The 112,243-nt window shown below is 61.4% G+C and carries 113 protein-coding genes, 2 tRNA genes and 1 other RNA gene (2 of these 116 running past the window's edge); 70 read left to right on the forward strand and 46 right to left on the reverse strand.

Going from position 1 to position 112,243, the window contains the following annotated elements; all coding sequences use genetic code 11:
- Both SJY08_RS17810 and SJY08_RS17815 read right to left on the reverse strand, forming a co-directional pair.
- Nucleotides 1-367, reverse strand: the 5' portion of a protein-coding gene (locus SJY08_RS17810) for a helix-turn-helix transcriptional regulator (RefSeq protein ID WP_377277324.1). Its footprint begins 38 nt before the window's first position; the window shows 367 of its 405 coding nt (coding positions 1-367); it begins with the start codon at nucleotides 365-367; its stop codon lies off the left edge, out of view.
- Nucleotides 368-589: 222 nt separating this feature from the next.
- Nucleotides 590-679: transfer RNA gene (locus SJY08_RS17815), tRNA-Ser, on the reverse strand.
- 171 nt (nucleotides 680-850) lie between these two features.
- Here SJY08_RS17815 and SJY08_RS17820 point away from each other — a divergent pair.
- The 10 genes from SJY08_RS17820 (at nucleotide 851) to deoA (ending at nucleotide 10,217) form a co-directional block, all read left to right on the forward strand.
- The gene (locus SJY08_RS17820; RefSeq protein WP_054149448.1) at nucleotides 851-1,171 is read left to right on the forward strand and encodes a hypothetical protein; all 321 of its coding nucleotides are present in this window, start codon (nucleotides 851-853) and stop codon (nucleotides 1,169-1,171) included.
- A gap of 175 nt (nucleotides 1,172-1,346) precedes the next feature.
- A complete protein-coding gene (msrA, locus tag SJY08_RS17825; protein ID WP_377277327.1) occupies nucleotides 1,347-2,006 on the forward strand; it encodes a peptide-methionine (S)-S-oxide reductase MsrA in 660 nt (219 codons plus the stop codon).
- A 255-nt stretch (nucleotides 2,007-2,261) separates the two neighbouring features.
- On the forward strand, nucleotides 2,262-3,254 hold the full coding sequence (locus SJY08_RS17830; protein WP_069042577.1) for a BMP family protein: 993 nt from the start codon (nucleotides 2,262-2,264) through the stop codon (nucleotides 3,252-3,254).
- Between the two features lie 68 nt (nucleotides 3,255-3,322).
- A complete protein-coding gene (locus tag SJY08_RS17835) occupies nucleotides 3,323-4,843 on the forward strand; it encodes an ABC transporter ATP-binding protein (protein WP_377277329.1) in 1,521 nt (506 codons plus the stop codon).
- Nucleotides 4,844-4,850: 7 nt separating this feature from the next.
- A complete protein-coding gene (locus tag SJY08_RS17840; RefSeq protein ID WP_069043969.1) occupies nucleotides 4,851-5,954 on the forward strand; it encodes an ABC transporter permease in 1,104 nt (367 codons plus the stop codon).
- A 10-nt stretch (nucleotides 5,955-5,964) separates the two neighbouring features.
- The gene (locus tag SJY08_RS17845) at nucleotides 5,965-6,936 is read left to right on the forward strand and encodes an ABC transporter permease (RefSeq protein ID WP_054149443.1); all 972 of its coding nucleotides are present in this window, start codon (nucleotides 5,965-5,967) and stop codon (nucleotides 6,934-6,936) included.
- Nucleotides 6,937-6,938: 2 nt separating this feature from the next.
- A complete protein-coding gene (locus SJY08_RS17850) occupies nucleotides 6,939-7,331 on the forward strand; it encodes a cytidine deaminase (protein ID WP_069042579.1) in 393 nt (130 codons plus the stop codon).
- Entirely contained in the window at nucleotides 7,328-8,134 is an 807-nt protein-coding gene (locus SJY08_RS17855; protein WP_377277333.1) for a purine-nucleoside phosphorylase, read from the forward strand. Before SJY08_RS17850 ends, SJY08_RS17855 begins: the two co-directional genes overlap by 4 nt.
- Nucleotides 8,121-8,897: a deoxyribose-phosphate aldolase gene (gene deoC / locus SJY08_RS17860; RefSeq protein WP_377277335.1), complete on the forward strand. Its 777-nt coding sequence runs from the start codon at nucleotides 8,121-8,123 to the stop codon at nucleotides 8,895-8,897. The genes SJY08_RS17855 and deoC overlap by 14 nt, the downstream gene beginning before the upstream one ends.
- A gap of 3 nt (nucleotides 8,898-8,900) precedes the next feature.
- Nucleotides 8,901-10,217, forward strand: coding sequence for a thymidine phosphorylase (deoA, locus tag SJY08_RS17865; protein ID WP_377277337.1), 1,317 nt, complete (start codon nucleotides 8,901-8,903; stop codon nucleotides 10,215-10,217).
- A gap of 12 nt (nucleotides 10,218-10,229) precedes the next feature.
- Here deoA and SJY08_RS17870 read toward each other — a convergent pair whose 3' ends face one another.
- The 7 genes from SJY08_RS17870 to SJY08_RS17900 all read right to left on the reverse strand — a co-directional run bounded on the left by SJY08_RS17870 (nucleotide 10,230) and on the right by SJY08_RS17900 (nucleotide 15,625).
- Nucleotides 10,230-10,751 (reverse strand): TIGR02281 family clan AA aspartic protease, encoded by a 522-nt coding sequence (locus SJY08_RS17870; RefSeq protein ID WP_377277339.1) that lies wholly within the window; start codon nucleotides 10,749-10,751, stop codon nucleotides 10,230-10,232.
- Nucleotides 10,752-10,874: 123 nt separating this feature from the next.
- Nucleotides 10,875-11,504 (reverse strand): uracil phosphoribosyltransferase, encoded by a 630-nt coding sequence (gene upp / locus SJY08_RS17875; protein WP_006725188.1) that lies wholly within the window; start codon nucleotides 11,502-11,504, stop codon nucleotides 10,875-10,877.
- A 106-nt stretch (nucleotides 11,505-11,610) separates the two neighbouring features.
- Nucleotides 11,611-12,579 carry an adenosine deaminase gene (locus SJY08_RS17880; RefSeq protein WP_377277342.1) on the reverse strand — a complete coding sequence of 323 codons (969 nt, stop codon included), beginning with the start codon at nucleotides 12,577-12,579 and terminating at the stop codon, nucleotides 11,611-11,613.
- Nucleotides 12,576-13,796: a phosphopentomutase gene (locus SJY08_RS17885; protein WP_377277344.1), complete on the reverse strand. Its 1,221-nt coding sequence runs from the start codon at nucleotides 13,794-13,796 to the stop codon at nucleotides 12,576-12,578. Before SJY08_RS17885 ends, SJY08_RS17880 begins: the two co-directional genes overlap by 4 nt.
- Nucleotides 13,797-13,885: 89 nt before the next feature.
- A complete protein-coding gene (locus tag SJY08_RS17890) occupies nucleotides 13,886-14,413 on the reverse strand; it encodes a TadE/TadG family type IV pilus assembly protein (protein WP_377277346.1) in 528 nt (175 codons plus the stop codon).
- A gap of 92 nt (nucleotides 14,414-14,505) precedes the next feature.
- Nucleotides 14,506-15,144, reverse strand: a complete 639-nt coding sequence (locus SJY08_RS17895; protein ID WP_377277348.1) for a TadE/TadG family type IV pilus assembly protein — start codon at nucleotides 15,142-15,144, stop codon at nucleotides 14,506-14,508.
- A 109-nt stretch (nucleotides 15,145-15,253) separates the two neighbouring features.
- Nucleotides 15,254-15,625 (reverse strand): pilus assembly protein N-terminal domain-containing protein, encoded by a 372-nt coding sequence (locus SJY08_RS17900; protein ID WP_245280847.1) that lies wholly within the window; start codon nucleotides 15,623-15,625, stop codon nucleotides 15,254-15,256.
- A 502-nt stretch (nucleotides 15,626-16,127) separates the two neighbouring features.
- Here SJY08_RS17900 and SJY08_RS17905 point away from each other — a divergent pair.
- The 9 genes from SJY08_RS17905 (at nucleotide 16,128) to SJY08_RS17945 (ending at nucleotide 25,056) form a co-directional block, all read left to right on the forward strand.
- The gene (locus SJY08_RS17905) at nucleotides 16,128-16,310 is read left to right on the forward strand and encodes a Flp family type IVb pilin (protein ID WP_069042589.1); all 183 of its coding nucleotides are present in this window, start codon (nucleotides 16,128-16,130) and stop codon (nucleotides 16,308-16,310) included.
- A 141-nt stretch (nucleotides 16,311-16,451) separates the two neighbouring features.
- The gene (locus tag SJY08_RS17910) at nucleotides 16,452-16,964 is read left to right on the forward strand and encodes a prepilin peptidase (protein ID WP_377277351.1); all 513 of its coding nucleotides are present in this window, start codon (nucleotides 16,452-16,454) and stop codon (nucleotides 16,962-16,964) included.
- Between the two features lie 116 nt (nucleotides 16,965-17,080).
- Entirely contained in the window at nucleotides 17,081-17,893 is an 813-nt protein-coding gene (gene cpaB, locus SJY08_RS17915; RefSeq protein WP_054149430.1) for a Flp pilus assembly protein CpaB, read from the forward strand.
- 13 nt (nucleotides 17,894-17,906) lie between these two features.
- Nucleotides 17,907-19,466: a type II and III secretion system protein family protein gene (locus SJY08_RS17920; protein ID WP_377277353.1), complete on the forward strand. Its 1,560-nt coding sequence runs from the start codon at nucleotides 17,907-17,909 to the stop codon at nucleotides 19,464-19,466.
- Nucleotides 19,467-19,525: 59 nt separating this feature from the next.
- The gene (locus tag SJY08_RS17925; protein ID WP_300889447.1) at nucleotides 19,526-20,203 is read left to right on the forward strand and encodes a CpaD family pilus assembly protein; all 678 of its coding nucleotides are present in this window, start codon (nucleotides 19,526-19,528) and stop codon (nucleotides 20,201-20,203) included.
- Between the two features lie 33 nt (nucleotides 20,204-20,236).
- On the forward strand, nucleotides 20,237-21,526 hold the full coding sequence (locus SJY08_RS17930) for a CpaE family protein (protein WP_054149428.1): 1,290 nt from the start codon (nucleotides 20,237-20,239) through the stop codon (nucleotides 21,524-21,526).
- 26 nt (nucleotides 21,527-21,552) lie between these two features.
- On the forward strand, nucleotides 21,553-23,037 hold the full coding sequence (locus SJY08_RS17935; RefSeq protein ID WP_054149427.1) for a CpaF family protein: 1,485 nt from the start codon (nucleotides 21,553-21,555) through the stop codon (nucleotides 23,035-23,037).
- 5 nt (nucleotides 23,038-23,042) lie between these two features.
- A complete protein-coding gene (locus SJY08_RS17940) occupies nucleotides 23,043-24,059 on the forward strand; it encodes a type II secretion system F family protein (protein WP_054149426.1) in 1,017 nt (338 codons plus the stop codon).
- A gap of 10 nt (nucleotides 24,060-24,069) precedes the next feature.
- A complete protein-coding gene (locus SJY08_RS17945; RefSeq protein WP_054149425.1) occupies nucleotides 24,070-25,056 on the forward strand; it encodes a type II secretion system F family protein in 987 nt (328 codons plus the stop codon).
- Nucleotides 25,057-25,074: 18 nt separating this feature from the next.
- Here SJY08_RS17945 and SJY08_RS17950 read toward each other — a convergent pair whose 3' ends face one another.
- The 11 genes from SJY08_RS17950 to SJY08_RS18000 form a co-directional block, all read right to left on the reverse strand.
- A complete protein-coding gene (locus SJY08_RS17950; protein WP_167494934.1) occupies nucleotides 25,075-25,230 on the reverse strand; it encodes a hypothetical protein in 156 nt (51 codons plus the stop codon).
- Between the two features lie 92 nt (nucleotides 25,231-25,322).
- Nucleotides 25,323-25,784 (reverse strand): carbon monoxide dehydrogenase subunit G, encoded by a 462-nt coding sequence (locus SJY08_RS17955; protein WP_069042593.1) that lies wholly within the window; start codon nucleotides 25,782-25,784, stop codon nucleotides 25,323-25,325.
- Between the two features lie 103 nt (nucleotides 25,785-25,887).
- Nucleotides 25,888-27,192, reverse strand: coding sequence for a nicotinate phosphoribosyltransferase (gene pncB / locus SJY08_RS17960; RefSeq protein ID WP_054149518.1), 1,305 nt, complete (start codon nucleotides 27,190-27,192; stop codon nucleotides 25,888-25,890).
- A gap of 139 nt (nucleotides 27,193-27,331) precedes the next feature.
- Nucleotides 27,332-27,628 (reverse strand): hypothetical protein, encoded by a 297-nt coding sequence (locus SJY08_RS17965; protein WP_377277358.1) that lies wholly within the window; start codon nucleotides 27,626-27,628, stop codon nucleotides 27,332-27,334.
- A gap of 92 nt (nucleotides 27,629-27,720) precedes the next feature.
- Nucleotides 27,721-28,683, reverse strand: a complete 963-nt coding sequence (locus SJY08_RS17970) for a 2-hydroxyacid dehydrogenase (RefSeq protein ID WP_377277360.1) — start codon at nucleotides 28,681-28,683, stop codon at nucleotides 27,721-27,723.
- A 12-nt stretch (nucleotides 28,684-28,695) separates the two neighbouring features.
- Complete coding sequence (locus SJY08_RS17975; RefSeq protein WP_377277362.1) at nucleotides 28,696-30,324, reverse strand: ABC transporter ATP-binding protein; 1,629 nt, start codon at nucleotides 30,322-30,324, stop codon at nucleotides 28,696-28,698.
- On the reverse strand, nucleotides 30,321-30,821 hold the full coding sequence (locus tag SJY08_RS17980) for a type II toxin-antitoxin system VapC family toxin (RefSeq protein WP_377277364.1): 501 nt from the start codon (nucleotides 30,819-30,821) through the stop codon (nucleotides 30,321-30,323). Before SJY08_RS17980 ends, SJY08_RS17975 begins: the two co-directional genes overlap by 4 nt.
- A complete protein-coding gene (locus SJY08_RS17985) occupies nucleotides 30,809-31,057 on the reverse strand; it encodes a hypothetical protein (RefSeq protein WP_069042597.1) in 249 nt (82 codons plus the stop codon). Before SJY08_RS17985 ends, SJY08_RS17980 begins: the two co-directional genes overlap by 13 nt.
- Nucleotides 31,058-31,124: 67 nt before the next feature.
- A complete protein-coding gene (locus tag SJY08_RS17990; protein WP_300889444.1) occupies nucleotides 31,125-32,261 on the reverse strand; it encodes an ABC transporter permease in 1,137 nt (378 codons plus the stop codon).
- Nucleotides 32,261-33,355, reverse strand: a complete 1,095-nt coding sequence (locus SJY08_RS17995) for a microcin C ABC transporter permease YejB (protein WP_054149417.1) — start codon at nucleotides 33,353-33,355, stop codon at nucleotides 32,261-32,263. Before SJY08_RS17995 ends, SJY08_RS17990 begins: the two co-directional genes overlap by 1 nt.
- A gap of 142 nt (nucleotides 33,356-33,497) precedes the next feature.
- Nucleotides 33,498-35,297, reverse strand: a complete 1,800-nt coding sequence (locus SJY08_RS18000; protein WP_300889502.1) for an extracellular solute-binding protein — start codon at nucleotides 35,295-35,297, stop codon at nucleotides 33,498-33,500.
- A 226-nt stretch (nucleotides 35,298-35,523) separates the two neighbouring features.
- Here SJY08_RS18000 and mepA point away from each other — a divergent pair, with 226 nt between their 5' ends.
- The 6 genes from mepA to SJY08_RS18030 all read left to right on the forward strand — a co-directional run bounded on the left by mepA (nucleotide 35,524) and on the right by SJY08_RS18030 (nucleotide 41,518).
- Nucleotides 35,524-36,597, forward strand: coding sequence for a penicillin-insensitive murein endopeptidase (gene mepA / locus SJY08_RS18005; protein ID WP_377277367.1), 1,074 nt, complete (start codon nucleotides 35,524-35,526; stop codon nucleotides 36,595-36,597).
- Nucleotides 36,598-36,685: 88 nt separating this feature from the next.
- Nucleotides 36,686-37,066, forward strand: a complete 381-nt coding sequence (locus SJY08_RS18010; RefSeq protein ID WP_054149416.1) for a methylglyoxal synthase — start codon at nucleotides 36,686-36,688, stop codon at nucleotides 37,064-37,066.
- A gap of 27 nt (nucleotides 37,067-37,093) precedes the next feature.
- Nucleotides 37,094-38,134: a glucokinase gene (locus tag SJY08_RS18015; RefSeq protein ID WP_377277370.1), complete on the forward strand. Its 1,041-nt coding sequence runs from the start codon at nucleotides 37,094-37,096 to the stop codon at nucleotides 38,132-38,134.
- Nucleotides 38,135-38,266: 132 nt separating this feature from the next.
- Entirely contained in the window at nucleotides 38,267-40,030 is a 1,764-nt protein-coding gene (locus SJY08_RS18020) for an ABC transporter ATP-binding protein (RefSeq protein WP_377278657.1), read from the forward strand.
- Nucleotides 40,031-40,048: 18 nt separating this feature from the next.
- Nucleotides 40,049-40,861, forward strand: a complete 813-nt coding sequence (gene dapB / locus SJY08_RS18025) for a 4-hydroxy-tetrahydrodipicolinate reductase (protein WP_054149515.1) — start codon at nucleotides 40,049-40,051, stop codon at nucleotides 40,859-40,861.
- A 21-nt stretch (nucleotides 40,862-40,882) separates the two neighbouring features.
- Nucleotides 40,883-41,518 carry a 2,3-bisphosphoglycerate-dependent phosphoglycerate mutase gene (locus SJY08_RS18030; RefSeq protein ID WP_054149413.1) on the forward strand — a complete coding sequence of 212 codons (636 nt, stop codon included), beginning with the start codon at nucleotides 40,883-40,885 and terminating at the stop codon, nucleotides 41,516-41,518.
- Nucleotides 41,519-41,588: 70 nt separating this feature from the next.
- Here the strand turns inward: SJY08_RS18030 and pcaD are convergent, their stop codons facing one another.
- On the reverse strand, nucleotides 41,589-42,383 hold the full coding sequence (gene pcaD / locus SJY08_RS18035; protein WP_054149412.1) for a 3-oxoadipate enol-lactonase: 795 nt from the start codon (nucleotides 42,381-42,383) through the stop codon (nucleotides 41,589-41,591).
- Between the two features lie 62 nt (nucleotides 42,384-42,445).
- Nucleotides 42,446-45,430, reverse strand: coding sequence for a DNA polymerase I (gene polA / locus SJY08_RS18040; RefSeq protein WP_377277373.1), 2,985 nt, complete (start codon nucleotides 45,428-45,430; stop codon nucleotides 42,446-42,448).
- Nucleotides 45,431-45,870: 440 nt separating this feature from the next.
- Between polA and SJY08_RS18045 the strand changes: the two genes are divergently transcribed.
- The 7 genes from SJY08_RS18045 to dnaJ all read left to right on the forward strand — a co-directional run bounded on the left by SJY08_RS18045 (nucleotide 45,871) and on the right by dnaJ (nucleotide 54,830).
- Nucleotides 45,871-46,317: a MarR family winged helix-turn-helix transcriptional regulator gene (locus SJY08_RS18045; RefSeq protein ID WP_054149410.1), complete on the forward strand. Its 447-nt coding sequence runs from the start codon at nucleotides 45,871-45,873 to the stop codon at nucleotides 46,315-46,317.
- A gap of 106 nt (nucleotides 46,318-46,423) precedes the next feature.
- Nucleotides 46,424-47,812 carry a dipeptidase gene (locus SJY08_RS18050; protein ID WP_377277375.1) on the forward strand — a complete coding sequence of 463 codons (1,389 nt, stop codon included), beginning with the start codon at nucleotides 46,424-46,426 and terminating at the stop codon, nucleotides 47,810-47,812.
- A 316-nt stretch (nucleotides 47,813-48,128) separates the two neighbouring features.
- Nucleotides 48,129-48,587, forward strand: a complete 459-nt coding sequence (locus SJY08_RS18055; RefSeq protein WP_069042604.1) for a YbaK/EbsC family protein — start codon at nucleotides 48,129-48,131, stop codon at nucleotides 48,585-48,587.
- Nucleotides 48,588-48,772: 185 nt separating this feature from the next.
- Entirely contained in the window at nucleotides 48,773-50,998 is a 2,226-nt protein-coding gene (locus SJY08_RS18060) for a transglycosylase domain-containing protein (protein WP_377277378.1), read from the forward strand.
- A gap of 290 nt (nucleotides 50,999-51,288) precedes the next feature.
- Nucleotides 51,289-53,202 carry a molecular chaperone DnaK gene (dnaK, locus tag SJY08_RS18065; RefSeq protein WP_153763387.1) on the forward strand — a complete coding sequence of 638 codons (1,914 nt, stop codon included), beginning with the start codon at nucleotides 51,289-51,291 and terminating at the stop codon, nucleotides 53,200-53,202.
- Nucleotides 53,202-53,672 carry a hypothetical protein gene (locus SJY08_RS18070; RefSeq protein ID WP_377277380.1) on the forward strand — a complete coding sequence of 157 codons (471 nt, stop codon included), beginning with the start codon at nucleotides 53,202-53,204 and terminating at the stop codon, nucleotides 53,670-53,672. Before dnaK ends, SJY08_RS18070 begins: the two co-directional genes overlap by 1 nt.
- A 3-nt stretch (nucleotides 53,673-53,675) precedes the next feature.
- Nucleotides 53,676-54,830, forward strand: coding sequence for a molecular chaperone DnaJ (gene dnaJ / locus SJY08_RS18075; RefSeq protein WP_069042607.1), 1,155 nt, complete (start codon nucleotides 53,676-53,678; stop codon nucleotides 54,828-54,830).
- 68 nt (nucleotides 54,831-54,898) lie between these two features.
- Here the strand turns inward: dnaJ and SJY08_RS18080 are convergent, their stop codons facing one another.
- A complete protein-coding gene (locus SJY08_RS18080; protein ID WP_377277383.1) occupies nucleotides 54,899-55,165 on the reverse strand; it encodes a hypothetical protein in 267 nt (88 codons plus the stop codon).
- Between the two features lie 98 nt (nucleotides 55,166-55,263).
- On the opposite strand from SJY08_RS18080, the gene SJY08_RS18085 reads away from it, so the two are divergent.
- Nucleotides 55,264-55,878: a TetR/AcrR family transcriptional regulator gene (locus SJY08_RS18085; RefSeq protein WP_069042609.1), complete on the forward strand. Its 615-nt coding sequence runs from the start codon at nucleotides 55,264-55,266 to the stop codon at nucleotides 55,876-55,878.
- Here the strand turns inward: SJY08_RS18085 and SJY08_RS18090 are convergent.
- A complete protein-coding gene (locus SJY08_RS18090; protein ID WP_054149513.1) occupies nucleotides 55,872-56,081 on the reverse strand; it encodes a SlyX family protein in 210 nt (69 codons plus the stop codon). The two genes, SJY08_RS18085 and SJY08_RS18090, sit on opposite strands and share 7 nt — an antisense overlap.
- 79 nt (nucleotides 56,082-56,160) lie before the next feature.
- On the reverse strand, nucleotides 56,161-56,448 hold the full coding sequence (locus SJY08_RS18095; RefSeq protein ID WP_377277386.1) for a hypothetical protein: 288 nt from the start codon (nucleotides 56,446-56,448) through the stop codon (nucleotides 56,161-56,163).
- Between the two features lie 161 nt (nucleotides 56,449-56,609).
- Between SJY08_RS18095 and recF the strand changes: the two genes are divergently transcribed.
- Genes recF through SJY08_RS18110 form a run of 3 tightly spaced genes read left to right on the forward strand, consistent with a single transcriptional unit; the run spans nucleotide 56,610 to nucleotide 59,011 of the window.
- Nucleotides 56,610-57,737 carry a DNA replication/repair protein RecF gene (recF, locus tag SJY08_RS18100; protein ID WP_377277388.1) on the forward strand — a complete coding sequence of 376 codons (1,128 nt, stop codon included), beginning with the start codon at nucleotides 56,610-56,612 and terminating at the stop codon, nucleotides 57,735-57,737.
- A gap of 42 nt (nucleotides 57,738-57,779) precedes the next feature.
- Complete coding sequence (locus SJY08_RS18105; protein ID WP_377277390.1) at nucleotides 57,780-58,538, forward strand: molybdopterin-synthase adenylyltransferase MoeB; 759 nt, start codon at nucleotides 57,780-57,782, stop codon at nucleotides 58,536-58,538.
- Nucleotides 58,535-59,011 (forward strand): GNAT family N-acetyltransferase, encoded by a 477-nt coding sequence (locus SJY08_RS18110; RefSeq protein ID WP_153763384.1) that lies wholly within the window; start codon nucleotides 58,535-58,537, stop codon nucleotides 59,009-59,011. Before SJY08_RS18105 ends, SJY08_RS18110 begins: the two co-directional genes overlap by 4 nt.
- Nucleotides 59,012-59,017: 6 nt before the next feature.
- Here the strand turns inward: SJY08_RS18110 and SJY08_RS18115 are convergent, their stop codons facing one another.
- On the reverse strand, nucleotides 59,018-60,022 hold the full coding sequence (locus SJY08_RS18115; protein WP_054149512.1) for a D-glycerate dehydrogenase: 1,005 nt from the start codon (nucleotides 60,020-60,022) through the stop codon (nucleotides 59,018-59,020).
- A 200-nt stretch (nucleotides 60,023-60,222) separates the two neighbouring features.
- On the opposite strand from SJY08_RS18115, the gene SJY08_RS18120 reads away from it, so the two are divergent.
- The gene (locus tag SJY08_RS18120; RefSeq protein WP_150127470.1) at nucleotides 60,223-60,765 is read left to right on the forward strand and encodes an SH3 domain-containing protein; all 543 of its coding nucleotides are present in this window, start codon (nucleotides 60,223-60,225) and stop codon (nucleotides 60,763-60,765) included.
- Here the strand turns inward: SJY08_RS18120 and SJY08_RS18125 are convergent.
- Nucleotides 60,758-61,750 carry an adenosine kinase gene (locus SJY08_RS18125; RefSeq protein ID WP_377277393.1) on the reverse strand — a complete coding sequence of 331 codons (993 nt, stop codon included), beginning with the start codon at nucleotides 61,748-61,750 and terminating at the stop codon, nucleotides 60,758-60,760. The genes SJY08_RS18120 and SJY08_RS18125 overlap by 8 nt on opposite strands.
- Before the next feature lie 321 nt (nucleotides 61,751-62,071).
- On the opposite strand from SJY08_RS18125, the gene SJY08_RS18130 reads away from it, so the two are divergent.
- Nucleotides 62,072-63,016 (forward strand): AEC family transporter, encoded by a 945-nt coding sequence (locus SJY08_RS18130; RefSeq protein ID WP_069042613.1) that lies wholly within the window; start codon nucleotides 62,072-62,074, stop codon nucleotides 63,014-63,016.
- A 76-nt stretch (nucleotides 63,017-63,092) separates the two neighbouring features.
- Here the strand turns inward: SJY08_RS18130 and SJY08_RS18135 are convergent, their stop codons facing one another.
- Entirely contained in the window at nucleotides 63,093-63,818 is a 726-nt protein-coding gene (locus SJY08_RS18135) for a c-type cytochrome (RefSeq protein WP_377277396.1), read from the reverse strand.
- A 155-nt stretch (nucleotides 63,819-63,973) separates the two neighbouring features.
- Between SJY08_RS18135 and SJY08_RS18140 the strand changes: the two genes are divergently transcribed.
- Both SJY08_RS18140 and SJY08_RS18145 read left to right on the forward strand, forming a co-directional pair.
- On the forward strand, nucleotides 63,974-64,741 hold the full coding sequence (locus SJY08_RS18140; protein WP_377277398.1) for a 3-deoxy-manno-octulosonate cytidylyltransferase: 768 nt from the start codon (nucleotides 63,974-63,976) through the stop codon (nucleotides 64,739-64,741).
- A 4-nt stretch (nucleotides 64,742-64,745) separates the two neighbouring features.
- On the forward strand, nucleotides 64,746-65,597 hold the full coding sequence (locus SJY08_RS18145) for a prephenate dehydratase (protein WP_153763381.1): 852 nt from the start codon (nucleotides 64,746-64,748) through the stop codon (nucleotides 65,595-65,597).
- Nucleotides 65,598-65,709: 112 nt separating this feature from the next.
- Here SJY08_RS18145 and nudC read toward each other — a convergent pair whose 3' ends face one another.
- Nucleotides 65,710-66,669: an NAD(+) diphosphatase gene (gene nudC / locus SJY08_RS18150; RefSeq protein ID WP_069042616.1), complete on the reverse strand. Its 960-nt coding sequence runs from the start codon at nucleotides 66,667-66,669 to the stop codon at nucleotides 65,710-65,712.
- Complete coding sequence (locus SJY08_RS18155; RefSeq protein WP_054149509.1) at nucleotides 66,666-67,073, reverse strand: HIT family protein; 408 nt, start codon at nucleotides 67,071-67,073, stop codon at nucleotides 66,666-66,668. Before SJY08_RS18155 ends, nudC begins: the two co-directional genes overlap by 4 nt.
- Before the next feature lie 170 nt (nucleotides 67,074-67,243).
- Between SJY08_RS18155 and ffs the strand changes: the two genes are divergently transcribed.
- The 3 genes from ffs to SJY08_RS18170 all read left to right on the forward strand — a co-directional run bounded on the left by ffs (nucleotide 67,244) and on the right by SJY08_RS18170 (nucleotide 69,674).
- Nucleotides 67,244-67,340: signal recognition particle sRNA small type (gene ffs, locus SJY08_RS18160), an RNA gene on the forward strand.
- A gap of 80 nt (nucleotides 67,341-67,420) precedes the next feature.
- Nucleotides 67,421-69,301 (forward strand): DNA polymerase III subunit gamma/tau, encoded by a 1,881-nt coding sequence (locus tag SJY08_RS18165; protein ID WP_377277401.1) that lies wholly within the window; start codon nucleotides 67,421-67,423, stop codon nucleotides 69,299-69,301.
- Between the two features lie 49 nt (nucleotides 69,302-69,350).
- Entirely contained in the window at nucleotides 69,351-69,674 is a 324-nt protein-coding gene (locus SJY08_RS18170; protein WP_054149392.1) for a YbaB/EbfC family nucleoid-associated protein, read from the forward strand.
- 40 nt (nucleotides 69,675-69,714) lie between these two features.
- Here the strand turns inward: SJY08_RS18170 and SJY08_RS18175 are convergent, their stop codons facing one another.
- Both SJY08_RS18175 and SJY08_RS18180 read right to left on the reverse strand, forming a co-directional pair.
- Complete coding sequence (locus SJY08_RS18175; RefSeq protein WP_377277404.1) at nucleotides 69,715-70,605, reverse strand: alpha/beta fold hydrolase; 891 nt, start codon at nucleotides 70,603-70,605, stop codon at nucleotides 69,715-69,717.
- An 80-nt stretch (nucleotides 70,606-70,685) separates the two neighbouring features.
- Complete coding sequence (locus SJY08_RS18180; protein ID WP_300889423.1) at nucleotides 70,686-71,306, reverse strand: MOSC domain-containing protein; 621 nt, start codon at nucleotides 71,304-71,306, stop codon at nucleotides 70,686-70,688.
- A gap of 56 nt (nucleotides 71,307-71,362) precedes the next feature.
- Here SJY08_RS18180 and recR point away from each other — a divergent pair, with 56 nt between their 5' ends.
- Together recR and SJY08_RS18190 are read left to right on the forward strand one after the other, a co-directional pair.
- Complete coding sequence (gene recR, locus SJY08_RS18185; RefSeq protein ID WP_069042621.1) at nucleotides 71,363-71,968, forward strand: recombination mediator RecR; 606 nt, start codon at nucleotides 71,363-71,365, stop codon at nucleotides 71,966-71,968.
- Between the two features lie 23 nt (nucleotides 71,969-71,991).
- Nucleotides 71,992-73,254, forward strand: a complete 1,263-nt coding sequence (locus SJY08_RS18190; RefSeq protein WP_377277407.1) for a lytic murein transglycosylase — start codon at nucleotides 71,992-71,994, stop codon at nucleotides 73,252-73,254.
- Between the two features lie 9 nt (nucleotides 73,255-73,263).
- Here the strand turns inward: SJY08_RS18190 and SJY08_RS18195 are convergent, their stop codons facing one another.
- Complete coding sequence (locus SJY08_RS18195) at nucleotides 73,264-74,898, reverse strand: MFS transporter (protein ID WP_153763374.1); 1,635 nt, start codon at nucleotides 74,896-74,898, stop codon at nucleotides 73,264-73,266.
- 242 nt (nucleotides 74,899-75,140) lie between these two features.
- On the opposite strand from SJY08_RS18195, the gene rimP reads away from it, so the two are divergent.
- The 11 genes from rimP to SJY08_RS18250 all read left to right on the forward strand — a co-directional run bounded on the left by rimP (nucleotide 75,141) and on the right by SJY08_RS18250 (nucleotide 87,994).
- Entirely contained in the window at nucleotides 75,141-75,737 is a 597-nt protein-coding gene (rimP, locus tag SJY08_RS18200; RefSeq protein WP_069043975.1) for a ribosome maturation factor RimP, read from the forward strand.
- Nucleotides 75,738-75,794: 57 nt separating this feature from the next.
- Nucleotides 75,795-77,414: a transcription termination factor NusA gene (nusA, locus tag SJY08_RS18205; RefSeq protein ID WP_069042623.1), complete on the forward strand. Its 1,620-nt coding sequence runs from the start codon at nucleotides 75,795-75,797 to the stop codon at nucleotides 77,412-77,414.
- A complete protein-coding gene (locus tag SJY08_RS18210) occupies nucleotides 77,414-78,094 on the forward strand; it encodes an RNA-binding protein (protein WP_377277410.1) in 681 nt (226 codons plus the stop codon). The genes nusA and SJY08_RS18210 overlap by 1 nt, the downstream gene beginning before the upstream one ends.
- Nucleotides 78,095-78,195: 101 nt before the next feature.
- Nucleotides 78,196-80,907: a translation initiation factor IF-2 gene (gene infB, locus SJY08_RS18215; protein ID WP_054149386.1), complete on the forward strand. Its 2,712-nt coding sequence runs from the start codon at nucleotides 78,196-78,198 to the stop codon at nucleotides 80,905-80,907.
- Nucleotides 80,908-81,062: 155 nt separating this feature from the next.
- Complete coding sequence (rbfA, locus tag SJY08_RS18220; protein ID WP_054149385.1) at nucleotides 81,063-81,467, forward strand: 30S ribosome-binding factor RbfA; 405 nt, start codon at nucleotides 81,063-81,065, stop codon at nucleotides 81,465-81,467.
- Between the two features lie 12 nt (nucleotides 81,468-81,479).
- Nucleotides 81,480-82,409, forward strand: coding sequence for a tRNA pseudouridine(55) synthase TruB (gene truB / locus SJY08_RS18225; RefSeq protein ID WP_006725259.1), 930 nt, complete (start codon nucleotides 81,480-81,482; stop codon nucleotides 82,407-82,409).
- A 150-nt stretch (nucleotides 82,410-82,559) separates the two neighbouring features.
- Nucleotides 82,560-82,829: a 30S ribosomal protein S15 gene (gene rpsO / locus SJY08_RS18230; protein WP_006725260.1), complete on the forward strand. Its 270-nt coding sequence runs from the start codon at nucleotides 82,560-82,562 to the stop codon at nucleotides 82,827-82,829.
- Nucleotides 82,830-83,145: 316 nt separating this feature from the next.
- A complete protein-coding gene (pnp, locus tag SJY08_RS18235) occupies nucleotides 83,146-85,290 on the forward strand; it encodes a polyribonucleotide nucleotidyltransferase (protein WP_377277413.1) in 2,145 nt (714 codons plus the stop codon).
- 76 nt (nucleotides 85,291-85,366) lie between these two features.
- Entirely contained in the window at nucleotides 85,367-86,383 is a 1,017-nt protein-coding gene (locus tag SJY08_RS18240) for a class I SAM-dependent methyltransferase (RefSeq protein ID WP_054149505.1), read from the forward strand.
- A gap of 116 nt (nucleotides 86,384-86,499) precedes the next feature.
- Nucleotides 86,500-87,522, forward strand: a complete 1,023-nt coding sequence (locus SJY08_RS18245) for an AraC family transcriptional regulator (RefSeq protein ID WP_069042627.1) — start codon at nucleotides 86,500-86,502, stop codon at nucleotides 87,520-87,522.
- Between the two features lie 208 nt (nucleotides 87,523-87,730).
- On the forward strand, nucleotides 87,731-87,994 hold the full coding sequence (locus SJY08_RS18250; protein ID WP_300889420.1) for a LuxR C-terminal-related transcriptional regulator: 264 nt from the start codon (nucleotides 87,731-87,733) through the stop codon (nucleotides 87,992-87,994).
- 87 nt (nucleotides 87,995-88,081) lie between these two features.
- Here the strand turns inward: SJY08_RS18250 and fabB are convergent, their stop codons facing one another.
- Nucleotides 88,082-89,305, reverse strand: a complete 1,224-nt coding sequence (gene fabB, locus SJY08_RS18255) for a beta-ketoacyl-ACP synthase I (RefSeq protein ID WP_054149381.1) — start codon at nucleotides 89,303-89,305, stop codon at nucleotides 88,082-88,084.
- A 44-nt stretch (nucleotides 89,306-89,349) separates the two neighbouring features.
- Complete coding sequence (gene fabA / locus SJY08_RS18260; RefSeq protein ID WP_054149380.1) at nucleotides 89,350-89,865, reverse strand: 3-hydroxyacyl-[acyl-carrier-protein] dehydratase FabA; 516 nt, start codon at nucleotides 89,863-89,865, stop codon at nucleotides 89,350-89,352.
- Nucleotides 89,866-90,169: 304 nt separating this feature from the next.
- Between fabA and irrA the strand changes: the two genes are divergently transcribed.
- Nucleotides 90,170-90,586, forward strand: a complete 417-nt coding sequence (gene irrA, locus SJY08_RS18265; RefSeq protein WP_006725267.1) for an iron response transcriptional regulator IrrA — start codon at nucleotides 90,170-90,172, stop codon at nucleotides 90,584-90,586.
- 13 nt (nucleotides 90,587-90,599) lie between these two features.
- Here the strand turns inward: irrA and SJY08_RS18270 are convergent, their stop codons facing one another.
- Nucleotides 90,600-91,235, reverse strand: coding sequence for a trimeric intracellular cation channel family protein (locus tag SJY08_RS18270; protein ID WP_054149379.1), 636 nt, complete (start codon nucleotides 91,233-91,235; stop codon nucleotides 90,600-90,602).
- Nucleotides 91,236-91,360: 125 nt separating this feature from the next.
- On the opposite strand from SJY08_RS18270, the gene SJY08_RS18275 reads away from it, so the two are divergent.
- On the forward strand, nucleotides 91,361-91,834 hold the full coding sequence (locus SJY08_RS18275; RefSeq protein WP_054149378.1) for a hypothetical protein: 474 nt from the start codon (nucleotides 91,361-91,363) through the stop codon (nucleotides 91,832-91,834).
- Nucleotides 91,835-91,837: 3 nt separating this feature from the next.
- Here SJY08_RS18275 and SJY08_RS18280 read toward each other — a convergent pair whose 3' ends face one another.
- Nucleotides 91,838-92,629, reverse strand: coding sequence for a YdcF family protein (locus SJY08_RS18280; RefSeq protein ID WP_377277418.1), 792 nt, complete (start codon nucleotides 92,627-92,629; stop codon nucleotides 91,838-91,840).
- A 140-nt stretch (nucleotides 92,630-92,769) separates the two neighbouring features.
- Between SJY08_RS18280 and SJY08_RS18285 the strand changes: the two genes are divergently transcribed.
- Nucleotides 92,770-92,967, forward strand: a complete 198-nt coding sequence (locus tag SJY08_RS18285; protein ID WP_153763373.1) for a hypothetical protein — start codon at nucleotides 92,770-92,772, stop codon at nucleotides 92,965-92,967.
- A gap of 100 nt (nucleotides 92,968-93,067) precedes the next feature.
- Here SJY08_RS18285 and SJY08_RS18290 read toward each other — a convergent pair.
- A tRNA-Ala gene (locus SJY08_RS18290) sits at nucleotides 93,068-93,143 on the reverse strand.
- Between the two features lie 155 nt (nucleotides 93,144-93,298).
- Entirely contained in the window at nucleotides 93,299-93,685 is a 387-nt protein-coding gene (locus SJY08_RS18295) for a TIGR02300 family protein (protein ID WP_054149375.1), read from the reverse strand.
- A 220-nt stretch (nucleotides 93,686-93,905) separates the two neighbouring features.
- Between SJY08_RS18295 and cmk the strand changes: the two genes are divergently transcribed.
- Both cmk and rpsA read left to right on the forward strand, forming a co-directional pair.
- Complete coding sequence (cmk, locus tag SJY08_RS18300; protein ID WP_377277421.1) at nucleotides 93,906-94,532, forward strand: (d)CMP kinase; 627 nt, start codon at nucleotides 93,906-93,908, stop codon at nucleotides 94,530-94,532.
- 152 nt (nucleotides 94,533-94,684) lie between these two features.
- Nucleotides 94,685-96,388: a 30S ribosomal protein S1 gene (gene rpsA, locus SJY08_RS18305; protein ID WP_054149374.1), complete on the forward strand. Its 1,704-nt coding sequence runs from the start codon at nucleotides 94,685-94,687 to the stop codon at nucleotides 96,386-96,388.
- 71 nt (nucleotides 96,389-96,459) lie between these two features.
- On the opposite strand, the gene SJY08_RS18310 is transcribed toward rpsA, so the two are convergent.
- The gene (locus tag SJY08_RS18310) at nucleotides 96,460-98,175 is read right to left on the reverse strand and encodes a hypothetical protein (protein ID WP_377277423.1); all 1,716 of its coding nucleotides are present in this window, start codon (nucleotides 98,173-98,175) and stop codon (nucleotides 96,460-96,462) included.
- Between the two features lie 213 nt (nucleotides 98,176-98,388).
- Between SJY08_RS18310 and SJY08_RS18315 the strand changes: the two genes are divergently transcribed.
- Complete coding sequence (locus SJY08_RS18315; protein WP_377277425.1) at nucleotides 98,389-99,786, forward strand: nicotinate phosphoribosyltransferase; 1,398 nt, start codon at nucleotides 98,389-98,391, stop codon at nucleotides 99,784-99,786.
- A 1-nt stretch (nucleotide 99,787) separates the two neighbouring features.
- Here SJY08_RS18315 and SJY08_RS18320 read toward each other — a convergent pair whose 3' ends face one another.
- Nucleotides 99,788-100,039, reverse strand: a complete 252-nt coding sequence (locus SJY08_RS18320; protein WP_069042634.1) for a hypothetical protein — start codon at nucleotides 100,037-100,039, stop codon at nucleotides 99,788-99,790.
- A gap of 154 nt (nucleotides 100,040-100,193) precedes the next feature.
- On the opposite strand from SJY08_RS18320, the gene SJY08_RS18325 reads away from it, so the two are divergent.
- Nucleotides 100,194-100,517 (forward strand): DUF6665 family protein, encoded by a 324-nt coding sequence (locus tag SJY08_RS18325; RefSeq protein ID WP_377277427.1) that lies wholly within the window; start codon nucleotides 100,194-100,196, stop codon nucleotides 100,515-100,517.
- Nucleotides 100,518-100,531: 14 nt separating this feature from the next.
- Here SJY08_RS18325 and SJY08_RS18330 read toward each other — a convergent pair whose 3' ends face one another.
- Nucleotides 100,532-101,155: a ribonuclease D gene (locus SJY08_RS18330; RefSeq protein ID WP_054149370.1), complete on the reverse strand. Its 624-nt coding sequence runs from the start codon at nucleotides 101,153-101,155 to the stop codon at nucleotides 100,532-100,534.
- Between the two features lie 572 nt (nucleotides 101,156-101,727).
- Here SJY08_RS18330 and SJY08_RS18335 point away from each other — a divergent pair.
- Complete coding sequence (locus SJY08_RS18335) at nucleotides 101,728-103,152, forward strand: phosphomannomutase (protein ID WP_377277430.1); 1,425 nt, start codon at nucleotides 101,728-101,730, stop codon at nucleotides 103,150-103,152.
- Between the two features lie 52 nt (nucleotides 103,153-103,204).
- Entirely contained in the window at nucleotides 103,205-103,960 is a 756-nt protein-coding gene (locus tag SJY08_RS18340; RefSeq protein WP_377277432.1) for an SDR family NAD(P)-dependent oxidoreductase, read from the forward strand.
- Nucleotides 103,961-103,996: 36 nt separating this feature from the next.
- On the opposite strand, the gene SJY08_RS18345 is transcribed toward SJY08_RS18340, so the two are convergent.
- The 3 genes from SJY08_RS18345 to SJY08_RS18355 are packed head-to-tail and all read right to left on the reverse strand — an operon-like array spanning nucleotide 103,997 to nucleotide 107,348.
- Nucleotides 103,997-105,214 (reverse strand): class I SAM-dependent methyltransferase, encoded by a 1,218-nt coding sequence (locus tag SJY08_RS18345; protein WP_377277434.1) that lies wholly within the window; start codon nucleotides 105,212-105,214, stop codon nucleotides 103,997-103,999.
- Entirely contained in the window at nucleotides 105,211-106,005 is a 795-nt protein-coding gene (locus SJY08_RS18350; RefSeq protein ID WP_054149365.1) for a DUF1365 domain-containing protein, read from the reverse strand. Before SJY08_RS18350 ends, SJY08_RS18345 begins: the two co-directional genes overlap by 4 nt.
- Entirely contained in the window at nucleotides 106,002-107,348 is a 1,347-nt protein-coding gene (locus SJY08_RS18355; RefSeq protein WP_377277436.1) for an NAD(P)/FAD-dependent oxidoreductase, read from the reverse strand. The genes SJY08_RS18350 and SJY08_RS18355 overlap by 4 nt, the downstream gene beginning before the upstream one ends.
- 253 nt (nucleotides 107,349-107,601) lie before the next feature.
- On the opposite strand from SJY08_RS18355, the gene SJY08_RS18360 reads away from it, so the two are divergent.
- Genes SJY08_RS18360 through SJY08_RS18380 form a run of 5 tightly spaced genes read left to right on the forward strand, consistent with a single transcriptional unit; the run spans nucleotide 107,602 to nucleotide 111,957 of the window.
- The gene (locus tag SJY08_RS18360) at nucleotides 107,602-108,171 is read left to right on the forward strand and encodes a sigma-70 family RNA polymerase sigma factor (RefSeq protein ID WP_006725285.1); all 570 of its coding nucleotides are present in this window, start codon (nucleotides 107,602-107,604) and stop codon (nucleotides 108,169-108,171) included.
- Nucleotides 108,168-108,845, forward strand: coding sequence for a ChrR family anti-sigma-E factor (locus SJY08_RS18365; protein WP_153763363.1), 678 nt, complete (start codon nucleotides 108,168-108,170; stop codon nucleotides 108,843-108,845). Before SJY08_RS18360 ends, SJY08_RS18365 begins: the two co-directional genes overlap by 4 nt.
- A gap of 39 nt (nucleotides 108,846-108,884) precedes the next feature.
- Nucleotides 108,885-109,286, forward strand: coding sequence for a DUF2177 family protein (locus SJY08_RS18370; RefSeq protein ID WP_054149362.1), 402 nt, complete (start codon nucleotides 108,885-108,887; stop codon nucleotides 109,284-109,286).
- A gap of 42 nt (nucleotides 109,287-109,328) precedes the next feature.
- Complete coding sequence (locus SJY08_RS18375) at nucleotides 109,329-110,339, forward strand: ligase-associated DNA damage response exonuclease (RefSeq protein WP_377278661.1); 1,011 nt, start codon at nucleotides 109,329-109,331, stop codon at nucleotides 110,337-110,339.
- 1 nt (nucleotide 110,340) lies between these two features.
- A complete protein-coding gene (locus SJY08_RS18380) occupies nucleotides 110,341-111,957 on the forward strand; it encodes a cisplatin damage response ATP-dependent DNA ligase (RefSeq protein ID WP_377277439.1) in 1,617 nt (538 codons plus the stop codon).
- A gap of 4 nt (nucleotides 111,958-111,961) precedes the next feature.
- On the opposite strand, the gene glpK is transcribed toward SJY08_RS18380, so the two are convergent.
- A protein-coding gene (glpK, locus tag SJY08_RS18385) for a glycerol kinase GlpK (protein WP_377277441.1) crosses the window boundary here: on the reverse strand, nucleotides 111,962-112,243 show its 3' end. 1,212 nt of this gene lie beyond the right edge of the window; 282 of the gene's 1,494 nt are visible here — the last part of the coding sequence; the start codon falls outside the window, past its right edge — the gene reads right to left on this strand; the stop codon is at nucleotides 111,962-111,964.

Raw genomic sequence — 112,243 nt, forward strand, 5'->3', positions numbered from 1 at the left:
GGACATCGCTCAGTCGCCAGCGGGTTGAACCGTTGAGGATCTTGATTGGCTTTGGAAACGCCGGATTTTGTTTAGCATGGCGCCAGACGGTCTGGACACTGACAGCATAGCGGCGCGCGACGTCCTGCACGGACAGATAGCGCTCTTCAGCGCCGGGGTGGGCCGGCGAAAGACTCCTGCTCTTGCGCTGAGGATCAGCGCTTCCAGTGGTAAGCTGTCGTGAGACCGGCGTGCTCTCAGAGACTGCAGCAGGATTTTCGGCAGCGGTTTTCGGAGAGTTTGGGGTTGCCGTCGCTACATCGATTAATGGCGTCGCTTCGGAGGTACCAAGGCCAGAAAATAGGCCTAACTGCGTATCGGCAGACATAGGTGTCCCTTTCTTGAGGACCCCGCACGTCTTGCGCAGTGGTTGGTTAGACAATGAATCTTAAGTAGTCGAACGACGTACCGATTGGCAAGTGGATGATTTGAATTTCTTCTGTGGAGATCTCAAAAAAATGCCTGCCAAAAGACCGTGGCGGGCTGACTGGCGGGCCGGAGATTCCACTCAAGAATTTCTGACGCAAAATCAAGTATTTACGCAAGAAAATGGCGGACAGGGTGGGATTCGAACCCACGGTACGCTTTCACGCACACACGCGTTCCAGGCGTGCGCCTTAAACCACTCGGCCACCTGTCCAGGGGGAACGCGGGGAAAACCACCGCGGTTGGTCGGGCGGGATATATACCGAGGAATTTCGGCGGATCAACCGAAATCTATCAGAATTTTGACATCGGCCGACAATTCCCTATCTATAGGCTCAGTGCGGCAGGCCCTAAAGGCCGTGCCGGGCTTCAGCCGGAGACATTGGTGGTGCGCTTCCTGTTCAGGGTCTTGAGTTTGCTTGCGCTTTGCGTCGGCGTCGTATTCGGCGTGATCGATGCAATTGCCTCGGTGTCTGCATCGCAGGTCATCATGACCCCGATTTCGGAAGCCTGGATCGAGACGCATCCGGGCTCTCTGATGACACTCGAGGAGCTTGTCGTCGGGCGCCTCGGCGACGGCGCCTGGCTCGCGCTTCGCGATGTTGTCCTGCCGCAGCCGGCATTTGCCGCCATGCTGGTGCTGTCGCTCGCCTTCTGGATGATCGGCTACAAGAGGCCTTCGCTGGCCGGACGATTTGCGGCTTGAACCAGGCCTTCGGCGCGCCAAAGGCTGGATAGTGCCCGGCAGATTGCAAGTTTCGGTGAGTGCCGACGACCAACGAAACAAGATCGCAGCCGGTTGATGCGGCGGGCGGTGATCTGCCGCAGAGGCAGAACAAATTGGAAAAACAGGCCGAGAAACGGCCTCAGGAGGTTTCAAGATGTTCCTGATCGACATGTTCAACAAGAAAACCGTCATGCCGACGGCAGAAAACGCCCTGCCCGGCCGATCCGAGCCGATCCCGACCGCATCGACGCATTTCATCTCCGGCCTGCCGCTGAAGGGCCCAGTGCCCGAGGGCATGAAGACCATCTATCTCGGCATGGGCTGCTTCTGGGGCGCCGAGCGTCTGCTCTGGCAAACGCCGGGCGTTCATCTCACCGTCTCCGGCTACCAGGGTGGCATCACGCCCAATCCGACCTATCAGGAGACCGTGACGGGCCTGACCGGCCATACCGAAGTGGTGAAGGTGGTCTACGACCCCGCGAAAATCTCGCTGGAAGGGCTGCTTAAGATCTTCTTCGAGGCGCATGATCCGACCCAGGGCATGCGCCAGGGCAATGATATCGGCACCACCTATCGCTCCGCGATCTATGTCGAGGATGACAAGGACATGGCACTCGCCATCGCCGTTCGCGATCGCTTCCAGGAGGCGCTGGTGAAGGCTGGACGCAGCAGCCGGGTGACGACGGAGATCGCCCCTGCCGGACCGTTCTACTTTGCCGAGGAGTATCACCAGCAGTATCTGGCGAAGAATCCGAATGGTTACTGCGGCCTGCGCGGTACGGGCGTCTCCTGCCCGATCTCGCCCGCAGCCTGAGGGCGATTGCTCAAAGACGCAGCATAAATCCTATTGATCTGACTGATTTTTCAGCGTCCTGCGCTGAAAAATCAGCAGGCTTGTGAATCTTTACCAGATGAAAAAAATCTGGTGAATTTTGAAGCGAGCCATGCAAGGATGAAAGCCAGCCAGGACCTCCGGAAAAGGGGGCGGCGGTTCCGCAGACATGTCTTTCTCATGAGGAAGGCTTGCGGGAGGACCCAACAAGATCAATAGCAACAACAGGGCTGCACCATGAAGAAAACCCTCCTCAGTCTCTTTGCCTTGGCCGCGATGTCGGCGACCGCGCTTGCGGCCGACGTCAAGCCGGCGCTGGTCTACGGCACGGGCGGCAAGTTCGACAAATCCTTCAACGAAGCCGCTTACGGTGGCGCCGAGAAGTTCAAGGCCGAAACCGGCATCGACTACCGCGACTTCGAGCCGACCAGCGACACGCAGGGCGAACAGGCAATCCGCAACTTCGCTTCGCGCGGCTTCAACCCGGTTGTCGCCGTTTCCTTCGCCTGGACCTCGGCCATCGAAAAGGTTGCCGCTGAATTCCCGGATACCCAGTTCGTGATCGTCGATTCCGTCGTCGACAAGCCGAATGTCCGTTCGGTCGTCTACAAGGAAGAGGAAGGCTCTTACCTCGTTGGCCTGCTCGCCGGCATGGCTTCCACCACCGGCAAGGTCGGCTTCGTCGGCGGCATGGACATTCCGCTGATCCGCAAGTTCGCCTGCGGCTACGAGCAGGGCGCACGCGCTGCCAAGGCCGACATCCAGGTCTTCCAGAACATGACCGGCACCACGGGCGCTGCCTGGAACGACCCGGTTCGCGGCGGTGAGCTCACCAAGAACCAGATCGACCAGGGTGCGGATGTCGTTTACGCGGCAGCCGGTGCAACCGGTCTCGGCGTTCTGCAGACCGCTGCCGACAACGGCAAGCTGTCGATCGGCGTCGACTCCAACCAGAACCACCTGCATCCGGGTTCGGTTCTGACCTCGATGGTCAAGCGCGTCGACCTCGCCGTCTACAACGCTTACGCAGATTCGAAGAACGACAAGTTCACGCCCGGTCTGCAGGTTCTCGGCGTTGCACAGGAAGGTGTCGCCTACGCTCTGGACGACAACAACGCCAAGCTGATCACCGATGAGATGAAGGCTGCCGTCGAGAAGGCCAAGGCCGACATCGCCGCCGGCACCATCAAGGTCCACGACTACATGTCGGACAATTCCTGCCCGAAGTGATCTAGAATCCGGGCGCAGGACGGCGACATCGTCGTTCTGCGCCCTTTTTGTATGTCTGGGGGACCGGAATGAACGCAACGAACCAGGCACCCGCGATCGAATTGATCGGCATCGACAAGAAGTTCGGTGCGGTGCATGCCAACAAGAATATCAATCTGACGGTCGCCAAGGGCTCCATCCACGGCATCATCGGTGAAAACGGCGCCGGCAAGTCAACGCTGATGTCGATCCTCTACGGCTTCTATCAGGCCGATCAGGGTTCCATTCAGATCGACGGAAAGCCGATCACGATCAAGGACAGTCAGGCCGCCATCAGTTCCGGAATCGGAATGGTGCACCAGCACTTCATGCTGGTCGAGAATTTCTCCGTGCTCGAGAACCTGATGCTCGGTGCCGAAGGCGGCGCCTTGCTCGGCAAGGGCACGGATGCCGCACGCGCGGCGCTCAAGAAGCTGGAAGAAGACTACGAGCTGGAAGTGGATCCCGACGCGATCGTCGAGGAACTGCCTGTTGGTCTGCAGCAACGCGTCGAAATCCTGAAAGCGCTCTATCGCGGTGCCGAGATCCTGATCCTCGACGAGCCTACGGGCGTGCTGACACCGGCTGAAGCCGACCATTTGTTCAAGATCCTCGGCGTGCTGCGCGACCAGGGCAAGACGGTCATCCTGATCACCCACAAGCTGCGCGAGATCATGGCGATTACCGATACCGTGTCCGTCATGCGCCGCGGCGAAATGGTTGCGACCCGCAAGACGGCCGAAACCACGGTCGAAGAACTCGCCGAGCTGATGGTCGGCCGCCGGGTGCTGCTGCATGTGGAGAAGAAGCCCGCCAATGCCGGCGAGATTTTCCTCTCGGTGCGCAATCTGACCGTCAAGGACAACAGGGGCGTCGTCATGGTCGACAACGTCTCCTTCGACGTGCGCTCCGGCGAGATCGTCGGTATTGCCGGCGTCGCTGGCAATGGTCAGAGCGAGCTTCTCGAAGCCATCACCGGGATTCGCAAGCCGACCTCGGGCGAAATCTGGATCAACGGACAGAACGTTGCCGGCCTCGACCCGGCCGAACTGCGCGGCATTGGCGTGGCGCATATCCCCGAAGACCGCCACCATATGGGCCTCGTGCTTCCCTTCGAGGAAAGCCAGAATGCCATTCTCGGCTATCATCGCGACGAGCGCTATGGAAAGGGTCCGTTCCTCAATCCAGACCTGATGCGCAAGGCGGCGGTCGAGGAAATCGAGAAATACGATATCCGTCCGCCGAACCCCAGACTGAAGACCGCCAATTTCTCGGGCGGTAACCAGCAGAAGATAGTCGTTGCCCGCGAAATCGAGCGTGATCCAAAGCTGTTGATCGTTGGCCAGCCGACGCGCGGCGTCGACATCGGCGCGATCGAGTTCATTCACAAGCGGATCGTCGAGACGCGCGACGCTGGCAAGGCCGTGTTGCTCGTCTCCGTCGAGCTCGACGAGATCCGCTCGCTCTCCGACCGCATTCTGGTGATGTTCGCCGGCAAGGTCGTCGGCGAAAAGACGCCTGATACAGGCGAACAGACACTCGGCCTGATGATGGCCGGCATTGCCGCTTGAGGATTTGATGAGCACTGCATCCGTACCCCTGCCGAACTGGATCAATTATGCGCTGCTGCCGCTGATCAACCTCACGCTTGCCTTTCTCGTGTCCGGCCTCGTGGTCTGGATCATCGGGGAAAACCCGTGGGACGCACTCAAGCTGATGCTGGAAGGCGCGCTTGGCAGCGGCGAAGGCATCGGCTTCACGCTGTTTTATGCGACGAACTTCATCTTCACCGGGCTCTCCGTCGCGGTCGCCTATCACGCCGGCTTGTTCAACATCGGCTCGGAAGGCCAGGCCTATCTCGGTGGACTGGGTGCCGCACTCGCAGCGCTTGCGCTCGACCATTACGTACCGTGGTATGTCACCATGCCGTTTGCGATCATGGCGGCCGCCCTTTTCGGCGCGGCCTGGGCCTTCATCCCGGCCTGGCTGCAGGCCAAGCGCGGCAGCCATATCGTCATCACGACGATCATGTTCAACTTCATCGGCGCAGCGCTGATGGTCTATCTGCTGGTCAACGTGCTGATCGTGCCGGGCAAAATGGCGCCGGAAACCCGCACCTTCCTCGAAGGCGGCCAGCTGCCCAAGCTCGACTGGCTGATCGCGATGTTCGGCGGCACGCTCGGACCTGCCCCGTTCAACGTCTCCTTCCTGATCGCGCTCGTCATGTGCGTGCTGGTCTGGATCTTGATCTGGCGCACCAAGCTCGGCTTCGAGATGCGCACGCTCGGCATCAGCCGTTCGGCCGCCGCCTATGCCGGCATTCCCTATGTGAAGATCGTCATGATCACGATGCTGATCTCCGGCGGCCTTGCCGGCATGATGGCGCTCAACCCGGTGCTCGGCGCGTCTGCACGCCTGCAGGTAGAATTCGTCGCCGGCGCGGGCTTTGTCGGGATCGCGGTGTCGCTGATGGGGCGCAATCATCCGCTCGGCATCGTGCTTGCCGCAATCCTGTTCGGCATTCTCTATCAGGGTGGAGCCTGGCTCTCCTTCGACATGCCGAACATCACCCGCGAGATGATCGTGGTCATTCAGGGTCTTGTGATCCTGTTTGCCGGCGCGCTGGAATTCATGTGCCGCCCGATGATCGTGCGGATCTACCAGACAATGACAAAGGCCTGAGGACGCGACCATGGAATCCTTTGACATGCTCATCAGCATCCTCGGCTCGACGATCCGACTGTCGATCCCGCTGATCCTGGCAGCCCTTGCCGGCCTCTATTCCGAACGGGCCGGCGTCTTCGACATCGGGCTTGAAGGCAAGATGCTGGCAGCGGCCTTTGCCGCGGCCTGTGTCGCCTATCTCACCGGTTCGGCCTGGCTCGGGCTCTTCTCCGGCATCGCCGTCTCGCTGGTGTTCTCGCTGATCCACGGCTTTGCCTCGATCACCAATCGGGGCAATCAGATCGTTTCGGGCGTGGCGCTGAACTTCGTCGCGGCTGGCCTCACCGTGGTGCTCGGCCAGGCATGGTTCGGCCAGGGCGGCCGTACGCCGCAGGTCTCCGGCGACGGTCGTTTCTCCCCTATCATCCTGCCGGGTGCCGACATGATGCGCGACGTGCCCTTCATCGGGCCGATCTATTCGAACGTGATCTCCGGCAACAACATGCTCACCTATATCGCGTTCCTCGCCGTTCCGATCTCCTGGTGGGTGCTCTATCGCACGCGCTTCGGCCTTCGCCTGCGCGCCGTGGGCGAGAACCCGGGTGCGGTCGATACCGCCGGCATTTCGGTCACCTTCCTGCGCTACCGCGCGGTGCTGATGGCCGGTCTGCTCTGCGGCATCGCCGGTACTTACCTCGCAATCGCCCAGTCGGCTGCCTTCATCAAGGACATGTCGGCCGGCAAGGGCTTCATCGCGCTTGCAGCGCTGATCTTCGCCAAGTGGAAGCCGGTGCCGGTCATGTTCGCCTGCCTGCTCTTCGGTTTCCTCGATGCCCTCGCCAACTTCATGCAGGGCAAGGAGATACCGCTCATCGGGGAAGTGCCGGTGCAGCTCTTCCAGGCCCTGCCCTATATCCTCACCTGCATTCTGCTTGCGGGCTTCATCGGCTCTGCCAACCCGCCGAAGGCCGGTGGCGTCGCATACTCCAAGGAGCGTTGATCATGGCGCATGATCTTTTCGAAGCCGCCCGTGACGCGATGAAATTCGCGCATGCGCCCTATTCGAAGTTCCCCGTGGGGGCTGCGATCCGGGCCGATGACGGGCGCATCTATACTGGCGCCAATATCGAGAACCTCTCCTTCCCTCAAGGGTGGTGTGCCGAGCCGACGGCGATCGGCTGCATGATCATGGGTGGCGGCAAGAAGATCGTCGAGATGGCCGTGATCGCCGAGAAGCTGGCGCTCTGCCCGCCCTGCGGCGGCTGCCGGCAGAAGATCTCGGAATTCGCGTCTGCCGATACCAAGATCTATCTCTGTGACGAAGTGGGTGTGCAGAAGACCATGACGATGGACGAGCTTCTGCCGCTCAGCTTCAAAACGGACATCCTCGGATGAAGGCGGCCGTGGATCTGCTCGTCGAGCGCCTGAACGGCCTCATGCCGCGCTTCGGCATCGTTCTCGGATCGGGCTTGGGATCGCTGGTCAACGAGGTTCGTGATGCCGTCCGCATCCCCTACTCCGATCTGCCCGGTTTTCCCTTAAGCGGTGTGTCCGGCCATGCCGGCGAGATCGTTGCGGGCTATCTCGGGCGCACGCCGGTCATCATGCTGGCCGGCCGCATGCATTATTACGAACACGGCGATGCGAATGCGATGCGCAAGCCGATCGAGGTTCTCATGGGGCTCGGCGTGAAGTCGCTGATCCTCACCAACGCGGCGGGATCGCTGCGCGAGGACATGCCGCCTGGTTCGGTCATGCAGATCACCGATCACATCAACTTCTCCGGCAAGAACCCGCTGATCGGCGAGCCGAGCGAAGGGCGCTTCGTCGGCATGACCTCGGCCTATGATGCCGAGCTGCAGGCCGCGATGCGGGCAGCTGCTGAAGCAGAAGATGTGCCGCTCGCGCAGGGTGTCTATATGTGGTTCTCGGGCCCGAGCTTCGAGACGCCGGCGGAGATCCGCATGGCGCGTATTCTGGGTGCAGATGCCGTGGGCATGTCGACCGTGCCGGAAGTCATTCTAGCCCGTTTCTATGGCCTGAGGGTTGCAGCCGCCTCTGTGATCACCAATTATGGGGCAGGCATGACCGGTGGCGAACTCAGCCACGAAGAAACCAAGGACATGGCGCCGATCGGCGGCAAACGTCTGGCCACCATCCTGAAACGGATGATCGGCGGAGGAAATGACATTGGATAATCAAGAACTGCGCGCTGTCGCATCGCGGGCGCTTTCGCTGCTCGACCTCACCAATCTGAAAGACGACTGCACGCCCGAACAGATCGTGACGCTGTGCGGGCGCGCCCAGAGCGCCTTTGGTCCGACGGCTGCGATCTGCATCTGGCCGCGCTTCGTGATGCAGGCGCGCACGCTGCTCGGTCCCGATAGCCCGATCCGCATCGCAACGGTGGTCAACTTCCCTTCGGGCGAGATGAAGACCGAGGACGTGCTGGCCGAGACGCGCGATGCGGTTGCTGATGGCGCCGACGACATCGATCTCGTCATCCCCTACCGGGCGCTGGCGGCCGGTGACGACAAGGCCGTGACGAACATGGTTGCGGCGGTCAAAGACGCCTGTGGCCCAGCGATCCTGAAGACGATCCTGGAAACGGGTGAGCTCAAGGACATTTCCCTGATCCGACGTGCATCGGATCTTTCGATCGCCGCCGGGGCAGACTTCATCAAGACCTCGACCGGCAAGGTTGGCGTCAATGCGACGCTCGAAGCGGCCGACATCATGCTGCAGGCAATCCGCGATAGCCGCAAGAAGGTCGGCTTCAAGCCGGCCGGCGGCATTGCGACGGTAATGGACGCTGGCCATTATCTAAAGCTCGCCGACACCATTATGGGCGAGGACTGGGTGATGCCATCGACCTTCCGCTTCGGCGCTTCCGGCCTGCTCGACGATATCATCGCTGTACTCTCGGGCGAGCGCTCGACGGCGGCGGCATCGGGGTATTGAGACATGCTTCCCCAGGAGATCATTCGACGCAAGCGTGATGGCGGGACCTTGAGCGCGCAGGAGATCGCCGGCTTTATCGAGGGCCTGTCGAAGGAAACGATCTCCGAGGGGCAGGTAGCGGCCTTCGCCATGGCCGTCTTCTTCAAGGGCATGACGCCGGATGAAATCGTGGCGCTGACGCTTGCCATGCGGGATTCCGGCGACGTGCTTTCCTGGGCAGGCGTCGGCAAGCCCGTGGCCGACAAACATTCGACGGGTGGCGTCGGCGACAATGTCTCGCTGATGCTGGCTCCGATCGTGGCGGCCTGTGGGCTGGCCGTCCCGATGATTTCAGGGCGCGGGCTTGGCCATACCGGGGGCACGCTCGACAAGCTGCAGTCGATCCCCGGCTATGACGTGATGCCGGATAATCTAACCTTCCGACGGACGGTGGACCGTGCGGGCTGCGCGATCATCGGCCAGACAGGTGATCTGGCCCCGGCCGACAAGCGGCTCTATGCGATCCGCGACGTGACGGCGACGGTCGAATCCATTCCGCTGATCACGGCCTCCATTCTGTCGAAGAAACTCGCGGCCGGGCTGGAAAGCCTGGTTCTCGACGTGAAGGTCGGCAATGGCGCCTTCATGGCGAAGAGCGAAGATGCCGAGGCATTGGCGCGCTCGCTGGTGCGTGTCGCCAATGGCGCCGGCGTGAAGACCACGGCGCTTTTGACCGACATGAACGAGCCGCTTGCCGACTGCGCCGGCAATGCGATCGAAGTGCTGAATGCCGTCGATTTTCTGAAGGGCTTGAAGAGCGGTACGCGACTCGAAGAGGTGACGCTGGCGCTCGGTGCCGAGATGCTGGTCAATGCCGGCGTCGAGAGCAATCAGGCGGCCGCGCTTTCCCGTTGCAACCGAGTTCTGGCATCGGGCGAGGCTGCGGAGATCTTTGGTCGCATGGTGTCGGAGCTCGGCGGTCCCGCCGATTTCATGGACAAGGCAGAAACGCATCTCCCACGGGCCAAGGTTGAGATCGCCGTTCTTGCCGATGAGGACGGTTATCTAAGCAGTTGCGACACGCGTGGCCTTGGGCTTGCCGTTGTCGCGCTTGGTGGTGGTCGCCAGCGTCCTAGCGACAAGATCGATCACGGCGTGGGCATCTACGGCTTCAAGCCGCTGGGCACAAAGGTCGAAAAGGGCGAGCCGATCGCCTTTGTTCAGGCGAATGACGAGGCGACTGCCACTCAAGCCGCCAGAACAGTGGCGGAATGCTATCGCATTTCGGAAACGAAGCCGACGGCAGCACCGGTCATCGGGCTCAGGATCGGCGCCGAATAGCAGGCGGAATTCTCACTGGATCATCCGCAGCGTGCGTTTCTCCGCCGTATAGGACCTGAGTTTTGTCATGAAGCTCATGCCGACAAGCGTGGAGGAGAGCGCCTCGTCACCCAGAACGACAGCTTCGACGTTACGCACCCGGATACTGCCGATCTCGACCCGGTCTAGCGTCACGTATGCAGCGTTGGTCAAGCCGTTCGCAGTTCTCACCTGATAACGGAAATCGAGCGCTGCCGGGCTGAACCCGAGGCGGCGGGCGGTCGAGACATTGATCGCCACCCTGGAGGCCCCGGTATCCACCATGGCATCCACCGGCTTGCCGTTCATCTTGAACGTTCCCGAATAGTGGCCATGGCGACCCATCGTGAGAACCGTCTGGCCGGAAGGAGCCGCTGCGGCAGGCTTTGCCACGACGGCAGCGGGTTCGGCCGTCTCGCGCTCGTCCAGCATGGCCTGAACCTTCTCCGCGATCGTCGGCCATTGGCTGGCGGACAAGGCGAGCATCATGACTGTGAACAGCGTGCGAGCGAACATCGGTTATCCCCGTGAGCGACGTCGGATCGTAGCAGCGGATCCGATGAAGTTGGATAACGCCGGACGCAAAACGGCCCGAAACCGTGGTTTCGGGCCGTCAAAGCTTGCGATCTGGTTAAGAAATCACTTCGTTCCGTACATCCGGTCGCCGGCATCGCCGAGGCCGGGCATGATGTAGCCCTTCTCGTTCAGATGGCTGTCGATAGACGCGGTGAAGATCGGCACATCGGGATGCGCTGCGTGGAAATTCTTGATGCCTTCGGGGGCAGCCAAGAGGCAGAGGAAGCGAATGTTCTTCGCGCCGCGCTCCTTGAGCTTTTCGATCGCGGCGATCGACGAGTTGCCCGTGGCGAGCATGGGGTCGACGACGATGATCAGTCGTTCCGACAGGGCGTCGGGTGCCTTGAAGTAGTATTCGACGGCTTGCAGCGTCTCGTGGTCGCGGTAGACGCCGACATGGGCGACGCGGGCGGCCGGAACCAGTTCCAGCATGCCTTCGAGCAAACCATTGCCGGCACGCAGGATCGAGGCGAAGACCAGCTTCTTGCCCTCGAGGATCGGCGACTGCATCTCGGTGAGCGGCGTCTCGATCGTCTCCATGGTGAGTTCGAGATCGCGGGTCACTTCATAGCAGAGGAGAGTCGAGATTTCGCGCAGCAGCCGACGGAAGCTCGAGGTCGACGTTTCCTTGCGGCGCATGATCGTCAGCTTGTGCTGCACGAGGGGGTGATCGATGACTGTTACGCCGTCCATGGTCGAGCCTTCTTTTCTTGTTTTCTGAGGTGCTTCTATTTTCACGTTCTCTTGGACGCCCGCAAGAGCGATGCCAGAATTTAGCCGGTCTTCAACAGGCGTAGCATCAAAGACGGGCGAGAAGCCGCGCTCGCGTCTCCTCGTCGACGAAAGCGGCCTCGATGGCTGTGCGCGTCATGCCGTCGATCTCGGCATCGGTAAAGCCGAATTCGCTCGACGCCCAGTCGTATTCCTGGGCAAGTGATGTACCGAAGAAGGGTGGATCGTCGGAATTGATGCAGACCTTCACACCGGCCTCGTGGAACTTCTTGAGCGGATGGCTGGCGAAATCGGGGAAGACCTTGAGCGCAATGTTGGAGCCCGGGCAGACTTCGAGCACGGTGCCGAGATCAACGAGGCGGCGGACGAGTTCCGGATCCTCGATGGCGCGGACGCCGTGGCCGATACGAGCGGGTTTGACGAGGTCGAGGGCATCGGTGACGCTGAAGGCGCCGCAGACCTCACCGGCGTGGATGGTGAGGCCGAGGCCAGCCTCGCGGGCGATGTCGAAGGCGCGGGCGTAATCCGCCACGCGGCCCATGCGCTCCTCGCCGGCCATGTTGAAGCCCGTGACCAGCGGATTGTCGCTGCGGGCGGCATATTCGGCGGCGGCAATGACGCTTTCCGGGCCGAAATGGCGCTCGCCGGTGACGATGATGCGGGCCTCGATGCCAGTCGCAGCCTTGGCGGCCTCAATGCCGGCGGTGATGCCGGAGAGATAGGTGTCGGCGCCGAGACCGATGCGATCGCCATGGTCAGGCGAGACGATGATCTCGCTGTAGATCGTGTCGATGGCTGCAAGCTCGCGCAGATAGGTGTCGGTCAGGAGGGCATAGTCCTCTTCCGTACGGAAGAGAGCCGCCACACGGTCATAGGCCTTGATGAACTCGGCGAAATCGCTCCAGGAATAGGTGCTGTCGCGCATGAAGGTCGCGGGATCAACGCCGTATTTCTCGGCCTGGGCGAGCGCCAGCGCCGGCGGCGCCGCACCCTCGATATGACAGTGCAGTTCAGCCTTCTTCATTCGTCTCGTCACAGGAAGCTCCGTCCGTGGCGGCCGGGGGCGATCCCCAGATGCGCCGCGATGGTTTCGCCGATATCGGCATAGGTATTGCGCACACCGATGTTGCGCGAGCGCACGCCGGGGCCGAAGCACATGATCGGCACGCGTTCGCGGGTATGGTCCGTTCCGCGCCAGGTGGGATCGCAGCCGTGATCGGCCGTCATCAGAACCATGTCTCCCGGCTTCAGCTTGCGGTGAACTTCCGGGAGGCGACGGTCGAAGGCTTCGAGCGCTGCGGCATAGCCCGGCACATCGCGCCGATGGCCGAAAAGCATGTCGAAATCGACGAAATTTGTGAAGACGAGATCGCCGTCTTCGGCCTCGTCCATCACCTTCAGCGTCGCGTCCATCAGCGCCATGTTGCCATTGGCCTTGATGACACGGGAGACACCCTGATGGGCGAAGATATCGCCGATCTTGCCGACGGCATGGACCTTGCGGCCGGCCTCGACGAGGCGGTCGAGCAGGGTCGGCTCCGGCGGAAGTACGGAATAGTCGCGGCGATTGCCGGTGCGCTCGAAGGTCTGGACGGTTTCGCCGATGAAAGGCCGCGCGATGACGCGGCCGATGTTCAAGGGATCAAGAAGCTTTCGCACGATCTGGCAGAGTTCGAGCAGGCGTTCGAGACCGAAATGGGTTTCATGGGCGGCGATCTGGAAGACGGAATCGCTTGAGGTGTAGCAGATCGGTTGGCCGGTGCGGATATGCTCCCCGCCGAAGCGGGCGATGACCTCGGTGCCGGATGCATGACAATTGCCGAGAATGCCCGGCAGGTTCGCTTCGCGACAGATCGCTTCCACCAGATCCGCCGGGAAGGCTTCCTCGCCGTCCGGAAAATAGCCCCAGTCGAACATCACGGGCGTGCCGGCGATTTCCCAGTGACCGGAGGGCGTGTCCTTGCCGTGCGAAACTTCGCTTGCCGCACCATGCAAGCCGAAGACCCGCTCGGGGACGGCCATGCCGTCGGGCGCCTTGCCGGTGGCGAGCCTCGCCGCCTCGATCAAGCCGAGTGCCGACATGTTCGGCAGGACGAGTGGACCCTGCCGCAGCCCCTTGCGGTTACCGGCGCCAGCCGCACAGAACTCGGCGATGTGGCCGAGCGTATCGGAGCCATGATCACCATAGGCGGGCGCATCCGGCGCGCCGCCGATACCGAAGGAATCGAGAACAAAAAGGAAAGCACGTGCCATGTGAACACCACGGCCGGGTCTGGTTGTTGTTCTGCCGGCCTTTGATCGCATCCTTAGCGCCTGGGCGAAGGCTTGGCAAACGCCTCAGATCAGCAGTTGCCGCATTTGATTTCGGTGCCGAGGCGCTGACGGAAGTAGTATTCCCGCGCAATGGTCAAGTTCTTGGCTTCGGTACCCGACAGGCCCGGCAGATACATCATCAGTTCGTGGCTGACGCTGAGTTCGCTGCGGACCAGAAATGTATCGGCAACGAGCATGTCAGCGGGCACGGGTGCATCCGTGCCGACGGCATAGGGGGCGACGCCTGTGGTCGACCAGGACCACAAGACTTTCGCCGCTTTCGAGGAATCGATCTTTATCGCGCTGACGTTGATCAGCAGATCTTTCGACGGATAGGGCACGAAGATCGCGCCGGAGACATCCGCCATGCCCGCAAGGAATGTCTTGTCGACTGCCTCTTCGCGCGAAACGAGGTCTGCAATCGTGCTGCTTGCCATCGACGTCTTCTTGGCAACGCTCAAGCCCATGGTGAGCTCGAATGCCATCAGATAGAGCACGATCAGCATCGGCGCGACGAGCGCAAACTCGACCCCACCGACGCCCTGCCTGTCGTCCATCAGGCGCTTCAAATTGCAGACAAGGCCGTGGCAACCCCGGCGAAGGCTGGCGATGCTTCGTTTCAGCGCGGACATATCTCTGCCGTTCGCGGTCATGGATATTTCTCGTTCTGGAAGGCTGTGGTGGCGACGATGAGGAAGTCTGACGGCAGGGACCCATCTGCGGGTCTGATGGTCGTGATGTAGGGGCGGACGAGATCGGTGATCACCTGCCAGCGATAATACGCACGCAGCATGTTGACCGTGTCGGGCCCTCCGGGCGTGAACTTGAAGCTCGTCGTGTCGATGTCGGCGAAATTGGCCGTCGAGACACGCGGGATGGTTTGCGGAATGTCTGCAAACTTGGGGAAGGTTCGGGCGTCGATATAGAGTTTGCTCGGCGTGGCGATTTCCGCCTCCGAGCACTGAATCATGATGTCTATCTCGTCACAAAACGCCTCCCGGAATTTGGTGACATCCATGTCCGTGGCAGGGCGGTTCATCTGATAGGTGATCTGTCCGGTGCGTATCTGCCGGCCCAGCGTGTTGACCGCATTGGTCACCAGCTGCTCGGCAGCGAAAGCGACGAAGGTTTCGATGATCGCGAAGATGATGAGGAAATAGGGTACAGCGAGAATCGCGAATTCTATCGCTGCGGCGCCGTCTTTCGATCGCGCAAGCTTGCGCCACAGCCGGAAGCGTGGTCTGCGGCGCTCAATGTGATGATCTCGATCGATATCCTGGCTGGTCATAGCCTTCTTCATCCTCAAAGCTCAGGAGAAGCTACGAGCCAAATATTGATTTTCCGTTTCCCGAATATTTACACTTTGCCACGCCGTCTGAAAGCGAAACTCAAGAGTATTACGGCGTAGCGCCGGTCTTTGCGTGTTCTTCGCAGTTCGGCGTACAGGAGAGAACGGTGCGCGCGGTGGACTTAAACACCCGCACGGTGCTGGCCTCGTCGATGGATACGAGGATGCGTTCGTCCACGATGGCATTGCCGTCGGCATCCAGCAGGACAAGGTTCGTCGTGCCGTATGAACGGCCGGTCAGGACAATCGTGCGTGCGTCGGCGACGGTTGCATCGGCAACCTCGGCATTGCCGACGATCACCTTGCTCACCGGGCGATCCAGCTTCAGCACCCGTGCGCTGTTCATATAGACGCGCAGGATGCCCTCATCTTGCGCATGCACAACGGTTGCTGACGAAAGCGTGGCCAGGACCATTGCCATGGCGGCTGCAGCAGCAAGAAGACGATCGGACATGAACCTGCCTTTGAATACGCGCGTGGGGATGTTGCGGGAAGCATGCCGGCTTTTGGTGAACGAAGGGTTAAATGCATTTTTGCAGCGCCAGACAGAGCACTCGATCGGCTCGGCTATCAATTTTCGCCTGCGGCTCGAGAGACGGATTGGTCGAATGTGTGCCATTCGGGCGCAGCCGGGCGAGGAGATGCGTTAACATTTGCTCTCAAGGGGAAAGACCTTGGAACGCCGCACCCGTCATGAGGATGGAAAAGCCCCCGACAATGCGCCGTTTTGGCTGAGATCTGCGGCATCTTATCGGTCGATGCCAACATTCATTTACCACGCCGGAGGCTTGCGCCGTTTCACGATCTGGTAACCGTTTTTCTTAAGCCGATGGCAATAGGCCGCCGCTTAGGTTGGCGACATCCGAGCAACGGCAAACAGTTGCCGGCAGTGCTGATCAACCTCGCGGAGTAGGAGAAATAACATGACCAAGCTTTTCGCACGTTTCGTCAAGGACGAGTCCGGCGCAACCGCAATCGAATACGGCCTTATCGCCGCCCTCATCTCGGTCGCCCTGATCACCGGCGCCACGACCCTCGGTGGCGCACTGAACAACACGTTCCAGGGCATTTCGACCAAGATGTCTACGGCCGAAGGCGCCAACTAAGACTGGCGTAAGCAAGAATTTGAAGGCCGCCTCGACCAGGCGGCCTTTTCGCATTTGCGGCATGTTCAGAAGCTAGAACGAAGCTTCGTTTCCTGAATCTCAATACAAATCGGATATCGGGGCTGACGAGGAGTAGCGGCCATGTATTCAGCGATCGTCTTTATCGTGCTTCCAGCCTGTCTGGTTATGGGAGCGCTCACCGATTTCCTGGAGATGACGATCCCGAACTGGATCTCGCTCCTGCTCATCGGCGCCTTCGTCCTCATTGCACCCTTCAGCGGATTGTCCGCCATCGAACTCGGCTGGCATCTGGCGGCGGGTCTGCTGTTATTCATTGGATGTTTCAGCCTTTTTGCGCTCAATGTCATGGGCGGCGGCGATGCGAAGCTGCTGACGGCTGCGGCGCTCTGGTTCGGTTTCAACACCTCTCTCTTCGAGTTCCTCGTCTATACGGGATATCTCGGCGGTGTGCTGACCATCTTGGTCATGCTCCTGCGTGCCAACTGGGACAAGCTCGCGACTGTCGGCGTCCGACTTCCACAAACCTTGATGGTCGCCAACAAGATCCCTTACGCCATTGCCATCGGCGCAGCAGGTCTGCTGGCCTATCCGAGTTCACCGCTTGTAGTCTCAGCCATTCAGAAAGCGCTCTGACGAGGACTGAAGAAACCTTCCGTTAACTACAAATGTAAGCGGGTCATTAACCATAAGTACACCAATTCCTGATCAACCTTGCCGGTAGAACCTATTGCGTCGCCCGAGGATCGATCATGAAACCCGCCCGCCTCATCATACTCGCCGTCGCCGTCGTGGCTGCCGGTATGGCCGGTCTGCTTGCCATGCGGCTAAGCGGCAACCAGACCGTGATCGTGCAGGATGCCGTCATCGAGAAGGAGCCGACCGTAGAGGTGCTCGTCTCAGCGGCGAACCTTCCGGTCGGTGCCCGCCTCGATGAAAACTCCATGCGCTGGATGGCCTGGCCGGAAGGCAGCGTGGTGGATGGCTTCATCACATCATCGACGCGGCCGGATGCCATCGCCGAGCTGTCCGGCGTCGTCGTTCGCCTGCCCGTCTTCGAAGGCGAGCCGCTACGGCGTGAGAAGATTGCCGATTCCTCTTCCCGTATCCTCTCGGCGCTCTTGCCATCCGGCAAGCGGGCCGTCTCGACCGAGATTTCGGTGGCCACCGGCGCCGGCGGTTTCATCCTGCCGAACGACCGCGTCGACGTGATCATGGTCCGCAAAGGTGAGGAAGACAATTTCCTGACGGAGACCATTCTTTCCAATGTTCGTGTGCTGGCGATCGACCAGCAGATCGCGGAAGCCCCTGATGGCTCCAAATCCGTCATCGGCACGACGGCAACCCTCGAACTGACGCCGGACCAGACCAAGGTCATCGCTGTTGCGCAGCAGATGGCAGACCGCCTGTCGCTCGCACTGCGTTCGGTCGCCGACGCGCAGGAAGAAGACACGTCGGCTGCCGACCATCTGCTCAGCGGTGGAGACGGTCAGCCGATCATCCAGGTCATCAAGTCTGGCGAGGTGGTCAAGTCGACCTCATCGACCGCCAATTCCATGCAATGAGTGGAGACCCATCGTGGCCAGTCTGACACACAAACTCAAGGTATCGCTGACCGCAAGCATTGCCTTTGCCATGGCGATCACCGGCGCTCCGAGCTCCTTTCTTGACCACGGAACTATTGTACCTGCAGCAGAGGCTGCTCAGCAGACGGTCTTGCGCATCACCAATTCCGGTCCGGGCGCTCGCCGGTCTGTGAAGCTTGGCCTGAACAAGGCGCTGGTTGTCGACCTGCCCGCAGATGCTCACGACATTCTGGTGGCAGATCCGGTCATGGCCGATGCCGTGACGCGCTCGTCGCGCCGCATCTATCTGTTCGGCAAGATGGTCGGTCAGACCAACATCTTCATCTTCGGCGCCAATGGCGAGGAGATCGTCAGCCTGGACATCCAGATCGAGCGCGATATCTCGGGTCTTGAAACCAATCTGCGCCGCTTCATTCCAGAATCCGACATCAAGGTCGAAATCGTCTCCGACAACATCGTCCTGACAGGCAGCGTGCGTACCCCGCAGGACGCCGCCCGTGCAGCCAGCCTTGCAGAGGCTTTCCTCAAGGGCGGTGAAGCAACGACGCGCAATACGACTGCCACCAGCGAGAGCAGCGGCGACGGCGCTGTGGCGATCTATGCCGAGCAGAGACAGACGTCGCAGATCGTCAATCTCTTGACCATTGAGGGCGAGGACCAGGTGACGCTGAAGGTCACCGTGGCAGAAGTCAGCCGGCAGGTGCTGAAGCAGCTCGGTTTCTCGGGCAGTATCTCCGACGGATCGACCGGCATCAGCTATGCCAATCCGTCGAACCTCGGCAATGCCATCGATCCGACAGGGACGGCTGTGATTTCTGCTGGTATCGGCGGCCTCGGGCTCAATACCTACATCAATGCCATGGAGCAGGCCGGCGTGATGCGCACGCTGGCCGAACCGAGCCTGACCGCGATCTCGGGCGAGCCCGCGAAGTTCTATGTCGGCGGCGAATTCCGGCTTGCCGGACCGCAGGAAGTGTCGAGCGACGAAGAAGACGGCATTTCCATCGAACGCACGACGCAGAGCATCGACTACGGCATCGAGTTGAACTTCCGCCCGGTCGTTCTCGCACCTGGTCGTATCAGCCTGCAGATCGAGACCAATGTCTCCGAGCCGACCTGGGAATCCTCGCAGGTCACGGGTAACGTTCTCAACCAGGTCCCGGGCTCGACCTTCCTGTCGATCCGCAAGCGCGAGGCCTCGACCACCGTCGAATTGCCGTCCGGTGGCTCGATCGTGATTGCAGGTCTCGTTCAGGACAATATTCGCCAGGCGATGTCCGGTCTGCCGGGTCTCTCCAAGGTGCCTGTGCTCGGCACGCTGTTCCGCAGCAAGGACTTCCAGCGCAACGAGACAGAACTCGTGATCATCGCGACACCCTATCTGGTGCGCCCCGTTGCACGCGGCGCCCTGTCGCGACCGGATGACAATTTCAACCCGGAAAACGACGGCGCGACCTTCTTCCTGAACAAGGTGAACAAGGTCTATGGCCGCCGCGAGAACAACCAACCGACCGGCCAGTACCATGGCGCTGTCGGCTTCATCTACAAGTGAACGGCGTGAGGATCGAAATGAAACATTCGGCACGTCAAGTCAGGGAAAGTCGGCCAGCCATGGCATTAGTGGGTCATTCATTCCAGCGTATCCTTCTCGCCGGCCTCGTTCTCGGAACAGCCGTCGCACTTTCGGGTTGCGGCAGCACGAAGGACCGGATGACGACGTCCGCCATCCCCGACGACTACCGCACGCGACATCCCATCATGCTAAGCGAAGTGGAACATACACTCGATGTTCCGATCGCATCCGGCGACCGCAGACTGACGGTTGGCGTGCAGGATTCGATCGCCGGTTTTGCCGCAGACTATCTGTCGGCGTCGACGGGCACGATCCAGGTCATGGTGCCGCACGGCTCGCCGAACTCCGGCGCGGCGTCGGCCATGCGCAAGCAGATCCGCCAGGTTCTGACCACCCGGGGCGTTGCGGCCAACAAGATCATCGAAACGTCTTACCAGGCAGAAGCCAACAGCAATGCGGCCCCTGTCAGGATCAGCTATGTCGCGATCACCGCGATGACAAATCCCTGCGGCGAATGGCCGGAGGACCTGCAGAACAACACCTTCAGCAACAAGAACTATCACAATTTCGGCTGCGCGACGCAGAGCAACCTCGCCGCACAAATCGCCAATCCGATGGATCTCGTCACCCCCCGCGACATGGCTCCGATCGACGCCACCAGGCGCTCGACCGTGATCGGACTTTATCGCCGGGGCGCCGACACCTCCACGAATTGATGCGACTGCGGTCCAAGAGGACAGGATGAGAGCATGAACGCGATCGACTATGACATCGGCGAATCCACTGAGGGATATCGGAGCGCTTCCGAGAGCGTGATCGCAGGCGACGTCGAGAACCTGCGTCCGCTGCCGCGCATCTCGATCCATGCCTTCTGCATCAGCGAAGGCGTGCATCGGACGATGGAGCAATGCGCCGGCGACCGACGCATGGCGCGTGTCAGCATGCGCATCACGCATGGCAATATCGCGGCTGCCGCGAACATGTTCTCCTCGACGCCGACGCCGAACCTCATCATTCTGGAAACCGACGCCGGACCGCGCGACCTGATGACGGAGCTGGCACCGCTGGCCGAAGTCTGCGATCCGAGCTCGCGGGTGATCCTCGTCGGCCGGCACAACGATATCGCGCTCTACCGCGAACTGATCCGCAGCGGCATTTCCGAATACATCGTGGCGCCCTTCACCATGGCCGACATGATGAGTTCCATCGCCTCGATCTTCGTCGACCCGGAGGCCGAGCCGCTCGGCCGCAGCATCGCCTTCATCGGCGCCAAGGGCGGCGTGGGTTCCTCGACCATCGCGCATAACTGCGCCTTCGGCATTTCGTCGCTGTTTTCGACGGAGACCGTGCTTGCCGACCTCGATCTGCCTTTCGGGACCGCGAATATCGACTTCGACCAGGATCCGGCCCAGGGCATGGCAGAAGCCGTATTTTCGCCGGAGCGTCTCGACGAGGTCTTTCTCGACCGACTGCTGACCAAATGCGGCCAGAACCTCTCCCTGCTCGCAGCCCCGTCGATGCTCGACCGCGGTTACGACTACGAGCGCGGCGCCTTCCAGCCGATCCTCGACGTTTTGCAGCGGAGCGCTCCCGTGACGGTGCTCGACCTGCCGCATACCTGGGCCGACTGGACCCGTGCTGTGCTCTCCGACGTCGACGAGATCGTCATCACCTGCGCACCGGACCTCGCCAATTTGCGCAACATGAAGAACATGATCGACGCCTTGAAGAAGCTGAGGCCGCAGGACAAGCCGCCGCATCTGATCCTCAATCAGGTGGGCATGCCGAAGCGGCCGGAAATCGCGCCATCCGACTTCTTCGAACCGCTTGAACTCGATCCGGTCGCAATCATCCCGTTCGACGCCCAGCTTTTCGGCACCGCTGCCAATAGCGGCCGGATGATCAGCGAGATGGACGGGAAATCTCCGACGGCAGAGACATTCTCGCAGCTCGCACATCTCGTGACGGGCCGGGCCACGATCAAGAAACCCAAGAAGGCGGGTCTCGGCTCGTTCATCGAAAAGCTGCGCAAGAAGTAGACCGCTAACAGGAACAGGTAGAGCTCATGTTTGGCAAACGCGGAAACGACGGTTTCGGCAAGGGCGGGGCGGGCGTCGGCACGATCCCGACACAGCCGGCTGCTGCTGCGCCCGCGGCACGCTCCAGCACGCTCATCGAACCCGGCAGCCCGGAGGTCAGCACGCGTCAGCAGGTGACGCCGCCGTCGATGCAGACGCCCGGCCGCAAGAAACCGCCTCGGACAGAAGACTATTACGACACCAAGAGCCAGGTGTTCTCCGCGCTCATCGACACGATCGATCTGTCGCAGCTCGCCAAGCTCGACGGCGAAAGCGCGCGTGAAGAAATCCGCGACATCGTCAACGACATCATCACGATCAAGAATTTCGCGATGTCGATCTCCGAGCAGGAAGAGCTGCTCGAAGACATCTGTAACGACGTTCTGGGTTATGGCCCGCTCGAACCGCTCTTGGCCCGCGACGACATCGCCGACATCATGGTCAACGGTGCCGGGCAGACCTTCATCGAAGTCGGCGGCAAGACGATCGAATCGGAAATCCGCTTCCGCGACAATTCGCAGCTCCTCTCGATCTGCCAGCGTATCGTCAGCCAGGTCGGTCGTCGCGTCGACGAAAGCTCGCCGATCTGCGACGCGCGCCTGCCCGACGGCAGCCGTGTCAACGTCATCGCCCCGCCGCTGGCCATCGACGGTCCGGCGCTTACCATTCGTAAGTTCAAGAAGGACAAGCTGAACCTCGCCCAGCTGGTCAAGTTCGGCGCGATCACGCCGGAAGGCGCAGAAGTGTTGCAGATCATCGGCCGCGTCCGCTGCAACGTGGTCATATCGGGCGGTACCGGCTCGGGTAAGACGACGCTTCTGAACTGCCTGACGGGCTTTATCGACACCGACGAGCGTATCATCACCTGCGAAGACACGGCCGAACTGCAGCTGCAGCAGCCGCATGTCGTACGTCTGGAAACGCGCCCGCCGAACATTGAAGGCGAAGGCGAAATCACCATGCGTGACCTCGTCAAGAACTGCCTGCGTATGCGCCCAGAACGCATCATCGTCGGTGAAGTGCGCGGACCTGAGGTTTTCGACCTTCTTCAGGCGATGAACACAGGTCACGACGGATCAATGGGCACCATCCACGCCAACACGCCGCGCGAATGCCTCAGCCGTATGGAATCGATGATCGCCATGGGCGGCTTCTCGCTGCCAGCCAAAACCGTGCGCGAAATCATCTCCGGCTCTATCGACGTCATCATCCAGGCAGCACGTCTGCGTGATGGTTCGCGCCGCATCACCCACATCACCGAGGTAATCGGGATGGAAGGCGACGTGATCATAACCCAGGACCTGATGCGCTACGAGATGGACGGCGAGGACGCCAACGGCAAGATCATCGGCCGGCACATGTCGACCGGTATCGGCAAGCCGCATTTCTGGGATCGTGCGCGTTATTACAACGAAGATCGTCGCCTGGCGGCAGCACTCGACGCCATGGAACAGAAGTCCAAGGGGATCTGACCAGCATGTTCGGCATCGATCCTACCATTCTGGCCATTGTCCTCCTCGCGGCCGTCTCGACAGGCGCGATCGCCTATGGTGTGCTCTATTCGAAGATCGAGACCGAGAAAAAGACGGCAACCCGCATCAACCGCGTGCGGTCTGCCGAAACCGACACCAACCAGATGAAGGCTGCCCGCGACCGCGTGCAGGAGATTTCCAAGCGACGCAAATCGGTGCAGGACTCGCTCAAGGAACTCGAGAAGAAACAACAGCAGGACAAGACCAAGAAGGCCAATGCCGCCAGCCTGAAGGCGAAGCTGGTGCAATCGGGTCTGGCGATTTCCCTGTCCCAGTTCTATATGGTGAGCGTCCTGATAGGACTGGTCGTACTGGCGGTGACGTTCCTTGCGGGCATGGGACCGCTGGTGATCGCAGGTGCCACATTCGTCGCCGCTTTCGGCCTACCCCGCTGGTTCGTCGGGTTTCTCGTTGGCCGTCGCCAGAAGAAGTTTCTCGAAGAATTCCCCAATTCGCTCGACGTCATGACACGTTCCATCCGCTCGGGCCTTCCGCTCAATGACGCAATCCGGATGATTGCGTCGGATGGTCAGGACCCGGTCAAAACGGAGTTTCGGCGCATCGTCGAGTCCCAGCAACTCGGCCTGAGCGTGCCCGATTCCGTGGCCCGCATGCATCAGACCATGCCGCTGAGCGAAGTCAGCTTCTTTGCCATCGTCGTCGCGATCCAGGGCCAGGCGGGCGGCAACCTCTCCGAAGCGCTCTCCAACCTCTCGCGTGTCCTGCGTGACCGCAAGAAGATGAAGGCCAAGGTCAACGCTCTGTCGATGGAAGCGAAGGCATCGGCCGCAATCATTGGCGCACTGCCCTTTATCGTGGCCCTGCTCGTCTACCTGACGTCGCCGGACTACATCATGATCCTGTTCACGGATTCCCGCGGACACCTGATCCTCGGCGTCTCGGCTGTCTGGATGAGCATCGGCCTTCTGGTCATGCGCAACATGATCAACTTCGAGATCTGAGGAGCGGGTGATGACGGAAGACTGGGCCGCACAACTGACAGATCCGACGCTGCTGATCGCCGTTCTCGTGGGGCTCGCGGTGTTCGGCACGTTCTACACCTTCGCCATGCCCTATCTGGAACGTGGCGATCTGAACAAGCGCATGCGTGCTGTCTCGACCGAGCGCGACCTGATCCGCGCACGGGAGCGGGCGAAACTTAACGCCGAAGTTGCCCAGAGCCGGGCATCACTCAGAGCGACGAACAACAAGTCGGTGCGGCATATCGTTGAACGGTTCAACCTGCGCAAGGCGCTGGTGGACGACAACACGGTCGACAAGCTGAAGGCTGCAGGCCTGAGATCACAGAACGCGTTGAACATGTTCCTCGTGGCGCGTTTCCTATTGCCGTTCGGAACACTCGCTCTTACGGCTTTCTGGATCTTCGTGCTCGGCAATCTGGCCGAAAAGGCGCTGCCGATTCGACTCTTCGTCACCATTCTTGGCGGCTATCTCGGCTTCTACCTGCCGAACATCTACGTTTCGAACCGCATCACAAAACGCCAGCAGTCAATCAAGCGCGCCTGGCCGGATGCGCTGGATCTCATGCTGATCTGCGTGGAATCGGGTATCTCGCTGGAGGCTGCAATGCGGCGCGTATCGGACGAGATCGGTGAGCAGTCGCCCGAACTCGCCGAGGAAATGGTGCTGACCACGGCCGAACTTTCATTTCTTCCCGACCGCCGCCAGGCGCTCGAAAATCTTGGCACACGCACGCAGCTCGACGGCGTCAAGAACGTGGTTCAGGCGCTCATTCAGGCCGACCGATACGGTACACCTGTCGCGCAAGCTCTGCGCGTGCTTGCGCAAGAGGGACGCGACGAACGCATGAACGAAGCGGAGAAAAAGGCAGCAGCCCTTCCGCCGAAGCTCACCGTTCCGATGATCCTGTTCTTTCTGCCGGTGCTGATCGCCGTCATTCTGGGCCCCGCAGGGATCCAGGTCTCCGACAGGTTCTGATGGGCCGACTGGCCGCTATCAGTGGACGGTCGCGAGTTCTTCTTCGAGCAGCTTCAGTGCATCCTGCAGCGCTTCAACCAAGATGTCCGTCAGTTCGTCGGATTTGTTCTCGAGAAGCATCAGCTTGACCGCCATGTCCTGCTGCTCGAAATACTGGTCAGGTCCTTCGTTCATCATCATGTCCCCTTAAGGCCGAATCATCTCGGCTGGTTCCACGATGCCGCCGCTTCCTTGTGCCGGGCTTTCACCCGATCCTGCGTCATCCGTCAAGCGTCAGTCTCGACCCCACCGGTCACTGCGGAATTGAAGTTTGAGAAAAACTCGCCTGCGAGCTTCTTCGAGGTCGATTCGATCAGACGGCTTCCCAACTGGGCGATCTTGCCGCCGACCTCGGCCTTTACCGTATAGGTGAGCAAGGTCGCTCCGTCCTCTTCCGGTGTCAGGGTCACATCTGCACCACCCTTGGCAAAGCCGGCAAGGCCACCCTTGCCTTCGCCTGATATCGTATAGGAATGCGGCGGATTGAGATTGTGCAGCTCGACGGCCCCTTCGAATTTTGCCTTGATCGGCCCGATCTTCAGAACGACCTTGGCGGCCATCTGACTGTCAGAGGTCTTTTCCAGGCTTTCGCAGCCCGGAATGGACTGCTTGAGGATTTCGGGATCGTTCAGCGCACGCCAGACGGTTTCCACCGGCGCCTCGATGCGCTCGCTGCCTTGCATGTCCATCCGGTCGTCCTCCCTTGCAGATCGCGGGCTCCCTCCCGCAGTCCCAGACTGCATGGCGAAGGCGGCGGATGCAAGACTGCTAAAGCATCAGTGCAACCGACCGTCAGACGAGAACAGCCTGCTCGACGCGGTCCTGAGAGCCGAAGAAGCGGAGGTAACGCTCGACTTCCTGCGGATCCCCGGTCGCCTTGCGCGGGTTGTCGGAAAGCTTGACCGCCGGGCGACCGTTGGCTTCCGAGACCTTGCAGACGATGGAAATCGGCTTTAGGCCAGCGATCTCCACGGGCGCGCAGCCGGCGAAATCATTGGTGAGATTGGTACCCCAGCCGAAGGACATGCGAACGCGGCCGGCGAAATGGCGGTAGGTGTCGATGATCGCGTCGACGTCCAGACCGTCCGAGAAGATCAGGAGCTTCTTGCGCGGATCGCGGCCCATCTTCTTCCACCATTCGATGATCTTCTCGCCGCCTTCGATCGGGGGCGCGCTATCCGGTCGGAAACCGGTCCAGTCGGCGACCCATTCCGGTGCATGCTGGAGAAAGGACGTGGTGCCGTAAGCATCAGGCAAAACAATCAGCAGATTGCCGCCGTAGAGGCGATTCCAGTCTTTCAACACCTGATAAGGGGCTGCGGCCAGTTGCTCATCGGTCTTTGCCAGTGCTGCAACGACCATGGGCAATTCATGGGCATTGGTACCGACGGCTTCGAGATCGGAATCCATGGCAAGCAGCACATTGCTCGTGCCGGTGAAGGCCGGGCCGATACCTTCCTTCAAGGCTTCCACGCACCAGCGCTGCCAGAGGAAGCTGTGCCGGCGGCGGGTGCCGAAGTCGGAAATGCGCAGACCCGGCAATTCGCCTAGGCGCTCGACCTTCGACCACATCTTCGCCTTGGCACGCGCATAGAGCACGTCGAGAGTGAAATAGCCGAGCGAGCGCATGGCGGCCCGCGAGCGCAGCTCGTTTATGATGGCAAGCGCCGGAATTTCCCACAGCGTGGTTTCCATCCAGGAGCCGTGGAAGGTCAATTCGTATTGGCCATCGCGCTTGGAAAGTTCGTATTCAGGGAGCTGGAGATTGCCGAGCCAGGCGAGGAATTCAGGCTCGAAGATCTGAGCGCGACCGTAAAACGTGTTACCGGCCAGCCAGATCATTTCCTTTTTTGTCAACCGCAGCGAACGAACATGATCGAGCTGGTCGCGCAACTCCTGCTCGTCGATCTCGTCGGCGAGCCTGACCGAGGTCGTGCGATTGATGAGCGTGAAGGTCGCGTTCACCTGCGGATAGAGCTTCCAGATCATCTGGAGCATCAGCAGTTTGTAGAAGTCCGTATCGATCAGGCTGCGGATGATGGGATCGAGCTTCCAGGCATGATTGTAAACCCTGGTCGCGATATCTGTCTTGGTCATGATCGATTGCCTTGCCATCCGCAGGGGGACTGCGGGGGACGGCCGAAACGCTTCGGCCGTTTCCGCTGCAGTTATCGGCAATCACCGGAGGAATGTCCAGAGAGCGCCATTACGCCGCTCTCCGCAAGATTTAACCGTATCACTGGCTGGGTGTCGGGCTGGACTCCGGCACGATCTGACCCTGGCCGTTGTTCTCGCTCGGCGACGGGGCCGTCTGCTCGACCGGCTGATTTGCCGGCTCACTCGGTGCAATCGAATTGCCCCACCATTCGGCCGGGATCCAGACGAGCATGGCGAGGATCAGCCCGCCGAGCAGCACGATGAGGACCGGTTTGCCTTTAGAGCCCTGACGCGCATCCGTCGGCGTCATCGGTTCCGGCTTCAGGCCCCGCGTTTGGCGGTCGGTCGTGTCTGGAAGATCGGTTCGGCTGCTCATGTCGTTGCTCCCTGTGTACTGAGGCGCGCAAAGCGCGAATTCTCAGGGGAAACGGGAGCTCCAGCGGGTTTGTTCCCGCAATTCTCGGGCGGCTAGTAACCAGCTGTCCGGTCGACAACGAATTCAAGGGGCTTGCCAGCCTCGAACAGGCCGATCTGCGCTTCGACATGGCGGAAGAGCGCACGAACATCGGAGGCGGCTGCGGCGTGGGGCGTCACGATCACGTTCGGCATCGACCAAAGCGGGCTGTCGGAATCGAGCGGCTCCTTTTCGAACACATCGAGGGACGCCGCCTTCAGCGTGCCGTCCTTGAGGCATTCGACCAGCTCTGCTTCCTTCTGGCTCCCGCCGCGACCGGCATTGAGAAAGATTGGACCGCCCAGGGGGCCGGAGCGACGCAGCTTGGAAAACAGAGCGCGGTCGTAGATGCCGCGTGTATCGTCCGTAAGCGGCAGCAGGCCGACCAGGATATCGGTGCGGCCGAGGAAGGCGTCGAGCCCGTTTGCATCGAAGGTTTCGACGCTATCGATCTCTTTTTCGCGACGAGACCAGCCTATGACATTAAAGCCGATGATCTTGAGCTTGTGAACGGCATCTGCGCCCAAGACCCCGAGGCCCATGACGCCGACCGTGACATCCCGGGCTTCCGGTTGATCGGCAATCTCATGCCAGACGCGATGCTGCTGCTGGCCAGCATAGGCAATACCGTTGCGCAGATGATGGAGGCATTGCCAGACGACCCATTCGCTCATGCGGTCCGTCAGGCTGCGATCGACAAAACGGACGATCGGGAGATCCGGCAGTTCATAGGCCGAGAGGATGTGATCGACACCGGCACCGCCGGAGAAGATGGCCGTGAGCCCGGTTGCACGACGGAAAAGGGCCGGATCCGGTTTCCAGACCACGGCGAATTCGGCATCCGATAGGTCTCGGTCCGCATGCGCCGGGTCACCCATGTCGATAACCGGACGATCGGGGAAGGCCGAGCGAAGAGCATTGACGACGCTTTCGCGCGCAAAGCGGAGATCGACGACGACGGGGCGTTTTTCGGACATTGCAGACTCACATTATTGGCGGATGCCGCCGGCTTCGACGGCTTCGAGATTGAAGGCGGCGGCCATCAGGGCGCGGGTATAGTCGGCCTTGGGGGCGGCGAAGACCTCTGCGGCCGGACCTGTCTCCACCACCTTGCCGCCGCGCATGACGATCAGCTCATTGGCCAGCGCCTTCACGACCTTCAGGTCATGACTGATGAAGAGATAGGCGAGGTCGTGTTTGGCCTGAAGATCGCGAAGGAGATCGACCACCTGGGCCTGGACGGTCATGTCGAGGGCGGAGGTGGGTTCATCGAGCATGACGAAACGGGGTTTCAGCACCATGGCGCGGGCGATCGCGATGCGTTGGCGTTGGCCGCCGGAGAATTCATGAGGGTAGCGCCAGCGGGTGGCGGGGTCGAGGCCGACTTCTTCGAGCGCCCAGGCGACGCGGCTGTCGCGCTCTTCTGCCGTCAGCTGCTTTTCGTGAACCTTCAGACCTTCCGCGATGATCTCGCCCACGGACATGCGCGGGCTGAGCGAACCGAAGGGGTCCTGAAAGACGATCTGCAGGCGATCGCGCAGCGGCCGCATCTCGCTGTAGGAGAAGGCATCGATGTCCTTGCCGATGAAGCTGATGCGCCCCTTCGAGGAGATGAGGCGTGAAAGGGCAAGACCGAGCGTCGTCTTGCCGGAGCCGGATTCGCCGACCACGCCGAGCGTCTGGCCGGCGCGGAGCGTGAGATCCACGCCATCGACGGCCTTCACGTGATCGACTGTGCGGCGCAGGAAGCCGGCCTTGATCGGGAACCAGACACGGATGTCTTCGCCCTGCATGACAACAGGCTTTGTCTCGTCCAGGACCGGCGGTTCGCCGTGCGGCTCCGAGGCGAGCAGTTTCTTCGTATAGGCATGCTGGGGCCGCTCGAAGATATCCTCGACGGGACCTGCCTCGACGATCTTGCCCTTGGTCATGACGCAGACGCGATCGGCGAACTTGCGGACGATGCCGAGATCATGGGTAATGAACAGCATGGACATGCCGTGCTCGGACTTGAGGCGGCCCAAGAGTTCGAGGATCTGGGCCTGGACTGTGACGTCGAGGGCTGTGGTCGGCTCATCGGCGATGAGAAGCTTCGGCCTGTTGGCAAGTGCCATGGCGATCATCACGCGCTGGCGCTGGCCGCCCGAGAGTTCATGCGGGAAGGCGGTCAGCCGCTTTTCCGGCTCGCGGATGCCAACCTGGTGTAGAAGTTCGAGCACGCGGGCGCGTGCGGATGCGCCTTGCAGTCCCTGGTGAAGCGCGAGGATTTCGCTGATCTGCCGCTCGATCGAGTGAAGCGGATTGAGCGAGGTCATCGGCTCCTGGAAAATCATGGTGATATCGTTGCCGCGCACCGCGCGGAGCTCGGGCTCGCTTGCGGTCATCAGATCGCGTCCGTCGAACAGGATCTGACCGGATGGGTGGCTCGCTGCCGGATAGGGCAGGAGCTTCAGCACCGAGGCGGCGGAGACCGATTTGCCGGAGCCGGATTCGCCAACCAAAGCAACGATCTCGCCGCGCTGGATGTCGAACGAGACACGGTCGACCGCCAGGCTCTCGCGGCCACCCTGGTGGAAGGCGACGGAAAGATCGCGCACGGAGAGCAAGGGTTCGGTCATGCGGTGAGGCTTTCGATCAGGGAGGTTAGAGAGCGGGCGTCCAAGTGGCAAACTTCAAACAAGTCAGGCTCTTTCGAGGACGAATTTGTCACAGAGTTGGAGATGCCTTGGTCATCGGTCAAGAAATGCGTGGTGGCGACAGCGAGAGCTGATGCGACATGGATGGCATCTGGCAGTTTCAGGCTGTTCCGGCGCGCCCGCAATTGTGCGGCGGTATCCAGAATGCTGCTCGCTACGGGAACGATCTGCAGCCACGGCAGACCCGAGCCCCAAGCCCTGTAGACTTCAACGAGCCTCATATCGCCATCGCCCAATGGCTTCACCAGCAGTTCCGAGATGGTCAACGCGCTCGTAGACAAGATCGCGCTCGGTCGAGATGATGCCTTGCTGGTCAAGTTTCGCATCAAGTCACGTAGAGGGCCATCACCCTCAACGAGCAAGATCGCAGCATTCGTGTCGAGGTGGATTTGGTGCCGTTGCGGCATCAGTCGTCCCATTCGTCGCGAAGTTCCCGAATACGCGCCACAGCTTCAGCGGCCGTAACGCGGCGGTCGTCCTGGCGACGGTAGGCCTCTACTTTTTTCATGAACTCTTCAAAGCTCGTTTTGGCCGGGCTCGGGGCGTTGCCTTCCATCTCCAGCACGACGCGCACTGTGCCGCCCGCTTCCAACCCCTCCCTCAGGTCGGCAGGCAGATTCTCAACCGGATAATGCTCTCTGACGATCTTGTTCATCGCATCATGCTCCTGATCAGGCCTGCGCCCATCATGCCACAGATGCTGTCTTTTGACGAACCCGCGCTCATCGGAAGGTTTTCCTGGGATCAAACGCATCGCGGACGGCTTCGCCGACGAAAATCAGGAGCGAGAGCATGATCGACATGGTGAAGAAGGCGGTGAGGCCGAGCCAGGGGGCCTGGAGGTTGCGTTTGCCTTGCGCGATCAGTTCACCGAGCGATGGCGAGCCGGGCGGCATGCCGAAGCCGAGGAAGTCGAGCGAGGTGAGCGTGGTGATCGAACCCGAAAGGATGAAAGGCAGGAAGGTGAGCGTTGCGACCATGGCGTTCGGCAGGAGATGGCGGAACATGATCGTCCAATTGCCAACGCCGAGCGCTCGGGCCGCATTCACATACTCGAAATTTCGCGCGCGCAGGAATTCGGCGCGCACGATGCCGACGAAGCCGACCCAGGAGAAAAGCAGCATGATGCCGAGCAGGACGAAGAAGCCGGGCGGCAGGATGGCCGCGATGATCAGCAGGATGTAGAGAACCGGCATGGACGACCAGATCTCGATGAAGCGCTGCATCAGGAGATCGGTCCAGCCGCCGAAATAGCCCTGCACGGCACCAGCCGTGACGCCGATCGCAGCGGAGGCAAGAGTAAGTACCAGGCCAAAGAGGATCGAGATGCGGAAGCCGTAGATCATGCGCGCCATGACGTCGCGGGCCTGATCATCCGTGCCGAGCCAGTTCATGTTGCCGAGCACGCAGTTCGGATCCTCGGCCTTCAGCGGATAGGCGGCGCAGCGGGTCTCCTTGTCCATCAGCCAGAAGGGCGCTGTTGGTGCCGAATGCGGGACCTCGGAATTGACCGTGCGGTAGGAATAGCGGATTGGCGGCCAGACCATCCAGCCATTGGCGTTGATCTCGTCGGATATGAAGGGCGAGCGATAATCGGTGACGGCAAGGAAGCCGCCGAACTTCTCTTCCGGGTAATCGACGATGACGGGGAAGAGGATTTCGCCTCTGTAGGAGGCGATAACAGGTTTGTCGTTGGCGATGAACTCGGCAAACAGGCTGAGCACGAACAGAACCATGAAGATCCAGAAGGACCAGAAGCCACGGCGGTTCGCCTTGAAGTTCTCAAGCCTTCGGCGGTTCGTTGGGTTCAGCCAGCCCTTCTTCGGCGGGGCAATGATGGTGGTTTCGACGGCGGACATCAGACATCCCTCCGGTCGAAATCGATGCGCGGATCGATCCAGGTGTAGATCAGGTCGGAAATCAGGCCGATCACGAGGCCCATCAGCGAGAAGATGTAGAGCGTGGCAAAGACGATCGGATAGTCGCGGTTGACGATCGCGAGATAGCCGAGGCGGCCGAGGCCATCGAGCGAGAAGATGTTTTCGATCAGCAGCGAGCCGGTGAAGAAGGCGGAGATGAAGGCACCCGGCAGGCCGGCGATGACGATCAGCATGGCGTTGCGAAAGACATGGCCATAGAGCACCTGGCGCTCGCCAAGGCCCTTTGCCCGGGCCGTGACGACATATTGCTTCTTGATCTCGTCGATGAAGGAGTTTTTCGTCAGCAGCGTGGTCGTAGCAAAGGCCGAGAGCAGGAGTGCTGTGAGCGGCAGAGCGAGATGCCAGAAGTAGTCGAGGATCTTCTGCCACCAGGAGAGTTGGTCGAAATTGTCGGAGGTGAGGCCGCGGAGCGGGAACCAGTCGAAGAAGGATCCGCCGGCGAAAAGCACGATCAGAAGGATGCCGAAGAGGAAGCCGGGAACGGCGTAGCCGACGACGATGATGCCTGATGTCCAGACATCGAAGCGGGAGCCGTCGGCGACCGCCTTGCGGATGCCGAGCGGGATCGAAATCGCGTAGGAGATCAACAGCACCCAGAGGCCAAGTGAGATGGATACCGGCAGCTTCTCGATGATCAAGTCGATGACGGAAGTGTTGCGGAAGAAGCTCTCGCCGAAATCGAAGCGGATGTAGTTCCACATCATCTCGAGAAAACGCTCGAGCGGCGGCTTGTCGAAACCGAATTGCTTTTCGAGCTTGGCGATCAGTTCCGGATCGAGGCCCTGGGCGCCGCGATAGCGGGAGCCCCCCTCCTCTGCACCGGCGGACTGGCCCAGCATGTCCCCACCGCCTGACAGGCGCGCATCCGCGCCATCAGCCTGGCCGCTGAGCTGTGCAATGACCTGCTCGACGGGGCCGCCCGGGGCGAACTGGATAACGATGAAGGAGATGCCCATGATACCGATCATTGTGGGTATCATCAGCAGCAGACGCCGGAGAATATAAGCGGTCATGCGCGGCGCCCCCGTTCAGGATCACATCTGCCCACGATGTCCAGGCTCGTTTGGTCAGCCAATATCAGCCGCTCCGTTTTCCAGCGATTCGTTCCCTCCATTCCTAGAGTCTCACACAAGAGGCGCAAGCCCCGAGCCGGAATCACGGAGCCTTGGCCCACCAGATCGAGGGGAAGCCGGTGCTGTAGGTCGGGAGCTCGGCGGGGTGCTCGAACTTGTCCCAGAAGGCGTAGCGTGCCGTACCGCCGTAATAGAGCGGAATGACGTAGTCATGGGCCAGCAGCACACGGTCCATGGCCTTGGTTGCGGCGACCTGCTCCGCGCGGTCGGCCGGGAAGATGATCTTCTCGATCAGGGCGTCCACAGCCGGATCGGCAATGCCGGCATAATTCTGCGAGCCTTCACGATTGACGGATGTCGACCCCCAGTAGTCGCGCTGCTCGTTGCCGGGGTTGAGCGTCTGAGCCCATACGGTCCAGGTCATGTCGTAATCGAAGCTTCGAGTTCGATTGGTATATTGCGAGGGATCGACCGTGCGGACCGACATTTCCACCCCAATCTTGCGCAATTGCTGTTGGTAGGGGACCGCGACCACCTCAAGCTGGGGGCTGGACAACAGGAGCTCGAAGCGGAAGGGCTGGCCGGTCTGCGCGTTGACCATGGCATTGCCACGAAGTTCATAGCCTGCCTGTTTGAAGAGTTCGACCGCCTTGCGCAAATTGTCGCGAGACGCCTGCGGTGAACCGCCGACGGGGTTCGTGTAGGGCGTATCGAAAACCGAAGCGGGAACCTTGTCCTTAAGAGCGGTCAGCAGTTCGAGTTCCTGGCCTTGAGGCAGCCCGCTGGAAGCAAGTTCGGTTCCGTTGAAAAAGCTGCTGACGCGGAAATAGGCATTGTAAAAGACGGTGCGGTTCAATTCCTCGAAGTCGAGCGCGTAGTTGAGCGCCTTGCGGACCCGCTGGTCCTTGAACATCTCGCGCCGCATGTTCGGCACCAGCGCCTGCATCACGCCCGTCGCACGGAAGGGATTTTCATATTCCTCCTTCTTGACGCGGCCATCCTGTGCGGCCGGAAAATCGAAGCCAGTCGCCCAGCGCGCGGCCCGCGTCTCCTGCCAGAAGTCTGTGTTGCCGGAACGGAAGGCCTCGAACTCGACGTCTCGATCGCCGAACATCGTGTAGGTGATGTTCTTGAAGTTGTTGTAGCCCAGATTGACGTTGAGATCCTTGCCCCAGTAGTCGTCCCGCAATTCGTAGCGGATGGTCGAGCCAGCCGTGAACTCGGCGATCTTGTAGGGCCCCGACCCCATCACCGGCTCCAGCGTGGTCCGTCCAATATCCCGAGACTGTCCATCAGCCCCGCTTGCCTCCCACCAGTGCTTCGGGACAACCGGGAACTGGCCAAGGATCATCGGCAGTTCCCGGTTGTTCTTCTGGTCGAAGCGGAATGTGACGTCACGATCGCCCGTCTTCTCAGCTGCAACCACATGGCTGTAATAGCTCGTGTAGAGCGGGTTCAATTCCTTGAGCTTCTCAAAGCTGAAAATGACGTCTTCCGGCTTGACGGGCTCACCGTCAGCGAAGCGGGCCTCGGCGCGGAGACGGAAGGTGGCGCTCGATATGTCTTTGGGGAATGAGACGCCTTCTGCGAGCAACCCGTAGCCGGTGGAAATCTCGTCACTCGTGTCTTTCAGAAGCGTATCGAAGACGTTGATCAGGCCGGGTGCGGCTTCGCCCCTGTCGAGCACCGGGTTGAAGCTGTCGAAGGTTCCGGTCGACGACATGCGCAAGGTGCCGCCCTTCGGCGCTTGCGGATTGACGTAATCGAAATTGGCAAAGCCGGGCGCATATTTGAGCTCGCCCAGAAGCGAGACGCCATGGCGGAACGGCTCTGCGTTTTCCTGCGCCATCGCATGAGACGGCGCAAACGCCAAGACTGCCATAAGGCCCCAGATTGCGAAGCTCGACTTGTTGCGATCCATCCGCCTACTTCCCCGTATCTGCTTTTGTTGCGAAGCAGGATAGGGCAAAACCAGGCAAAAAACAGGGGACTGACAGAGATGTGAGCGCCGGGCCTTCCGCAGATTCACCCCAATTCCGTTTCAGGCTAGACTGACCTGTGATTCACCCGGCCATCCGGCGGGGAGCGAATCCGGACCGACCGGGGACATGCACACGATGAAGAAAACCAGGGGCGCACGCCCGCTCGCCATGGCACTGACGTTTGCCTGCGCATTCGCGACCGTCGTCAGCGATACGGCATCCGCCGAAGGACGTCCGGCCAAGGAGCTCTTCGGCGGCATGGCGCTGCCGGCCAAGGCTGCCCCCTCCCCTTATGGCTCCTATGCCAAGGGGTGCATTGCCGGCGCCGTTGCCATTCCAACCGATGGACCAACCTGGCAGGCGATGCGCCTGTCGCGCAATCGTCGCTGGGGTCATCCCGAGATGATCACGCTCCTCGAGCGTTTCTCAAAAGATGCAGTGCAGCTCGGCTGGGGCTCGGGCATCCTGATCGGCGACATCTCGCAACCGCGCGGCGGGCCGATGCTTTCAGGCCATGCCTCGCATCAGATAGGGCTTGATGCCGATATCTGGTTCACGCCGAAGCCCGCCAATGCGCTTTCCCCGCAGCAGCGCGAGGATCTGCCTTTCACCTCGATGCTGGAGAAGGACAAGTTCCTGACCGTCGACAAGCGGCTCTGGACCAATACCCACGCACGCCTCGTCGTGCAGGCCGCGAGCTATCCGCAGGTCGAGCGCATCTTCGTCAATCCGGCGATCAAGAAGAAGCTCTGCGACACCTGGACCGGTGACCGCGCGGTCCTCGGCAAGATCCGGCCGATCTATGGCCATGATGCGCATTTCCATATCCGCATGCGCTGCCCTGACGGTGCTACCGGCTGCAAGCCGCAGGCGGCCGTACCGCCGGGCGATGGTTGCGACAAGTCGCTGGCCTGGTGGTTCACCAAGGAGCCTTGGGCCGCACCGAAGAAAGACCCCAACGCAAAGCCAGCTCCGAAGCCCCGAGCCATGCAGGTCGCCGATCTCCCCAAGGCCTGCGCCCTGGTTCTCGACGCGCGCGGACCGTCGAGCGAGTACGAGGTGACCTATCAGGCAGCGGGTGGGTCGATGCCCGGCAGCGCTGCGTCGGCGTTCGCAGCACCGCCGGTCGCGACGATGGTTGAGCCTTTCGAATTGCCCACCATCGTTCCGGTTCCCCCCGCTCGGCCGGCCGGTTGGTGAAGGCGAGGTTCCGCAGGGTGCTTTTCAAGTGATCCTGGCTGCGCTAGATGGGTCTATCAAATCGATTTAAATCAGCTGGGGTCCCCTTGTGAGCCGCACCCGTTGCATCGCCCTGATCGCGCATGACCAGAAGAAGGACGACATGGCGGATTTCGCCCGGCGTCACCAGGCAAAGCTCATGGGCTGGCGGATCGTGGCGACCGGCACGACGGGTGGACGGATCAAGGATGCTGTCCCCGAGCTCGATGTGACGCGGCTGAAAAGCGGTCCGCTCGGCGGCGACCAGCAGATCGGCGCATTGATCTCCACAGGTGAAGTGGACATGCTCGTCTTCTTCGTCGACCCCTTGACTCCCATGCCCCATGATGTGGATGTCAAAGCGCTAATGCGGCTGGCGACCGTCTATGACATTCCGATGGCGCTGAACCTCGCAACCGCCGACATCCTGATGCAGACCCTGACTGCCTGAGCAGCGGGGCCCAAGACCGGACAGACCATGGCCCAGACACATCGCGACGACACCCTCCCCTTTCCGATTCTGATCGGTGACATCGGCGGCACCAATGCGCGCTTCTGGATCCTGCTTGACGAAAGCGGCGAGAAGATCAGCTTCCCCAATGTGGTGAACAAGGATTTCGCCACAATCGACGATGCTATCCGCTCGAGTGTTCTAGAGACAACAAGCCACAAGCCTCGGTCGCTGATCCTGGCGCTGGCTGGCCCGATCAAGGGCGACGAAGTGCCGCTCACCAACTGCCCGTGGGTGGTGCGCCCCAAGGTGCTGATGGCTGATCTCGGCTTCGCCGAAGTGCTGCTGCTCAATGATTTCGAGGCTCAGGCGCTGGCTGCGGCGACCCTCGGCGTCGACGACCGGCAGCATCTCGGTTCGCTCAGCGGGGCCCCGCTCGGCTCACGCGTCGTGCTGGGTCCGGGCACGGGGCTCGGCGTTGCGGGTCTGGTCCGGGCTCGCGACATGTGGTTTCCGGTTCCAGGCGAAGGTGGACATGTCGACGTCGGCCCGCGCACCAGCCGCGATCACCAGATCTGGCCGCATCTGACCCCGGTCCGCGACCCCAACGCCACGCTCGGCCGGATTTCGGCGGAAGAACTGCTCTCCGGGCGCGGCCTGATGAATATCTACCGTGCGCTTTGCAAGGCGGAGCGGAACCTGACGCCGCGTTACGAGGATCCGGCACAGGTTTCGTCTGCCGGTATTGCCGGGGCAGATGCGCTGGCGGGCGAGGCGCTCAGCCTGTTTGCAACCTATCTCGGTCGGGTTGCCGGCGATCTAGCGCTGATCTTCATGGCCAAGGGCGGCGTGTTCCTCGCCGGCGGCATATCGCCGAAAATCCTGCCGGCGCTGCAGAGCGGCGAATTCCGCGCCGCCTTCGAGGACAAGGCGCCGCATCAGGCTCTGCTGCACAGCATTCCGACCTTTGTCGTGACCCATCCGCAGGCGGCCCTGCACGGCCTTGCCGCCTTTGCGACAGCACCTTCGGATTTCGGGCTTGCGACCGAGGGGCGCCACTGGCGCTGAGCGGACCTGCCTCGCTATAGTCAAAGGCGCTGCGACTGGCTATAGAGCGGCGGCGCCTGCCGAGGCGTGACAGGCAATAGGACAGGACACTCTTTTTTGGACGCCCAGGACAGCCAGACCGAGAAACCCAACATGGACAGCGTCTCCGCCGTCCTGAAGCGCGTCATCGCCGAGAATGGGCGGCAGCATGTGGGCGGTTATGCTTTTGCCATCGTCTGCCTGCTCACGGTTGCCCTGACGACCGCATTTACCGCCTGGATCATGGAAGCCGTGATCAACGAGGCCTTTGCCAACCGGCGCGCCGATCTCGTATGGATCATCTGCGGCTCGATCTTTGCGGCTTTTGTGCTTCGCGGCTTTGCCGGATACGGTCAGGCCGTGACGCTCTCCAAGATCGGCAACAACATCGTGGCGCGCTATCAGCTGCGCCTGTTTTCACATCTGATGTCGCTCTCCATCGGCTATTTCAGTGAAGCACGGTCCGCACGGCTCGCAGCGCAGATCAATGAGAACATCAACGGGATCCGTGACGTCCTCAACATGACGATCACCTCGCTCGCCCGCGACCTCGTGACACTGATCGCGCTGCTCGGCGTTATGTTTTATCAGGACATTGTCCTGTCGTTGATCGTCTTCACCGTTGCGCCGCCGCTTTTCCTCGGCCTTCGCTACATCTCCCGTCGCCTGCGTAGCGCGACGAAGGAATCGGTCATTCTGAATTCGCATGTGCTCGGGGCCATCCAGGAGGCCGTGCAGGGGATTGCGATCGTCAAGGCCTTCACGATGGAAAGCCAGCTGGAGAACAAGATCCAGTCGACGATCGATGCCGCAGAAGGACGCGCCAACAGGATCGCCCGCCTCAGCGAACGCAACGGACCGCTGACCGAGAGCCTGGCGGGCCTGTCGATTGCCGGTGTCATGGCTTATGCCGCCTATCAGTCGATCTATGGCGGTGTGCTGCCAGGGGCCTTCTTCTCCTTCGTCACCGCCCTGCTGCTCGCCTATGAGCCCGCCAAGCGTCTGGCGCGTCTGCAGGTGTTCATGGAACGCGCCGCCGTCAATGCGCGGATGATCTACGAGATCCTCGACACGGAGCCGAACCAGCGGGACAAGGACGGCGCCAAGCAGATTTCGGTGTCCGAGGCGAAGATCGAGTTCCGCGACGTGACCTTTGCCTATGGCTCGAACGAGCCGACCTTGCGCAAACTCAATTTCACCGCACAGGGCGGCAAGACAACCGCGCTTGTGGGTCCGTCAGGCGCCGGCAAGTCCACGGTTATCACACTTGTTCCGCGCTTCTATGATCCGGCCGAAGGCGAAATCCTGATCGACGGGCAGAATATTGCCGACATCACGAAATCGTCGCTGCGCCGGCAGCTCGCCTATGTGTCGCAGCAACCCTACCTCTTCGAAGGCACGATTCGCGACAACATCCGCTACGGACGCCCGGAGGCGACCGATGCCGAGATCGAGGATGCGGCACGGCTTGCAAACGCCCATGACTTCATTCTTGCCCAGGCGCAAGGATACGATACGCCCGTCGGCGAGAACGGCATCACGCTTTCCGGTGGCCAGCGGCAGCGGCTCTCGATCGCTCGCGCGCTGGTGCGGAACGCACCGATCCTGCTCCTCGACGAGGCAACGTCCTCGCTCGACACGGAATCGGAAGCGGCCGTGCAGCAGGCGCTTGATGCGGCCATGGCCGGTCGCACCGTGATCGTCATCGCGCACCGCCTCTCGACCGTCGTCAATGCCGACAAGATCATTGTCATGCAGGATGGCGAGGTGGTGGAAGAAGGCACGCATGAGAGCCTTGCGCAGCGGCAGGGCGGTCTTTACGCTCGCCTCAACAATCTGCAGGCCGCTCCGAACGGCCAGTTCATCAGCCAGGAATAGACCCGCATGAATACGCCCATGAAGCTCGTCGTCGTCGGTGCCGCCGGTCGCATGGGCAAGACGCTGATCAAGCTGATCAGCGAGACAGAGGGCCTTGTGCTGCATGCGGCGGTCGAACGGGCCGGCTCAGCCGTGCTCGGCCAAGATGCCGGCGAACTGGCGGGCGTTCCGAAACTTGGCGTTGCCGTGACCGACGATCCGCTGGCGGCCTTCCTGCATGCCGATGGCGTCATCGATTTCACCACGCCGGCTTCGACCGTCGAATTCGCGGCGCTGGCGGCCCAGGCGCGCATCGTGCATGTGATCGGCACCACCGGCTGCCTGCCGGAGCACGAAGAGAAGATCGATGCGGCCGCACGGCATGCGCGGGTCGTGAAGTCGGGCAATATGAGCCTCGGCGTCAATCTGCTGTCGGTTCTGATCAAGCAGGCGGCCCAGGCGCTCGACGCAGCCGGCTGGGATATTGAGGTGCTCGAGATGCACCACAAGCACAAGGTTGACGCGCCTTCCGGCACGGCGCTTTTGCTCGGCGAGGCAGCGGCCGAGGGCCGTGGCATTTCGCTTGCTGATCATTCCGTTCGGGTGCGCGACGGCCATACCGGACCGCGCGAAGAGGGTTCGATCGGCTTTGCCACGCTGCGCGGCGGCTCCGTCATCGGCGAACACTCCGTGCTGTTTGCCAGCGAAGGCGAGATGGTCACGCTGTCTCACAGTGCGACCGACCGTTCGCTGTTTGCTCGTGGTGCGCTAAAGGCCGCCATCTGGGCCCGGGACAAGAAGCCCGGCCGCTATACCATGCTCGACGTGCTCGGGCTCAACTCCACCCCCTGATCGTCAAGAGAGGAATTGTCGATGACCGGTACCCTCGTGCTCGTGCGCCATGGCCAGAGCGACTGGAACCTGAAGAACCTGTTTACCGGCTGGCGTGATCCGGACCTGACTGAACTCGGTGTGCAGGAAGCCAATGCCGGCGGCAAGGCGCTGGCCGACTACGGCATTAAGTTCGATATCGCGTTCACGTCCGTCCTGACGCGCGCGCAGAAAACCTGCGACATCATCCTCGAAAACGTCGGCCAGACCGGTCTTGAGACGATCAAGGACGAGGCGCTGAACGAGCGCGACTACGGTGATCTCTCCGGCCTCAACAAGGATGATGCGCGCGCCAAGTGGGGCGAGGAGCAGGTGCACATCTGGCGCCGTTCCTACGACATCCCGCCGCCGGGTGGCGAAAGCCTGCGCGACACTGGTGCCCGCGTGTGGCCTTATTACATGACCGAAATCCTGCCGCGCGTGCTGCGGGGCGAGAAGGTGCTGGTCGCAGCCCACGGCAATTCGCTGCGCTCGCTGGTGATGGTGCTCGACAAGCTGACCAAGGAGCAGATCCTCGGCGTCAATCTCGCGACGGGCGTTCCCATGGTCTACAAGCTGAACGCGGATTCGACGGTGGCTTCCAAGGAAGTGCTGGGCGACATGTCCGCCGCGCATTGAGCGTCACCACCCTCCCCGAAATGAAAGAAGCCGCCCATGAGGCGGCTTCTCTCATTTTCAGTGACTATTCTCAGTTCGCCTGCTTGCGCATGAAGCCCTGGATCAGCTCGGCGAGCGCTTCCGGCTGCTCGACCGAGGGGATATGGGCGCAATCGTCGATCACCTCGAAACGCGCGTCAGGCACCAGCTGGGAGCCGGCCTCGACAGTGGCGGGCGGCGTCGAGCCGTCCTGGTCGCCGACGACGAAGAGCGTGGGAACCGTGATGGTCGGCAGGACGTCGGAGAAATCCGTGTCGCGCAGGGCGGCACAGGTCGAGAGATAGCCGGCCTTTGACTGGCGGGTCATCATCAGGCGGTAACCGGCCAGTTCGTCGGCACGGTCGTCATGGAAGGCCGGCGTGAACCAGCGCGCCATGGCGCTGTCGGCAGCACTTTCGATCCCGTCCTTCTCGATGCCGGCGATGCGCTCGGCCCAGATCTCGGCAGAACCGATGCGGGGTGCGGTGTCGCAGAGGATGAGCTTGCGGAACAGATCCGGCCGCTCCTGCCAGAGGCCCTGGCAGACGAGACCGCCAACCGAGAGGCCGCAGAAGGTGGCCTTGCGGATACCAAGTTCATCGCAAAGGGTGGCGAGATCCGAGACCAGATCGGCCATGCCGAAGGGCTTGTCGGCACCGCCGGACAGGCCGTGGCCGCGGCTGTCGTAAAACAGGACCGAGACGTCATCGCCGAGTTCATCGAAGAGCGGCAGCCAGATGCGGAAGTCGGTGCCGAGCCCGTTGGAGAAAACGATCAGGTTCTTGGCTTTCGCCTCTCCGATCAGTTCGTAATGGACGACATTGCCGTTGATGGTGGTGAAGGCCAAGGTTCATACTCCTGTGGGTCGAAACGACCCCTTGTTTCAATGCCGGCCGAAGCCGGGAATTCTCAGTGTGCCTCGTCCCAATTGTGGGCGGCGCGGGCGTCGACCCTGAGCGGCACGCGCATGGAGACGGCCGGCATGGCGGCATTTTCCATGATGTCCACGATCACAGGCATGGCGGTATCGACCGCCTCGTCCTCGACCTCGAAGATCAGTTCGTCATGCACCTGCAGCAGCATGCGGCAGCGTTCGGCAAGACCGGCAGCCACGAGTGCGGGTTCGATCTGGATCATGGCGCGGCGGATCACGTCGGCGGCCGAGCCCTGGATCGGGGCATTGATGGCGGCGCGTTCGTTGAAGGCGCGCATCGAGGGGTTGGACGACTTGATCTCCGGGTAATGGGCGCGGCGGCCGAAGATGGTTTCCACATAGCCGTGCTCGCGGGCGAAGGCTTTGGTGCTCTCCATGTAGTCCTTGATGCCGGGGAAGCGCTCGAAATACTTCTTGATGTAGTCGCCGGCTTCCGAGCGCTCGATGCCGAGCTGGTTGGCAAGGCCGAAGGCCGAGATGCCGTAGATGATGCCGAAATTGATCGCCTTGGCGCGGCGGCGGACTTCCGATGGCATGCCCTCGACCGGCACGCCGAACATTTCCGACGCGGTCATGGCGTGGATGTCGATGCCATCGGCGAAGGCCTGACGCAGCTGCGGGATCTCGGCGACGTGGGCGAGCACGCGCAGCTCGATCTGGCTGTAGTCGGCCGAGAGCAGCTTGTGGCCCGGCGTCGAGATGAAGGCGGTGCGGATCTTGCGGCCTTCGGCGGTGCGGACCGGGATGTTCTGCAGGTTCGGCTCTGACGACGAGAGGCGGCCTGTTGTCGTGGAGGCAAGCGAATAACCGGTGTGGACGCGCTTGGTCTGTGGATGGATATAGCCGGGAAGCGCGTCGGTATAGGTGGACTTCAGCTTGGTGAGCTGGCGCCAGTCGACGATCTTGCGCGGCAGCGGCGCGCCCTCGGCCGCGAGGTCTTCGAGGACCTGGGCCGAGGTCGACCACTGACCGGTCTTGGTCTTGGAGCCACCGGGCAGGCCCATGCGACCGAACAGGATATCGCCGAGCTGTTTCGGCGAGCCGATGTTGAAGCGCTCGCCGGCGAGTTCATAGACCTCGTCCTCGGTGGCGGCGGCCTTCTGGGCGAGTTCACCCGACAGACGCGAGAGGATCTGGCGGTCGACGGTGATGCCGCGCTCTTCCATATGAGCGAGCACCGGCACCAGCGGGCGCTCCAGACGCTCGTAGATGCGGGTGAGACCCTCGGCAGCAAGGCGGGGTTTCAGCACCAGCCAGAGGCGTAGCGTCACGTCGGCATCTTCGGCGGCATAGGCCGTGGCGCGATCGATATCGACGAGATCAAAGGTGATGGAGGATTTACCGGAGCCGGCGACATCCTTGTAGGCGATCGGAGTGTGGCCGAGCCATTTCTCCGACAGACCGTCCATTCCGTGATTGCCCTTGCCGGCGTCGAGCACGTAGGACATCAGCATGGTATCGTCGAAGGCCTGCATGACGATGCCGTGGCGCTTCATCACCAGATAGTCGTATTTCAGGTTCTGCGCGACCTTAAGGACAGAGGGGTCTTCGAGCAGGCCCTTCAGGGCGGCCAGCGCCTCCTTCATCGGGATCTGGCCTTCGGCATGACCGCCGCCGAGGAGATCGCCGACACCGGTCTTGTGGGTGAGCGGAATGTAGGCCGCGCGGATGTCCGTCGAGCCGGGTGACAGGACGTTGTCCTGGATGGCGAGCGAGACGCCGACGAGTTCGGCCTGCATCGGATCGAGCGAGGTGGTCTCGGTGTCGAAGGCGACGAGGCCGGTTTCCCGGGCAGCAGCAATCCAGAGCTCGAGGGTCTCGATATCGCGGATCGTCACGTATGCGCTTCTGTCGATCGGCTTGCCGGCGAATGCATTGGCGCGGCTTGCGGCGAGATCGGCGGGTGTCTTGCCGTCGGGGCTTGCTGCCGGAGCCGAAGACGATGCGGCTGACAGCGCCGAGGTCGGCGTCCCGGACGAGGCGGGAACGTCGCCGGCGTCGAGATCGGGACCGCGGGCGGCGTCACCCCATTCGACGGGAACAACAGCGGCGTCGATGGCACCCGCATCACAATCGCAGACCTCCGCGACGCGCCGGGTCAGGGTAGTGAATTCCATCGCCTTGAGGAAGCCGATCAGCTTTGGTCCGTCCTGCGGCTCCAGCACCAGGTCTTCGAGCTTCATGTCGATCGGCACGTCGGTGCGCAGTTCGACCAACTGGCGGGAGACCCGGGCGAGCTCGGCATTGGCGATGATGTTTTCGCGGCGCTTGACCTGCTTGATTTCGCCGGCCCGGGACAGCAGAGTTTCGAGATCGCCGAACTCTTCGAGAAGCTGGGCGGCGGTCTTCGGACCGATGCCGGGGATGCCAGGCACGTTGTCGGTCGAATTGCCGGTCATCGCCTGCAGATCAATCATCTTTTCCGGCGGCACGCCCCATTTCTCGATGACGTCGGGAATGCCGATCTGCTTGTCCTTCATCGCGTCGTACATGTGCACGTTCGCGGTCAGGAGCTGCATCAGGTCCTTGTCGGAGGAGACGATGGTGACATCGGCGCCGACGGCCTCGGCCTGGCGGGCATAGGTGGCGATGATGTCATCGGCCTCGAAGCCTTCGGTCTCGATGCAGGGCAGGTTGAAGGCGCGCGTCGCATGACGGATCAGGCCGAATTGCGGGATCAGATCTTCCGGCGGGGCCGAGCGATTTGCCTTGTAGAGTGGATAGATTTCCTTGCGGAATGTCGTCGAGGAGTAGTCGAAGATAACAGCGAGATGGGTCGGCGTGACCCCGACATCTGTATTGCGCGCATCGCGCAGCAGCTTCCACAGCATGTTGCAGAAGCCGGAAACCGCATTGACGGGCAGGCCGTCCGATTTGCGGTTGAGGGCCGGGATGGCGTGGAAGGCGCGGAAGATGAAACCCGAGCCGTCGACGAGGAAGAGATGATCGCCTTTTTTCATGTCGGCATGGATAGCGCGGGGCGGCTGAAACGTCCATGACGGTTTGGGCCGAATGCGGCGAAATCGCTCGCCTTAGCAGGCAGCCCTTTATCGTTGGATCACCGACGGATCACGGGTAAACCATCACGAAAAGCTTACCGATTTGTAATCCCGTCTTCCCTTGAAAAACCACATTCCAGATCACAAATCCTAGTCATCGGCGCCTGATCACGCCGTAGTCTGAAAGAGGCTCGTCCCCCGCCGCTTCAGACTCGGGCAAAGGCCTTATCCCCCTCTCCGGGCCTTTGTCCCCATATTCCGGAGCCGTCGTGGCAGTCCCCCCGCCTAACGCCACGGCGGCTTCCGTTCCCCTCGTATGAAAACCCAAAATTAGTCAGCCTCGGAAATGGATCGCATGCGATCATTCCCGAACGACGAACCACGACGACGTGTCGAGCGCCATGGCCAATGACCGTACGATCCCCGACCGCTCCGAGTCCGCCACTTGGCTGGCGAGCCAGCTTGCGCGCGGGTTCACACGGGCTCTGCAGGCACGGGCGGCCAAGCTCGGCTTCTCCCCGGGACAATTCCCGATTCTGCTCGAGCTCTGGGAAGAAGAAGGGTTGACGCAGCGGCAGCTGCTCGACCGGGTCGATGTCGAACAGGCGACGATCGCCAATACGCTCGCCCGGATGGAGCGCGACGGGCTGATCGAGCGACGCGTTCACCCCAAGGACAGACGCGCGCAGCAGATCTTCCTGACCGACAAGGCGCGGGACATGCGCGAGGAAGCAATGGCTGCCGCCGAAGCGGCGGAGCAGGCTATCTTCCAGGGTTTCCGGCGTTTCGAGAAGGAATTGCTGAAGGAATACATCCGCTGGGCGATCGCGAATGCCCGCAAGCTGTGAGCAGATATTGATGCGCAGTTGAGAAAAATTCGCGGTCAGAACGCCTCGAAACATCAGGAGCTTTGGTCTATCGTCCGCCGCACTTTCAAATTTGCAGGACATGACCATGACCGATCTCTCCCCCATCCTCGCCAAGGCCGACGAGGCCCTGCCGCAGAGCCTCGAACGGCTGTTCGATCTCGTGCGCATTCCCTCGATTTCGACGGATCCGGCCTACAAGGCCGATTGCCGCAAGGCCGGCGAGTGGCTGGTATCCGTGCTCACCGAGCTCGGCTTCGATGCCTCGCTGCGTGATACGCCCGGCCATCCGATGGTGGTCGCCCATCACGCAGCTGAAACGGCCGACGCGCCGCATGTGCTGTTCTACGGTCATTACGATGTGCAGCCGGTCGATCCGCTCGATCTCTGGGAAGACGATCCCTTTGCGCCTGCGATCAAGGAGAAGGATGGCCGCAAGGTCATCATCGGTCGCGGTACGTCCGACGACAAGGGTCAGCTTTTGACGTTTGTTGAAGCCTGCCGCGCCTATAAGGCGGTAAAAGGTTCGCTGCCGGTCAAGATCACCATCCTGTTCGAGGGCGAAGAAGAATCCGGCTCGCCGTCGCTGAAGCCGTTCCTCGCTGCGAATGCCGATGAGCTGAAGGCCGACTTCGCGCTGGTCTGCGATACCAGCATGTGGGATCGCGAGACGCCGGCGATTGCTGCGGCCCTGCGTGGCCTGGTCGGCGAAGAAGTCACCATCATCGCCGCCGACCGCGACCTGCATTCGGGTCTCTTCGGCGGTGCAGCGGCCAACCCCGTTCATATCCTGACGAAGATCCTTGCCGATCTGCATGACGAAACCGGCAAGGTCACCCTTCCGGGCTTCTACGAAGGTGTCGAGGAGACCCCAGCCAACATCAAGGCCTCGTGGGAGAGCCTGGGGCGGACGGCGGAAAGCTTCCTCGGCGAGGTGGGCCTATCGGTTCCGGCGGGTGAAAAGGGCCGTTCCGTGCTGGAGCTCACCTGGGCGCGGCCGACGGCGGAAGTGAACGGCATCATCGGCGGCTATACCGGCGAAGGCTTCAAGACCGTGATTGCTGCCAAGGCCTCTGCGAAGATTTCCTTCCGCCTCGTCGGCACACAGGATCCGGTCAAAGTGCGCGAAAGCTTCCGCGCCTTCGTACAGGCCCGCATTCCCGCCGACTGCAAGGTCGAGTTCCACGAGCATGGCGGCTCGCCGGCCATCCAGCTCTCCTATGATTCGCCTGAACTGACCAAGGCGAAGAACGCACTGTCGGATGAATGGCCGAAGCCGGCCGTGATCATCGGCATGGGCGGCTCGATCCCGATCGTCGGCGATTTCCAGAAGATGCTGGGCATGGATTCCCTGCTGGTCGGTTTCGGCCTGACCGACGACCGCATCCACTCTCCAAACGAGAAGTATGACCTCAACTCGTTCCACAAGGGCATCCGCTCGTGGATCCGTATTCTTGACGGGCTCGCAAACGGCTGAGGCCAGAAAAGCAAAAAGGCCGGTCAAAAACCGGCCTTTCCTTTACGCTTCTACGCTTGCCTGCCAGTACATCCGTGGTCAGGGACGGAAACGTGCCATTCGATGTCTCGGATGTTGGCCCACCTTGGTGAACCGCATCCCGGATCTAGATGATCGCTCTGGATGCTTAACAACCGGTTAAGCGTTTTGAAGTTCCTGAAACAGGATCTCCGCAAACGCTCTATCGCATGGTGATCCAGAGATGGGGATGCTCGACTGCCCTTTCAAGAGGCAAGGGCGCTTGAAAAGCGGATGTGGCTGCGGATAGAGTTTCATCATGAGCCTCGAATCCGTCCGACAGTTCTTCCGGGAAAACGCACCCGACATCTCCGTCATCGTCACCGAAGCAAGCTCCGCCACCGTGGCGCTTGCGGCCGAAGCGCATGGCGTCGAGCCGGACCAGATCGCCAAGACGATATGCCTGAGGATCGGCGAAGACGTGGTGCTCGTGGTCACCGCGGGCACGAAGCGTCTGGACAATCGCAAGTTCAAGGATCGTTTCGGCGTGAAGCCGCGCATGCTCGATGCCGAAGCCGTGGTCGAGGCGACGAGCCATCCTGTCGGCGGAGTATGCCCCTTCGGCCTGCCCTCGCCTCTCAAGGTCTATTGTGATCTCTCGCTCCGGGCCTTCGACGAGGTGGTTCCGGCCGCAGGTGCGACGAATGCTGCGGTGAAGATTGCGCCGGAGCGCATGAGGTCACTGGTCGATGGCGTCTGGGCAGATCTCTGCCAGTAGCTTCACGCCTCGTTCAGAGCTTGTTTACCGGGCTTTAACCACCCCTTAAATCGCCGCAATTACTGTGCAATTGCGCGATCATCGGCTCGACGAGAGTAGATGATCGTCCGAGATTTCTTGAAGCCATTTCCGCGCCTGTCTTCCTTTGGCAGCGCATAACGAGCATCTGGAGCAAGATCACCGCAATGGTGAGCAGAGGCAAATCCCGCGACCGTATTGAACCGAGCTTCGGCGACGAGCGCGAGGACGAGGATTTCCGTCTGGATGCAGATGATCGTGTCATCGGTGGCCGGCCGGTACGCGCCGGTGGCAAGAAGACGGCGGGTTCGGCGAAGCGCGGCAAGTCCGGCAACCAGAAGAGCCGGAAAGCGAAAAGCAGTGGCGGCGGATTCGGGCTTGGAAAGCTGATCTACTGGGGTTTCGTGCTGTCTATCTGGTGTGGCATCGGCGTGGTGGGTCTGGTCGCCTACTATGGCTCGCAGATGCCGAGCGCCAGCAGTTGGTCGATCCCCGAGCGCCCACCGAACATGAAGATCGTGTCCGTCGAGGGCACAGTGATCGCCAATCGTGGCGCGACCGGCGGGGAAGCACTGCCGCTTGAGGAAATGTCGCCCTTCATTCCGCAGGCGGTGATGGCGATCGAAGATCGGCGCTTCTATTCGCACTTCGGCGTGGATCCTCTCGGCCTCGCCCGCGCGATCGTCACCAATGTGACGAATGGGCGGGCGGTGCAGGGTGGCTCGACGCTGACGCAGCAGCTGGCCAAGAACCTTTTCCTGTCTCCGGAGCGCACAATCGAGCGCAAGGTGCAGGAAGTGCTGCTCGCCTTCTGGCTTGAGCAAAAATACACCAAAGACCAGATCATGGCGATGTATCTGAACCGGGTGTTTTTCGGCTCGAACGCCTATGGCGTCGAAGCGGCATCGCGGCGTTATTTCAACAAGTCGGCCCGCGACGTGAACCTCGGCGAGGCCGCACTCCTGGCAGGGTTGCTGAAGGCACCGTCCCGGCTCTCGCCGGCGCGCGACCCGGAGGCGGCCGAAGCGCGTGCCCAGGTCGTTCTCCAGGCAATGCTCGAAGAGGGTTATATTACGGCCGACGAAATCAAGACGGCGATGTCGCAACCGCCGACCAAGGCGAAGCGCTACTGGAGCGGTGCAGGCCAGTATGTCGCCGATCTGGTGCGCGACGAAGTGACATTGCTGATCGGCAAGGTGACCGAAGACATCGTGGTCGAGACGACGATCGACATGACGCTTGAAAAGAAGGCCGAGGCCGCACTGACGGAATCGCTTGAGGCTGAGGGCGATAAGGTCAATGCCTCGCAGGCGGCCCTCGTTTCCATCGACGGGACCGGTGCTATCCGGGCGCTTGTCGGCGGGCGGGACTATGCCGAAAGCCAGTTCAACCGGGCGGTCAAGGCAAAGCGCCAGCCCGGCTCGGCGTTCAAACCCTTTGTCTATGCGGCTGCGGTGGAGAATGGCTTGCGTCCGACTTCGGTGCGCAACGATGCACCGATCCGCATCGGCTCCTGGACGCCTGAGAATTATGACCAGAAATATCGGGGACAAGTCACCGCGACTCAGGCACTTGCCGAATCGCTGAACACGATAGCCGCCCAGTTGGTCATGGAAGTCGGACCCGATCAGGTGATCAAGGTCGCGCACCGGATGGGTATCGAATCGGAGTTGCAAAAGAATGCTTCCATCGCGCTCGGCACCTCGGAAGTCTCGCTCCTCGAACTGACGGCCGCCTATGCGCCCTTCATGAATGGCGGCTACAAAGCGACGCCGCATATCGTTCGGCGGATCTCCAAGGCCGATGGCACACTGCTCTACGAGAACAATTATCTCGAGCCGCCGAAGGTCCTGAACGACGGAGTGGTCGCTGCGATGAATGCGATGATGCGCGATGTCATCGATCACGGCACTGGCAAGAATGCACGGCTAGCCGGGTGGGAAGCGGCGGGCAAGACCGGTACGACGCAATCCTTCCGAGATGCGCTGTTCGTCGGCTATACGAGCAACCTGACCACGGGCATCTGGTTCGGCAATGACGACGGACAGTCGATGAAGAAGGTGACCGGCGGCGGGCTTCCGGCCAAAGCCTGGCACGATTTCATGACGGCAGCGCATCAGGGGCTTGCGCCGGCCCCGCTGCCGGGTGGTGACTTCATCGAGCCGGCGCCGGCGGAAGATCCGATGACAATCGGCACGATCATATCAGACGTCTTCCAGGGTGGCGGTGAAGAGCGGTATTCCGGCGATCCCGTCTATGCCGAAGACTATCCCGCAGGTGCCGCTCCCTCACAGGATATGACTGGTTCGGCAGGCCCCATACCGCCGGCCGAGGTCGGCGGAGGGCAAGGCACGCGCAGAACCACTCTGCTCGACTTGATCCTGGGACAATAAGGGCCACATGAGGACGGCGAGATGCCGTCGGCCTGACGCAAGGCCGCGACTTTAGTATAGCCGGTCTGTCAAGGACCGAGGGGTGCGGCAAAGCCCATGAAAACGCTGCACCAATCTGTTCTTTTTTACGGGTTTCCAGCGGATTTCCAGCCTTGCAGTCAGAAATTCCGCTTCTTATATACGCGACATAACCGCAGCGGCGCTGCAGTGTATCCCAGACCATCCACGTCGAGGGGCTGTCAGGAATGCCTGATTGGGGTTCCGACGGCCTGCTTCAAGGAGAATATGACATGGCAAAAGTAATCGGTATCGACCTTGGAACGACCAATTCCTGCGTCGCCGTCATGGACGGCAAAGATGCAAAGGTCATCGAGAATTCGGAAGGCGCACGCACGACGCCGTCCATGGTGGCGTTTTCGGACGATGGCGAACGCCTCGTCGGCCAGCCGGCCAAGCGCCAGGCGGTCACCAACCCGACCAACACCCTGTTCGCCGTCAAGCGTCTGATCGGTCGTCGCTACGAAGATCCGACCGTCGAGAAGGACAAGGGCCTCGTGCCGTTCCAGATCGTCAAGGGTGACAATGGCGACGCCTGGGTCGAAGCACAGGGCAAGGGTTATTCCCCGTCGCAGATCTCTGCCATGATCCTGCAGAAGATGAAGGAAACGGCAGAAGCCTATCTCGGCGAAAAGGTCGAAAAGGCCGTCATCACCGTTCCCGCATACTTCAACGACGCGCAGCGCCAGGCCACCAAGGATGCCGGCCGCATTGCCGGCCTTGAAGTTCTGCGCATCATCAACGAGCCGACGGCTGCAGCACTTGCCTATGGTCTCGACAAGACGGAAGGCAAGACCATCGCCGTTTACGACCTGGGTGGTGGTACCTTCGATATCTCGGTTCTGGAAATCGGCGACGGCGTCTTCGAAGTGAAGTCGACCAATGGCGACACCTTCCTCGGCGGTGAAGACTTCGACATGCGCCTCGTCGAATATCTCGCAGCCGAGTTCAAGAAGGACCAGGGCATCGACCTGAAGGGCGACAAGCTGGCCCTGCAGCGCCTGAAGGAAGCCGCCGAAAAGGCCAAGATCGAGCTGTCGTCCTCGCAGCAGACCGAAATCAACCTGCCGTTCATCACGGCAGATGCCTCCGGTCCGAAGCACCTGACGATGAAGCTGACCCGCGCCAAGTTCGAAAGCCTGGTCGACGACCTCGTCCAGCGTACGATTGCACCGTGCAAGGCAGCCCTCAAGGATGCCGGCGTCTCTGCAGCCGATATCGACGAAGTCGTTCTCGTCGGCGGCATGAGCCGCATGCCAAAGGTCCAGGAAGTCGTGAAGCAGCTGTTCGGCAAGGAGCCGCACAAGGGCGTCAACCCGGATGAAGTGGTTGCTCTTGGCGCCGCCATCCAGGCCGGCGTTCTGCAGGGCGACGTCAAGGACGTGCTGCTGCTCGACGTAACCCCGCTGTCGCTCGGCATCGAAACGCTCGGTGGCGTCTTCACCCGTCTGATCGATCGCAACACGACGATCCCGACGAAGAAGAGCCAGACCTTCTCGACCGCCGAAGACAACCAGCAGGCCGTCACCATCCGCGTATCGCAGGGCGAGCGCGAAATGGCGCAGGACAACAAGCTGCTCGGCCAGTTCGACCTGGTCGGTCTGCCGCCGTCGCCGCGTGGCGTTCCGCAGATCGAAGTCACCTTCGATATCGACGCCAACGGCATCGTCCAGGTTTCGGCCAAGGACAAGGGCACCGGCAAGGAACAGCAGATCCGCATCCAGGCCTCCGGTGGTCTCTCCGACGCCGACATCGAGAAGATGGTGAAGGACGCCGAAGCCAATGCCGAGGCCGACAAGAAGCGTCGCGCCGTCGTCGAAGCCAAGAACCAGGCTGAAAGCCTCATTCACTCCACCGAAAAGTCGGTCAGCGAGTATGGCGACAAGGTTTCGGAAACGGATCGCAAGGCGATCGAGGATGCGATTGCGGCCCTCAAGGGCGCCATCGAAGCCTCCGAGCCTGATGCAGACGACATCCAGGCCAAGACCCAGACCCTCATGGAAGTTTCCATGAAGCTGGGCCAGGCCATCTACGAGTCCCAGCAGGCCGATGCCGGTGCAGGCGACGCAGATGGTGGCAAGGACGACAACGTCGTTGACGCCGACTACGAAGAAGTGAAGGACGAAGACGCGAAGAAGTCGGCTTGATGCAGGGCCACTTCCGACGCCGTTCCAAGACCTGGCTGGCCTTCGGGCCAGCCGCATTTTCGTTGATTCTGGCGACTGGTGCCGTGGCACAGGACAGGGGACAGGTCAGCGCCGTTCACCGCCAGGTGAGCGCCGCCGAGGCCAAGGTGGCCAAGGCGATTTCCGCGAAGGACAGCAATTCCCTTTCCCGCATCGGCAACGATCTCGGCAAGATCATCGAATCGGCGCTTCAGAGGCGTGAGAACGGTGGCGAAGTCTCGTCCTGCGATATGGCTGCGCATTCGCTGGCCTTTGCGGCGGTGACGTCCGCAGACGGACTGATTAGCAATGGCGAAGCACGCACGCTTCTGATGCAGGATGCGATCTTGGCTGCGTCCGACTTCCAGAAAGACATGCAGGCTTGTGACAAGCAGGCCGGCAAGGCAACGGGCAGCCACACGAGCGTTGGGAAAGCTTTGAGAGCTTTGTAAAACATGGCAAAAGCAGATTTCTACGAGACCCTCGGGGTTGGCCGGACGGCGGACGAGAAGGAGCTGAAGAGCGCCTTCCGCAAGCTGGCCATGAAATACCATCCGGACAAGAACCCGGGTGACGATGAGGCGGAAAAGAAGTTCAAGGAACTCAACGAGGCCTATGAAACTCTGAAGGATCCGCAGAAGCGTGCGGCCTATGACCGCTTCGGCCACGCCGCCTTCGAACAGGGCGGCATGGGCGGTGGCGGCTTTGGCGGCGGCGGCGGCGGATTTGCCGGTGGCGGCTTCTCCGACATATTCGAGGACATCTTCGGCGAGATGATGGGTGGCGGCCGCGGCGGGCGTGCCCGATCCACCGGCGGTCGCGAACGTGGTGCAGACCTGCGCTACAACATGGAAATCAGTCTCGAAGAGGCCTTTACCGGCAAGACTGCGCAGATCCGGGTTCCGACCTCTATCACCTGCGATGTCTGCACGGGTTCGGGCGCCAAGCCCGGAACGCAGCCGAAGACCTGCACGACCTGTCAGGGCTCTGGTCGCGTACGTGCGGCCCAGGGCTTCTTCTCGATCGAGCGCACCTGCCCGACCTGTCACGGTCGTGGCCAGACGATCTCAGACCCTTGCGGCAAGTGCCACGGCCAGGGCCGCATCACCGAAGAGCGTTCGCTTTCGGTCAGCATTCCCTCTGGTATCGAGGACGGCACGCGCATCCGCCTGCAGGGCGAAGGCGAAGCCGGACTTCGCGGTGGCCCTTCGGGCGATCTCTACATCTTCCTGTCGGTGAAACCGCACGAGTTCTTCCAGCGTGACGGGGCGGATCTCTATTGCTCCGTGCCGATCTCGATGACGACGGCGGCACTGGGCGGAACCTTTGATGTGGTGACGTTGGATGGGACGAAGTCGCGTGTGACGGTTCCGGAGGGCACCCAGCCCGGCAGGCAGTTCCGCCTCAAGGGCAAGGGCATGCCGGTTCTGCGCTCGACGCAGGTCGGTGATCTCTACATTCAGATCCAGATCGAGACGCCGCAGAAGCTGACCAAGCGTCAGCGCGAGTTGCTGCAGGAGTTCGAACAGCTGTCGTCGAAGGAAAACAACCCGGAATCGACGGGCTTCTTTGCCCGGATGAAGGATTTTTTCGATACGCTCAGCGACTGAGCGAGCGATCGTCGGAGACAAGATTTGCAAGGGGCGGTCCGAAAGGGAGCCGCCCCTTTTGCATGAGGTCAGGCCAGCAGACGCGGCTGGCGCAGGATGAACCAGGCAAAGTGCCTGTGGATCGCCGGAGCGATACCATAGACGATCGACAGCACCATGATCGGCGCCAGAAGTGCCGTGCGAGCCCAGATCGGCCAACCTTCGGTCAAGGGCATGAGGACGTAGAGAATGGCGGTGACGAAGGGATAGATGACGAAGGGATAGATGACGAGCAGCATCAGCAGGGCAAGCCGATGCTTTGAAGGTGTTGGGCGGGATGCAGACGAAGTGGACATGGGAGGCTCCATAAGAACGGTACGTTCCGTTTATATTGAAACGGGCCGTTTCGTTCAATAGATTTTTCTGGTATGGGAATAGCAGAGGAGTACAGACTGTGACGACAACTGCACCTGACATCACAAAGCGTACATCGATCGGTGCGCAGCGGAACCCGGCCAGCGAGGACGCCATCCTGACGGCAGCGGCCGAGATCCTGCGCGAGGGCGGGTTGTCAGCCTTCTCGATCGAAGCAGTGGCACGACGGGCCAAGGCCGGAAAGCCGACGATCTATCGCTGGTGGCCTTCGAAGGCAGCGCTGCTTCTCGATGTGTACCACCGGCAGAAGGGCGAGACCTTCTATCCTGATACCGGAAACGCACGCGGCGACCTGATCGCCTTTCTCGAGACGTTGCTCGGCTTCTGGCAGAGGAGTGGCGGCGAGGTCTTCCGCTCGATCATCGCCGAGGCACAGAGCGATCCGGCGGCTCTGGAGGCGCTGCGCGACTACGCAGTGACGCGCTGCCGGGCAAGCGGCGTGATCCTGGAGCGGGGCGTGGCGCGCGGTGATATCCGCTCCGGCCTCGACATCCCACTCGTCATGGAACTGTTCTCGAGCTTCTGCTGGCAGCGGCTGCTGACCGGTCGGCTCAACCCGTCACGCGATCAGATCGCACACATCGTCGATGCCGTGCTGACCGGCTTTGCGACGACAGGTCGTGACGCTCAGTAATGCGGCGGGCGGGTGATGGCCGGGGCTTCCAGGCCCTGCTCTTCCAGTGACAGGAAGCGCTCCGTGAGCCGATCCAGCTTGGCCCGGGTCTGTTCGACCACCTTCCATTGCTCGGTCAGCTGGTCCGACAGTTCCTCGATGACCCGCGTCTGATGGGCGACGGTCTCTTCCAGACGCGTGATGCGCTCGTCCTGCGTGTCCATGATCTTCTCCATCGTCTCTCAAGCGGCCTAGATGCCGCAAGACGGACGCCCCGTCAAACGTGGCGCTGAAGGGATCGGATCAGCGCTGCTTCTTCTTGCGATACGGCATGGTCATGACGGCAGAGGCGGTCACGGCCGCGGCAAAGATCAGCGCCAGCGGCACGGCCATCATGATCGTCGGAAGCACGGGGTGGCTGGAGCGCGAGAGCGAGGTGCCAAGGCCGCCGAGGTCGAGCCAGACGATGGCAAAAGCGACCAGGAAACCGATTGCTGCACCGAGCGATGCGTTGAGGGCAAGAAAGCCGAGCATCTCCCAGTGGTCGCGTCGGGCTTCTTCGGGCGTGAGATCATCGGAATGCAGAGACATGGCCTGGCTCCAGAGCGGCGGCAATAACGTAAAACTAACGCGTCTGAAAAAGAGTTCCATGTCGCCAAGCGCCGCACACCTCGGCAAGTTCCAGAAAGCGCGCTTGCGCCTTGCCTTCATGACACATTCGGCCTAGCTCAAGGCGACAGCGAATCCGACCGATGACCCAGAAGACACAGATCCAACGGCTCAAACTTACAGACTTCCGCAACTATGCGCAGGCAGGCCTTCCGCTGGACGGACGGCATGTGGTGCTGGTCGGCGACAATGGGGCCGGCAAAACCAATTTCATGGAAGCGATCTCCTTCCTCTCGCCCGGGCGTGGCCTGCGCCGTGCGGTGCTCTCTGACATTCCGCGTATTGGGGCCTCCGGAAGCTTCACCGTCTTTGCCGCCATTGACGGCATGGCTGGCGAGGCCGATATCGGCACCGGCACAGAGACCACGGAGGAAGGCAACCTCGTCCGGCGTCTGCGGATCAATGGCGGCGCGGCAAAGTCGGTCGACGAACTCACCGACCACCTGCGCATCCTCTGGCTGACGCCAGCCATGGACGGATTGTTCACCGGCTCCTCTTCCGACAGGCGCCGTTTCCTCGATCGGCTGGTCCTCTCCCTCGACCCAGCACATGGACGACGAGCCAGCGATTTCGAGCGCGCCATGCGCAGCCGCAACAAGCTGCTTTCGGAAGGGCGCTTCGATCCGACCTGGCTGTCCGGCATCGAGCAGCAGATGGCAGCGCTGGGCGTTGCCATGGCGGCCGCACGGCGCGAGATGCTGGGATTGCTCTCCGGCCTGATCGAGGCGGACAGGGAAACCTCCGCCTTTCCATCTGCCTCCCTCGCCCTGACCGGCTTTCTCGATGATCTGGCTGATCTACCCGCCTTCGAATTCGAGGAACGCTACATCGAGATCCTCGCACAATCCCGCCATCGGGATGCGGCAGCCGGCCGGACATTGGATGGTCCGCACCGCGCCGATCTCATGGTCCGACACATCGAAAAGGACATGGACGCCGAGCGCTGCTCGACGGGGGAGCAGAAGGCTCTCCTCATCGGGCTGGTGCTTGCTCATGCGCGACTGGTTGCGACCATGACGGGCTTTGCGCCGATCCTGCTGCTCGACGAGATCGCCGCGCATCTTGACGAAGGCCGGCGAGCATCGCTCTTTGCCCGCATCGATGCACTCGGCGGCCAGGCTTTCATGACGGGCACGGACAAGGCAATGTTTTCTGCACTGGGCGACCGGGCGCAGTTCGTGACGGTGACAGACGGTGAGATCGATGCGTGAGCGCGCTTTTCATCTTCATTCTCGGGTGGCAAGGTAGCGCCCATGGACCCGCTCTCGCCCGAAGAACTCTCCCGCTATCATCGCCACATCCTGCTGCCCGAAGTCGGCGGCCATGGGCAGCAACTGCTGAAAGCCGCACGCGTGCTGGTGATCGGCGCTGGCGGGCTCGGCTCGCCAGTGCTGCAATATCTGGCAGCGGCCGGCGTCGGCACGCTCGGAATCGTTGATGACGACGGTGTGTCGCTCTCCAATCTCCAGCGGCAGGTGATCCACGACACGGGAACGCTTTCGGAGAAGAAGTCGGAGAGTGCGGCGCGGGCCATCGCACGGCTCAATCCGCATTGCCGCACGGTTTCCTACGAAAAGCAATTCGACGCCGCATTCGCCCGGGATCATCTCTCCCGCTTCACGCTGCTGATCGACGGCTCCGACAATTTCTCTACGCGCTATGCGGCAGCGGATGCTGCGGAACTTGCGAAGGTGCCGCTGGTAACGGGGGCCGTCGGGCGCTTCGACGGAACTGTGACAGTGTTGAAACCCTATGAGAGCGGGCCGGACGGGGTGGCGTATCCGCGCTATACCGATCTCTTCCCCGAACCGCCGCCAGAGGGTTTGATCCCAGCCTGTGCAGAAGCCGGTGTCATCGGCGCGCTAACGGGTGTCATCGGCACCCTGATGGCCATGGAGGCGATCAAGGTGATCACCGGGATCGGCGAGCCATTGGTCGGACGGCTGTTGATGTATGATGGGCTTGCGGCCCGTTTCGATACCATCCGCTACAAACGCCGGGCAGGAACATGAGCATCGTCATCCGTCAGATCGATCCGAGCTATTCGCAGTACGAGGAACTGCTGGCGCTGATCATGGCGTCCTTCGCCTATATGGACGGCGTCATCGACCCTCCCTCCTCCGCGCATCGCCTGACCATCGCCTCCCTAACGGACAAGGCCCGTGACGAAATCGCACTGATCGCAGAGATGGACGCAAACCTCGCGGGCTGCGCCTTTCTGCGTCCCGAACCGGATTTTCTCTATCTCGGCAAACTCGCGGTTGCCGCAGAGGCGCAAGGCAAGGGGATCGGCGGACGTCTGCTGGCGGAGGGCGAGGCGATCGCCCAACGCTTAGGCAAACAGGCGCTGCGGCTAGAGACCCGGATCGAACTGACCGGCAACCATGACCGGTTCGGCGCCTGGGGGTTCATCAGAACCGCCGAGAGAAGCCATGCCGGCTATGACCGCCCGACCTATATCGAGATGCAGAAGCGACTGACCTGACGCGGTTCAGTTGCGGTTCGGCAGCACCCTGTTCGGCGGGCGGTGGCCGTCGAAATAGGTTCTGATATTGATTATGACCTTGTCGCCCATATCGATGCGGCCTTCGATCGTCGCCGAACCAGTATGCGGCAGGAGCACCACCTTGCCCTCGTTGGCGAGCTTCACCAGCTTCGGGTTGACTGCTGGCTCGTTCTCGAACACGTCGAGACCCGCACCGGCGATCTTGCCGGCACGTAATGCCTGGACCAGCGCGTCCTCGTCGATGATGTCGCCACGGGCGGTGTTGACGACGTAGCTCGTCGGCTGCAGCAGGGCGAGGCGACGGGCCGAGAGCAGGTGAAAGGTTGCCGGCGTCGAAGGGCAGTTGACCGAAACGATGTCGACGCGGGCGAGCATCTGGTCGAGGCTGTCCCAATAGGTCGCCTCCAACTCGTCCTCGGTCGCCGGACTGACCCGCTTGCGGTTGTGATAATGGATCGACAGGCCGAAGGCCTTGGCACGGCGGGCCACGGCAGTGCCGATGCGGCCCATTCCGATGATGCCGATGCGCTTGCCCCAGATGCGACGACCGAGCATCCAGGTGGGCGACCAGCCCTCCCATTCGCCCGGCTTGTCCATCAGCACGCGCGCGCCTTGAACGAGACGGCGCGGCACGGCGAGGATCAGCGCCATGGTCATGTCGGCCGTGTCTTCGGTCAGAACGTTCGGCGTGTTGGTGACGGTGATGCCCTTTTTCGCGGCGGCATCGATGTCGATATGATCCGTACCGTTCGAGAAGCTGGCGATGAGCTTCAGTTGCGGGCCGGCTTCGGCAATCAGGGTTGCATCGATTCGGTCGGTCACGGTCGGCACAAGCACGTCTGCCGATTTGACGGCGGCGATCAATTCTTCGCGCGTGCGAGGTTTGTCATCGACATTCAATTCCGCATCGAAGAGCTCGCGCATGCGCGTTTCCACGGCATCGGGCAGTTTCCGCGTGATATAGACCTGGGGTCTTTTCCTGTTCGTCATGGGCCGCATCGATGCCTTCTTCAGAACTCGTTAACCAAGTCGCGGGATACTTCGCTTCTCAGGAAGGCAATTTCTACCAAACCCGTCGGCGAAGACAAACAAAACTCGTCGGATGACGGCGGATTTGTCCCTGATACGCGCGACGCGTCTCGGGGTGGTCAGAAAGCCCTTCATTTCCACAGCTTAAGCCCGGAATGACCATGTTTCATAATCTGTGCCGCGTCAGCATTGCATTCAGCGTTCTTGCGCTGTCTCTCGTGGCCGGCCCGATCGCCGGTCATGCCCAATCCACGACCAAGGGTTCGAGCGGGCTGCCGCTGCCGCGGTTCGTCAGCCTGAAGGCCGAAAGGGTGAACCTGCGTATCGGTCCGAGCACCGACTACGCCGTCTCCTGGCGCTACATGAAGTCGGGACTGCCGGTCGAAATCATCCGCGAATACGAAAACTGGCGGCAGATCCGCGATGCTGACGGGACCGAGGGCTGGGTGAACCAGACCCTACTCACCGGGGAGCGCACGGCGGTTGCCGCCCCGTGGATGCGCGGCAATGGCGACGCTGTCTACGTCATGATGCGACGCGATTCCAACTCGTCCGCAGCCATCATTGCCAAGCTCGAGCCCGGCGTCGTGCTCAGGCTCAAGGAGTGCAACGGCAATTGGTGTCAGGCCGAGGCCGGCGGCGTCAACGGCTGGATCTCGCAGAATGAGATCTGGGGCGCCTACCCGGGCGAGGCCTTCAAATAAGGCCGATCGCCGAAGCGCCCTTCGCAAGCGACATCATCGGTCGGGGGCCGATCTGCTGGATGACGACGCCAGCCGCATAGCAGCCAAGATGGCCGCAATCCTCGAAGCTTCGACCATTGGTGTAGCCATAGAGGAAGCCGGAGGCGAAGAGATCGCCGGCGCCCGTCGTATCGACCACCGTCTCCACCTTGGTCGCGGGGACACGGATGCGCTGCTCACCCTTGACGATGACGGCACCCTGATCGCCCATGGTAACGGCGGCCAGCTTGCAATCCTTCGAGATCAGATCAAGCGCGTGAGCGAAATCGTCCGTTTCGTAGAGAGACAGGGCTTCCTGCTCGTTGGCGAAGACGATGTCGACCGTGCCGGAGCGCATCAGGTCAAGGAATTCGGCGCGGTAGCGACCGACGCAGAAGCTGTCGGAGAGCGTCATCGACATTTCCCGGCCCGCCTCGTGGGCAATGCGGGCGCAGTCGAGGATCGCCTGCTTGGCGCGCGGCGGATCCCAGAGATAACCCTCGAAATAGGTGACCTTGGATTCGGCGACGACGTCGGGCTCGACATCCTCGGGGCCGAACTCGACGCAGGCGCCGAGATAAGTGTTCATCGACCGCTCGCCGTCTTCGGTGACGAAGATCATGCTGCGGGCCGTCGGTGGCTGGCTGCCCAGGGGACGGGTCTGGAAATGGACGCCCTGGGCGCGGATGTCATGGGTGAAGATCTCACCGAGCTGATCCTCTGCCACCTTGCCGAAATAGGCAGCCTTGCCGCCGAAATTGGCGATACCGGCCGCCGTGTTGCCGGCGCTGCCGCCAGAGGCTTCCACAGCCGGCCCCATCATGCCGTAGAGCCGTTCGGCACGCTCGGCGTCGATCAGGTTCATTGCGCTTTTGGTAATGGCATTGTCGATCAGAAACTGGTCGTCGCAGCGAGAAATAATGTCGACGATGGCGTTGCCGATCGTCAGGACATCGAACTGGCTCATGAGGTCCGGGGCTCCGTTTGCTTGGCCTGACGGTCATAGCCGTTTTTCCGCCGATGGGAAGGGAAAAGCAGACCGACGTCATCTGGTCGTTACATCGGGCGGGTATCAAACTCGCCGTGGATGACCATCTCCCCTGGAGTCCACCGGGACATGAACGGTTCCGTACGGGAAAGCCGACCACGGATGTACTGGCGGCAGATCCCACCCCGGTGTGACCGGGCGTCGAAGCAGGCTCCCGCCTGCTTTTGTCGTTTCTGATGGATTGGCCGGGCGCGGCAAGAAGCCTAAGAAGGGCTTTCTTGCCATGACGAGTCGATTTTCATGACCACCGTTGCCCAGGACGTCCTTCCCATCTTCATTCTCATTCTCTTTGGCTGGGCGCTCGTCCGGTTGAAGATCCTGACCGCGGAGATCGGTGACGGGTTGGGCGACTTCGTGTTCAAGGTCGCGGTGCCGCTCCTTCTGCTTCGGACGATCGCCAATGCCGACTTCCACGGCGCCTCTCCGTTTCGGTTGTGGATCGCCTATTTCTCCGGGGTTCTGATCACCTGGATCATTGGCCATCTTCTGGCAACGCGCATCTTCGGACGTGACCAAAAGGTCGGCGTGCTCGCGGGCGTTTCCGCAGCCTTTGCCAACAATGTCTTCATCGGCCTGCCGCTTGTCGAACGCACCGTCGGACCGGAAGGGATCGTCGCCATGTCGATCCTGCTCGCCGTGCACCTGCCGCTGATGATGATCGCCGGCGTTCTGGCCATGGAACGGGCAGAGCAGAGAAGCGGAGGACGCAATGCCACAGGCATTATCGCTGTTTCCAAACAGGTGGGCGGCAATCTTGTGCGCAATCCGCTGATCATTGGCCTCGCCGGCGGGGTCCTTCTGCAGCTTGTAGGCACCCCTGTTCCGGCGCTGATCGACGGCATCGTCGCTCAGGTAGCCGGCATGGCAGCACCGGCAGCACTGATCTCGCTCGGCATGACGCTGAACAAATACGGGATGGCGGGAAACATAAAAATTGCTGGCAGCATTTCGCTGCTGAAGCTCGGCTTGATGCCAGCCGTGGTCTGGCTCGCATCCACGCTGCTTGGGCTCTCACCGCAATGGACGGCAGCACTCGTTCTGACCTCTTCCGTTCCGACGGGTATCAATGCCTGGCTGATTGCAAACCGCTTCGGTGTGGGCCAGGGACTGGCAGCCTCGGTCATTACCCTCTCGACTGCTGCCGGCGTGGCAACCGTTTCACTTTGGGCGCTGTTCCTACTCTGACGCTGACAAAACAAACGCCCGACCACAAGGGCCGGGCGCGTGTCTCAGTAGCGTCAATGCCAGCGGGCTATGACGATCAGGGCGTTGCAGGCTGTGCAGGAGCAGGCTCTGCCGGGGCAGCTGGCGCGGGCTCAGCTGGAGCCGCAGGCGCCGCGTCTGCCGGGGCGGCTTCCGCCGGAGCCTCTGCAGGTGCGGCAGCGGCATCTGCCGGAGCGGCGTCAGCAGGCGCAGCAGCATCTTCAGCCGGTGCAGCAGCTTCAGGCGACGGCAGCGGAACCGGGCTGTCGGCCATGGTGTGCAGATACACGATCACGTTGGCGCGTTCGTCGTCCTTCTTGAGGCCTGCGAAACCCATCGACGTGCCGGGGATATGCTGCTTCGGAGCGAGGAGGAATTCGTTCAGGTGGTCCCAGGTCCAGAGCTCGCTGCCGCCCTGCGAAAATTCCTTGATGGCAGCCGAATAGCTGAAGCCTTCATGCGAGGCGATCGGACGGTCGACAAGGCCATAGAGGTTCGGGCCAACCTTGTTGGCGCCACCCTTGTCGACGGTGTGACAGCTCGCGCACTTCTTGAAAGAAGATTCACCCGCGGCTGCATCGGCGCTGGCCAGCAGGACTGCGATGGGAGTGGCAGCGACTTCCGGTGCTGCGTCAGTCGGAGCAGACTCTTCGGCCACGATGGCGAAGCCTTCCTGCTCAGGCGCTTCAGAATGGAATATCCCTTCCGACGCGATGGACACAGACATCAGGACGAAGACGGTGCCGAGAAAGGCACCCACGCCCATGTTGGTATAAGAGTTCATCTGCAAAGCTCCCCGTGCAGCCGGCCGATGAGCAACCGGACGATCTTGAAATCGCGCGGAACCTATGTCTTTTGCATAACACTTGCAACACGATTATGGTCCCGCGGCTGGGACTATTTGACACTTCTGTATGGTGATTTGAAGGGGTTATGGACATGAATGAAGGCAGAGCTGCCAAAACCTTGATCCTGATCCCGGCACGCATGGCGTCGACCCGTCTTCCGGACAAGCCGCTGGCCGACATCGCAGGTCTGCCGATGATCGTGCAGGTCGCAAAACGGGCTCAGGAGGCAGAGGTCGGGCGAATCATCGTCGCCGTCGACGACCAGAGGGTCTTCGACGCCGTTGAGGCCGCAGGTTTCGAAGTGGTCATGACCCGTGGGGATCACCAGTCCGGTTCCGACCGCATTTTCGAGGCGCTGACGAAGGTAGACCCCGATGGCGTGGCCGAGATCGTCATCAACGTTCAAGGCGATCTGCCGACGATCGATGCGCAGACCATCCGCGCGGCACTTGAACCACTGGAAGATCCTGCAGTCGACATCGCCACGCTCACCGTCGAAATCGAGGACGAGCAGGAGAAGACGAACCCGAACGTGGTAAAGGTAATCGGCTCGCCGCTTTCCGAGGACAGGTTGCGTGCACTCTATTTCACGCGTGCCACCGCGCCCTACGGTGCCGGCCCGCTCTACCACCATATCGGGCTCTACGCCTATCGGCGCGCCGCGCTCGAACGCTTCGTTACTCTGCGCCCGTCCACGCTCGAAAAGCGGGAATCGCTCGAACAGCTCAGGGCGCTGGAAGCGGGCATGCGGATCGATGCCCAGATCGTGAAAACCGTGCCGCTCGGCGTCGACACGCCCGCAGACCTTGAAAAAGCACGCCGCATCTTTTCCGCATCCTCCTCAAACGCAGGACACTGATCCCTTGGCACCGACGAACAAGATTTCCTTCCAGGGCGACTACGGCGCCAATTCCGACATGGCCTGCCGCGACATGTTCCCCAACATGGAGCCCCTGCCCTGCCCTACCTTCGAGGATGCCTTCGTGGCGCTGGAGACGGGAGAAGTGGATCTGGCGATGATCCCGATTGAAAATACGCTCGCCGGTCGCGTCGCCGACATCCACTACCTGCTGCCGCTGTCGCGCCTGCATATCGTCGGCGAGTATTTCATGCCGATCCGCTTCCAGCTGATGGTGCTGCCGGGCGTCAAGCTGGATGAGATCCGCACTGTCCACAGCCATATCCATGCGCTCGGCCAGTGCCGCAAGATCATCCGCAGCCATGGCTGGAAGGCAGTCGTCGCCGGCGATACGGCGGGGGCTGCCAAGCTCGTTTCGGAGAAGGGCGACCGCACGATGGCAGCCCTTGCGCCGCGGCTTGCGGCACCGCTCTACGGGCTCGACATCATCGCTGAGAATGTCGAGGATTCGGAAAACAACGTCACCCGCTTCGTCGTGCTATCCCGCGACGAGGACGAGCCGAAACGCGTGAGCGATGACGAGCACTTCATCACGACGTTCGTGTTCAATGTGCGCAACATTCCGGCAGCCCTCTACAAAGCAATGGGCGGGTTTGCGACGAACGGGGTCAACATGACCAAGCTCGAAAGCTATCAGATCGGCGGCAAGTTCATCGCCACACAGTTCTATGCCGATATCGAGGGGCACCCGGACGATGCGCCGGTCAAGCGGGCACTGGAAGAGCTGCGCTTCTTCTCCGAGAAGGTGCGCATCCTCGGCGTCTACAAGGCGCATGAGATGCGCGGCAAGCTCTGATCACTACGGTGGCGGCATAGAGCGTTCCGGCGAAAAGAAGCGCCGGAACGCTCTATTTTTGTTTTCGCGCAATTCCGGCCGCAGAACCGCTACGCACTTCGGCAGGAATTGCTCAGTGCCGCCACTCGTACCAATCCTCGATCAGACGACGGGCGATCGTGCCGTGGATCGGCAGGGTCCTGCCATCGGCTGAACCCTCCGACAGCATCCGGCCAATCTCGTCGCGGGTGAACCAGCGGCAGTCTTCGAGTTCGGCGGTATCGAAGGTGATGTCGAAATTCATCGCCTCGCCGTAGCAGCCGATCATCAGCTGGTGCGGCATCGGCCAAGGCTGTGAGGCGTGGTAGCGGACGCGGCCGACTGTGATACCGGATTCCTCGCGTGTTTCGCGGCGGACGGCGTTTTCGATCGTCTCGCCCGGCTCGACGAAACCGGCAAGCGAGGAATACATGCCTGCCGGAAAGCGCGGGCTCCGCCCCATCAGGCAGCGATCCTTCTTTTCATCGACGACCAGCATGATGGCGACCGGATCGGTGCGCGGGAAGATTTCGTGGCTGCAGGCGGTGCATTTGCGCTTGTAGCCACCGATGAGCATGTCCATAGTGCCGCCACAGCGACCGCAAAACTTGTTGTCGGCGTTCCAGCGCAGGAGGCTGAGTGCCTGGGCGACTTCGCCGAGCAGTTCGTCACCGATCAGGGCATCGCGGAAAAGCGCACGGGGGTCGGCGGGCTTGTATTGGGCGGCGAGCGCTTCCGGGGGAACATTGACGGGGACTGCAAGACGCGGCTCCCCGGAGGCCTGGTGGCCGAGCAGAATGGCGTCATCGAAGTTCGGCTGGAGATCCGCGAGCTCGTAAGGGGCAAAGAGCGGATCGAGAACCTGGCCATCATGCTTCAGTACCAGCTGAGTGCCGGAGAAGGCGAGGATGTGCATGCCCTCGACCTTGAGTGCCTGCTCAAGCGAGGTCTCGTCGCGATGTTCGCTGTCACGGTCGAGCTTGTTGCCGGAAAAGGCCGTAAGTTCGCTGGGTTCAAGATGGGGGGCACGGTTGAGGAAAATCGAGTTCTTCATTGGAATGCTTCAAGTATCCTGTGCTTCATCGCCTCGAAGGCCTTTTCCTCATAGGGGACAGACTGGCCAAAGCCCCAGATGGGGCCGGGCCAATTGGGATCATTCTCGCTGCGTGCGACGACATGGACGTGAAGCTGGCGCACGATATTGCCGATGGCGGCGATGTTGATCTTGTCGGCACCGCTCACCTTCTTCAAAGCCGTCCCCACGGTCACCTGCTCGAACGCCAGCATTGCCTGATCAAGCGGGGTCAGGTCGAAGATCTCCGAGACATCCGGGCGCTGGGGGACGAGAATCAGCCAAGGCCAGCGGCTATCCCGGGCAAGCCGCAGGTCACAAAGGCCGAGTTTCAGGATCGACTCGCTGTCTCTGCCAAGACGCTCATCCAGGGTGAATGGCTGCACGGTGTTTCTCTCCGCTTTGTTTTTTTTGATGCCAGGCAATGCTGTCTGGCGATCTTTCTTTGTCGCAGGTTCTGATCGGAAAACCGCAGGACATTTTTCCGGAACCTGCTTAGCAGTTTTTTTGGCGCTTGGCTTGCATTTGGCGACGTTATTGCCGATATGTCTCCTTGGGAGGTTGGTGGTGGACGAGCCACTCGCCAACCGGGTCAGGTCCGGAAGGAAGCAGCCCTAACGAGCGCGGCACGGGTCATCGTGCCAGCCTCCCACCTCATCTTCATTTCCGGCCTTTGTTTCCAACACGGGCCGTGCCATGCCCGGAGCCGGGCGACGGGGAAGCTGGCAACGCGATGAGCGATTTCGAGCCGACTGCAGAGGCCAAGCCCGCCCCCGGCGGCTACCGCGTTCTCGCCCGCAAATATCGCCCCAAGGATTTCACGGACCTGATGGTCGGCCAGGAGCCGATGGTGCGAACGCTGACAAATGCGTTCGAAACCGGCCGCATCGCCCAGGCCTATATGCTGACCGGCGTGCGCGGGGTGGGCAAGACGACCACGGCCCGTATTCTGGCGCGTGCACTGAATTACAAGACCGCTGAGATCGACAAGCCAACGATCGACCTTCGCATCCCCGGCGAACATTGCCAGGCGATAATGGAAGGCCGGCATGTCGACGTGATCGAGATGGATGCGGCATCGCATACCGGTATCGACGATATCAGAGAGATCATCGAGCAGGTGCGCTACCGCCCGGTTTCAGCGCGCTACAAGGTCTACATCATCGACGAAGTGCACATGCTGTCGACGGCGGCCTTCAACGGGCTGTTGAAGACGCTCGAGGAGCCCCCGGAGCATGTGAAGTTCATCTTTGCGACGACCGAGATCCGCAAGGTCCCGATCACCGTGCTCTCCCGCTGCCAGCGCTTCGACCTGCGTCGCATCAGTGCGGCGGATCTTGTCGGGCTGTTTTCGACCATTGCGTCGAAGGAAGGCATCGAGGCGGACGAAGACGCGCTGGCGATGATTGCGCGTGCTGCAGAAGGCTCGGCACGTGACGGGCTCTCGCTGCTCGACCAGGCGATCGCCCACGGCAGCGGCGTGGTGCATGCCGATGCCGTGCGTTCCATGCTGGGTCTTGCAGACCGGGCCCGTATCGTCGACCTTTTCGACCATATCGTGCGCGGTGATGTGGCAGCAGCCCTTTCCGAATTCGGCAGCCAGTATGAGGCGGGTGCCAACCCGACCGTGGTGCTGACCGATCTTGCCGATTTCACCCATCTGGTGACCCGGCTCAAATACATTCCCTCAGCCGCACAGGATCCCTCGCTTTCCGAAGTCGAGCGCGTGCGCGGCGCCGACCTCGCAGAGAACGTGGCAGTGACGACGCTGTCGCGCATGTGGCAGATGCTGCTCAAGGGCATCCCGGAAGCGGAGGCCTCGTCGCGACCGGCAGGTGCTGCCGAGATGGTGCTGATCCGGTTGGCGCATGCCGCGCACCTGCCCTCGCCCGAAGATGCTGCGCGACGCCTGCTCGAATTGTCGAATGGTGAAGGTGGCGGAGATCGCGCGCCTTCTGCGCCGCGGCCGAATGGCGGCGGCGGTGGGGCCTCGATGGCGATGCGCGTGCAGGCCGTGGGCCAACCCTCGCAGGATAGCGCCCCGCGCCCGGCAATGAGCCAACCGATTGCGCATCTGCAGAGCGTGCCGGCTGGTGATGCGCTGCCGCAAGCGATGGAGCGGCGGGAAGCCAAGGCCGAGGAAGCGCCGGTCCCGGGCGTTCGCGTTGAGACACTCGACGATATCGCTGATCTCTGCACCAAGAATCGGGCGCCCGTGTTGCGGGCTCAGCTTCGCCAGTTCGTGCATCTCGTGAAGATCGAGCCGGGCCGGCTGGAGATTCGCCTCGAATCGCAATGCCCGCCTGGTATCGTCAACGAGCTGAAGATGAAGCTCAGCGAGTGGACCGGCATCACCTGGTGGGTGACGCTGTCCAACGAGGCGGGCGCGCCGACTCTGGTCGAAGTCGAAAAGACGACCCGCGAGGCGCGGCTGGTCGATGCGCGGCAGGACCCGGATGTCGCGGCGATCCTCGCACGTTTTCCCGGCGCCAAGGTGACCGACGTGCGGATCAAGGCAGCTGCGATCGAGGACGACGACATCGTGGCGGCACCGCCGGCAGCAGCCGAATCCGCCGAGGGCGACATCCTGCCGGGCGACGACATCGAATTCTAAGGCCTGAAACCCTTTTCGCAAAACACGACAACAATCCAAGGAGATGACGATGCGCGACATCATGGGCATGATGGGCAAGGTCAAGGAAATGCAGTCCAAGATGGAGAAGATGCAGGAAGAGATTGCTGCACTCGAAATCGAAGGCAAGTCTGGTGGCGGCATGGTGACCGTTGTCCTGAGCGGCAAGGGCGAGATGCGCAGCATCAAGATCGATCCGTCACTGTTCAAGGAAGACGATGTCGAGATCCTCGAAGACCTGATCGTTGCCGCCCACAAGGATGCCAAGGACAAGGGCGAAGCCCAGGCGCAGGAAAAGATGGCGGCACTGACCGCCGGCATTCCGCTGCCGCCGGGCATGAAGTTCCCGTTCTGATCAAGCAGTTCATTCTGCTCGAAAAAGGTGATCGGGTCTGTCAGCGATAGACCCGATCACCCCAAGGATTCTTCCCTTTGCGTAGAAACACCAGGCTCTCACTCCAGAAGCCACCCTCATGGCGGGCGTGGAAGAGATCGAAGTGACCGATACGGTCAAAACCGAGGTCTTGTGGTGCGAGCAGCACCTTGGTCACCGCCGCGCGGCGATAGTAACGCATCGCACGATCTATTGCCTTCGGCGTCGCGATCTCGTCATCCGACATGGCGACACTGAGGATCGGGCAGGCTGCGGTGGCGAACCTGTCGCGCATGACTTCGGCCGCCTCTCGCGACAGGCCCTGTTCCGCCCGGCCCTGCTGCAGCCCCCAGCCATAGGCGACCCCTTTCGGCAAATCCTCCAGCCAACCCAGGCGCTTGCCCGGAAAATAGCCTAGTGCAAGGGTAATGGCCGGCATCGCGACATGCCATTTCAAAAAGAGCGGCAGGCGTCGTGCTGGCAGATAGTCCCCCCAATAGCCGTATTGCCCGCCGACCGAGAGGATGGCCGAGACGCGCCCGACCGCCGGCGAATAGCCCGGCAGGAAGCCGCCGATGCTGTGGCCGACGACAAGAACGCGTCCCGTCTTGTCCTCCTGCAGCGCTTGGCGCAGCGCGGCATCGAAATCCTGCTCGCCCCATTGGCGCCAGGTGAAGGTCGATCCTTCAAGGCTTTCGGGACGGGAGAGCCCTATACCGCGATAATCATAGGTGAGGACGGAAAAGCCGTTTGCCGCGAGGTAGGCGGCATAGCGATGGTAATAGCGGGCCTGGACGCCAGTTGCCGGATTGACGATGACGGTCCCGACAGGCGCTCCGTCAGCGGATCGCCACCAATGACCGGTCAGCCGCACGCCATCGGCTGCGGTCAGCTCTGTTCTCCTCGGGTCCATCACTCCTCCAAGCGGGCGGCATGATGGCGAGAAGCATGGGGCGGGTAAAGCCGGGCGGCTTTACGACCTTTGGCGGAGGCTCACATCTCCCCGGCGCGGATCGCATCCCTGACCTTGTAGTGGACGGGTGCGGCGAGATAACGGGCTCGATCGGCCTCGCTCAGCTTGCGGCCGAAGGTCGCCATCATCTCGCGCATCGTCACGCGGTCGCCGCTCCAGGGCGTGAATTCGACGGCCTGGCCGGCTTCGACCATGCCACCCAGAAGGACGCGTGCATAGGCGCCCGGGCGGGCGGCGCGGGTGTAGCGCTTGACGATGGTCGGATCGCCCATCTTGGCGGCGAAGGTGGCGCAGGGCATGCGGGCGGAGGTGACTTCAAGAAGCACTTCGCCGATCGCCAGCCTGTCGCCGGCCGCCAACTGGGCGCTTTCCAGGCCTTCGATCACGAGGTTCTCGCCGAACGTGCCATAGGGCAGATCGCGGCCGAGCTCGGCCTGCCACCAGTCGAGATCGATGGAGCCCTCGATATAGACGGCCTGATCGACGCCGCCATGGTGTTTGCGATTGAGGATGGCGTCTCCGACGAGGCCTTCGGCATCGACCATGATCGGACCCCGGATGGCGAGCTTGTTGATGCCGGTCTTGTATTTCTTCCCCGGCAGGATCTCGGGTCGACCAAGGCAGACGGCGAGGATTTTCATCTGGGGCGCTCCTTCGGCGATTCCGTTTGGCGTCTATATGGGCTAGAAACGCCGCCATGGCAAAACGAGTCACCGGCCCCGAAATCGAGAAACTCATCCAGCTCCTGGCGAAAGTCCCTGGGCTTGGACCACGCTCGGCACGGCGTGCAGCACTGCATCTGATCAAGAAGAAGGATCAGCTTCTCGGCCCCTTGGGTCACGCCATGGGCGAGGCCTATGACAAGGTGAAAATCTGCTCCTGCTGCGGCAATGTCGACACCGTCGATCCGTGCACCGTCTGCACTGACGTCGCTCGCGACCAGTCTGTCATCATCGTCGTCGAGGACGTCTCAGACCTCTGGGCACTGGAGCGCGCAGCCGCGATGAATGCCGCCTATCACGTGCTGGGGGGCACGTTGTCGCCACTCGACGGGATCGGGCCTGATGATCTCAACATCAAGGGGCTGATCGACCGGGTAGCGAAAGGCGGGGTCCGCGAGATCATTATCGCTGTTAACGCGACCGTCGAGGGGCAGACCACAGCACACTATATAACCGACCACCTGACAGGGCTTGATGTGAAGATCACGCGGCTTGCCCATGGCGTACCTGTCGGTGGCGAGCTCGACTATCTGGACGAGGGAACACTGTCTGCGGCGATCAGGGCACGCACTGCAATCTGACTGTATTCCGGGAGGAACGATCGATGGCACGACTTCGAAAGCCGTTTCGCTTGATACTGACCACCGTTTCACTGGTTCTGGCCGGGAGTTTCGCCTCGTCGGCCGCCGCCGCGTCGCGCAGTGCCGTCGAGGCACAGTTCCGGCAATGGATCGCCAGCGACCTTTGGCGCGCCGCTCAGGAAGGCGGGATCAGCAAGGAGATATTCGACCGGACGCTTCAGAACGTCCAGCTGAACTGGGACCTGCCTGATCTCGTGCCTCCGGGCACAGCGCCGCCTAGGGAGCGCACGCAGAGCCAGGCAGAGTTCAGCTCACCAGCCTCCTATTTCAATGAGAAGCGTCTGCAGGGACTGGCCGCGACCGGTCGGACCCTGGCAAGTCAGCATGCGGCGACACTGCGCAAGGTCGAGGCGACCTATGGCGTTCCCGGCTCGATCATCGTTGCGATCTGGGGCCGCGAGTCGGGTTATGGCCGGGCAAAGCTGCCGCATCCGGCGATCGACGTGCTGGCGACCAAGGCCTTCATGTCGACGCGCAAACCGATGTTCCAGCAGGAGCTGATTTCGGCGCTGCATATCGTCGAAAGCGGGGATGTCAGTGCCGAGAAGCTTATGGGCTCCTGGGCGGGGGCTTTGGGACAGCCGCAGTTCATGCCGGGAAGCTACCTGAAATACGCCGTCGATTTCGACGGCGACGGCAAGCGCGACATCTGGAATTCGGTGCCGGATACATTGGCATCCATAGCCAACTATCTGGTGAAGAGCGGCTGGCAGAGGGGTCGCGACTGGGGTTACGAGATCACCATTCCCGACGGCGTTTCCTGTGCACAGGAAGGTCCGGACAGAGCAAAGGCGGTGTCGGCCTGGGCGAGTGGCGGGCTGACGCGGATTTCTGGTCGAGCATTCCCTTCGTCGGAGGCGTCTCAGCCGGCGATGATGCTGGTGCCGGCCGGCACCTATGGTCCGGAATTCCTGGTGACGCCGAATTTCTACGTGCTCAAGGAATACAACAATTCCGACCTCTATGCCTTGTTCATCGGCAATCTCGCTGACCGGATTGCGAGCGGTGGCGGTGCTTTCAAGGCGCCCTGGGGCGATGTCGGCAAGATGCTGCGCTCGGATGTGCTTGCCATGCAGCAGGCGCTGGTGGCGCAAGGCTATGATGTCGGCAAGGTGGATGGCCTGCCCGGTTTCAAGACGCGGAGGTCGCTCGGCGAATGGCAGGCGAAGAACGGGATGAAACCCAGCTGCTATCCGAGTGCAGACCTCAAGGCCAAGCTGCGCTGATACCCGCCATCAGTGGTGATCGATATGCGACTGGTGGAAGACGTCGTCGGCCGGTGGGATTGCCTGACGTTCGATCATCCGGTGGACCTTGGGCGGTCTGTCACCGCGATGCAGTTCGATCAGGCGGTCGGTGATCTCGGCATCGGCCTTGGTGCGGCGCTGGTTGTGGCGGACGTAGTCCACCCAGGTCGGCACGTGATAGGTTTCCGTCCAGATGTCAGGGTTCTCCAGATCGCGCATCAGCGTCCAGTTGCGCGCACCGTCCCGCAGGCGAATACGGCGACGCTCGACCATGATCCTTAGGAATTCTGGAACGTCTTCGTCGGCGATCTCGAAATCGACGTGAATGACGATCGGGCCGCTGCGCGGGCGGATGTCGAGCTTGAGGGCGGGCTCGTTGAAACGGTTCAGCGGATCGAGATCAAGGGTGGCGAAAGCGGGCATGGGAAGAAAGAAGCCGATGAAGACGCCGACCATCATCAAAAGGCTGGAGGCCACCAGCGCGTGGTCGGACCCGTAGCTTTCGGCGACGCTGCCCCAGAGCCAGCTGCCCGTTGCCATCCCGCCGAAGGTCGCGGTCTGGTAGAGCGAGAGGGCCCGACCGACGACCCAACGGGGTGCCGAAAGCTGGACGACGGTGTTGAACAGCGAGAGCGCCAGAACCCAGCAGGCGCCAGCGACCATCAGCGCAATCGCCGTGATCCAGACCGAGGTGCTGATGCCCGTGACGCCGGCGGCAACGGCAAAGCCGGCGAAGGCGGCGCGGACGATGTCTTCACTCGACAGCAGTTCCCGGGCGCGCTGGTTGGCGAGTGCGCCGAAGATGGCGCCGAGGCCGAAAGCACCGAGCAAGCCGCCGAAGGTGAGCGGGCCGCCCAAAAGCTGGTCGCGAGCAACAATCGGCAGGAGCGAAAGAATGGCGGTCGCGGTGAGACCGAAGACAAAGCCGCGGAACAGCACCTTGCCGAGATTGGGCGACATGGCGACGTAGCGCAGGCCGGCGCCGATTGCCGAGCCGAGCTGCTCGCGTGGCAGCGGGTTCTTCGGAATGTTCGGCTGCCAGCGGAAGAGGGCATAGGTAATGGCGAAGTAGGACAGCGTGTTGACCGCAAAGGCGGCTGCCGCACCTGCGGCGGCGACGATTGCACCGCCAATCGCTGGGCCAACGCTGCGGGTGATATTGAAGCCCATGCTGTTGAGCGATACGGCGGCAGGCAGATCCGCCCTCGGGACGATATCGCCGACAGAGGCCTGCCAGGACGGGTTGTTGAGCGCGGTGCCGCAGCCGATGAGGAAGGTGAAGGCGAGGAGCGCCCAGGGCGTGATGAGATCAAGCAGGGCAAACAGCGTCAGAAGCGCCGAGACCACGATCATGAAGAGCTGGGCGGCGATCATGACGCGGCGTCGATCGAAGCTGTCGGCGATGGCTCCGGCGATCAGGGACAAGAGCATGATCGGGCCGGTGTTCGAGGCCTGAACCAGCGCCACCATGTTTTCGGAGGTTGAGATCGAGGCCATCATCCAGGCGGCGCCAACACCCTGGATCAGACCGCCGAGATTGGACGAGATGCTGGCGAGCCAGATCCGGCGATAGGCTTCGTTGCGCAGCGGCAGGAGCGGGGAACGGCTTTCGTGTGTGGACATGTCTTGAACTTCTCTGGCCACAACCATGTTTGGAAACAGCTGCGGCGGGTCAAACCTTGCCTTGCGCAACGCATGGATGGCAAGTTTGTTTTCACCCTTCCGCTAAAAGCTTGCAAAAGCCGGGGCGGTCGGCTATATGAGCTTCAAATTCTTGATCGACAGATGAAGGGTGGGCCCGAAAGGACCCGCTCTTTTTTATTGGCGATCACAGCCAATCGGGAGTAAAACGATTGTCCGAAGATATGCCGAAGCCGGAACTCGGCGAAGCACGGATCATCATCGAGACGGGCCTTGACCGTCGTATCGCAGAGATTATCGAGCCCGTGCTCGTCGCGATGGATTTCAAGCTGGTTCGCGTGCGTATGATGAACCAGAACGGAATGACACTGCAGATCATGGCAGAACGCACCGACGGCACGATGACCGTCGAAGATTGCGAAGCCGTATCGATGGCAGTTTCCCCGGTTCTCGACGTCGAGGATCCGGTCGACAAGGCATATCATCTGGAAGTGTCGTCGCCGGGCATCGACCGCCCGATGGTTCGCAAGTCGGATTTCAGCCGCTGGCAGGGCCATATCGTGAAGTGCGAGACGTCGATCCTGGTCGACAACCGCAAGCGCTTCCGCGGCAAGATTACCGACGTGAACCAGGACGGCTTTACCCTGGAACGCGATCAGGTGGCCTATGGCGAAGAGCCGAAGGTGGTTATCCCCTTCAACACACTCGCTGAAGCCAAACTCATTCTGACGGACGATCTGATCCGTGATGCGCTGCGTGCCGACAAGCTCGCCAAGGCGCAGGCCGCGAACCAGAACGACGAAGACGACAGCGAAGAATAACGTTTTGACCTATAGCCCGAGGCCGATGCCCGGGCGTGAAGACGGAGACCTAAGACAATGGCAGTCAGTGCTAACAGGCTTGAGCTCTTGCAGATCGCAGATGCCGTCGCCCGTGAAAAGGTGATCGACCGCGAAATCGTGCTCGCCGCCATGGCCGACGCGATTCAGAAGGCTGCCCGGTCGCGCTACGGCAGCGAAACCAACATCCGCGCCGACATCAACTCCAAGACCGGCGAGATCCGTCTGCAGCGCCTTCTGGAAGTGGTCGAGAAGGTCGAGGACTACGCGACCCAGATCGCACTTGAGCTGGCCCGTGACCGCAATGTCGATGCCAAGCTCGGCGACTTCATCGCCGATCCGCTGCCGCCAATGGACTTCGGCCGTATTGCCGCCCAGTCGGCCAAGCAGGTCATCGTGCAGAAGGTTCGCGAAGCCGAGCGTGACCGCCAGTTCGACGAATTCAAAGATCGCGTCGGCGAGATCGTCAACGGCACCGTCAAGCGCGTCGAATACGGCAACGTGATCGTCGATCTCGGCCGTGGCGAAGGCATCATCCGTCGTGACGAGATGATCCCGCGCGAAGCTTTCCGCTACGGCGACCGCGTCCGCGCCTATGTCTACGATGTTCGCCGCGAGCAGCGTGGTCCGCAGATCTTCCTGTCGCGTACCCATCCGCAGTTCATGGTGAAGCTGTTCACCATGGAAGTTCCTGAGATCTACGACGGCATCATCCAGATCAAGTCGGTTGCCCGTGACCCGGGTTCGCGCGCCAAGATCGCCGTGATTTCGAACGATAGCTCGATCGATCCGGTCGGCGCCTGCGTCGGTATGCGCGGTTCGCGCGTTCAGGCCGTCGTCGGCGAGTTGCAGGGTGAAAAGATCGACATCATCCCGTGGAGCCAGGATCCGGCCTCCTTCATCGTCAACGCCCTGCAGCCGGCTGAAGTCGCCAAGGTCGTTCTCGACGAAGATGCAGAGCGCATCGAAGTCGTGGTTCCGGACGAGCAGCTGTCGCTGGCCATCGGCCGTCGCGGTCAGAACGTTCGCCTGGCATCGCAGTTGACCGGCTGGGATATCGACATCATGACGGAAGCGGAAGAATCCGAGCGTCGTCAGAAGGAATTCAACGAGCGTACGAACCTGTTCATGGATGCGCTCGACGTCGATGAAATGGTCGGCCAGGTTCTGGCGTCGGAAGGTTTTGCTGCGGTTGAAGAAGTTGCCTATGTCGAGCTCGACGAAATTGCGTCGATCGATGGCTTCGACGAAGACACCGCGCAGGAAATTCAGACCCGCGCCCGTGAGTACCTCGAGAAGATCGAGGCAGAGATGGATGCGAAGCGCCGCGAACTCGGCGTTGCGGACGAACTGCGCCAGATCGACGGCATGACCTCGCAGATGATGGTCGCGCTCGGCGAAGACGGCATCAAGACGGTCGAGGACTTCGCCGGCTGCGCTGCCGACGACCTGGTCGGCTGGAGCGAACGCAAGGACGGCGAGACCAAGAAGTTCGAGGGCCTGTTCTCGAAATTCGACATCTCGCGCGCCGAAGCTGAAGCCATGATCGTGCAGGCCCGCCTCGCAGCCGGCTGGATCACCGAGGAAGACCTCGCGGCCGAAGCCGAAGTCGAAGCTGAAGGCGTACTCGAAGGCGAAGAAGCCGAGCAGGCAACGTGATGGGCGCGCAGACGCCCGACGCGACAGAGGCCGAAGACGACTTCGACCTCTCCGACGTGAACGGACGCATGTGCATCGTCACCCGCGAAAGCGGATCGCCCGAGACGCTTCTGCGTTTCGTGGCGGCACCCGACGGGACCGTGGTCACTGATCTGAAGCGGGCGCTTCCGGGCCGGGGCTGCTGGGTCAGCCCCAGCCGCGAGGCCGTCGACAAGGCCGTGGCGAAGAAGCTCTTCGCCCGGGCACTGAAACGGGATGTGAAGGCGGATCCGGAACTCGGGTCCGTGGTCGAGCGGCTTCTGGTCACGCAGCTGATCGGGATGATGAATATGGCCCGCAAAGCCGGCCAATTCATCACCGGGGCGGCGAAGGTCGAGGCGGCGGTGCGCAGCGGAGAAGCCATCGCGGTCTTCCATTCGCAGGATGCCGCGCCAGATGGCGTGAGAAAGATCGACCAGGCCCGAAAGGCTTGGCACCTCGGAACAGGGGCAGAGGCGGAAGTTCCCGCCTTTCACCTGCTCACCGGGGCGGAATTGGACGAGCAGATGGGCCAGAATGCGTTTATCCATGCTTGCGTGCTTGCAGGGCAGGCAGGTGAAGGTGTAGTGAAGCGCGCAACTCTGCTCGAAACCTACCGCGGCACGCCGCGGGTATCGGGCGCTGGCCCGAAATCACAATGACGCGGTCACCGGCACAGGTCGGCCTCCGTGGTTTAGGACAGTATGTGAACGGCGAGGCCTGATGCTCGGCATCCGGCCCCGCTCGAAGGAACGGGAACGGAATGACCGACAACAAAGACGACAAGACTATCGGCGTGAAGAAGACTCTCACCCTGAAACCATCGGGGATGAGCCAGGGTACCGTGCGCCAGGACATGGGGCGCGGCCGTACGAAGTCGGTCGTCGTCGAAACGGTGAAGCGCCGGACGACCAGGCCGCTCGACGAAAAGCCACCGATTACGCCGATCACCCCTGTTCGTGCGGAACCGGCCGCGGCAGCTCCGACGCCGGCGCCGACACAGGCACCTTCGCCGGTTGCGGCACCCGTTGCAGCTGCGCGCCCGGCACCGGCACCGGCACAGCAGCATCGCCCGCAGCAGCCGCAGCGCCCCCAACAGCCGCAACGCCAGCAGCCCTCGCAGCCGCAGCGCCAACCGGAACGTCCGCGTGGTGCCGTTCTGCACGACCTGTCGGCCGGCGAGATGGAAGCGCGTCGCCGCGCCCTTGCCGAAGCCCAGATTCGTGAAGTTGAGGAAGCCAAGCAGCGCGTGATCGACGAAGCTCGCCGCAAGGCCGAAGCCGAGGAAGCCGCACGCCTGGCCGCCGAAGAGGCAGCACGCCGCGCCGCCGAGCCGCAGCCCGAGACACAGCCGGAAGCTGAAGTTGCCGCTGAGCCCGCTGTGGCGCCGGTGGCTGATGCGCCCGTCGTCGTGAACCGTACGGCCATTCCGGCACCCGGCGCACCTGGGTTCGTGCGTGGACGCAAGACCAATGACGAAGACGAGGGCCGTGCATCCCCGCGGACGATCCCCGGTCGGGGTAAGGTCGCCATGCCCGTGGCCCCCAAGGTCCCTGCCCGTCCGAAGGTCGAAGAGGACCGTCGTCGTGGCAAGCTGACCGTCACCACGGCCAATGTCGAGGATGACGGCACCGCCCGTGGCCGCTCACTCTCTGCCATGCGCCGCCGTCAGGAGAAGTTCCGCCGCAGCCAGATGCAGGAGACCCGTGAAAAGGTCATGCGCGAGGTTATTCTGCCTGAGACCATCACCATTCAGGAACTGTCGCAGCGCATGTCCGAGCGCGCCGTCGACGTCATCAAGTACCTGATGAAGGAAGGTCAGATGATGAAGCCGGGCGACATCATCGATGCCGACCTTGCAGAACTCATCGCCACCGAATTCGGTCACACCGTGAAGCGCGTATCGGAATCCGACGTTGAAGAAGGCATCTTCAACGTCAAGGACGACGAAGGCGAGCTGGTATCTCGTCCGCCCGTGGTCACGATCATGGGTCACGTCGATCACGGCAAGACCTCGCTGCTCGACGCCATCCGCAAGACCTCGGTCGTATCGGGCGAAGCCGGTGGCATTACCCAGCATATCGGTGCTTACCAGGTCGAGCAGAACGGCCAGAAGATCACCTTCATCGACACCCCCGGCCACGCAGCGTTTACCGCAATGCGTGCCCGTGGCGCCCAGGCGACCGACATTGCGATCCTCGTGGTTGCAGCAGACGATAGCGTGATGCCGCAGACGATCGAATCCATCAGCCATGCGAAGGCTGCCGGCGTTCCGATCATCGTAGCGATCAACAAGATCGACAAGCATGAGGCTAACCCGGACAAGGTTCGCCAGCAGCTTCTGCAGCATGAAGTCTTCGTTGAATCGATGGGCGGTGAAGTGCTCGACGTCGAAGTCTCGGCGAAGAACAAGCTCAACCTCGACAAGCTGCTCGAAGCCGTGCTTCTGCAGGCCGAAATCCTCGACCTGAAGGCCGACCCGACGCGGACTGCCGAAGGTACCGTTATCGAAGCACAACTCGACCGCGGTCGTGGTGCCGTTGCGACGGTTCTCGTCCAGAAGGGCACCTTGAAGCCCGGCCAGATCATCGTTGCCGGCGACCAGTGGGGCCGCGTTCGCGCCCTCGTCAACGACAAGGGTGAGCACGTCAAGGAAGCGGGTCCTGCCATGCCGGTCGAGATCCTCGGCCTGTCGGGCACGCCTGCTGCCGGTGACAAGTTTGCCGTCGTCGAAAACGAGAGCCGCGCTCGCGAGATCTCCGAGTATCGTCAGCGTCTCGCCCGCGACAAGGCTGTCGCCCGCCAGTCGGGTCAGCGCGGTTCGCTGGAACAGATGATGAGCCAGCTGCAGAACACCGGCTTCAAGGAGTTCCCGCTGGTCATCAAGGGCGATGTTCAGGGCTCTGTGGAAGCGATCGTCGCGGCACTCGACAAGCTTGGCACCGACGAAGTGCGTGCCCGTATCGTCCATTCGGGCGCCGGCGCCATCACGGAATCGGATATCTCGCTCGCCGAGGCATCCAATGCCGCGATCATCGGCTTCAACGTCCGTGCGAACGCCCAGGCTCGTACCGCTTCCGAGCGTGCCGGCATCGAGATCCGCTACTACAACATCATCTACGATCTGGTGGATGACGTGAAGGCAGCGATGTCGGGCCTGCTCTCTCCGGAGCGTCGCGAAACCTTCCTCGGCAATGCCGAGATCCTGGAGGTGTTCAACATCACCAAGACCGGCAAGGTCGCAGGTTGCCGCGTTATCGAGGGCAAGGTCGAACGTGGTGCGGGCGTTCGCCTGCTGCGCGACAATGTCGTGATCCACGAAGGCAAGCTCAAGACGCTCAAGCGCTTCAAGGACGAAGTGTCCGATGTGCCGATGGGTCAGGAATGCGGTATGGCCTTCGAAAACTACGAAGACATCCGCGCCGGCGACACGATCGAGTGCTTCCGCGTGGAACATATCACGCGTACGCTCTGATCTCAGGCGTTTCGAACAACGATCCTTTCGGGCGCCGGATATTCCGGCGCTCGCTGTTTATGGGATCGTGACATCCGGCATTGGCCGGATGAACCACAATTACGGCATGACGCAGCAGGCAAGCGCCCCCGATGTCATGCGAAAGGCTTTGAACCATGACAAAACCAACCTCTTCGGCACCTTCGCAGCGCATGCTGCGCGTCGGCGAGCAGGTGCGTGCCGCCATCACCCAGGTCCTGCAGCGCGGCGAAGTCCGCGACGAGGTGATCGAAAAAACCGTCATCTCCATCTCCGAAGTCCGCATGTCGCCGGACCTCAAGATGGCCACCGCTTATGTCACGCCGCTCGGCGTCAAGGACCATGATACGGTCATTGCGGCCCTCAACAAGCACGCCAAATACATTCGCGGCCGGCTGGGCAACCAGCTCCGGCAGCTGAAATACATGCCGGAAGTCCGTTTCCGCGACGACACCAGCTTCGACAACTACCAGAAGATCGATGCCCTGCTGCGTTCGCCGGAGGTCCAGCGCGACCTCGGCTCCGACGAAGATCAAGACTGAGAAAAGACCTAGATGTCCAAACCCCGCAAGCCCAAGGGCCGCCCGATTTCGGGCTGGCTCATTCTCGACAAGCCGGTGGATTTCGGCTCGACCGAGGCCGTCGGCAAGATCAAGTGGCTGTTCAACGCCCAGAAGGCCGGTCATGCCGGCACGCTCGATCCGCTCGCATCAGGCATGCTGCCGATTGCACTCGGCGATGCGACGAAGACCGTCCCTTACGTCATGGACGGCCGCAAGATCTACGAATTCACGGTGACCTGGGGCGAGGAGCGCTCGACGGACGATCTCGAGGGCGAGGTGACGCAGAGCTCCGACAAGCGCCCTGCAAAGAGCGACATCGAGGCGTTGCTGCCCAACTACACCGGCACCATCAGCCAGATCCCGCCGCAGTTCTCGGCGATCAAGATTGCCGGCGAGCGGGCCTATGATCTCGCCCGCGATGGCGAGACGGTCGAGATCCCCTCTCGCGAGGTCGAGGTTCACCGCCTGACGCTGCTGAACTGCGAAGGCGACAAGGCACATTTCGAGGTTGAATGCGGCAAAGGCACTTACGTGCGCTCGCTGGCCCGCGACTTTGGTCGCGATCTCGGCTGCTACGGCCATATCTCCTCGCTCCGCCGCACCTTTGTGGCCCCGTTTGCCGAGGAGATGATGGTGCCGCTCGCGGAGCTCGTGGCGCTCGAAGCCATCGAGGACCGGGATGAGCGGCTGGCCGCTCTCGATGCATTCCTCGGCGATACGGCAGAAGCGCTTTCCGCCCTGCCGCAGCTCAGGATCACCGATGACCAGGCGCATCGGCTGCGCATGGGCAACCCGATCATCCTGCGCGGCCGCGATGCACCCGTTGCAGAGCCTGAGGCCGTGGCGCTTGCCGGCGGCAAGTTGATCGCCATCGGCGAGATCGCGGGCGGCGAGTTTCACCCGCGGCGCGTCTTCGCCTGACGCCTTCCCGCCGCCTGCTCTTTCCTTTCTTGAGGGAATGGAGTATAGGCGGCGGCAGCTGGCCCTCCGGGTGCCTGCATTCACGGCCAATGCTGGACGACATCCCGGCGTTTGGCGACCTGTTTCTCCTTATTCTAGAAAGGATTCACGATGTCGATCACTGCAGAGCGCAAGGCCGCCCTCATCAAGGAATACGCAATCAAGGAAGGCGACACCGGTTCTCCGGAAGTTCAGGTCGCAATCCTGACCGAGCGTATCACCAACCTGACGGAACACTTCAAGGGTCACAAGAAGGACAACCACTCGCGTCGTGGCCTTCTGACCATGGTTTCGACCCGCCGTTCGCTTCTCGACTATGTCAAGAAGCAGGATGAGGCTCGCTACACGACCCTGATCACGCGCCTCGGCATCCGCCGCTAACGACTTCCCGGCGGACCTTCTTCACGAAGGTCCGCCGGTTGCCTTTCCGGGTCAGGCTACAAGACCCGCGACTGGTTCCGCGCGAAGACCGCCCGGAACGAACGACAGGCCGGATGGGCCGGATCTGTCGACGACAACCGATGACCTGTCATGGGGCAGGATTGTTGGATGCTTCCGCACCCTGTCGGGTGCTCGAACCGGCCAATGCCGAAACCGAAGCCTCCCACTGTCTTGCCCGTGATTGCGTCAGCACATTGCAGACCAACCGCCCCCTGCCCATTCGGCAGGACGAAGGTCCGCATATGAAGGACAAGATATGTTTGATGTTCACAGCGTTGAGATCGAGTGGGCAGGCCGCCCGCTGAAGCTCGAGACCGGCAAGATCGCCCGCCAGGCTGACGGTGCCGTTCTCGCCACTTATGGCGAAACCGTCGTTCTCGCCACCGTCGTTTCGGCCAAGTCGCCGAAGCCGGGCCAGGATTTCTTCCCGCTCACCGTCAATTACCAGGAAAAGACCTACGCCGCCGGCAAGATCCCGGGTGGCTACTTCAAGCGCGAAGGTCGTCCGTCGGAAAAGGAAACGCTGGTTTCCCGTCTGATCGACCGTCCGATCCGCCCGCTCTTCCCGGAAGGCTACAAGAACGACACCCAGGTCGTCGTCACCGTCGTCCAGCATGACCTCGAAAACGATCCGGACGTATTGTCGATGGTTGCCGCTTCGGCAGCGCTGACGCTCTCCGGCGTGCCCTTCATGGGCCCGGTCGGCGGCGCTCGCGTCGGCTACATCAACGGCGAATACGTTCTGAACCCGCATCTCGACGAGATGGACGAGTCGGTTCTGGATCTGGTCGTCGCCGGCACCCAGGACGCCGTCCTGATGGTCGAGTCGGAAGCCAAGGAACTCAACGAAGACATCATGCTCGGCGCCGTCATGTTCGGCCACAAGGGCTTCCAGCCGGTCATCGACGCGATCATCAAGCTCGCTGAAGTGGCTGCCAAGGAGCCGCGCGAGTTCGAACCGGAAGATCATTCCGCTCTCGAAGCCGAAATGCTGTCGATCGCCGAAACCGAACTGCGCGCTGCCTACAAGATCACCCAGAAGGCTGATCGTTACGCCGCCGTCGACGCCGTCAAGGCCAAGGTGAAGGCACACTTCTTCCCGGAAGGCGAAGAGCCGAAGTACACCAATGAAGTCATCGGTGCCGTCTTCAAGCACCTGCAGGCGAAGATCGTTCGCTGGAACATCCTCGACACCAAGAGCCGCATCGACGGCCGTGACCTGTCGACCGTTCGTGCGATCGTGTCGGAAGTCGGCATCCTGCCGCGTACGCATGGTTCGGCCCTCTTCACCCGCGGCGAGACGCAGGCAATCGTTGTTGCCACGCTCGGCACCGGCGAAGACGAACAGTATGTCGACAGCCTGACCGGCATGTACAAGGAACGCTTCCTTCTGCATTACAACTTCCCGCCCTACTCCGTCGGTGAAACCGGCCGCATGGGTTCGCCGGGTCGTCGCGAAATCGGTCACGGCAAGCTCGCATGGCGCGCTATCCGCCCGATGCTGCCGTCGGCTGAGCAGTTCCCCTACACGCTGCGCGTCGTCTCCGAGATCACCGAGTCGAACGGCTCGTCCTCGATGGCAACCGTCTGCGGCACCTCGCTCGCACTGATGGACGCTGGCGTTCCGCTCGCCAAGCCGGTTGCCGGTATCGCCATGGGTCTGATCCTCGAAGGCGAACGCTTCGCGGTTCTCTCCGACATCCTCGGTGACGAAGACCATCTCGGCGACATGGACTTCAAGGTAGCGGGCACTGCCGACGGCATCACCTCGCTGCAGATGGACATCAAGATCGCCGGCATCACCGAAGAGATCATGAAGGTCGCACTCGGCCAGGCTCAGGGTGGCCGCAAGCACATCCTGAACGAAATGGCGAACGCCCTTTCGGAAAGCCGTGGCCAGCTCGGCGAATTCGCACCGCGCATCGAAGTGATGAACATCCCGGTCGACAAGATCCGTGAAGTCATCGGCTCGGGCGGCAAGGTCATCCGCGAAATCGTCGAAAAGACGGGTGCCAAGATCAACATCGAAGACGACGGCACCGTGAAGATCGCCTCTGCTTCGGGTAAGGAAATCGAAGCGGCCCGCAAGTGGATCCACTCGATCGTGGCCGAGCCGGAAGTCGGCGTGGTCTACGAAGGCACTGTTGTGAAGACTGCCGACTTCGGCGCCTTCGTCAACTTCTTCGGTTCGCGTGACGGCCTCGTGCACATCTCGCAGCTGGCTTCCGAGCGTGTCGCGAAGACCTCTGACGTCGTCAAGGAAGGCGACAAGGTCTGGGTCAAGCTCATGGGCTTCGACGAGCGCGGCAAGGTCCGCCTGTCGATGAAGGTCGTTGACCAGACCACCGGTCAGGAAATCGCTGCCGAGAAGAAGAAGGAAGACGGCGAAGCAGCTGAGTAAGCTGACGTCGTTCCCGATCCGAGGCGCGGGAGAATTTCCCGCGCCTTTTTTGTTCGCCGAGAAAGAAGACCGAGCCATGAGCCGCGAAACGCTGAAGACCCTGTTCCACCCCTTCGTCACCGAAACCGTCGCCCTTCCCGAAGCTGGAAGTCGCTACCTGTTTCTCGGCGCTGAAGCGGGATTTGCCAAGCCCGAGGGCTTTGCCGCCGAACTGACCGTGGTTCAGGATTTCCGCCCGGAATTCCGGCGCCTCGAAGCCAGCCACCTCCAGCCCGTCCCGATCGTCGATGGCGAGGGCTACGACGGTGCCCTCATCCTCTGCGGCAAGCACAAGGGCGTCAACGAGGACCGCGTTGCCGAAGCGCTGCGGCGGGTGAAAGCCGGCGGGATGATCCTGGTTGCAGGCGCCAAGGAAGACGGCATTCTGCCGCTGCGCAAGCAGCTGGACCGGCTCGGCCTCGCACCGGAATCCATGCCGAAATACCACGGCGTCGTCGTCTGGTTCAGCACGCCCGAGGATTCCTCGGCAATCGTTTCGACGCTTTCCGCCAAGCCGGTCACGGTGGATGGACGTTTCGAGACGCGCTCCGGTCTCTTCTCCCATGCCCATGCCGACGAAGGCTCCGAACTGCTCGCGAGCCGCCTGCCGACGGCCTTCGACGGCAATGCGGCCGATTTCGGCGCTGGCTGGGGATATCTCTCGGTCATGCTGGCTGACGCTTCGCCCCGCACCAATCGCATCGATCTTTTCGAAGCGAGCCACGAGGCACTCGAGCATGCCAAGCGCAATCTGGCGCGCAACTGCCCTGATCTGACGACACGGTTTTTCTGGCAGGATCTCGGCAACGAGCCGCCGAAGGAAAAATACGACCTCGTCATCATGAACCCGCCCTTCCATGAGGGTCATGCCGCCGAGCCGTCTATCGGCGCTGCGATGATAAAAGCTGCAGCGGATTCGCTGCGCGGCGGCGGCGATCTTCTGATGGTGGCGAACCGGGGCCTGCCCTATGAGCCTGTCCTGGCTCAGCATTTCAAGCAGCATGGCGAAGTCTGCCGAAATGCTCGCTTTAAGGTCCTCTGGGCAAAGCGCTGATGCCAAAGCGATCGTGATCGGGAGCGAGCGGCCTTAGACTACGCGCCCCTCGACTCCGGATCGCACCTACCTTAGCATCTGGCGCCATAAGCTTCACTTCTGGCGCCAGCGGTCTCATGCCTTCTCGGAATCTCACCGATGAATTGACCACCGTGGCCGGCCTCGCCTCAGCGGTGGTCGAGCATGCCCAGTCCTATGGCATCGACATAAAGCCCATTTGCAAGGCGCTGGAGATCGATCCGGAGATTTTCCAGAGCCTAACTGCGCGCATCAGCCTCGACCGCCTGTGCAGGCTCCTGGAGACCTGCGCGCTCCTGTCCGACGATGAGGCATTCGCGCTTACAAGCATCACGCGATATGAGGCAGGCTCGACCGGTCCGTTCGGATATGGATTGATGGCCGCGCCGACAGGGCTGGATTTCGTCCAGTTTCTCGACGACCACATCCAGTATGCCACCCAGACCAGCTATTCCAAGCTTACGCTTGGCGACCGAGGCGCGTATATCGCCTGGACCTTCGCTCCCATCATCGTAAAACGCGACCAGTATGTCGATATGTCGGTCGGGCTGGTGATGCAACGAGCCCAGGCGTTTGCTACCAGCGACAGTATCGAGGTACAACTAGAAAGACCGGCTCCCCGCAATCACAAGCCCTTTCGACAATTGCTGTCGCGACGCGTCAGTTTCGGGGCGCGCGTGAACTGCGTGCATTTCCCGCCAAGCTTCCTTCAAGCCCAGAATCCCACGGGCGACCGCAGGCTTTTTGAACTGATGGATCTGCAGTGTCGGAGCCTGAGGCCACCGACGCCGGAGAAAAGCGCCGACTTCCTCGACCAGGTCCGTCGCTACCTGCTGCTGCACGTGTCGGATGACGATTATCCGCTCGCCGAGATCGCACCCTATTTCGGCTTGTCGGAGAGAACGTTCCAGCGCCGTCTGGCGGGTCACGGGACGAGCCTCAACGAGCTGCGGGACCAGATCCGCAAGGAAGTCAGCTTCAATCTGCTGACCGAAAGTGAACTGCCGATTTCGGAAATCTGCTACCGGCTCGGCTATTCCGCGCCGAGCGCTTTCACGCGCTCGGTCACGCGATGGTTCGGCACCACACCAACGGAAGTGCGGGAGCGGAAGTCGGCATGAGAGCTTCAGAAACTTGACAAGTGCAGAGTGATCCGGCGTAATCAGGCTATCAAAGCGCTTGGAGCGCTCGATTGCTGTTGTTTTAGCGTGTTCGGATAAGCGGTTGGCGTGCGATGTCAACGACGCAGGTCCAGCAGAATGCTATGAGCGCCGCCTGACGACCTGATGGATATCAAGTCGACCTTTCTCCAGTGCGGCAACAAAAATCATGAAAACCGATACCAAACGGGCAATCGGAAGATCGCCTGCTATTTCGATCCTTTCGGATCGGGAAATCCTCTGCCTGCAGCTCGTAGCCGAAGGCATGCGGTCGGACGAGGCTGCGAATGCGCTCGTGCTGTCTCAGGAAGAGGTGAACCAGGCTTTGGTCAGCGCTCAAGAGAAGCTCGAAGCAAGCAATCTGATGCATGCGGTGAGCCTCGCCATGCTGATCGGCGTCATTGACCATACCGATCCTCATCAACCGAAGTAAGCCGTACTCCCACGGCTGGCGGACCACTTCGGATGAACGCCTGGCGCGGCAACGCGCCAGGCTTTTTTTATTCTGACGTCTCGACGATCAGCCTTGATGGCGCTGGAAGACCAGCGTCGCGTTGGTACCGCCGAAGCCGAAGGAATTCGACAGCACGGTATCGATCTTTGCGTTGTCGATGCGCTTGCGAACAACCGGCACACCTTCGAACTCGGGATCGAGTTCGGTGATGTGCGCGCTTTCGCCGATGAAGCCGGCCTGCATCATCAGGAGACCATAGATCGATTCCTGCACGCCGGCAGCACCGAGTGAGTGACCGGTCAGCGACTTGGTCGACTGGATATGCGGGATCTTGTCGCCGAAGACTTCGCGGATTGCGCCGATTTCCTTGCTATCACCCACCGGCGTCGAAGTGCCATGGGTGTTGATGTAATCGACATCGCCCTTCACAGTCGACAGGGCCTGGCGCATGCAGCGGATCGCCCCTTCGCCCGAGGGAGCGACCATGTCGTAGCCGTCGGAGGTGGCACCATAGCCGACGACCTCGGCATAGATCTTGGCGCCGCGGGCCTTGGCATGCTCGAGCTCTTCGAGGACCAGAACGCCAGCGCCGCCGGCGATGACGAAGCCGTCACGAGAGACGTCATAGGCGCGCGACGCGGTCGAAGGTGTGTCGTTGTACTTCGACGACATGGCGCCCATAGCATCGAACAGGCTGGACATCGTCCAGTCGAGATCTTCGTGGCCGCCAGCAAAGACCATGTCCTGCTTGCCCCACTGGATCATCTCATAGGCGTTGCCGATGCAGTGCGCCGAGGTCGAGCAGGCGGACGAGATCGAGTAGTTGACGCCGTGCAGCTTGAACCAGGTGGCAAGCGTTGCGGATGCCGTCGACGACATGGCCTTCGGCACGGCGAAGGGACCGATACGCTTCGGGCTGTTGTTCTGGCGGACGATATCAGCAGCTTCGACGATCTGCTTGGTCGACGGACCACCGGAGCCCATGATGATGCCGACGCGCTCATTCTGCTGATAATCGGCCTCTTCGAGACCGGCATCGGCGATGGCCTGCTTCATGGCCACATGGTTCCAGGCACCGCCCTGGGACAGGAAACGCATGGCACGACGGTCGACCAGATCGGTCGGGTCCAGACCGGGCTTGCCCCAGACCTGGCACTTGAAGCCGTGTTCGGCGAAATCGGGAGAAAAGGTGATGCCCGACTTGGCGTCGCGCAGCGATGCCGTGACTTCCGCGGCATCGGCACCGATGGAGGACACGATGCCAAGACCTGTTACTACAACCCGTCTCATCTCTCAGACCTTCTTTATAAACTTCAGGTGCGGACCGGGCCGGTTCAGGCCGCCTTGTCCTTCGACAGACCGACGCGCAGGTCGGATGCCTGGTAGATAGTTTCGCCATCGGCCTTTAACCAGCCATCGGCCGTGCCAAGCACCAGGCGACCGCGCATGACGCGCTTAAAGTCGATGCCGTATTCGAGAAGTTTCGTCTCGGGGCGCACCATGCCCTTGAACTTCACTTCGCCCGTTGACAGCGCCATGCCGCGGCCGGGCTCTCCCAGCCAGCCGAGGAAGAAGCCGGTCAGCTGCCACATGCCGTCGAGGCCAAGGCAGCCCGGCATGATGGGGTTGCCCTGGAAATGGCAGGGGAAATACCAATCATCGGGACGGACATCGTATTCAGCACGAATATAGCCCTTGTCGAAGGCGCCGCCGGTTTCGGAAATGTCTGTGATCCGGTGCACCATCAGCATGGGCGGCAGGGGGAGCTGCGCGTTGCCCTCGCCGAAGAGTTCACCGCGGCCGCAGGCGAGGATTTCGTCGTAGTTATAGCTGGACTGTCTCGTAACCATTGTTCTTCTTCTTCCCCCCTCTGCTTCAGATATCCGGGACCCATTAGAGCAAGACGGTGGCAAATTGAAGCCCCGCAGCCGCTCCGCCGGTTTCCTAGAGGCCTTGCCGGCCTCATCCTCATATCATCGTCGCATACAGGAAGGAAAAGGGCATCACCAGACCCGAAACATCAAAAACCGCCCGACAGCAGGCGTCACAAGGCTTCTCGTTACCGTATCTATTGAAAGAGCCTGATTTTGCAGCTATATCCACACGTGTGGAAGCTCATGCATGCCACGCAACGACTGGAGTGCGTCTTTGACGATGGCAACCTGCCAAACGGGTATCGAATTGAAACTGCGCCGCTCGGGCCTTCGCCCGACGAAGCAGCGTATTGCGCTGGCCGGCCTGCTGTTCGCAAAGGGTGACCGCCACTTGACCGTCGAAGAACTGCACGAAGAGGCGATCTCCGCCGATTTTCCCGTCTCGCTTGCGACCGTCTACAACACGCTGCACCAGTTCACCGAAGCAGGGCTGATCCGCGTTCTCGCGGTTGAAAGCTCCAAGACCTATTTCGACACGAACGTGTCCGACCATCACCATTTCTTCGTCGAAGGCGAGAACAAGGTGCTGGACATCCCGGTCAACAACATCAGCATCGACAATCTGCCGCCACCGCCGGAAGGCATGGAAATCGCGCATGTCGACGTTGTGATCCGGCTGCGCCCCAAGCAGGGCTGATCTCTCCCTCGCCTCACATCACCTCATCCGGATGCCGGCCCGGCTTGTGTTTGTAGGTCGGAAACGTCCATCCGAAGTACAGCGCGCCGCCTCTGAGCGCAAAGGCTGCCAGGGCTCCGATCGCGGAGGCTGCATAAAGTGGCATGCCGAACTCGTTCGCCGCCGTGAAGACCGCCGCACCGACCAGAGCTGCGGTGATGTAGATCTCCGGCCGCAGAAGCACCGAGGGCTCATTGGCTAAGAGATCGCGCAACACACCGCCGAGGCTTGCCGTCAGGGTTCCCGTCACGATCGCAATTGTCGGGGAACCGGTTGCAGCGAGCCCCTTGGCCGCGCCCATGACGCAATAGGCCGAGAGCCCGATGGCATCGAGCCAGATCAACAGGCGATAACGCGATTCGACGAGATGGGCGGTGAAGAAAACGACGACGCCGATCGCGCAGCAGATCAGGATGTAATCCGGATTCAGGACCCAGAACACCGGCACACGACCCAGCACGATGTCGCGCACCGTCCCGCCGCCGAGCCCGGTCACCACCGCGAAGAACAGAAAGCCGATCATGTCGAGCTGCTTGCGCGACGCCGCAAGGGCGCCGGTGGCAGCAAACAGGGCAATGCCCGCATAATCGAGATAAGACAGGAGCGACATGGCTTCTTTCCTCGCTGGAGCCTCCGGTCCGGGCGAGATTTGCCGCACGCCGTTAAGGGTGAGGCAAGACGCAGCCGCTAGACTTCCCCCTCGTTCAGCACAGATTGCGATCCGGAGTCCAGACCGTGCCATTCCTATTCCGCCTCCTCCTCGTCGTCGCGACCGGCATTTTTGCCGCGCCCGCCTTCGCGCAGCAGGAATTGCTGACCGATCCCGAGATTTACGAGAAGAACCACTACGCCAAGCGCTGTGACGCCGTGCAGTTTGGCGGTCGTTTCATCGACCGAATCGACATCAACAACGACGGCATCACCGACGTCGTCACCAATAGCAGCGAAATCGTCTGCGACGGCGTGCGCGGACCCGATTGCACAGCCGAAGGATGTCCCTTCAACTTCTATCTTCAGGTGAAGGAAGGTGGCTACTTCATGATCGCCACGGCGCAGATGTACTCCTACGACTTCATCCAGCGCTTCGGCAACATGGTCTTCATCCTGAAGATGCATCCGCGCTATTGCGAGCGGGAAGAGGGCCAAGAGCCTTGCGCGATGACGGTTCGCGTGCGTGGCACCAAATTCCTCACAATCTCGAAAAAGTGACGTTTACGGCGCGGGAAAGACGTCGTCGATCCTGCCGAGAATTCGATAGGCGGCGAGCCCCACCCACTCGCGGACGGCTGTCGACATCTGCTGCGCGTTCAAGGTCGGCTGCGTGAAGTCGAGCGCGAAGGACAGATCGCCGGCGGTGCGATAATCGACCGGCCAGGGCGCCACATCCACACCTGCCTTTCGAAACAGCCCGACGGAGCGTGGCATGTGGAAGGCAGACGTGATCAGCAGGCATTGACCCAGATCGCGCTCGGACAGAAGTTCGCGACTGTTCTTTGCGTTTTCATCGGTGTTTCTGGATGTCGTTTCGGCGATGAGCCGGTCGCGTGATATCCCGAAAGCCTCGAAGAAACGGATCGAGGCCGCAGCATCGCCCTCATAGATACCACTCAGAGATCCGTCGCCGCCAGACACGAGAATGCTGGCCTCGGGATATCGTATTGCCAGGCGCAGCGCTTCGACGAAGCGGTCGGCCGCCTGATTGAGATCCACGCCGCCACGGGCTGTCGTGACTTCGGTCTCGAAGGCACCACCCAGCACGATCATGCAGGATACGTCTGAGGGATCCACCACCGGCCGGGGAAATCGAGCCTCTAGGCTTTGCAGCAGCACGGAGCCAAGGGTCGTATAGAGGGTGAGGAACAGAATCAGAAGCGAGAGCGACAGGGCGGCCACGGCCGACCGGAGCCAGCGGAACCAGATCAAGGCCAGCGCAAGCAGCCCAAGCAGGAAAACGAGCGAGAGCGGCTGGACGGCATTCCAGAACAGCTTGGAAATGACAAACACCGCGCGCGCTCCTCACAAACATCTCAGGCCGTTGCGCGAGTTCCCCGCCCTTAGGGGAGGAAAGCTTCGCTCAAGCAGGCGTTACTAAACCCTCGTCGCACTGTCACCCATTTCAATTCTAAATTTTCCGGGAGGAAACCATGCGATTTGCCATCGACACCGTGGACGACTCCGGCAATGACCGCCTCTACATCGGCACGCCCGTGCATGTCAGCGACGACAAGCTGCATCTGAAGCTGCGCGACGGCGAGGTGAAGCTCGACATCCGCAAGATCATCGACTGGTTCCAGATCGATCTCTCGGAGAGCGGCGAGCGGGTGGAATTGTTTCGGCGGTGAGGCATTTGCCTGCCTTGCCCGCCGCAGGCAGGGATTGTCTTCGAACGGCGACGTAGCGTAGCTCTTTGCCAAAGATGCTTTATCAATCGAAGGAATGGATTGGTGGAGCTAAGCGGGATCGAACCGCTGACCTCTTGCATGCCATGCAAGCGCTCTCCCAGCTGAGCTATAGCCCCATCAGGGTACCGGGTTTATTCCGGCTCCGGGAACCCGTTTGAAAGCACCGCTTCCGTCGGGGTGGCGGCTTGATACTTCCGGTAATCGGAGATGGCAAGCCGAAAAATGAAAGCCCGGGCATTTTTTTAGGCCCGGGCTCGAAATGCTTGAAATATCAGACTTCGTCGTCGTCGCCGGTGACGCCGATCAGGCCGGTCATGTCATCGTCGTCGTCGTCTTCGTCAGCTTCCAGGAAGGTGTCGTCATCGTCGCCGTCGATCTCGACGTCGTCGTCGCCCATATCAGGGATGTCGTCGCCGCTGGCCGTTTCGTCAGCGTCCTCGAGCGAGACGAGCTCGACATCGGTGTTTTCGGTATCGACTTCCGCGACGTCCTCTTCCTCAGCCTTTTCCATGATGGCTGCGACCGAGGTTTCCTCGAAATAGGAAAGCGGCCAGGACTTGTTCGTGTACGGCGACACGATCGGGTCCTTGTTCAGGTCGTAGAATTTCTTGCCGGTGTCGGGGCAAGTCCGTTTCGTTCCAAGTTCTGCCTTCGCCACTGTCAAAGCCTCATGAAGTCGTGAAGAATAAGGGCATGCGCCAAGCGCCCGGCGCGAGGCCGGCCAAACTGTAGTCGGTCCCCTTAATCGCTGATGCCCTTCCTGTCAAAGGCTATCTGCGCAGGTATTTTGGCAACCGGGGGTTCACATGCTTCGCTTGGCAAGGGCTGCCAAGATTTGTATCAGCGATGGCATCAACGATAGAGACAATGAGGACCGGATGATCATTGCAATCGACGGACCGGCCGCCGCCGGCAAGGGGACGCTGTCGCGCCGGATCGCGGAGACCTACGGGTTCCACCATCTCGACACCGGGCTCACCTATCGCGCGACCGCAAAGGCGCTGCTCGACGCCGGGTTATCCCTCGATGATGAGGCGGTGGCAGAGCGCATGGCGCTTGCCGTGGAGCTCGCCGGGTTGGACCGCGACGTTCTCTCGGCGCACGAGATCGGCGAAGCAGCGTCGAAGATCGCGGTCATGCCGGCCGTTCGCCGGGCGCTGGTCGAGGCACAGCGTGCCTTTTCGAAGCGCGCGCCCGGCACCGTGCTCGACGGCCGCGATATCGGCACCGTCGTCTGCCCGGATGCTCCGGTCAAACTTTACGTGACGGCGTCGCCCGAGGTTCGTGCGAAACGCCGTTATGACGAGATCCTGTCGAAGGGCGGCAGCGGCGATTTCGACGCGATCTTCGCCGACGTGACGAAACGCGACGAGCGGGACATGGGACGGGCCGACAGCCCTTTGAAACCAGCTGAAGACGCGCACTTGCTAGATACTTCCGAAATGAGTATAGAGGCCGCATTCTCGGCGGCGAAGGTTATCATCGACGCTGCCCTGACGAAATGAAGTGACCAGGTTTCGGACAAGCCGAAGCCTGAGGGCCGACATCCAGTCCCCGCGCCGGAATTGCTCTTCTAAAAGAGCGGATCGGTTGTTGGCCAAGATCAACACTAGCCCCCGGCGCTCACGCATCCAGATGGATGCGACCAGGAGATTTCATGTCTGTTTCTACCCCGTCGCGTGAGGACTTCGCAGCCCTCCTCGAAGAATCCTTTGCCAAGACCGATCTGGCAGAAGGCTATGTTGCCAAGGGCATCATCACGGCCATCGAGAAGGACGTCGCAATCGTTGACGTCGGCCTCAAGGTCGAAGGCCGTATCGCACTGAAGGAATTCGGTGCACGCGCCAAGGACGGCACGCTGAAGGTCGGCGACGAAGTCGAAGTTTACGTCGAGCGCATCGAAAACGCTCTCGGCGAAGCTGTTCTGTCGCGCGAGAAGGCTCGTCGCGAAGAAAGCTGGATCAAGCTCGAAGCCAAGTTCGAAGCTGGCGAGCGCGTTGAAGGCGTTATCTTCAACCAGGTCAAGGGCGGCTTCACGGTTGACCTCGACGGCGCCGTTGCCTTCCTTCCGCGTTCGCAGGTCGACATCCGTCCGATCCGCGACGTGACCCCGCTGATGCACAACCCGCAGCCCTTCGAAATCCTCAAGATGGACAAGCGCCGCGGCAACATCGTTGTTTCGCGTCGTACGGTTCTTGAAGAGTCGCGCGCCGAGCAGCGTTCGGAAATCGTGCAGAACCTCGAAGAAGGCCAGGTTGTTGACGGCGTCGTCAAGAACATCACCGATTACGGTGCGTTCGTTGACCTCGGCGGCATCGACGGCCTGCTGCACGTCACCGACATGGCATGGCGCCGCGTCAACCATCCTTCGGAAATCCTGTCCATCGGCCAGTCGGTCAAGGTTCAGATCATCCGTATCAACCAGGAAACCCACCGCATCTCGCTCGGCATGAAGCAGCTCGAGTCGGATCCGTGGGATGGCATCGCTGCCAAGTACCCGGTTGGCAAGAAGATCTCCGGTACCGTCACGAACATCACGGATTACGGTGCATTCGTCGAGCTGGAGCCGGGCATCGAAGGCCTGATCCACATCTCGGAAATGTCCTGGACGAAGAAGAACGTTCATCCCGGCAAGATCCTTTCGACCACGCAGGACGTCGACGTCGTCGTTCTCGAAGTCGATCCGTCCAAGCGCCGTATCTCGCTCGGTCTCAAGCAGACCCTCGAGAACCCGTGGCAGGCATTTGCCTTCAGCCATCCGGCCGGCACTGAAGTCGAAGGCGAAGTCAAGAACAAGACCGAGTTCGGCCTGTTCATCGGCCTCGAAGGCGACGTGGACGGCATGGTTCACCTGTCGGATCTCGACTGGAACCGTCCGGGCGAGCAGGTCATCGAAGAGTTCAACAAGGGTGACGTGGTCAAGGCCGTCGTTCTCGATGTTGACGTCGAGAAGGAACGCATCTCGCTCGGCATCAAGCAGCTCGGCCGCGACGCTGTCGGCGAAGCCGCAACTTCGGGCGAACTGCGCAAGAACGCTGTCGTCTCGTGCGAAGTCATCGGCATCAATGATGGTGGCGTCGAAGTGAAGCTCGTCAGCCACGAAGACATCACGTCCTTCATCCGCCGCAACGACCTGGCCCGCGATCGTGACGATCAGCGTCCGGAGCGTTTCTCGGTTGGTCAGGTTTTTGACGCTCGCGTCACCAACTTCTCCAAGAAGGACCGCAAGGTCATGCTGTCGATCAAGGCTCTCGAGATCGCAGAAGAGAAGGAAGCCGTTGCTCAGTTCGGTTCGTCCGACTCGGGCGCTTCGCTCGGCGACATTCTGGGTGCTGCCCTGAAGAACCGCAACAACGACTAATCCTCGCTGTTCGCTGAATGCAAAGAACCCGCCGGGAGCGATCCCGGCGGGTTTTTCTTTGGTCTTGAGTATCAGTTGAGACCGGCCATCCGCAGGTAGAGCTCGTGAGCGGGCTCGGGCGGGAGCGGCAAAGCCGTCTCTGAAGGCGCCGGGAGGGCGGATCGCTCCGCCACCATGCTCTCCTGCATATACGTCTCCGCTGGTTCGCCGGCAGGGCCTTCGTCTTCAGGCATCACGACGTCTGCGGCATCCTCGTCACCATCGACAGCTTCGTCCCTGTCATCGTCCTCGGCATCCGTCTCCCCATCCCGATTGCCGGAATCCTCTTCTTCCTTCTCCTCGACGCGTTCGACGTCGAATTCGTCTTCCACTTGGTAGGGAATGAAGGGCAAAGGCATGCCTTCCCGCGCAATCGGAAACCTCGCCAGCGCCTGCTCCGACAACGGGATTGCGCCGGGCGCTGGGCGCTCCTCTGTCGTTTCCGTCAGGTCTGCATCCTGCATGCGCGCTAGCTGCTCGGCTGAATCGCTCATTTCGTCGGATGAGACCGGCGGCGCGGCAGGTGTAGCCGCCGGTTGCGCTTCCAGGCCGGGAGCGATGCTCGGCCGGGCTGTGGCTTTCGGCTCGGTCGAAAGGCTCTTCAGCTGCAGGAGTGTCCGAATGAAATCCGATTCGAGCAGTTCGGCGAGCCAGCCCGCCGGCATCGGTGGTGTGGGCCTCGCCTGCCCCGGCACGGCGATCACCGGCATGGCTGCGGGAGATGCAGCGGAGGGCGACGTCTGGCGATCCGGGGTGGCAATTCCATCAGGAGCCCGCTCCTCCGGCTGTCTCGCGGCGCCGCTTGCTGGCATGAGCAGTCTTTGGCCGCTTTCGGCTTGCGTGGCTGGGCTGCCGGTGGGCGATTGCGGCAGGCCTGCGAACGGTGCCGCTCGGCTCGTCTGCGGTTCCGTCCCGGCCTTCTGCAGCGGCTGGCTTGCGCCTGTCGCCACCTGCAAACTTTCGGGTCGACCGGACGCAGTACCGAGGCCCGGCAGGGAGCCGGATGGCGTTGCCGTTGTGGCTCGAGCGGAGCGTGCCACATCCAAGTCTGGACGCTGCGGCGGACCAGCATTCGCGGCGCGCACTTCGGCATTGCCTTTGGCTTCGGCGGCGGCTGGCGTGTTCAGAGGTCTGTTTTGCCCGGCTGCCGTCTGTGCGCTGCGCTGGGGGTCGTTCGGCGCACGTCCGACATCGTTTGCGGCCAAGGGACGGCTGACGCTCTGAGCCGTCGGGCGAGCTTCGCCGGCCGCCTCCCGATAGGACGAGATGACCGAGCGCGCCGCTCCGTCCCTGTCCGTCTGACGATAGAGTTCGAGATAGAGTGCCAGGGTTGCCCGTTCCGGGCCCGAGGGGGTGGCCATGGCCGCCAGCAGTGTGCGCAATTGCAGTCCGGCAAACGACTGGGTCAGAAGCTTCTGCAGCTTCAGGCGATCAGCGGCCGGCAGTGCCGCGATGCCTTCGATCAAGCGACCCATGTAGTCGCCAGGCGTCTCGTCGGCCCGCCGCTCGATCTTCAGGGCGGCGCCGAGGACGTCTGCCAGAACAGAAAGATTCTGAGACATGCGCTCCGGACCCGACAGGAGCATGATGTTCAACTGACCGGCGATTGCAGCGCTCTGGTTGATGGCCGTTGGCATTGGCGGTGAGGCAAGCGCTGTTGCGCGAGAGCCGGCCGGTTGTTCCGGTCGCGGCTTTGCCTCGGTCGCAGACGTGTAGGGCACAGGGGACGCAAGGACTGGAGGAAGCATGGCAACCTCTCCGGTTCTGGTGCCTCGGGACAATAGTTTCGGGCGATGTCTTAAGCCGTACCACGGCTGCCCGATCCTCAATCCTTGCCTGATTTGGTTAATGAAGCACTAAGACGCAATCTCAACGGGCGACACCAGCCTCGCGCATTGATTGGCGTGCACGATGGACGAGGCGGCGCACTGTCGCCGATTCGATCCAACACGGACGCAGGCATGACACGCAATCTTCTCCTGAACACCGACAGCTACAAGCTTGGCGTCTTTCTGCAGTATCCGAAAGATACGCGGGCCGTCAGCGCCTTCGTCACCACGCGGGGCAACTCCTTCCGTCCCGAGGTGATGTTCTTTGGTCTGCAGATGTTCCTGAAAGACTACCTGTCGAAGCCGATCAGCCGTGGTGACATCGAGGAAGCCGAAGAGATTGCACGCCACCACGGCCAGCCTTTCGATCGCAAGGGGTGGGAGCATATTCTGAATGCGCATGGCGGACTGTTGCCGCTGCGCATCGAGGCACTGCCCGAAGGCGCCGCAATTCGCCGCGGGGTGCCCGTCATGCAGGTGGTCAACACCGATCCTCTCGTGCCGTGGCTCACCTCCTATATGGAGACCGCGCTGCTTCGCGCCGTCTGGTATCCGTCGACTGTCGCGACGACGGCCTGGCGCATCCGGATGGCGATACAGCCCTTCCTGGATCGGACAACGGACGATCCAGACGGGCTGCAACCGAGCCGGATCAGCGACTACGGTTGCCGCAGCACATCCAGCGTCGAACAGGCGGCGATCGGCGGGGCAGCGCATCTTGTGCACTTCCACAGCTCTGATTCGCTTCCCGCCATTCTGCAGGCCCGTCGCTTCTACAAGGCCTCGATGCCGGCCCAGTCGATCCCGGCTGCCGAACATGGAACGATCATTGCCTGGGGCCAGCCGCACGAGACGGAAGCCTATTCCCACATGATCGACAATTTCGCGAGTTTCGGCGGCTATTCCGTTGTCTCCGATAGCTTCGACCTCCACAACGCCGTTTCAGAGATCTGGGGCAAGACACTGCAGACCAAGGTGCGCGCTGCCGGTGGCGTTCTCGTGGTGCGGCCGGATAGTGGCGATCCGATCGAGACACCGGTCCAGGTCGTGGCCCAACTCGCCTACGCCTTTGGCACACGGCTGAACGGCAGGGGTTTCAAGGTGCTCGACGGCAATGTCCGGGTGATCCAGTCGGACGGCGTTTCGATCCAGGATATTCAGATGATCCTGGGCCGGCTCGAAGGCATGGGCTTCTCCTCCGAAAACATCTCCTTCGGCATGGGATCGGGCCTGCTGCACAAGATCAACAGGGACACGATGTCCTTCACCATGCGCACGAGCGCCGTTCAGGACGATAAAGGCCAGTGGCGTCCGGTTGTGCGCCGCCCGTCCAATCCGCAGCAGAAGGTGTCAATGGCAGGCCGTGTGGCCGCGATCGCCGATGGCTATGACATCATGCCGATCCAGTTGGAAGATCTCGGGAACCGCCCCAACCTCTTGCAGCCGGTCTGGCAGGACGGGGAGCTTCTGGTGGACTGGAGCCTGGACGAAATCCGGGCGAGGGCAACGATCGCCAGCCTGCCGCGCTAGCTTAATCGACGAGACGCATGAACCGCGGATAGAGGCCAGCCTCATCCGAGGGGACTGGAACGCGCTCGCCAAAAGCCTCGTCCGAGCGGCTGCGCTCATCGACGATAAATGCGTCCAGCCAGTTGGCTGGCGCATATTGCGGGCCCTGGTCTTCAATGTCAGCTTGTTCCGCAGGCGCTTCGATCAGATCGAGATCATAGCTGGATGAACTACGCGATACCGAGTCTAAGAGGATAGTAGCTGCTTCCGTCATGGTCGCCTGATCAACGCCTTATGTGCAACGAGCAACTTGAAAGGCTCGCCGCGTCACCAATTTCCATGCGGGGATCATGCGAAGTCTCGGTTAATGAAACCTTGGCGAAATGGGCAAAGCTCCCCTCAAATCTCACCCATGAGAAGATCTAGCCATGAGCTTCAAACCTCCAGCCTCTCTGCTTTCTCCGGCGCTTCACGACAGCGTCACGCCCCTCGACCTGGAACTGGCCGGTGAAAAGGCCGATGCCTTGGCACGGGCGGGCCGGAAGGCTGAGGAGGCTCTTGAGACGCTGGCTGGCGCGCGCGGTGTGGACGGCACCCCGATTGAGGCCCTGCGCCATGCAGCAGCCGACGCGGTGTTTTGCTTGATGATCCAGCGGGAGCTTTGTGGTTTGCGAAACCAGGGCGATATGATCCGACGGTATGCCATCCCGGCCGATGTCATGTCCCGGGTCGGCATTGTCAGGCGCGACTGAGGCCGCCAGGCAGGTCAGCTATGCGCGAAGATGTCGGTTTCTTCCCAGCCGAGAAGATCGAGCTTGGACCGCGTGGGAAGGAATTCGAAGCAAGCCTTTGCATGTTCCATCCGGTCGTCGCGCAAAAGGCGCTGGGTGAGCTTGTCGCGGAGAGCATGCAGATGCAGCACGTCCGAGGCCGCATATTCGAGCTGCGCCTGGCTCAGGGTCTCGGCAGCCCAGTCAGACGATTGCTGCGCCTTGGAGATATCGACCTCGAGCATTTCCTTGAGATTGTCCTTGAGACCGTGCCGATCGGTGTAGGTTCGGGTCAAGCGGGATGCAATCTTGGTGCAGAACACGTTGGTCGTGGTCACGCCGAAGGTTTGAAACAGGACCGCAATATCGAAGCGACCATAATGGAAGATCTTCTGACGGGCCGGGTCCGCGAGCATCGCCACGAGGTTGGGCGCATCCTTTTGATTTTTGGCGATCCGGATTACGTCGGCGGTTCCGTTACCGGGAGACAGTTGGACGACGCAGAGACGATCGCGGCGCGGGACGAGGCCGAGGGTCTCCGTATCGATCGCAATGGCGTCGATATAGCGACCGGCGGCATCGGACGAGATGTCCCCCTCGTGATAGCGGATCGTCGTCATCGGTTACTCCAGAAGTCAGATGTTGTCCCTGCCCGCTATAGACCAAAGCACACCCTTGCACCATCCCGCGCCTGCCCGGACCACTCAAGGCGGTCACAGCCTTGTGATAGGTGCATGAGAAACTGCTAAGCAGGATAGAGATTTGCTCAATTGCTACGCAAACGCGCTTTTGTTTTCAGAGAAACGCGCCGATGCGAAAGATACGAAAGCGTGTCGATGGCAAAATCGTAGCAGCGCGTTCCTGCCCGGACATCAAGCCATGCATTTTACGCACTGCTGCGTTGCAACAAGCGCGCTTGGCAGAATCGAGCGCCGTGGATATAACCAAAGCATCGAAGCGGCGCACTCCTCCTCCCAGTGCCGCTCGGTAGGATCGGCAATACTCCTCCTCCTCCCAATTGCCGATCAAGTTTAAGAGCCTGGCGCATCCTCCTCCCGCGCCAGGCTCTTTTCGTTTCTGGATCCCCCTGCAGATTTGGACTTGCCTGACGGCCAAGCGATACTTCCGCTTGATGCCTTGGGTCACAGGCCCATATAACGCCATCTGTTCGCGAGACCCTCAGGAGGCATGCATGACAGTAAAGTTCGGTACGAGCGGCTTGAGAGGGCTTTCGACAGATCTCGTTGGCTCGGTCTCAGCACTTTATTCAACCGCCTTCGCAAGACACATGCTGGAAAGCGGCGCACTGCAGCCGGGATCGCCTGTCGTGGTCGGAAGCGACTTTCGTCCGTCGAGCCCGGAAATCTCATCCACGATCATGGCCGCGATGAAGCGCCTTGGCCTTGTTCCGATCGACTGCGGCACCATCCCAACCCCGGCGCTGGCGCTCTACGGCGCCTCGATCGGGGCGGCCGGGATCATGGTCACCGGCTCCCATATTCCCGCCGACCGCAACGGCATCAAATTCTACCGGCCCGATGGAGAGGTCAACAAGAGCGACGAGGAGGCGATCACGCGTCTCGCAGCCGCATTGAAAGAGGATGCAGACGCCAACAAGGTCGAGGCCGGTTCCGGAACGGCTGGCGAGGCAGAGGCAACGCGGCTCTTCATCGACCGCAATCTCGGCATTCTTGCGCCCGATGCGCTGAAGGGAAAACGGATCGGCATCTACCAACACAGTTCGGTCGCCCGCGACATGCTGGTCACGGTGTTTGAGCGTTGCGGAGCAACCGTGTTTCAGCTGGGGCGCTCGGAGCAGTTCATCCCTGTCGATACCGAAGCGGTATCGGCGGACACGGTCACGCAACTTGCGCATTGGAGCGACGAACTCGCCCTCGACGCGATCATCTCGACGGATGGCGACGGGGACCGGCCGCTGGTGGCCGACGAGCATGGCCGGCCGCTGCGCGGCGATCTGCTCGGACTGATCGTTTCCCGCTTCCTCAAGGCGAAGGTTGTGGCAACGCCTGTCACATCGAATTCCGGCCTCGAGCAGGACGGCGGCTTTGCCGTGCGCCGCACGCGCGTCGGCTCGCCTTTTGTCATTGCTGCCATGGAGGCCGCGCTCTCGGCTGGAGAAGCCGGCGTGCTCGGCTTTGAGGCGAATGGCGGTCTGATGCTGGGATCGGATTTCACCATCGGTGAAAAGACCATCGCAGCTCTGCCGACCCGGGACAGCTTCCTACCAGCGCTGGCCGTGCTCGGAACCGCGGTCGAACGCGGCCTTTCGCTTTCAGAACTGGTTGACGATTTCAATCTCCCGGTGGCGCTCAGCGACCGCCTGGAGAACTACGCAAGTGAACGCAGCGCCTCGCTTATGGCGCATCTCAGGGCATCGGGAGATCACTTGTCGGCTTTCCTCAGCCCAATCGGTGCCGTCGAAAGCGTCAGCGACATCGATGGATTGCGGGCAACGCTGGCCGATGGCCGGGTGATCCACTTTCGGCCCTCTGGCAATGCGCCGGAAATGCGCTGTTATGTCGAGGCCGCCAACAAGGAAGACGCAGAGGATCTGCTGAAGCAGGGGCTTTCGCTGCTCTCCAGCTGGACGGCCTGAACCGAGCTCACCCCCGGGGCGTATTGTTCAGGAGATCAAGCAAGAGGATATCATGAACAAGATTGCCTGGATTACGGGTTCCAGCACCGGCATTGGCCGGGCGCTCGCCGAACGCCTCCTTCGAGACGGATACCGAATCGCCGTCAGCGCCCGCAGTGTCGATGCGCTCGCTTCGCTCTCAGCCAGTCATCCAGGCAAGGTCGGCGTCTACCCACTCGACGTCACCGACCCCGCAGCCGTCAAGCAGGCATTTGCGGCGATCGAGAGCGAAATGGGCCCGGTCGATCTCGCCGTCTTTGCGGCCGGTTCCTACACCCGCGATTATGCCGAGGACTTTGACAGCGCGCGGACCCGCCAGATGTTCGAGCTCAACGTGCTCGGCACCGCGTCTTGCCTGGAAACGGTGATGCCGGCGATGATCGCGCGGCGCCGCGGACATATCGCAGTCGTTGCCTCCGTATCGGGCTATGTGGGGCTGCCGGGTGCTGCGACCTATGGTGCGACGAAAGCCGCGCTCAACGTGATGTGCGAGGCGCTCTATCCCGAGCTCGAACGTCATGGCGTGAAGATGACCATCATCAATCCGGGTTTCGTTGACACACCGCTGACCAAGAAGAACGACTTCCCGATGCCCTTCCTGGTCTCCTCGGAAGAGGCTGCCGACACGATCGCCAAGGGGCTTGCCAAGGGCAAGTTCGAGATCATCTTCCCTTGGAAGATGGCACTCGCGATCCGTTTCCTGCATGCGCTCCCCCACGCGCTGCGCTTTGCGTTGACACGCAAGATGCTCCGGCCAAAGGGCTCTTGACCGGAGCACAAACTGCAAATCTGAAAAACCTGACGTTCAGGCTGGCTTGTCCAGCCTGAACTGCACGACGTCGATGCGACCGAAGCGGAAGCCGACAGCGCAATAGTGCAGGTAGAGACGCCACATGCGGTAGAAGCGGCGATCGAAGCCGAGGGGCTCGATCTTCTGCCAGTTGGCCGTGAAGGCATGGTCCCAGGCGATGAGCGTGCGGTCGTAATCGCGGCCGAAGCGGAAGCGATCGCCGACCTTCAGGCCTGCAGCCTCAGCGTCCCGCTCGAAAACGGTCACCGAGGGCAGCATGCCGCCGGGGAAGATATAGGTCTGGATGAAATCAGCGCTGCGGCGGTAGTAGTCGAAGCGGCTCTCATCGATGGTGATGGTCTGGATCAGCGCCTGCCCGCCTTCGACCAGCAGGTTCTGAACGGCCTTGAAATAGACCGGCCAGTTTTCTTCACCCACCGCCTCGAACATCTCGATCGAAACGATCTTGTCGTATTGCCCGCGACAATCGCGGTAGTCCTCGAGCCTGATGTCGACCCTGTCGGCGAAACCGGCCTTATCGAGCCGCTCGCGGGCGAATTTCGCCTGCTCGGTCGACAGCGTCAGCCCGGTGACCCTGCAGCCGGTCTTGCGGATCGCATGTTCGGCGAAGCCGCCCCAACCACAGCCGATTTCCAGAACATGATCCTCGGGACCGATCTTCAGCTCGTCGACGATGCGGGCGTACTTCGCCTCCTGCGCATCGGCAAGGCTCATGCTGGGTGCGCTGTAGAGCGCGGAGGAATAGGTCATGGTGCGGTCCAGCCAGAGGCCGTAGAACGCATTGCCGAGATCGTAGTGATAAGCGATATTTCGCCGGCTACCCTTCTTCGAATTGCGGCGCAGCTTGTGACGCAAGCGGGCGAGCGTCATGAAGATGGACGAGGAGGACAGAACTCGCCCGAGCTGCGCTTCGTTGGCCAGCGCCAGTTCGAGCACCGCGCCAATATCAGGAGAATCCAGATCTCCGTCCATATAGGCCTGGGCAAATCCAAGGGTCCCGCTGGTCAAGAGGCGAAAGACCGGGCTCGCATTGCGGACACACAATACGGCATTCGGGCCCGGGTTTGCACCGATCGCGACATGTTCACCATAGCCTTCGAACTGAAGTGTCAGGCGGCCCACGGCGATCCGGTCGGCCCAGCGGCACATCAGGCGCTGCCAGAATGTGAGAGAGCTAACCACAGGGTGCATTTCCTGCTCAGCGTGACTCATGACTTATTCATCCCATTCTGCACGACGATCGTAGACGCTATTCTGGCTGCTGCTGGCTTATGTCGGTAGATGGGTACGCCCTTCCACCAAAGCTTCAGCGCCTCCCAGTGAATGCCCCCCATCACTTTAAGGGTCATCAAAGGATACTTCAGCAACATGTGCAACAAACCTTTGTCTGACAAAGGACGGCGCCGGCCGGAAAAAGTTGCAAACAAAAGTGGCCCTTCCGGATCACTCTCGCCGATGTTGATGGCCACATCATCATCCGGCGGGCTGATACGGAAATTGTATTCGCAGTTCATGGGCATGAATGGCGAGACATACATCTCCTTTGCGCAACGATGGCGCAGGATGCCGTTCTCTTCAGCCTCGACCGGGATCACATAGGTGTGGCGCTCGTTGAAGGTGTTGCAGACCTCGTAGAGGACTGCGGCAAGCTCACCTTCGGCGCGATAGCAGAAAAACACCGTGATCGGATTGAAGACATAGCCGAAGATCCGGGGATAGCAGAGCATGTGGATCTTTATGCCATCGACCTCCACGCCGGCCGCGGCCAGGCGCTCTTCAACCCAGGCTCTCAGTTCGCCGGTGCGACCATTGCCATGGTCCGCGTCATGCACCGAATAGAGCGCCGCCCTGTTGTAGCCGAATAGGCGCAGGCCTTCGTTCAACTGGTTGATCTCATCGAGGTCGACCAGGAGCGAAAACACGCTATAGCGCAGGCTGTGCTTCTTGGGCCGGCTGCGGGCATGCAGCACATGCCCGGCATAGATTGCGGAGTTCAACTTCATTCCGCCGCCTCGAGCTGGCGACCGATGACGATGCGACCCGATTCGTTTTCGACCGACCATGGACGACGGACACCGCCGAGAGCTTCGGCGACGGCAAGCCCCGCCTGCAGGCCATCCTCATGGAACCCGCTACCGAAATATGCACCGCAGAACCATGTGTTGCGGCGGCCCTGAAGCTGCCAGATACGGCGCTGGGCGCGAATTGCGGCGACATCGAAGAGCGGGTGTTCATAGTTGAAAGTCTTGATGATCTTGGACGGATCGATCGGGCGGCAGGGATTGAGGGTGACGAAGAGAGGCGTTGCCTTATCCAGCGACTGCAGCTTGTTCATCCAGTAGGTGACGCAAAGGGTTTCGCTCGAGTCTGCCTGTTTCTCCGCCACATAGTTCCAGCTGGACCAGACCGACTTTCGCTTCGGCATCAAAGTCTCGTCCGAATGCAGCACGGCGAGATTGGGCGTATACTGGAAGGACTCGAGGATCTCGATCTCTTCGCTGTCCGCGTCTTCCAGGAGATCGATGCTCTGGTTTGCGTGGGTGGCGAGAACGACGTCATCAAAGACCTCTACGCCACCATGTCTATCGGTCACCTGAACGCCGGCAATACCACGGCGGACACCCGTCACGGCCGTGCCGAGGCGCACTTCCCCGCGGAAGTCGGCCAGGATACGGGCCACATATTCGCGGCTGCCGCCCTTGACCGTGCGCCATTGCGGCCGATCCTTGAGAACCAGCAATCCATGGTTTGCGAAGAAGCGGATGAAGGCATGCAGCGGATAAAGCCGCATCTCCGACGCCGTGGTCGACCAGATCGCAGCGCCCATCGGCAAGAGATGATCCTCGATGAAGGAAGGCGAATAATCGGCGGATGCGAGGTAGTCGCCGAGCGACACGCCTTCGAGTTCACGGCGCTCAAGAAGGCCGGGGGCTTCCTTGTAGAAGCGAAGAACGTCCTTCACCATGCGCCAGAAGCGCGGACGCAGAATGTTCGACTTCTGCCCCAAGAGCCCCGAGAGCCCCGAACCCGAATATTCGAAGGCGCCACCGCCGAGAGAAGCGGCAAAAGACATGTTCGACGGCAGGGTTGGCACATCGAGATGCTCGAAAAGCTTCACGAGATTGGGGTAGTTCCGGTCGTTGTAAACGATAAAACCGGTGTCGACGGGGATGTCTTTCTGGGCGCCGGGGGCGATCACCGTATTCGAATGGCCGCCCGGGCGGCTCTCGGTTTCGTAAAGAACGACATCGGCGCTCTTTGACAGCAGCCAGGCGGATGAGAGGCCCGAAATCCCCGATCCGATGACCGCGATCCTGCGTTTACCGCCGGATGCGGCCTTCGTCATACCAGTGTCCATTTCCCGCCCTTTGCCACATCTTCAATTCAAACTGTTTGTCGCTGATTACGCAAAGCAAATCTCAATGGATTGATCGCAGCGAATAAATTCACAGGCAGTGATCCGAGCCGAGAACCGCGCCGTAGACCGCTGCATGATGAACGCGATACACATCTCGGCAGATGCGTGCCACAATGACCCCGGGCGAATTGCACGGCAAAAGGTCGTTGCGCCGCTCAAACGAGGGAAAAAAAGCGTTTCGATGACCGAGTCGGTGGAAGAACTGGACCAGCGTAACTTCTCGCAGCTTTTGGCCGCCGTCGGCCGCGATAGAGACATCGAAGCCTTCGAGACGATTTTCAAGTTTTATGGTCCGAAGGTGCGTGCCTATATGGCGAAGCTTGCCCGTGACGGACAGGCGGCCGAAGAGCTGATGCAAGAGACGATGCTTGCGGTCTGGAACAAGGCCGAGCAGTTCGACCCAACAAGGGGAAATGTCTCAAGCTGGATCTTCACCATCGCCCGTAACCAACGCATCGACGCATTCCGTCGCGAGAGGCGTCCGACCTTTGACCCGTCTGATCCGGCCTTCGTACCGGATGACGTACCACCGGCCGATGTCGAATTCGAAGGCAAGCAGGAGGCTGATCGCCTTCGGCGCGCCATGGAAACCCTACCACCCGAACAGCTCGAACTCCTCAAAATGTCATTCTACAGAGAAGCATCCCACAGCACGATCGCAGCCGAACTCGGACTGCCGATGGGGACCGTGAAATCACGTATCCGCCTCGCTTTCGCGAAGCTGCGCGCAGCATTGGAGGAGCGGGCATGACCCTCCACGTCCAACATCACATCAGCGACGAGCTTCTGCTCGATTATGCGACCGGAAATCTGGCCGAGGGCTGGAGCATTGCCGTTGCGACACATCTGGCGCTTTGCCCGTCCTGCCGCAACAGGCTCTCCTTCATGGAGCATACCGGCGGTCAATTGCTCGAGGCGACCGAGGTGACCGCCGAAGAGACGCCAGCGTCAGACAGCTGGTCGTCAATGAAGGCAAAGCTCAAGTCGCAGGGCACGTCGCGGCTCGCCGCGGCAAAGCCGGTTGCCACTCCGACCGATCTTCCGGTTTTGCCTGAGCCGCTGCGCTCCTATCTTGGCGGCGACGTCGAGGCCTTGAAATGGAAGGCACTCGGCCGCGGCGCCTATCATATCCCGATCAAGACGAGAGATACTGAGAGCCAGGTTCGCCTCTTGAAGATTCCGGCCGGCAAGCCGGTTCCGGAGCACTCGCATGGCGGCCGCGAATTGACGCTGGTGCTCAAAGGCGCGTTCACCGACGGTGCGACCGTATTCAAACGCGGGGACATCGAGGAAGCCGACGAGACGCTGACGCATCAGCCGGTGGCGACACCGGACGAGGATTGCATCTGTCTCGCCGTGACCGACGCACCGCTGAAGTTCAAGAGCCTTCTGGTCCGCCTGGTTCAGCCGGTTCTTGGAATTTGATGGGAGGCCGGGCAGGCGCCCGGTCGAGAGGGAAGACAAATGCCTTACGTGATCGCCTACATCTCCACGGCCGTTGTTTTCTTCGCCATCGACTATCTCTGGCTGACGCGGATTGCGATAGGTTTTTACCGCGAGCATATCGGCAGCCTGCTGCTGGCGACCCCAAATTTTGCTGCCGCCGGGATTTTCTATCTCTTCTACGTGGTCGGACTTGTCTATTTTGCGGTCATGCCGGCCGTGTCCGCCGGAAGCATCGTCACCGCATTGTTCAACGGGGCGCTCCTTGGACTTCTGGCCTACGGCACCTACGACATGACCAATCTCGCCACGCTGAAGGGCTGGTCGCTGCAGGTCAGTCTCGTTGATATGGCGTGGGGTGCATTTCTCTCGGCAACCGCTTGCGCTGCAGGTTATCTCGCCGTTTCGCGCTTTACGCAGTGAGTGCTGGAAGGGCGTCTTCGGGCGCCCTATGTTCACGGCATGATCAAGCCGGACCTTCTCCTTCACCCAACGCCGGGCGGGCTTTACTGCCCGCTCGGCGACTTTTATGTCGACCCGGTCCGGCCAGTTGACCGGGCGCTGATCACTCATGGACATTCGGATCATGCCCGTTCGGGGCACGCCCATGTGCTCGCCACGCGCCAGACACTCGACATCATGGCGATACGCTACGGCGAGGACTTTTGCAGCACCTCACAGAGTGCGACCTTCGGAGAGACGATATCGGTCAACGGCGTTACCGTCCGCTTTCATCCGGCAGGCCATGTGCTCGGCTCCGCACAAATCGAGATCGAAGCGCAGGGGACTAGGATCGTGGTTTCCGGCGACTACAAGCGTGGTGCAGATCCGACTTGCGCCAGCTTCGAGCCGGTGCCCTGCGACGTGTTCATTACCGAAGCAACCTTCGGTCTGCCGGTGTTCCACCACCCCGATCCGCGGCTGGAGATCCAGAAACTGCTGACCTCTCTGCAGCAATTTCCGGAACGCAGCCACTTGATCGGCGCCTATGCGCTGGGAAAGGCCCAACGGGTGATCTCGCTCATTCGGCGGGGTGGCTATGAAAAGCCGATCTACATTCACGGTTCGATGGCGCGGCTCTGCGACTATTACACCGAACAGGGCGTGGAGCTTGGCGAGCTTCGCCCGGCGACGACCGAGGACAAGAAGTCTGGCGCCTTCAAGGGCGCCGTGGTGATCGGTCCGCCCTCCGCCTTCAACGACCGCTGGGCACGGCGCTTCGAGGAACCCCTCGCGATCTTTGCGTCCGGCTGGATGATGGTGCGCCAGAGAGCCAAGCAGCGCGGCGTGGAACTGCCGCTCGTCATCTCCGACCACTGCGACTGGCCGGAACTGCTGGACACGATCCGCGAGGTCGGGCCCCAGGAGGTCTGGGTCACCCATGGGCGCGAGGAAGCGCTGGTGCGTTGGTGCGAACTTGAGGGTATCAAGGCTCGGCCACTGCACCTCGTCGGCTACGAAGACGAGGGAGACTGACATGAAGGCCTTTGCTCGCCTCCTCGATCGCCTCGTGCTGACCCCCAGCCGCAACGGCAAGCTGACGCTGCTCATCGACTATTTCCGGCAGACGCCTGATCCGGATCGCGGCTATGCGCTGGCCGCGCTCACTGATGGGCTCGACATCAAGGGCGTGAAGCCGGCGCTGCTGAAAGAATTGGTCCTGGAGCGGATGGACCCGATCCTGTTTCAATATTCCTATGACTATGTCGGCGATCTGGCAGAAACCATTTCGCTAGTCTGGGAGCCGCAGACGCTTGAGGCCGAAGGCGAGAAAGATCTCGAAAGCCTGTCAAAGATCGTCGAACGGCTTCAGCGGCTCGGGCGCAACGAAACGCGCTCCGTCATGCGCGACCTCTTTGACCGGCTCGATACGTCGGAGCGGTTCGCGCTGATCAAGCTCGTCACCGGGGGGCTTCGAATCGGTGTCTCCGCTAGGCTCACCAAGCAGGCGCTGGCGCTCTATGGCGACAAGGATGTCGTCGACATCGAGAGCCTCTGGCATGGGCTGAAGCCGCCTTATACCGAACTGTTCGCCTGGCTGGAGAACCGGGTCGAAAAGCCAGTTCTGTCGACGCCGGCGATCTTCCATTCGGTGATGCTGTCGACGCCGATCGAAGACAGGGATCTCCCCAATCTCGATCCGAAGGATTTCGCCGCGGAATGGAAGTGGGATGGTATCCGCGTGCAGCTTTCCTGCTCCGGCGGGAGAAGCCGGCTCTATTCGCGCTCCGGCGACGATATTTCCGGTGCCTTCCCCGATATCGTCGACGCAGCGCGGTTCGAGGGCGTGATCGACGGAGAACTGCTGGTCGGTGGCACCTCGCGCAGCAATGCGCCGACGCGGACCTTTTCGGATCTCCAGCAGCGGCTCAATCGCAAGACGGTGACGGCCAAGATGCTGGAAGAGTATCCGGTCTTCATCCGCGCTTACGACATCCTGTTCGATGGTGAGGCAGACGTTCGGTCCGAGGCTTTCCTCACACGCCGTGAGCGGCTAAGCGCGCTTGTCGAGCGGCAGGAGCCACGGCGGTTCGATCTGTCGCCGCTCGTTTCCTTCTCGACCTGGGAGGAGCTGGAGCAGTTGCGCGCTGACCCACCCGATCCGGTGATCGAAGGGGTGATGCTGAAGCGGCTGGACAGCAGTTACCAGGCCGGGCGGGCCAAGGGGCCCTGGTTCAAGTGGAAACGGGACCCGATGAATGCCGATGCCGTGCTGATGTATGCGCAGCGCGGGCACGGCAAACGGTCCAGCTACTATTCGGACTTCACCTTCGGGGTCTGGACGGCGATCCCCGGCGAAGGGGATGTGCTGGTGCCGGTGGGCAAGGCTTACTTTGGCTTCACCGACGAGGAGCTTGAGGTGCTCGACCGGTTTGTGCGCAACAATACGGTGGAGCGCTTCGGCCCGGTTCGCAGCCTGAGGGCAGAACCCGAGCATGGCTTTGTCGTCGAGGTGGCCTTCGAGGGGCTTGCTCGCTCGACGCGGCACAAGTCGGGAGTCGCGATGCGGTTTCCTCGCATCGCGCGTCTCCGTCAGGACAAGCTTCCGAAGGACGCCGACCGGTTGGAGACCCTGGTCGCGCTGATCGCCTAGTCGGTTAGCGCGTGGTCAGGCAACGGGACACGCTGTCCTGCCAGCCGGCAATAGCTGCTTCCCGTTCGGTCACATTCATGCCCGGTTCGAAACGGCGGTCGCGCTTCCAGGTCGCGGCGAAGCCCTTCTGGTCGGGCCAGAGGCCGGCGCGGGATCCTGCGAGCCAGGCGGCGCCGAGGACCGTGGTTTCCAGCACGACGGGACGATCGACGGGGGCGGCCAGGATGTCGGCCAGCCGCTGCATCGTCCAGTCGGAGGCGACCATGCCACCATCGACGCGGAGCAC

Source organism: Rhizobium sp. R86522 (genome assembly GCF_042466255.1).
Taxonomy (GTDB): domain Bacteria; phylum Pseudomonadota; class Alphaproteobacteria; order Rhizobiales; family Rhizobiaceae; genus Allorhizobium.

Coding starts and splice junctions, on each gene's coding strand:
- msrA (WP_377277327.1), top strand. CDS start 1,347: ATGTTCCTGATCGACATGTTCAACAAGAAAACCGTCATGCCGACGGCA.
- SJY08_RS17830 (WP_069042577.1), top strand. CDS start 2,262: ATGAAGAAAACCCTCCTCAGTCTCTTTGCCTTGGCCGCGATGTCGGCG.
- SJY08_RS17835 (WP_377277329.1), top strand. CDS start 3,323: ATGAACGCAACGAACCAGGCACCCGCGATCGAATTGATCGGCATCGAC.
- SJY08_RS17840 (WP_069043969.1), top strand. CDS start 4,851: ATGAGCACTGCATCCGTACCCCTGCCGAACTGGATCAATTATGCGCTG.
- SJY08_RS17845 (WP_054149443.1), top strand. CDS start 5,965: ATGGAATCCTTTGACATGCTCATCAGCATCCTCGGCTCGACGATCCGA.
- SJY08_RS17850 (WP_069042579.1), top strand. CDS start 6,939: ATGGCGCATGATCTTTTCGAAGCCGCCCGTGACGCGATGAAATTCGCG.
- SJY08_RS17855 (WP_377277333.1), top strand. CDS start 7,328: ATGAAGGCGGCCGTGGATCTGCTCGTCGAGCGCCTGAACGGCCTCATG.
- deoC (WP_377277335.1), top strand. CDS start 8,121: ATGACATTGGATAATCAAGAACTGCGCGCTGTCGCATCGCGGGCGCTT.
- deoA (WP_377277337.1), top strand. CDS start 8,901: ATGCTTCCCCAGGAGATCATTCGACGCAAGCGTGATGGCGGGACCTTG.
- SJY08_RS17870 (WP_377277339.1), bottom strand. CDS start 10,751: ATGTTCGCTCGCACGCTGTTCACAGTCATGATGCTCGCCTTGTCCGCC.
- upp (WP_006725188.1), bottom strand. CDS start 11,504: ATGGACGGCGTAACAGTCATCGATCACCCCCTCGTGCAGCACAAGCTG.
- SJY08_RS17885 (WP_377277344.1), bottom strand. CDS start 13,796: ATGGCACGTGCTTTCCTTTTTGTTCTCGATTCCTTCGGTATCGGCGGC.
- SJY08_RS17890 (WP_377277346.1), bottom strand. CDS start 14,413: ATGGACGACAGGCAGGGCGTCGGTGGGGTCGAGTTTGCGCTCGTCGCG.
- SJY08_RS17895 (WP_377277348.1), bottom strand. CDS start 15,144: ATGACCAGCCAGGATATCGATCGAGATCATCACATTGAGCGCCGCAGA.
- SJY08_RS17900 (WP_245280847.1), bottom strand. CDS start 15,625: ATGGCAATGGTCCTGGCCACGCTTTCGTCAGCAACCGTTGTGCATGCG.
- SJY08_RS17905 (WP_069042589.1), top strand. CDS start 16,128: ATGACCAAGCTTTTCGCACGTTTCGTCAAGGACGAGTCCGGCGCAACC.
- SJY08_RS17910 (WP_377277351.1), top strand. CDS start 16,452: ATGTATTCAGCGATCGTCTTTATCGTGCTTCCAGCCTGTCTGGTTATG.
- cpaB (WP_054149430.1), top strand. CDS start 17,081: ATGAAACCCGCCCGCCTCATCATACTCGCCGTCGCCGTCGTGGCTGCC.
- SJY08_RS17925 (WP_300889447.1), top strand. CDS start 19,526: ATGGCATTAGTGGGTCATTCATTCCAGCGTATCCTTCTCGCCGGCCTC.
- SJY08_RS17930 (WP_054149428.1), top strand. CDS start 20,237: ATGAACGCGATCGACTATGACATCGGCGAATCCACTGAGGGATATCGG.
- SJY08_RS17935 (WP_054149427.1), top strand. CDS start 21,553: ATGTTTGGCAAACGCGGAAACGACGGTTTCGGCAAGGGCGGGGCGGGC.
- SJY08_RS17940 (WP_054149426.1), top strand. CDS start 23,043: ATGTTCGGCATCGATCCTACCATTCTGGCCATTGTCCTCCTCGCGGCC.
- SJY08_RS17945 (WP_054149425.1), top strand. CDS start 24,070: ATGACGGAAGACTGGGCCGCACAACTGACAGATCCGACGCTGCTGATC.
- SJY08_RS17950 (WP_167494934.1), bottom strand. CDS start 25,230: ATGAACGAAGGACCTGACCAGTATTTCGAGCAGCAGGACATGGCGGTC.
- SJY08_RS17955 (WP_069042593.1), bottom strand. CDS start 25,784: ATGGACATGCAAGGCAGCGAGCGCATCGAGGCGCCGGTGGAAACCGTC.
- pncB (WP_054149518.1), bottom strand. CDS start 27,192: ATGACCAAGACAGATATCGCGACCAGGGTTTACAATCATGCCTGGAAG.
- SJY08_RS17965 (WP_377277358.1), bottom strand. CDS start 27,628: ATGAGCAGCCGAACCGATCTTCCAGACACGACCGACCGCCAAACGCGG.
- SJY08_RS17970 (WP_377277360.1), bottom strand. CDS start 28,683: ATGTCCGAAAAACGCCCCGTCGTCGTCGATCTCCGCTTTGCGCGCGAA.
- SJY08_RS17975 (WP_377277362.1), bottom strand. CDS start 30,324: ATGACCGAACCCTTGCTCTCCGTGCGCGATCTTTCCGTCGCCTTCCAC.
- SJY08_RS17980 (WP_377277364.1), bottom strand. CDS start 30,821: ATGGGACGACTGATGCCGCAACGGCACCAAATCCACCTCGACACGAAT.
- SJY08_RS17985 (WP_069042597.1), bottom strand. CDS start 31,057: ATGAACAAGATCGTCAGAGAGCATTATCCGGTTGAGAATCTGCCTGCC.
- SJY08_RS17990 (WP_300889444.1), bottom strand. CDS start 32,261: ATGTCCGCCGTCGAAACCACCATCATTGCCCCGCCGAAGAAGGGCTGG.
- SJY08_RS17995 (WP_054149417.1), bottom strand. CDS start 33,355: ATGACCGCTTATATTCTCCGGCGTCTGCTGCTGATGATACCCACAATG.
- SJY08_RS18000 (WP_300889502.1), bottom strand. CDS start 35,297: ATGGCAGTCTTGGCGTTTGCGCCGTCTCATGCGATGGCGCAGGAAAAC.
- mepA (WP_377277367.1), top strand. CDS start 35,524: ATGCACACGATGAAGAAAACCAGGGGCGCACGCCCGCTCGCCATGGCA.
- SJY08_RS18015 (WP_377277370.1), top strand. CDS start 37,094: ATGGCCCAGACACATCGCGACGACACCCTCCCCTTTCCGATTCTGATC.
- SJY08_RS18020 (WP_377278657.1), top strand. CDS start 38,267: ATGGACAGCGTCTCCGCCGTCCTGAAGCGCGTCATCGCCGAGAATGGG.
- dapB (WP_054149515.1), top strand. CDS start 40,049: ATGAAGCTCGTCGTCGTCGGTGCCGCCGGTCGCATGGGCAAGACGCTG.
- SJY08_RS18030 (WP_054149413.1), top strand. CDS start 40,883: ATGACCGGTACCCTCGTGCTCGTGCGCCATGGCCAGAGCGACTGGAAC.
- polA (WP_377277373.1), bottom strand. CDS start 45,430: ATGAAAAAAGGCGATCATCTCTTCCTCGTCGACGGCTCGGGTTTCATC.
- SJY08_RS18045 (WP_054149410.1), top strand. CDS start 45,871: ATGGCCAATGACCGTACGATCCCCGACCGCTCCGAGTCCGCCACTTGG.
- SJY08_RS18050 (WP_377277375.1), top strand. CDS start 46,424: ATGACCGATCTCTCCCCCATCCTCGCCAAGGCCGACGAGGCCCTGCCG.
- SJY08_RS18055 (WP_069042604.1), top strand. CDS start 48,129: ATGAGCCTCGAATCCGTCCGACAGTTCTTCCGGGAAAACGCACCCGAC.
- SJY08_RS18060 (WP_377277378.1), top strand. CDS start 48,773: ATGGTGAGCAGAGGCAAATCCCGCGACCGTATTGAACCGAGCTTCGGC.
- dnaK (WP_153763387.1), top strand. CDS start 51,289: ATGGCAAAAGTAATCGGTATCGACCTTGGAACGACCAATTCCTGCGTC.
- SJY08_RS18070 (WP_377277380.1), top strand. CDS start 53,202: ATGCAGGGCCACTTCCGACGCCGTTCCAAGACCTGGCTGGCCTTCGGG.
- dnaJ (WP_069042607.1), top strand. CDS start 53,676: ATGGCAAAAGCAGATTTCTACGAGACCCTCGGGGTTGGCCGGACGGCG.
- SJY08_RS18080 (WP_377277383.1), bottom strand. CDS start 55,165: ATGTCCACTTCGTCTGCATCCCGCCCAACACCTTCAAAGCATCGGCTT.
- SJY08_RS18090 (WP_054149513.1), bottom strand. CDS start 56,081: ATGGACACGCAGGACGAGCGCATCACGCGTCTGGAAGAGACCGTCGCC.
- SJY08_RS18095 (WP_377277386.1), bottom strand. CDS start 56,448: ATGTCTCTGCATTCCGATGATCTCACGCCCGAAGAAGCCCGACGCGAC.
- recF (WP_377277388.1), top strand. CDS start 56,610: ATGACCCAGAAGACACAGATCCAACGGCTCAAACTTACAGACTTCCGC.
- SJY08_RS18105 (WP_377277390.1), top strand. CDS start 57,780: ATGGACCCGCTCTCGCCCGAAGAACTCTCCCGCTATCATCGCCACATC.
- SJY08_RS18110 (WP_153763384.1), top strand. CDS start 58,535: ATGAGCATCGTCATCCGTCAGATCGATCCGAGCTATTCGCAGTACGAG.
- SJY08_RS18115 (WP_054149512.1), bottom strand. CDS start 60,022: ATGACGAACAGGAAAAGACCCCAGGTCTATATCACGCGGAAACTGCCC.
- SJY08_RS18120 (WP_150127470.1), top strand. CDS start 60,223: ATGTTTCATAATCTGTGCCGCGTCAGCATTGCATTCAGCGTTCTTGCG.
- SJY08_RS18125 (WP_377277393.1), bottom strand. CDS start 61,750: ATGAGCCAGTTCGATGTCCTGACGATCGGCAACGCCATCGTCGACATT.
- SJY08_RS18130 (WP_069042613.1), top strand. CDS start 62,072: ATGACCACCGTTGCCCAGGACGTCCTTCCCATCTTCATTCTCATTCTC.
- SJY08_RS18135 (WP_377277396.1), bottom strand. CDS start 63,818: ATGAACTCTTATACCAACATGGGCGTGGGTGCCTTTCTCGGCACCGTC.
- SJY08_RS18140 (WP_377277398.1), top strand. CDS start 63,974: ATGAATGAAGGCAGAGCTGCCAAAACCTTGATCCTGATCCCGGCACGC.
- nudC (WP_069042616.1), bottom strand. CDS start 66,669: ATGAAGAACTCGATTTTCCTCAACCGTGCCCCCCATCTTGAACCCAGC.
- SJY08_RS18165 (WP_377277401.1), top strand. CDS start 67,421: ATGAGCGATTTCGAGCCGACTGCAGAGGCCAAGCCCGCCCCCGGCGGC.
- SJY08_RS18170 (WP_054149392.1), top strand. CDS start 69,351: ATGCGCGACATCATGGGCATGATGGGCAAGGTCAAGGAAATGCAGTCC.
- SJY08_RS18175 (WP_377277404.1), bottom strand. CDS start 70,605: ATGGACCCGAGGAGAACAGAGCTGACCGCAGCCGATGGCGTGCGGCTG.
- SJY08_RS18180 (WP_300889423.1), bottom strand. CDS start 71,306: ATGAAAATCCTCGCCGTCTGCCTTGGTCGACCCGAGATCCTGCCGGGG.
- recR (WP_069042621.1), top strand. CDS start 71,363: ATGGCAAAACGAGTCACCGGCCCCGAAATCGAGAAACTCATCCAGCTC.
- SJY08_RS18190 (WP_377277407.1), top strand. CDS start 71,992: ATGGCACGACTTCGAAAGCCGTTTCGCTTGATACTGACCACCGTTTCA.
- SJY08_RS18195 (WP_153763374.1), bottom strand. CDS start 74,898: ATGTCCACACACGAAAGCCGTTCCCCGCTCCTGCCGCTGCGCAACGAA.
- rimP (WP_069043975.1), top strand. CDS start 75,141: ATGCCGAAGCCGGAACTCGGCGAAGCACGGATCATCATCGAGACGGGC.
- nusA (WP_069042623.1), top strand. CDS start 75,795: ATGGCAGTCAGTGCTAACAGGCTTGAGCTCTTGCAGATCGCAGATGCC.
- SJY08_RS18210 (WP_377277410.1), top strand. CDS start 77,414: ATGGGCGCGCAGACGCCCGACGCGACAGAGGCCGAAGACGACTTCGAC.
- infB (WP_054149386.1), top strand. CDS start 78,196: ATGACCGACAACAAAGACGACAAGACTATCGGCGTGAAGAAGACTCTC.
- rbfA (WP_054149385.1), top strand. CDS start 81,063: ATGACAAAACCAACCTCTTCGGCACCTTCGCAGCGCATGCTGCGCGTC.
- truB (WP_006725259.1), top strand. CDS start 81,480: ATGTCCAAACCCCGCAAGCCCAAGGGCCGCCCGATTTCGGGCTGGCTC.
- rpsO (WP_006725260.1), top strand. CDS start 82,560: ATGTCGATCACTGCAGAGCGCAAGGCCGCCCTCATCAAGGAATACGCA.
- pnp (WP_377277413.1), top strand. CDS start 83,146: ATGTTTGATGTTCACAGCGTTGAGATCGAGTGGGCAGGCCGCCCGCTG.
- SJY08_RS18240 (WP_054149505.1), top strand. CDS start 85,367: ATGAGCCGCGAAACGCTGAAGACCCTGTTCCACCCCTTCGTCACCGAA.
- SJY08_RS18245 (WP_069042627.1), top strand. CDS start 86,500: ATGCCTTCTCGGAATCTCACCGATGAATTGACCACCGTGGCCGGCCTC.
- SJY08_RS18250 (WP_300889420.1), top strand. CDS start 87,731: ATGAAAACCGATACCAAACGGGCAATCGGAAGATCGCCTGCTATTTCG.
- fabB (WP_054149381.1), bottom strand. CDS start 89,305: ATGAGACGGGTTGTAGTAACAGGTCTTGGCATCGTGTCCTCCATCGGT.
- fabA (WP_054149380.1), bottom strand. CDS start 89,865: ATGGTTACGAGACAGTCCAGCTATAACTACGACGAAATCCTCGCCTGC.
- irrA (WP_006725267.1), top strand. CDS start 90,170: ATGGCAACCTGCCAAACGGGTATCGAATTGAAACTGCGCCGCTCGGGC.
- SJY08_RS18270 (WP_054149379.1), bottom strand. CDS start 91,235: ATGTCGCTCCTGTCTTATCTCGATTATGCGGGCATTGCCCTGTTTGCT.
- SJY08_RS18285 (WP_153763373.1), top strand. CDS start 92,770: ATGCGATTTGCCATCGACACCGTGGACGACTCCGGCAATGACCGCCTC.
- cmk (WP_377277421.1), top strand. CDS start 93,906: ATGATCATTGCAATCGACGGACCGGCCGCCGCCGGCAAGGGGACGCTG.
- rpsA (WP_054149374.1), top strand. CDS start 94,685: ATGTCTGTTTCTACCCCGTCGCGTGAGGACTTCGCAGCCCTCCTCGAA.
- SJY08_RS18310 (WP_377277423.1), bottom strand. CDS start 98,175: ATGCTTCCTCCAGTCCTTGCGTCCCCTGTGCCCTACACGTCTGCGACC.
- SJY08_RS18315 (WP_377277425.1), top strand. CDS start 98,389: ATGACACGCAATCTTCTCCTGAACACCGACAGCTACAAGCTTGGCGTC.
- SJY08_RS18320 (WP_069042634.1), bottom strand. CDS start 100,039: ATGACGGAAGCAGCTACTATCCTCTTAGACTCGGTATCGCGTAGTTCA.
- SJY08_RS18325 (WP_377277427.1), top strand. CDS start 100,194: ATGAGCTTCAAACCTCCAGCCTCTCTGCTTTCTCCGGCGCTTCACGAC.
- SJY08_RS18330 (WP_054149370.1), bottom strand. CDS start 101,155: ATGACGACGATCCGCTATCACGAGGGGGACATCTCGTCCGATGCCGCC.
- SJY08_RS18335 (WP_377277430.1), top strand. CDS start 101,728: ATGACAGTAAAGTTCGGTACGAGCGGCTTGAGAGGGCTTTCGACAGAT.
- SJY08_RS18340 (WP_377277432.1), top strand. CDS start 103,205: ATGAACAAGATTGCCTGGATTACGGGTTCCAGCACCGGCATTGGCCGG.
- SJY08_RS18345 (WP_377277434.1), bottom strand. CDS start 105,214: ATGAGTCACGCTGAGCAGGAAATGCACCCTGTGGTTAGCTCTCTCACA.
- SJY08_RS18350 (WP_054149365.1), bottom strand. CDS start 106,005: ATGAAGTTGAACTCCGCAATCTATGCCGGGCATGTGCTGCATGCCCGC.
- SJY08_RS18355 (WP_377277436.1), bottom strand. CDS start 107,348: ATGACGAAGGCCGCATCCGGCGGTAAACGCAGGATCGCGGTCATCGGA.
- SJY08_RS18360 (WP_006725285.1), top strand. CDS start 107,602: ATGACCGAGTCGGTGGAAGAACTGGACCAGCGTAACTTCTCGCAGCTT.
- SJY08_RS18365 (WP_153763363.1), top strand. CDS start 108,168: ATGACCCTCCACGTCCAACATCACATCAGCGACGAGCTTCTGCTCGAT.
- SJY08_RS18370 (WP_054149362.1), top strand. CDS start 108,885: ATGCCTTACGTGATCGCCTACATCTCCACGGCCGTTGTTTTCTTCGCC.
- SJY08_RS18380 (WP_377277439.1), top strand. CDS start 110,341: ATGAAGGCCTTTGCTCGCCTCCTCGATCGCCTCGTGCTGACCCCCAGC.